This window comes from Nocardioides sp. SLBN-35, assembly GCF_006715725.1.
Classification (GTDB): domain Bacteria; phylum Actinomycetota; class Actinomycetes; order Propionibacteriales; family Nocardioidaceae; genus Nocardioides.
Genome location: NZ_VFNU01000001.1, coordinates 1,965,680 through 2,079,017 on the forward strand (window position 1 = coordinate 1,965,680; position 113,338 = coordinate 2,079,017).

A 113,338-nucleotide genomic window follows, 5' to 3' on the forward strand; every position below is an offset into this window, starting at 1 on the left:
GGCCGATTCCGCCTTCCTGGCCCGGCATGGGGCGACCGAGTGGAGCGTCTCGGGACGGCACACGTCCCGCACCGACCTGCCGCTGCTCCCCGAGGGCGAGGAGGTCGCGCGCGGGCTCGCCGGCCGCCTCGCCCGCACCACCTTCGCGGAGGTGCTGACCAGTCCGTTGCAGCGCGCCCGTCGTACGGCGGAGCTGGCCGGGTTCCCCGACGCCGAGGTGTGCGAGGACCTCCTCGAGTGGGGGTACGGCGACTACGAGGGCCGCACCACCGCGGAGATCCGCGAGCAGGTGCCCGGCTGGACCATCTGGACCCACCCGAGCCCCGGCGGCGAGACCGCGTCCGCCGTCGCGGTCCGCTGCGACCGTGTCGTGGCCCGGATCCGGGCCGCCGGCGGCCCGGTCCTGGTGTTCGCCCACGGTCACGTGCTGCGCGCCCTCGCCGCACGCTGGCTCGGCCTCCCGGTCGCCGACGGGCGCCTGTTCCGCCTCGACACCGCGACGCTCTCCGAGCTCGGCCACGAGCGCGAGACCCCGGTCCTGCAGCGCTGGAACAGCTGATCTCGGGACAGGTCGACCCGGGTGCTTGACGAACGGCGCATCGCGCAGCACGGTGTCGAACATGCCGACCGATGAGCCCGGTCCGCCGGTGGGCGGACCTGACGGGGTGCGCGTGGAGTGCCCACGCTGCCCGACGCCCGTGGCCGAGGTGGGCGACGGTCGCTGGTCGTGCCCGGACCACGGGTTCGTCGTACCGCTCTGGCGGCCGTCGACCTCCTCCTACGAGGAGTTCGCCGCCCACCTCCAACGGGTCGGCCCGTCGTTCCCGACCTTCCTGCCCTGGCCGCTCGGCCCCGGCTGGTCGGTCAGCGACTTCGCTGCCGTCGTCTCGGACGGCGCCGCGACCCGCGCCACGATGGCGTGCGTCGCGGGCACCAGCCAGCTCGACGGGCCGGTCGACGTGATGGTGATCAGCGAGGAGCCCGGCACCGGCTTCGGCGCCCGGGTCGCCGGGCTGACCACCCCCGACGACGCCGAGCTGCTCGACCCCGGCCACGAGGTCGGCGACGGCCCACCGCCGGTCCGGGTCCGCGTCGACCAGTACCCCGTCGGCCTGTGGCCGGTCTCGGTCAGCACCTCGCCGGGGGAGTGGGACCGCTCCGTGCTCGCGGGCGAGGCCGGTGGTCGCTGGCTGTGGCTGGTGCTGCGGCCGGCCTCCGCGATCCTGCTGCTGCGCGACGACTGGATCCTGCGCGACATCTCCGCCACCGGCCCGCAGCTGGTCGCGCTGCCGTTCGGAGGGCCCGCACCCTCCTGGTGACGGTCCTGAGTTTCGCCATTCCCGCTCGCGCGGGAGCCCGGATGCGGGAGCATCCCCTGCGGACCACGAGGAGGCCCGCATGGCGCGGAACGCGCAGGCGCTGCAGCGTCGTACGGCAGAGGCGATCGCACAGCGATCCGACCTGCCCGTCCGCACCCGGACCGCATCCACGGGCCTGCGGGCCCGGCTGCGCTACGGGTTCGACAACACCATGTCCCGAGGTACGCCGGCCCTGGTGGCCTGGCTGTTCGCCGTCACCGTGCTGCTCGTGGTGGTCTTCGCGGTCATCGACGTGGTGTCCGGGATGCGCCGCGACCAGCTCGGGTTCTGGGAGGCGGCCTTCCAGGCGCTGCTGCACGCGCTCGACCCCGGCACCGTGGCCGGTGACACCGGCGCCCGCTGGAGCTTCATCCTCACGATGCTCGTGCTCACGGTGGCCGGCCTGTTCATCGTCAGCGCCCTGATCGGTGTGATCGCGGCCGGCATCGACGCCCGGATCGCCGAGCTGCGCCGCGGCCGGTCCGTCGTACTGGAGAGCGGCCACTCGGTCATCCTCGGCTGGTCGGACTCGATCTTCACCGTGATCAGCGAGCTCTCCATCGCCAACGAGAGCCGGCGCCGACCGGTCGTGGCGGTGCTCGCCGACCGCGACAAGGTCGAGATGGAGGAGGAGATCCGCGCCAAGGTTCCGGACCTGCGCGGCACCCGCGTGGTGTGCCGGTCCGGCGCGCCCTCCGACATCGACGACCTCGCGATCCTCAGCCCCACCTCCGCGCGCTCGGTCGTGGTCCTGTCCGGCGACGGCGCGGAGCCCGACCGCGACGTCATCAAGGCGCTGCTCGCGCTGCGCTCCCTGCTGGCGGTCGACGAGGGACCGCGGGTCGTCGCCCAGCTGCGCGACCCGGCCAACCTCGAGGTCGCGCGGCTGATCGGCCGCGACCGTCCGGGCGGCATCTCGCTGCTCGACATCCGCGAGACGGTGGCCAAGCTCGTCGTCCAGACCTCCCGCCAGTCCGGCGCCGCCGCGGTCTACCGCGAGCTCTTCGACTACGAGGGCGACGAGATCTACTTCCTCGAGGAGCACCCGCTGGCCGGGGCGACGTACGCCGACGCGCAGCTGCACTACGACCAGCTGACGGTCATCGGGGTCGCCCAGGGCAGCAGCGTCCAGCTCAACCCGCCCCCGGACACCGTCGTCGGGGACCGCTCCCTCGTCGTGATCGCCGAGGACGACTCGGTCCTCGCCGCCGCGCCCCGCTCGGTCGCCGCCGTCGCCGAGGACGCCTTCGCGGACCATGCCGGCGAGCCGGCCCGCCCCACCCACGCCGTGGTGCTGGGCTGGAACGAGCGGGCACCGATCATCCTGCGCGAGCTGGACCGGTACGCCGCCCCCGGCTCGACGCTCACCGTCGTGACCGAGCACGGCGCGCCCGGCGTACCCACGACCGCGAACCTCGCCGTCACCGTGGTCGAGGCCGGCACCACGCGCCGTGCGGTCCTCGACGAGCACGTCCCGCCGGGTTGCGACCAGGTGATCGTGCTGTGCTACTCCGACGACCTCGACGCCGAGGCCGCCGACGCCACGACCCTGATCACCCTGCTCCACGTGCGCGACATCCTGGCCCGCTCCGAGAGCAGCACGCCGGTGATCAGCGAGATGATGGACGACCGCAACCGGGTGCTCGCCCAGGTCGCCGACATCGACGACGTCGTCGTCAGCGGCGAGATCGTCAGCCTGATGGTGGCCCAGCTGTCCGAGGACGCCCGGATCGAGCCGGTCTTCCACGACCTGTTGGAGGAGGAGGGCAGCGAGATCTACCTGCGCCCCGCCGAGTGGTACGTCGCCCCCGGGCGCGAGGTGAGCTGGGCGACCGTGGTCGAGGCCGCCGCCCGCCGGGGCGAGACCGCGATCGGGTTCTCCTCGGCCCGGCTGGCCGAGCCCGGGTCCCGGGTCGGCGTCGCGGTCAACCTGGCCAAGGGGGAGACGGTGGTGGCCGAGCCCGGTGACCGGGTGGTCGTGCTCGCCGAGCTGTGAGGCCACCCCCACCCCGGAGGTGGTGCGGGCACCACCCCCGATCCGGGACGGTGGGCCACTGACGCGGCCGCCCCGCGCGACCAGGCTGGACGACATGCCAGCCACTGAGTCCGCCGTACGCCGCCGGCCGTTCACGGTCGCGGGTCTCCTGCTCCTCGTCATCGTCGGCGTCGCCACCGGCGCGGTCACCGGCGACGTCCTCGACCACGGCTGGGGCCGTGCCCTGGCCTACGGGCCGGACGCGCTCGCGTCCGGCCACTGGTGGACGCTGCTCACCGGCCCGCTGCTGGCGATCGCGCCCTGGTGCTACCTGCCGGTGCTGCTCAGCTTCGGGCTGTGCGTCGGGTTCGCCGAGCCGCGGCTCGGGACGGTTCGCACGGGGCTCCTCTGGTTGGTGACCCAGGTCGGCAGCGTGGTGGCGGCCTGCCTGCTCGTGCTGGCGCTCGGCCCGGACTCGCTGCAGCACGCACGCGACGTCGGGCCGTCGGGCGGCGCGCTCGGGGTCGGCGCGGTGATGACCGCCTTCCTCGGTACGGCGGCGCGCCGGGTCACCCGGACCGGCCTGGTGGCCTACGTCCTGGTCTCCCTCGTCCTGGTCGGGCACCTGGCGGACGTCGTCCACCTGGTCGCCGTCGCCGCCGGCCTGATGATCGGCTCGGTGATCGGCCCGCGGCGCCGTCCCGTCGTCAACCGCGACCGGGCCGTCGAGCACCTGCGCCGCGAGGGCGGCGGCACGCTGTCGTGGATGACCACCTGGCCCGGCGTGCGCTACCTCTACGACCCGCGCGGCCAGGGCTACCTCGCCTACCGCCGCCACCTCGGCGTCGCGCTGGCCCTCGGCGACCCGATCGGTACACCGGACTGGCGGGCCCGCGCGGCCGGTGAGTTCGCGGCCTTCTGCGCCGACGAGCACCTCGTCCCCAGTCACTTCGCGGTCACCGGACCGGTGGCCCGAGCGGTCGGGGGTCACAGCCTGCAGATCGGCGAGGACACGCTCCTCGACCTGCCCGACCTCGAGTTCCGCGGCAAGCGGTGGCAGGACGTGCGCACCGCCCGCAACCGCGCGGCCCGCGACGGGATCCGCTTCGAGCTGGTCGTCCTCGCCGACGCCGACCCGCGCATCGTCGCGCAGGTGCGCGAGATCAGCGACGCCTGGCTGCGGCGCCAGCGCACTCCGGAGCTCGGCTTCACCCTCGGCGGTGTCGACCACGCCATGGACCCCCGGGTCAGGGTCGCGCTGGCTCTCGACGCCGACGACCGGGTGCACGGCTTCCTCTCGTGGCTGCCGGTCCACGCCGGGCAGGGGCACATCGATGGGTGGACGCTCGACCTGATGCGCCGCCCGGACGACGGCTTTCGCCCGGTGATCGAGTTCCTGATCGCCGAGTCCTGCCTGGCCTTCCGGGCCGAGGGTGCCCGCGTCGTGTCCCTGTCGGCGGCGCCGCTGGCGCGGAGCACGGGGGAGCCCGACGGCTGGCTGCAGCGCGTACTGGAGCGCTCGGCGCGCGTGCTCGAGCCGCTCTACGGCTTCGCCTCGCTGCACGCCTTCAAGGCCAAGTTCTCCCCGCGCTGCGAGACGCTGCACCTGACCTACCGCTCGCTGGCCGAGCTGCCGCGGATCGGCGCAGCGGTGCTGGTCGCCTACCTGGTCACCCCGAAGACGCGGGAGGCCAGCACGCCCCTCGTCCTGCCGGAGCGGACCGCCACCGAGCGGGTCGAGGCCGCGGAGCGGGAGCGCGTGGCCGCCTGACGCACATCAGACCGGAGCACTAGCCTCGTACGGTGACGATCGACCTCCACACCCACTCCAGTGTCAGCGACGGCACGTCCTCGCCCGCCGACCTGGTGCGCGAGGCCGCGGCCGCCGGGCTCGAGGTGGTGGCGCTCACCGACCACGACACCACCGCCGGGTGGGACGAGGCGGCCGCCGCGGCGGAGCAGGCCGGGATCGGCCTTGTCCGCGGCATCGAGGTCAGCACCCGGTTCCGCGGCTCCGCGGTGCACCTGCTGGCCTACCTACCCGACCCCGAGGACGCCGGCCTCCAGGCCGAGCTGGGCCGGATCGTCGAGGGACGTGAGGCGCGGGTGCCGTCCATGCTCGCCCGGCTGCGCGAGCTCGGCATCCCGGCGACCGAGGAGGCGTTGGCCGAGGTGAGCCCCGACAACCGGGTCACCGGTCGCCCCCACGTCGCCGACCTGCTGGTGCGCCTCGGTGCGGTGAGGACCCGCGACGAGGCGTTCGCGCGCTTCCTCTCCGACGGCGGGCCAGCCTTCGTCGACCGGTACGCCGCCGACCTCGTCGAGATGATCGGGCTGGTCACCGCCGCCCGCGGGGTCAGCGTGGTCGCCCACCCGTGGGGCCGTGGCTCCGCGTCGGTCCTCGACGAGCCCGCGTTCGCCGTACTCGCCGAGGCGGGGCTGGGCGGCATCGAGGTCGACCACCTCGACCACGACAGGCTCGAACGCGGTCGGCTGCGGGGGATCGCCTCGCGGCTGCGGCTGCTCGTCACCGGCTCCAGCGACCACCACGGCACGGGCAAGACCGGCCACGAGCTCGGCTGCGAGACCACCTCGCCGGGCGAGCTGACCCGGCTCCTCGAGCGGGCCGCCGCGCTCGGCTCGCCCACCGCACTCGCGGGCGGGGTCCGCCGATGATCGACGGCGTGCTGCTCGTCGAGGTGTTCGTGACCCTCTTCGTGATCATGGACCCGGTCGGCACGGTGCCGATCTTCCTGTCCCTGACCGCCGGCCGCAGCCCGGCCACGGCACGGCGTGCCGCCTGGCAGGCAGTCGCGGTGTCCTTCCTGGTGATCACGCTGTTCGCATTGTTCGGCCAGCAGATCCTCAACTACCTGCACATCTCGCTGCCCGCGCTGCAGTGCGCCGGCGGCCTGCTGCTCCTGCTGGTCGCCCTCGAGCTGCTGACCGGAAAGCAGGACGAGCTGACCGCGTCCGCCGATGCCAACATCGCTCTCGTCCCGCTCGGTACGCCGCTGCTCGCCGGCCCCGGCGCGATCGTCGCCACGATGCTCTTCGTCCAGGACATCGACACCTGGGGCGACGGCGTCTCCGTCGCGCTCGGCGTGGCCGGCGTGCACGTCGCCCTGTGGGCCGCGATGCGCTACTCGCTCCCGATCCTGCGCCTGATCCGCGACGGCGGGGTCCTGCTCGTCACCCGTATCGCCGGTCTCCTGCTCTCCGCCATCGCCGTCCAGCTCGTCGCCGACGCCGTCCGCGCGTTCATCGCAGGGGAAGGCTGAATGGTTGAGTTGCCGCATCCTCACCGTTGACTTGCCGGTTTCTCGCCATTGAGTGCCGAGGGACCGGCAACTCAACGGCGAGAAAGTGGCAACTCAACCCGTAGGACGGGGCAACTCAACGTCACTTCCGGCCGAGCGACTGCAGCCGCTGCAGGACCGAGCCCGGGACCACGCGGGTGCCGGCCACGATCGCCTTGTAGCGCTTCGACGGGATCGACATCGCGCGGCCGCGGTCGAAGTCGGCCAGTGCGTCGCGGACCAGGCGGTCGGGCTCCAGCCACAGCAACCGGGGCGCCGAGGCGTCGCGGTCGATGCCGAGGCGCTGGTGGAACTCGGTCTTCACGAAGCCGGGGCACAGCGCCATCACGGTGACGCCCCGTCCGGCGTACTCCTGGTGTGCCCACGCACTGAACGAGTTCACCCACGCCTTCGCGGCGCTGTAGGTGCCGCGGGGGAGGAAGGCGGCGACGCTCGACACGTTGATCACGCCGCCGCGGCCGCGCTCGACCATGCCCCCGAGCGCCGCATGGGTCAGCCGCAGCACCGCGCGCACCAGCACGTCCTGCTGGGCCTGCTCGACGTCGACCGGGTTGTCGAGGAAGCGCTCCTTGAGGCCGAAGCCGGCGTTGTTGACCAGCAGGTCGACCGGCGCGCCGCGGTCCGCCAGCCGCGCCTCGACCCGGCCGAGCGCCTCGAGCGAGGTGAGGTCGGCGGGCAGCACCTCCACGCCGACGCCGTACGACGACCGGAGCTCGCCCGCGACGGACGCGAGCCGGACCTCGTCGCGGGCCACCAGGACCAGGTCGTCGCCGCGAGCGGCGAGCTGGCGGGCGAACTCGAGGCCGATGCCGGCGGTGGCGCCGGTCACGAGAGCTGTGGGCATGCCGCAACCCTAGGGCCCGATCGGGCATGATGGTCCCGATGAACAGCGTGCAGGCGGCTCCCACGATCCTCGCTGTCGCCAACCAGAAGGGCGGCGTCGCGAAGACGACCAGCGTCGCGTCGATCGGAGCGGCCCTCGCCGAGCGCGGGCAGAGCGTGCTGCTCGTCGACCTCGACCCCCAGGCCTGCCTGACGTTCTCACTGGGCATCGACCCCGAGGACCTCGAGCTGTCGGTGCACCACGTGCTCACCAAGGGCACCGCGGTCGAGGAGGTGATCCTCGAGACCGAGGACGGCGTCGACCTGCTGCCGGCCACCATCGAGCTGGCCCGCGCCGAGGCCGACCTGCTCACCCGCACCGGCCGCGAGCACGTGCTGCGCGGCGTGATGGAGGACCTCCAGGCCAGCGGTCGCAGCTACGACTGGGTGCTGCTCGACTGCCCGCCCTCCCTCGGCGTGCTGACCGTCGCCGCGCTGACCGCCGCGACCGGCGTCCTCATCCCGCTGCAGTGCGAGACCCTGTCCCACCGCGGCGTCGGCCAGCTGCTCGACACCGTGCACGACGTACGCCGGTTCACCAACCGCGACCTCGCCGTGTGGGGCGTCCTGCCGACGCTGTACGACGGTCGCACCAACCACGCACGGGCCGTGCTCGACACGATCTCGGAGACCTACGAGCTCGAGGTCGTCGAGCCGCCGATCCCCAAGACCATCAAGTTCGCCGAGGCGCCGGCCGCGGGTCGCTCGATCCTCGCGACCAGCCGCACCAGCAAGGGCGCCGAGGCCTACCGCGAGGTGGCGGGCTCCCTGCTCGCCCGATCGGCACGTTGAGCCAGGTGTCGAAGCACGCTGCCCGCCGTGACCCGGGGCGACACCGTGCCCGGCAGCAGGCCGGCCGGCGTCGCGCCGCGCCGGCGCGACCGCGCTACGGCCGGATCACCGCCGTGGCCGCCGCCCTCACCGTGACCGCCGTCGCGGTCGCGGGTGGCCTCGGGCTGCTCCCCGGCGAGCCCGAGGAGCCGGCCGCCGCCGGCCAGGACGCCCCGACCACACCGGCCGCGGCCACGCCGACCACGCCGACCACGCCGAAGCAGGCCGCGACCGACACCCCGAAGGCCGACGACCGCACCGCCCTCGAGGCACCGCTCACGGGCGACCTGGCCGACGCGAGCACTCGGATCGCGGCGGTCTCGGACTCCACCGATCTGCCCGCGCGCTCGGGGAGCGGGCGCCGGATCGTGTTCAGCGAGGGCCGCCAGCGGGTCTGGCTGGTCGACAGCGACGGCGACGTGGCCCGGACCTACCGTGTCTCGGGCAGCGTCGAGGACAACCTCGATCCCGGCACCTATGCCGTCTACTCCCGCAGCCGCCACGCCATCGGCGTCGACGACTCCGGGACGATGGAGTACTTCGTCCGGTTCACCCAGGGCAACGAGGGCGCCGCGATCGGCTTCCACACGATCCCGGTCGACGACGGCAAGCCGGTGCAGACCCGGGCCCAGCTCGGCACCCCGCTCTCGCACGGCTGCATCCGCCAGGACCGTCCCAACGCGATCGCGCTGTGGGACTTCGCCCCGGTCGGCACCACGGTCGTCGTCACCGCCTGACCCGGCAGCACCAGGAGCCCCGCCAGCCCCACGGCGGCGGCCGAGCCGATTTGCCCTGCTCGGGGGGCTTCTGCCTAGGGTGCCCGGATGCTCGCCCCGTACGGAAAGCACCTTGCCAAGATCGTCGCCGCGCTGATGGTCCTCGCGCTCGGCGCCACGCTGGCGCACACCCAGAGCGCCACCGCGGCCGCCGTGGAGCCGGTTCCGGCTCCCACCGCGTCGCAGAAGGGCGGCGGGTTCGAGGTCCGCGCGATGACCTTCAACATCCTCACCGCCTCGATGGCCCCCGGCGGCCTGGGCCGCGCGAACGCCGCCGCCACCCAGGTCCAGCAGCGTAAGCGCAACGTGGTCGCCTTCCAGGAGGTGCACCAGTCCCAGCTGAAGGTGCTGCGCAAGCGCCTCTCGCGCTTCAAGTTCTGGCCGCGCCGCACCCTCGACAACTTCAGCGGCGCGATCCAGGTCGCCTGGAAGACCGACGAGTTCGAGGCCCTCGACAAGGGCCAGATCTACCGCCCGTCGATGGGCAAGATGCGCGCCATCCCGTGGGTCAAGCTCAAGAACCGCGCCACCAAGCGCGTCCTGTACGTCATCGCGATCCACAACGCCCCCGGCGGCCTGGAGCACGAGCGCGACGTCTCGACCGAGCGTGAGATCAAGCTCATCAAGCGCCTCGGCGCCAAGGGCCAGCCCGTCCTGGTCATGGGCGACATGAACGAGCGCGTCGAGTTCTGCCAGCGCGTCGCCAAGGCGACCGACCTGGTCTCCCTCGGCGGCACGAAGAAGAAGCCCTGCCCGGTGCCCCCGAAGGCCGGCCCGGACTGGATGCTCGCCACCTGGACCGGCAGCAAGTTCAGCGACTACGCCAAGGTCTACAACGGCATCAGCGACCACCCGGTGGTCGTCGGCAACGTCTGGGTCGAGCCGCTCGCCAGCTGAGTCGATCGGCGCTCCGGAGCCTCCCTCGGGGACCGTGAGCCCTGGAACACAGAAGGAGCCCGGACCATAGTGGTCCGGGCTCCTTCCGTTTGCTGTCAGGTCAGGCGCTCGGCGTCTCCGCCGGAGCGCTCGCGCCGTTGCCGCCACCGCTGCGGCGACGACGCCGGCGGTTGCGGTTGGCAGGACGCTCGCCGCCCTCGGCCGGCGTACCCTCGCCGTCCTTGGCCTCGGCCGACGCCTCGGCGCCGCCCTCGACCGGCTTGCCGCCGCGGGTGCGGGTCCGGGTGCGGGTCCGGTTGCGCTCGCTCGAGCGACGCTCGGAACGCTCGCCCGAGCGCTCCGACCGCTCGCCCTTGGGCGCCGGCGGCGCCGGGGGAGCGATCCGGCCCTTGGTGCCGGGGGCGATGCCCTGGTCGTGGAAGAGGTGCTCGGAGGTGGAGTAGGTCTCGAGCGGCTCGTCGAAGGGCAGGTCGAGCGCCTTGTTGATCATCTTCCAGCGGTGCACGTCGGTCGCGTCGACCAGGGTGATCGCGATGCCGGAGGCCCCGGCGCGGCCGGTGCGGCCGATCCGGTGGACGTAGGTCTTGTCGTCCTCGGGGCAGGTGTAGTTGACCACGTGGCTCACGCCCGACACGTCGATGCCGCGGGCCGCGACATCGGTGGCGACGAGTACCTTGATCTTGTCCTCGCGGAACCTCGTCAGCGCCTTCTCGCGCGCGACCTGCGCCATGTCGCCGTGCAGCGGGCTGGCCTTGAAGCCGCGCTCGACGAGGTCGTCGGCCACGCGCTGGGCCTGCCGCTTGGTGCGGGTGAACACGATCATCTTGTCGGCGTCCTCGGCCTGCAGCAGGCGACCGAGGATCTCCGGCTTGTCGAGGTCGTGGGCCAGGTAGATGAACTGGGCGGTGGCGGGCACCGTCGCGTTCTCGTACGACGACTCCGCGCGGATGTTCATCGGGTGCCGCATGTGCATGCGGGCCAGGGAGACGATCGCGCTGGGCATGGTCGCCGAGAACAGCATGGTCTGCCGGGTCTCCGGCGTCATCCGCAGCAGCTTCTCGACGTCGGGCAGGAAGCCCAGGTCCAGCATCTCGTCGGCCTCGTCGAGCACCAGCGCGTGCACGTGGGAGAGGTCGAGGACCCTCCGGTTGGCGAGGTCGATCAGGCGGCCCGGCGTACCGATGACGATGTCGACGCCGCTCTCGAGGGCCTCGATCTGCGGCTCGTAGCCGACGCCGCCGTAGATGGTGAGGACGCGCAGGCCGCGGTCGCGGCTGGCGATCTCGAGGTCACTGGAGACCTGCAGAGCGAGCTCGCGGGTCGGCGCGACGATCAGGGCCTGCGGCTTGCCCTGCGGGATCTCGGCGTAGTCGGGGTCGCTCGGCGCGACGCTGCGCTGGATGACCGGGATGCCGAAGGCGAGGGTCTTGCCGGTGCCGGTGCGCGCCTGGCCGATCAGGTCGGTGCCCATCAGCGCGACGGAGAGGGTCATCTCCTGGATGGCGAAGGGGTGGGTGATCCCGGCCCGCTCGAGCGCGTCGCAGATCTTCGGCATCACGCCGAGGTCGCGGAAGGTCGGAGCCTCCGCCGCGGTCTCGGTGGTGGGCGCGGCGGTGGTGTCGTTGGAAGTCAGTGTTCTGTTCGCTTTCGTGAGTGTCGTCAGCCGGTCGGCATGGCGCCAGATCAATGCGGCTGTTCACACTCAGCCGCGCACATACGTGGGCGGGTGCCCGGGCGGGCCGGCGCGCTCCGGTGAGGGTGCGGGCAGGCTCTCGCTACCCCCGAGTCTACTTGTACGCTCGGCGCATGGCTGAATCCGCCGACGCGACCGCTCCCACCGCCGCCGACGATCCGGCCTACCGCGAGGCCGTGGTCGACCTGTTGGCGGCGATCGCGTACGGCGAGATCTCGGCGTTCGAGCGCCTCGCCGAGGACGCCAAGCTGGCGCCCAGCCTGGCCGACAAGGTCGACCTCGCGACCATGGCCAGCGGTGAGCTGACCAAGGTGCACGCCCTCCACGACCGGCTCCGCGCCCTCGGCGCGGACCCGTTCGAGGCGATGCTCCCGTTCCGTGAGCCGCTCGACGCGTTCCACCAGCACACCGCGCCGGCCGACTGGTACGAGGGCCTGGTCAAGGCGTACGTCGGCGACGGGCTCGCCAACGACTTCTACCGCGAGATCGCGGCCTACCTCGACCCCGAGACCCGCGACCTGGTCGTGTCCACGATGGAGGAGGGCACCCACGCGGCCTTCGTCGTCGACCGGGTGCGTTCCGCGATCGCGCAGGACGCCCGCCTCGGCGGCCGGCTCGCGCTGTGGGGGCGCCGGCTGATGGGGGAGGCGCTCACCCAGGCCCAGCGGGTCGCCGCCGACCGCGACGCCCTGACCGCGCTGCTCGCCGGCGGCGTCGACCGTCCCGGCCTCGACCTGGCCGCGATGGGCCGGATGTTCACCCGGCTCACCGAGCGGCACATGGCCCGGATGGCCGAGCTCGGGCTCGAGGCCTGACGCACACCGGCCCGCCCCGCGAGCGGGACGGGCCGGCGTACCGTTCAATCAGCAGGCCTTCGCCGCCGCTGTCTGGGCCGCGCTCGAGGCGCTCGCCGCCAGCTTGCTGGCCGCCTTCGCCTTCGTGAGCCTCTTCTTCAGCTTCGCGACCTTCGCCTTGTGGTGGGCCTTGGCGGCCGACTTCCGCTTCTTCTTCAGCTTCGTCACCTTGGCCGCGGCCTGGGTCGCGGCGTTCGCCGCCTGGACGGCCTGGGCCTGGGCGGTGGTGCAGGCGGCCGACGGCCCGCCGGCCGGCGGGGCGGGGAAGTACGCCGACGCCGCGCCGAGCCGGAACAGCTGGGTCTCGCCGGTGGCGTCCTTGAGCCCGTCGTTGTCGGTGACGGCGATCGCCTCGCCGCCGGCGGTGATGGTGAACCCCTCGAGCTTCTCCTGGGTCCAGCCGCCCAGGGCGGTCATCCGCGGTAGCAGGTCGACGGCCAGGCGCTTGGTCAGGGGCGTCACGGCGCCGGTGGTCGTGGCCGGGAGGTCGACGGCGTAGACGCGCTTGATCGCGGCCGTGGTGCCGTTCTGCTTGTCGCGCTCGACGACCGCCAGGGTGTCGGCGTCGACGGCGGTGATCTCCGAGAGGCCGACCCAGTCGCCGGGGACGGTGGTGGTCTCGAGCGGGTACCCGAACCACGTCCACCGGCCGGTGGCCGGCTCGTAGCGCCCGATCCGCGGGGCGGTCTCTCCGGTCAGCGCCCGCTGCAGGGCGACGTACACGGTCTCGCTCGCGCCCGAGCCGGTCACCGTGACGCCTTCGAGGCCCCACTTGCCCAGACCTGCGGCGACATCGGCCGGCAGGCTGACCGCCTGCTGGATCGCGCCGGACGCGTCGGTGCGCAGCAGCCGGTTGGCCGGGCCGGTGGCGCCCTCCTCGGCCAGCCAGAAGCCACCGTCGGCGCGGGCTGCGATGCCCTCGACGTCGATCGCGACCGGGGCGCCGTCCTGGGTGACGGTGAGCACGTCGTCGATCACGGCTGGGTGCCGGCCGAGGTCGACCGAGTAGATCCGGCCGGTCTTGTAAGCCGCGTCGCTGGCGGCCCAGACCCGCTGCGGGTCGCCGGGCACGGGGCTCAGCGCGCCGAGCGCGCCCCAGCCGATCGCGGTGCCCTCCTCGTCCGCGGAGACGATCGACGGGAAGGCCGGCTTCGTGGTGCCGAGCTCGTACAGCGCGACCGAGGAGCGCACCAGGACGCTCGCATCGTCGGTCTCGGAGGAGACCGCGAGCAGGTCGCGGCCCGGGATCGGCAGCAGGCCCTCGGGACCGTTGGTCGTGGGCAGCGCCTGGACGAACGACGGGTGGACCGGGTCACTCATGTCGTAGACGGCCACGAAGTTGCTGCGCTCGGAGCCGACGAAGGCGTACGGCGTACCACCGATCTCGTCGAACGCGAGGCCCTCGGGCTCGGAGCCCTTCTTGGCGGCGCGGTCGTTGTTGAACAGGCCGTGGCGGGTGGCGATCTGCTCGAAGCTGTTGCCGGCGTCCCATCTCACCGTGCCGTCCGCGGCGTCGAAGACGGTCCAGCCGCGGGTGCCGCCCTTCCAGTCGCCCTCGTTGGCGGTGGCGACCAGGCCGTCGCCGACCCATTGGATCGAGTCGGGCTCACGGGGCAGGTCGATGCCGGCGGTCGGGTTGAAGATGCCGTCCTTGGTCGTGTCGATGCCCGACACCTGAGCCTTGCCGGCGCTCCACACGTGCTCGACGCTCGCCGTGGCGAGGTCGATGACGACGACGCCGTTGTTCTCCTGCAGGGTCAGCGCGAGCTGGTTGTCGGCGTTGATGTCGACGTACTCCGGCTCGGCGTCCTGCGGGGTGTCGAGCCCGGCCAGGTCGGTCTCGGAGAGCGTCACCGGGGTGGCTGTCCAGTGGGCCGGGTCGGGGTCGGTGAGGTCGATGACCTGCACGAAGCCGGCGGGCGGCTGGGGCAGGTCGCCCTCGTCGCCGCCGGCGGGGGCGACCGCCTCGTTGCGCTGGTTCTCGATGGCGATCGCGGCGTACGTGCCGTCGGGGCTGATCGCGATCGAGTCGGGCTGGCCGAGGAGGTCGATGGTGGCGACCAGGTCGTGCGGTGCGTCGAGGCCGACGATGTCGAGGCGTCCACCGCGGACGCCGGGTGCCGGCCCCTCGCCCGCCCACGGGGTGTCCTCGAGGCCGGGGTAGGTGCTCTCGTCCACCACGACGAGTGCGTTCTCGCCGACGATCGAGACCGAGGTCGGGCTGTCGTCGGTGGTGCCGCGCACGTCGTGGCTGCCGAGGCCGACGGGGTGCTTCGCGTCGGTGATGTCGAGGAACCCGATCCGTCCACCGAGCGCGTCGGTGTAGGCGAGCGTGGTGCCGTCCGCCGAGACCGCCGAGATCTCGGCCACCGTCGGCGCGCTCGGGTCGACGCCCGCGGGGACGTTCTGGAACACGGGGTACGTCGCCAGCCGCTCGAACCACGGACCGGTCTGGGCGGTGGTGGTGGCCGTGGCCGTGGTGGTGGCGGTGGTGCTGGCAATGGCCGCCGGCAGCGGCGCGGCGGTGCCGGACACGCAGGACAGCGCGGTCGCGGCGAGGGGCGCGACGGCGAGCAGCGCGCCGGACAGCGGGCGCAGTCGTCGGGGCGAGGTGCTTCGTGGCATGGGGGTCGAGTGGCCTTCCGGGTCCGGTCCCGAGATTGACGAGGGTTCGTCGGGACCCTCATCCCTCCGGGCGACGGGTTCGTGACCCGACAGGGTCGCCCAGGTGAACGCTCGGGGGCGTCCAGCCCGGCGGGCCGAACAGGTAGCCCAGCCGCTCCCGCCAGCCCTGTGCGGCGCGGACGTTGCGCGCGATGGCCGCGTAGTCGCCGTACTCGAGCGTGAGCAGGTCGTAGGTGTCGACCGGCTTCGTCAGCCCGTACGTCGGACGCTGGAGCTCGGGCTGGAAGGTGCCGAACATCCGGTCCCAGACGATCAGGATGCCGGCGTAGTTCTTGTCGAGGTACTCCGGGTCGGAGCCGTGGTGCACGCGGTGGTGCGAGGGGGTGTTGAGGACCAGCTCGATCGGGCGGGGGAGTTGGTCGATGGTCTCGGTGTGCACGAAGAACTGGTAGACGAGGTTGACCGAGAAGGCGACGTAGAGCGTCCACGGCGCGAAGCCGAGGAAGGGCAGCGGCAGCCAGAAGAAGAACTCGAACCAGGGGTTCCACTTCTGTCGCAGCGCGGTCGCGAAGTTCATGTACTCGCTCGAGTGATGGGCCTGGTGGGCCGCCCAGCCGATGTTGACGCGGTGCACGAACCGGTGGTTGCCGTAGTAGGCGAGGTCGAGGCCGACGATGAGCAGCACCCAGTACCACCAGGTGTCGGTGGGCAGGTGGAACGGCGCCAGGTGGGTCGAGATGGCGGAGTAGACGACGAAGGTGCCGACCTTGAACACGGTCAGGAAGAAGATCGAGCCGATCCCCATCGAGATGGAGGTGCGGGCGTCCTTGAGGGAGTAGCCGGTGACGTTGTCGTCGTGGTCGAGCCACTTCAGCGCCGCCAGCTCGACGATGATGCTGAGCACGAAGAACGGCACGGCGTAGGTGACCGGGTTCTTCATGGGGTCGAGCAGGTCGTGCATGGCGGCTCCTTCGAATTGACTCTCGGGTAAGTTACTACGAGGTCAATTCGATTGCTAGGGTGATCCGCATGACTCGCAGCGGCACCAAGGGCGTCGCCCGCGCCGACCGCGAGCAGCAGATCCTCGAGGTCGCCGGCCGGGTCTTCGGCGAGCACGGGTTCGCCGCCACCTCGATGGCCGACGTCGCGCGTGTGGCGGGCATCTCCAAGCCGCTGATCTACAACTACTTCGGCTCCAAGGAGGGCCTCTTCGAACGCTGCCTCGGCGAGGCCTCCGGCCTGCTGATAGCGGAGATCGAGCGGTCCGCCGCGCTCGGTCTGGTCGGCCTGGCCCGCGCCGTCGCGACGCTCGACGGCGTCTTCCGCGTCCTCGACGGCCGCACCTGGGTGTGGCGGGTCGCCAACGACCCGACTGCGCCGCCGGCCGGCGCGCCCGGCGAGCTGATGGGCGCCTACCGCCACCGGATCGAGGAGCTGGCGCGCGAGGGCGTCGGCGAGCTGCTCGCGCTGTCCGGCGACGACGACGCCCTGGACCTCGACGCGATGACCGCGGTGTGGAGCAGCGTCTTCGGCTCCCTCGTGACCTGGTGGTGCGACCACCCGGGGTTGGCGCCCGACGACATGCGGGCCCGCTGCGAGCGGCTGTTCGGGGCCGTGTTCGGTCAGTGATGGACGAGCGCGCTCGCCAACGCACCGGCCATCAGCAGGCCGACCGCGCCGAGCACGACCATGCCGCCGGTGAACCCCGGCGGCGGGCCGCCGGTCCGCATCGCGATCTCGGTGCGGGTCCAGCGGTGCCAGCCGACGCCGAGGGCCACGCCGGCGACGAGCACCAGGCCGAGCGAGAGCAGCAGGCGGGCGGTCAGCGAGAACTCCAGGGCCGGTGAGCTGACGGCGACCGCCCCCGCCACGAGCGCCAGCGACGTACGCACCCAGGCCAGGAACGTGCGCTCGTTGGCCAGGGAGTCGCGGGGCTCGGGGTCCTGCCCGACGCCGTACACGCGGTGGGGGCGGCGACGGGTCCGAGGGATCGCCTCGGGGTGATCGGGTGCGGCCACGGTCACAGCATCTCCTACCCGCCGTCCCACGCCCGGTGGGTGCTGCCGGGAACCGCACCCGGCGCGGTCTAGGCTGACGTGGGCTGACTGAGACGACAGCCCGTCCCCGACTCCAGGAGCAGTACACGTGGCAGCGATCGAAGCCGTCGGAGCCCGCGAGATCCTCGACTCCCGCGGCAACCCCACCGTCGAGGTCGAGGTCCTCCTCGACGACGGTTCCTTCGCCCGGGCAGCCGTGCCCAGCGGCGCGTCCACCGGTGCCTTCGAGGCGGTCGAGCTGCGTGACGGCGGCGACCGCTACGTCGGCAAGGGCGTCCAGAAGGCCGTCGACGCCGTGATCCAGGCGTTGGGCCCGGCCATCGAGGGTCTCGACGCTGCCGACCAGCGGCTGATCGACCAGACCCTGCTCGAGGCCGACGGCACCCCCAACAAGGCCCAGGTCGGTGCCAACGCGATCCTCGGCGTCTCGCTGGCCGTCGCCCGCGCCGCGGCCGACTCGGCCGACCTGCCGCTCTACCGCTACGTCGGTGGCCCCAACGCCCACCTGCTGCCGGTCCCGATGATGAACATCCTCAACGGCGGTGCCCACGCGGACACCAACGTCGACATCCAGGAGTTCATGATCGCGCCGATCGGCGCGCCCACCTTCCGCGAGGCGCTGCGCGTCGGCGCGGAGGTCTACCACGCGCTCAAGTCGGTGCTCAAGGACAAGGGCCTCGCCACCGGCGTCGGCGACGAGGGCGGCTTCGCGCCCGACCTCGAGTCCAACCGCGCCGCGCTCGACCTGATCGCCGAGGCGGTCACCAAGGCCGGCTACGAGCTCGGCAAGGACGTCGTGCTGGCGCTCGACGTCGCGGCGAGCGAGTTCTACGAGGATGGTGGCTACACCTTCGAGGGTGCCAAGAAGTCCGCCGCCGAGATGATCGCCTACTACGCCGACCTGGTCGCGAACTACCCGATCGTCAGCATCGAGGACCCGCTCAACGAGGACGACTGGGACGGCTGGAAGGCGATCACCGACGAGCTCGGCGCCAAGACCCAGCTGGTCGGCGACGACCTCTTCGTCACCAACGTCGAGCGCCTGCAGCGCGGCATCGCGGGCGGCCAGGCCAACGCGATGCTGGTCAAGGTCAACCAGATCGGCTCGCTCACCGAGACCCTCGACGCCGTCGAGCTGGCCCACCGCAGCGGCTACCGCAACATGATGAGCCACCGCTCGGGTGAGACCGAGGACACCACGATCGCCGACCTCGCGGTCGCGACCAACTGCGGCCAGATCAAGACCGGCGCCCCGGCCCGGTCCGAGCGGGTCGCGAAGTACAACCAGCTCCTGCGCATCGAGGACGAGCTCGGCGACGCCGCACGGTACGCCGGCGCCGCGGCCTTCCCGCGCTACCAGGGCTGAGTCCCAGGAGACCGCCGTGGCCGACGACCGCCGTACGTCCCGCAAGCCCGGCCGCCCCGTCTCGGGGCGGTCCGGGCCGCGGTACGCCGAGCGGCTCAAGGCCGAGCGCAAGAAGGCCGCCCGCGAGCGCGAGGCGGCCCTGGTCCGGGCCCGCAAGGAGCACCAGCAGAAGGCGCGGCTGACCAGCCGCGCCGCGATCCTGGTCCTGGTCCTCGCGGTCCTGGCCGTCTCCTACGCGTCCTCGCTGCGGGCCTACCTGCAGCAGCGCGGCAACATCAACGCCCTCGAGGCGCAGATCTCCCAGCGCGAGGCGAAGATCGACGACCTGCGCGACGAGAAGAAGCGCTGGGAGGACCCGGCGTACGTCGCCCAGCAGGCGCGTGCCCGGTTCGGCTACGTCGCCAAGGGCGAGACCCCGTTCGTCGTGGTCGACGCCAATGGCGACCCGCTCGACGCCTCGGCCGCGCTCGGCGACCCCAGCAAGGTCGCCGACCCCGACAAGAGGGTCTGGTACGACGACGTGTGGGACTCGATGAAGATCGCCGGCAACCCGCCCACCAAGGTGCGTGACCCCAAGGACGAGATCAAGGCTCCCAAGGAGGACCTCGAGCAGTGAGCGACGCCATGACCAGCGCGGACGAGGCGGTCATCGCGGCCCAGCTCGGGAGGCCCCCGCGCGGCGTCCACGCGATCGGGCACCGCTGCCCGTGCGGCAACCCCGACGTGGTCGCCACCGAGCCGCGGCTCCCCAACGGGACGCCGTTCCCCACGACGTACTACCTCACCTGCCCGCGGGTGAACTCGAGGATCGGCACGCTCGAGGCGTCCGGCCTGATGCGGGAGATGCAGGACCGGCTCGGCACCGACCCCGAGCTCGCCGCCGCCTACCGCGCCGCCCACGAGGCCTACCTCGCCGACCGCGCCGCCATCGGTACGGCGGGCGGCTTCGACGTCCCCGAGATCGAGGGCATCTCCGCCGGCGGGATGCCCGACCGGGTCAAGTGCCTGCACGTCCTCGCCGGCCACGCGCTCGCGGCCGGCCCGGGCGTCAACCCGCTCGGCGACGAGGTGCTGGAGATCCTCGGCGAGTGGTGGGCCAAGGGGCCGTGCGTGGCTCCGGGAGCCGACGACCCGGATGAGTGAGCCGGTCGCCGCGATCGACTGCGGCACCAACACCATCAAGCTGCTCGTCGGCGACCTGCTCGCGGACCCGGAGGGCGTGCGCCGCGAGAGCCGGATGATCAGGCTCGGCCAGGGCGTCGACGCGACCGGCCGGCTCGCGCCGGAGGCGCTGGAGCGGGCCTGGGTGGCCATCGACGAGATCGCCGGGATCATCCGTGGGGCCGGTGTCGCGCCCGGGCGGATCCGGTTCTGCGCCACCTCCGCGACCCGCGACGCGTCGAACGCCGCTGAGTTCACCGCCGGGGTGCACGCCCGGCTGGGGATCGACCCCGAGGTGCTGTCGGGCGAGGAGGAGGCCCGGCTGGCCTTCGACGGGGCGGTCCGCGGCCTCGCGGCGTCCTCGGTCGAGGTCGGCAGCCCGGCACTGGTCGTCGACATCGGCGGCGGCTCGACCGAGCTGATCCTCGGGGACCCGGCGACCGGTCCGAGCGCCGCCCACTCCATGGACATCGGCTCGGTTCGGCTCCACGAGCGACACGTGCGCCACGACCCGATCACGCCCGAGGAGGTCGCGGCGGTCGTCGCCGACATCGACGCCGCCCTCGACGCGTGCCCGGTCGACCCCGCCGCCGCCCGCACCGTGATCGCCGTCGCCGGCACCAACACCACGATCGCCGCCGGCACGCTGGGCCTCGCCGCCTACGACCGCGACCTGATCCACGCCCGGGTGCTCGCCGTCCCCGAGGTGCTGGCGCAGGTCGACCGGCTGCTCGCGATGACCGTCGCCGAGCGGCGCGACCTGGGCTGGATGCACCCCGGGCGTGCCGACGTGATCGACGCGGGCGCGCTCATCGTGGCCCGCGTGCTGGCCCGCCTCGCGGTCGGCGGCGTGGTCGTCGCCGAGACCGACATCCTCGACGGGATCGCCTGGTCGCTGGTCGCCCAGGCCTGATCCGGCACGCCCGGACCCGGGCGGCTTTATCAGATCTGGCGTCGTTGTTCGGCGTTGTTCTCCGCCCCGACGTGCCCCACCTGCACCAGGAGCATCACTGGCACCAGGGCCGATGTGATCTTCCTGCGGGCGCAGGTCCCCCGGGCGCGATTTCCACGCGGTTCTCGGGTGACAAGCCGGGTGAATTCTCGAATTTTACTTTCGCTCTCGGGGGCATTTTCCGCGCCTGGACAGGCCCCCTTCAGGGCTCCTGGAGGCCGCTGTGGACGGGTCGCCGGGCTGCGCCGCGGGCGTCGTCGTACGTCGCCGCGGGCCGTGCGCGGCCTCCGCCGGCCGGCCCGGTCGGACGTGCTCGCCGGGACCCGTCGCCTCGGGTCACGTCCGGTGGCGTGACATCGGACGGACCTCGGCGTTTGACAGTGGTCGTAGGAACGTTTGCCTAGGATTCCTCTTGATGAGTCACATCGACGCGCGTTGGGCGCACCTGCTGGGGACGGTCGATCCGGCCGTGCTCGGCTCGCGCGTGCGCGCAGCTCGGGTGGCCCAGGGGCTCAGCCAGGCGGACCTGGCCGGGGAGGCCTACTCGGTCGGCTACGTGTCCCGCATCGAGTCCGGCAACCGCCGCCCGACCCTCGCCGCGCTGAGCGTGGTCAGCGAGCGGCTCGGCATGGAGGTCAGCGAACTGCTGGCCGGCGCCTCCGAGGAGGAGGTCGACGAGATCCGGCTCGGCCTGAGCTACGCCGAGCTGGCCCTCGAGAACGGTGAGGCGGTCGACGCCGAGCACCAGGCCCGCGCTGCGCTCGCCCGCGCCGAGGGGGTCTCGCTCGACGAGCTGAAGTCCCGCGGCCGTTTCGTCGTGGCTCGCTCGCTGGAGGCGATGGGCCAGCTCGACGACGCGATCCGCGAGTACGAGGCGCTGCTCGCCGACGTCGACGGGATCGAGGCGATCAAGTGCGGCATCGCGCTGAGCCGCTGCTACCGCGAAGCGGGTGACCTGGCGCTGGCCATCGAGGTCGGCGACCGGATCCGGCCCGACATCGTGGCCAGCGGCCTCGAGCGCACCGACGAGGCAGTGCAGCTCGCGATGACGGTGGCGATGTCCTACATGGGGCGTGGCGACCTGAACCGGGCCACCCGGATCTGCGCCGAGGCGATCGAGCTGGCCGAGGAGATGGCGTCGCCCGCCGCGCGCAGCGCCGCGTACTGGAACGCGAGCATCGCCTACTCCGAGCGCGGCCAGACCCAGCCCGCCCTCACCCTCGCGACCCGCGCGCTCGCGCTGCTGGGTGAGGGCCAGGACACGCGCAACCTCGCCCGGTTGCGGGTCGAGCTCGGCCGGTTGCGGCTCGAGCTCGACGTGCCGGACCCTTCGGGCGCGCTCGTCCAGCTCGAGCGGGCCCACGAGGAGCTGCGCAGCACCAGCGCATCGATGGCAGAGATCGCGTGGGCCGAGGTGGTGCTGGCCCACGCGCTGGTCCTCGACGGCCAGCCCGAGAAAGCGCTCGACGTGGCCATCACCGCCCGCGCGGCCAATCCCGGACAGGTCTCCCTGGGTGCCGCCGAGGCCGCCCTGGCCCACGCGGAGGCGCTCGTCGAGCTCGGCCGCGAGGACGAGGCGCTCACCGTCTGTGGCGAGGCTCGCGACCTGCTCGCCGCCCAGACCGAGGTGGACAGGTGGGTCGCCCAGGCCTGGTGCGAGCTCGCCGAGCTCTACGACGCACTCGGCGACGATGCCGGCGCCCACCGCGCCTTCAAGGCGGCGGCGAGTGCCAGTGGTCTACGTGTGCGCGAACGCGACAGTCGGGCACGGCGTCCTCGCCAGGACGCCGAGCACGGCGTCGCCACGACCTACTGATTCGTCGTCAGCAGCAGCCGCCGGGGCGCGTCGCCATCACGACCGAGCCGTTCGAGGCGGGCGCGCCCAGCGAGACGGCGAGGGTCGCGGCGAGGGCGGCGGCGGTGGCGGCGAGGATCTTGCGAGTCTTCATTTCGGGGTTCTCCTTGTGAGGGGCGTGGCCGGCGTTCTCGGGGCGCCGGCTCACTGTTGCCATTGAGGTTGTCACATCTTGGCAATTTGCGGAACGTCTTCGGGTCAAGCCCGCGTGAGGGGCGGGGCAAGGCGTCGTGGCCGGGAGGACCGCGGGCGTGGGAGCCGGATCCGCCCGGTCGCACGCACCGCGCCGCCGTCCCCGGGCCCGTCCGTGACGAGGCCCGACGGGGCGGCCAGACCTCGTCGACGCGGGCGTCCGGAGCCGTCTCCGGGAGGTCGCCGGCAGGTCGGGATGTGGTCACGCAGCACTGGTGCGCGCAGGCACCCGATCTGATCCGACCGGGTTGTGGAGGGACTTAGGCCCCCCTTGTCGAGGCCGCGCGGAGCCACCTATCGTCCCAAGACGACCCGAGGACCAGCGCCGTGGGTCCGACCGGCTCTCTCGGGCGGATCGCTGTTGTACGAGCGTGGGCACTCCCATATTCCGGAACGTGTGGGGCGTTCCAACCAACTCTCTTGGGGACCCGAAATGACGTCATTGAGCGAGCAACCAGCTCGCGCCACCGAGCTACGGCCCACCGGCCGTGGTGCCAGCACGCAGCCTCGCCACAGCGAGGTCGTCACCGACTCCGACCTTCTCGTCCGCTGCCGCCGCCGTGACTCGGAGGCCTGGAACGAGCTGGTCAGCCGCTACGAGCGACTGGTCTACACCGTCGCCCTGCGCAACGGCCTCGGCGCCGAGGACGCCGCCGACGTCACCCAGGCCACCTTCGTGGCCCTCATCGATGCGCTCGACCGGCTCCGCGACGACGAGAAGCTCGCCTCCTGGCTGATGACCGTCGCCCGCCGGCAGGCCTGGCGCACCCGCAACCTGAGCCGGCGTACGACGCCGGTCGAGGTCACCCCGGACGACGTGAGCGACCCGTTCGCGGACTGGGCCACGACGACGGCGCTCCACGACGCGCTGTCCACCCTCGGCGGCACCTGCCGCGAGCTGCTCCTCGCCCTCTACTTCGAGCCGGAGGCGCCGAGCTACGCCGAGATCGCCGAGCGCTTCGGCCGCTCGATCGGTGGCATCGGCCCCCTGCGCGGCCGGTGCCTCGACAAGCTGCGCGTGATCATGGGGGAGGAGTCATGATGACCGCGCGGCCCACCTTCACCGAGCTGATCGACTGGCTCGACGGCCGGCTCGCCAGCGACGCGGCCGAGGAGCTCGCGTCGTACGTCGCCGTCGGTGACCCCTCGACCCTCGAGAGCGTCGAGTGGATCCTCGAGTTCGTCGACGGGGCGGCCTCGATGCCCCTCGCCCAGCGCCCGCCCGAGCTCGGGTCGCGGCTGCGGGCCGTCTTCGACCAGCTGCACCGGCCCGGGCACGGCCGGGACTGGACCGAGGCGGCGCTGCTCCACGACACCCGCTCCCAGCTCGGTGCCGTCGGCGTGCGCTCCCTCGGCGACGGCGGCGTTCACCTCGCCTTCGACTGCGAGCTCGGCAGGTTCGTGCTGGACGCCACGGCCTCGGCCGTCGGCGAGGTCGACGTGCAGGGGCTGATCATGCTCCCGCCCGGCAGCGGCGGCCTCGACCTCGCGTTCCTCGAGCGCGGCGACCTGCGGCGCGCGGTCCGGTCCACGCCCGACGGCCGGTTCGAGGCCCGCGGCGTGCCCGTCGGGGTCGACGAGCTCTGGCTGACATCGGGACCCGCCCAGGTCCGCGCCACGCTCGACCTCCGTCCCTGACGGCGGGTCGTGAGTCTCGGGAACTGCCTGCCGGCCAGCGCCGGGGGCGACATCGACGACCTCCTGGGTGAGGCGCAGCACTGGCTCCACCGCGACGCGCAGCGCTGCACCGACCTGCTCGACCTGGCCGAGTCCGGCCTGCAGGGCCAGCGTGACGTTGCCCGGACGGCGTCGCTCCACCAGCTGCGCGGCGACCTCGCCGTCGCCGGCGGGGAGCTCGGCGTCGCCGCCAGCGCCTACCGCGCCGCACGCCGCAGCTGGCTCGCCGCGGGCGAGCCGGTCGAGGCCGCCCGGGCCGCGGCCGGCGGGTTCGAGGTGCAGCTGCTGGTCGGCGAGTACGACGCGGCCGAGGCCGGCCTGCTGAGGCTGCAGACCGAGCTCCACCAGGTCACCCGGCGCGACAACCGGGTGTCCCACATCGGTGCGCTCGTCCAGCGCCAGCTCGCCGACGCGAGGGCCGGGCGCGGCGAGTCCGCCGACGCGCTGCGCCAGTACGACGCGGCCGAGAACCTCTTCGCCGCCCTGGCCGACGCCGACAGCATCGCGCGCGTCCAGCACCGCCGCGGGCTCACCGCGCTCGACGCCGGCCTCACCCACAACGCCCTCCTGGAGCTCAACCGCTCCCGGCGGGCCTACGCCGCCTCCGGCCACCACGACCGCGCCGCGTCCGTCGCGATCCGGGTCGCGGAGGCGTACTCCGCGACCGGGCAGGTCGCCCGGGCGCTCGAGGTGCTCGACTGCGTCGTGCCCGACGGGGCCGCGGCCCAGTGGCACGTCGCCTTCCACGCCCTGGTCCGCTCCGGAGCCCTGCTGCGCGCCGGCTTCGCCGCCGAGGCGCACGCCGAGGCCTGCGCGGCCGAGGAGGCCTTCGTGCGGATCGGTGCAGTGGAGTACTCCGCCCGGGCCGCGTTCGCGAGCGCCCAGGCCTCGCTCGGGTGGGGCAGGTGGCGCGCCGCCGCGGCCGAGCTCGAGGTCGCCGAGCGGCTCTTCGGCGAGTGCGGCAGCAGGCACATGGGGCTGCGGACCTGGCTGCTCCGGGCCGAGGTGGCCTGGGCCCTCGGCGACCCCGGCGCCTGTCGCGCCGCCTGCGAGCGGGTCCTCGCGGCCGAGGAGGCCGACACCCCGCCGTCCGTCGGTGTGCAGGCCCGCCTCGCCGCGGCCCGCGCAGCCGACCTGGACACCGCCGTCGCGCTGCTCGACGAGGCGGACCGACGCGCCGCCCAGGTCGGGATCCCCGAGCTGGAGGTCGACGTGCTCGTCGCCCGGGCCCGCCACGAGCGCCGTACCGGCCGGGTCCCTCAGGCCGTCGCGCTGCTGCGCCGCGCGCTGGACGTCGGCCGGGGGTGGGAGCAGCGGCTGGGCCAGCGCGGGAGCGTGGTGTGTCCGTCGCTCACCGCCGCCGGCGAGGAGCTCATCCTGCTGCTGCTCGAGCAGGGCGACCACGCGGGCCGGGTCGAGGCGCTGCGCCGGGCGCGCGCCGCCAAGCGGATCAGGGTGGCGCTGCCGGGGCGCCGTACGGTGGGGGCCGCGGGTGCTCCCGGCGCCGCCGAGCACCAGCGACGGCGACTGGAGGCGGTGCTCTCCGACACGCTCGTCCCCGTCGAGCCCCCGCGGCCGGAGGAGCACGCCGGCGAGGTGCTGCCGCACGTGCCGAGCGGCCTGCTCGTCGAGTTCCACGTCACGGGCGACGACATCGTCGTGTTCGTCGTGCGGGACGGGCACGTGGACGCCCGGGTGCTGACCAGCGCCACGGAGGGCACCCGCCGCCTGGTCAACGCATGGCAGCAGGAGTGCACGCTGATGGCACCGGGCTATCGCGGACCGACCGGGTTCGCGACGTCGGCCGCACTCGACGGCCTCTTCGACCTGCTCCTCGCTCCGGTCGTGGACCTGCTCGACGACCTCGACGACCGGATCCACGTCGTGGGCCACCGACACCTGCACGCCGTCCCCTTCGACGCGCTGCTCGACGAGGTCGGTCCCTGGTACGCGCACCTGGCGCGGCCGGCCGCCCCGCCCGAGCCCGTCGGTACGGCGTCCGTGGCGTCCTCGCTGTCGGCGCTCGTGGTCGCCGTACCCGACGAGAACGCGCCCTCGATCGCCGACGAGGCCGAGATGATCCTGCGCGCACTCCCGGCCGCCGACGCCCTGGTCGGTGCCGGCGCCACCAAGGAGGCACTCGCCGACCGCACGGCCGCGGCCGACGTCGTGCACTTCGCGTGCCACGGCGTCTTCCGCCCCGACGACCCGCTCTCGTCGGGGCTCCGGCTCGCCGACGGCTGGCTGCAGGCCCGTGACGTCGTCGCCGGTGCGGTCCCGCTCGAGGGAGCGGTCGTGGTGCTGAGCGCGTGCTCCTCGGGACGCTCGCCCGACTACACCGCCGAGGAGGTCGGACTGGTGCCGGCCTGCCTCGCGGCGGGTGCGAAGGGCGTGGTCGCGGCGCTGTGGGCGGTCGACGACGAGGTGACCCTGGAGCTGATGACGCACTTCTACCGGGCTCTCGCCCAGGGGACCGCTCCGTCCGTCGCGCTGCGCGTCGCCCGGCGCGCGGTGGCCCGGCGGTTCCCGCACCCGTACTACTGGGGTGGCTTCCGCTACGTGGGGCGGGACTGAGGGTTTTGTGCCGCGTCGTGGATCAAACGCCCGGGTGCGCGCACTAGTGACACGTGTCCAGTCGATCCGAAGACGAGGGCGGGCTGCGGGCCGGGCCCGACCAGCACGCCGCGACCCTGCGTGCCACCCGTGAGGCCCACCGCGACGCCCAGGCGATCCTCGCGCTGGCCGGCCAGGTGCGCGACGAGGCCAGCCAGGCAGCCGAGTCCATCGTGCTCGAGGCGCGCGACGCCGCCGAGCGCACCCGCGTGGAGGTCGCCGAGTGGGCGGCCGAACGGCGGCTCAAGGTCGACGCCCTCGTCGCCGACCTCGCGGAGGCGGCCGCGCTCGACGCCGACGTGATCCGCGCGGAGGCACTGCGCACCTCGATGACCGAGGCCGAGGAGACCGCCCGGCACTACGTCGCCGACGCGACCACGCGGGCCGAGCACACCGCGAGCGAGATCAGGTCCGAGGCGCGCCTGGTCCTCGAACGCGCCACCGAGCTGTGCGACGAGGTGACCGAGGCGATCGCCGACCTCACCTGGGCCGCGGCGGCCGTCTCGTCCCGGCTCGAGGGTGCCCGTGCGCGGATGGCCGACGTACTCGCCGAGCACCCGGTGCCCGATCCGGAGGCCGGCGACGGGGAGGAGCCCGACGGGCTGGGATGATGGGCAGGTGAGCACAGACCTGCACGCCGTCACCGTTCTCGGGCCCGACCGGCCCGGCATCATCGCTGCCACGACGGCCGGCCTCGCAGAGCTCGGGCTCAACATCGAGGACTCCACGATGACCCTGCTGCGGGGGCACTTCGCGATGATGCTGCTGTGCCGCGGCGGCTCGGACGCGGCCGCCATCGAACGGGCCCTCGCCCCGCTCGCCGCCGGCGACCTCGACGTCGCCGTACGTCCCGTCACCGACCGGCCCATGCCCGCCGCCGGTGGCACCGCGTGGGTGCTCACCGTCCACGGTGGCGACCGATCGGGCATCGTGTCGGCCGTCGTCGCCGAGGTCGCCGCGGCCGGCGGCAACATCACCGACCTCACCACCCGCCTCGCCGGCGACCTCTACCTGCTCGTCGCCGAGCTCGACCTGCCGGCCGACGCCGACGTCGCCGCCGTCGAGGTCGCCATCCGCGCCTGCGCCGAGCGGGTCGGCGTCACCGCCACCCTGCGCCCCGCCGAGGCCGACGAGCTGTGAACCTCGACGCCGGCAGCGCGCGGGTCGCGGGCTGGTCCGAGACCGAGCTCGGGGTCGAGGGCCGGGTGCGGGCCGTCGTACGCGCTCCGGAGGGGGTGCTCTCGGCCCGCGGCGCCGACGTCGACCCGACCGCCGCCGACATCGTCCAGCTCGCCGCGGACCTCGTCGCCACCATGCGGGTCAGCCCGGGCTGCGTCGGCCTCGCGGCCAACCAGGTCGGCGTGGGCGTGCGGATGTTCTGCGTCGACGTCACCGAGCACCCCAAGACCCGCACGCAACACGGCACCTTCGTGCTGTGCAACGCCGAGGTCGTCGAGTCCAGTCGCAACGAGAAGGCCCGCGAGGGCTGTATGAGCGTCCCCGACCTCACCGGCGACGTGAAGCGCGCCTCGCGCCTGACCGTCCGCGGCCTGCTGCCGGGCAGCGGCGAGCCGGTGTCGTTCGCGACCGATGCGTTCGAGGCACGGGCGCTGCAGCACGAGATCGACCACACCGACGGGTTCCTGTTCCTCGACCGGGTGGCCGGTGCGCACGCGATCTATCCTCGCCAGACCTACCTGTAGGTCCGCCCCGCAGGTATCGCCCCCGTATCCCAATGGCAGAGGAAGCCCCCTTAAAAGGGGCGCAGTCTGGGTTCGAGTCCCAGCGGGGGCACCCTTCTGCTCAGAGCAGAACTCTCCACGGACACCCCGGGCGGGCCGCTCGGCCGACCTACGATGAGGCATGGCCGAGGAGCAGAACGCGGCGGAGCCGCTGTGGCGGGACCTGGTGGGACGACGGCTGCGCGACCTGCGCCGCGAGCGCGGCGAGACGCTGACCGAGACCGCGGGCCGGGCCGGCATCTCGCCGCAGTACCTCTCGGAGATCGAGCGCGGCATCAAGGAGCCGAGCAGCGAGATGATCGCCGCCGTCCTCGGCGCCCTCGGTACGACGCTGCTCGACCTCACCACCTCCGTCGCCGGCGACCTGCAGCCGCTCGTCGCGCCGGCCGCGGTCGGCGGCGCCTACGCCCTGGCGCTCGCCGCCTGACCCGTCGCCCCGGTGATCATCGCGGGTCCGCGCTCCTCGATCAGGTGGTCGATCAGCCCGTACTCCCGCGCACCGGCCGCCGTGAACACCCGGTCGTGGTCGGTGTCGGCGCGCAGCGTCGCGGTGTCCTGGCCGGTGTGCCGCGACAGGATCTGCTCGATGTCGGCGCGCACCCGCACCACCTCGTCGGCCTGCAGGATCAGGTCGGGGATGGCGCCGCGGCCCTGGGCGGCCGGCTGGTGCAGGACGACCCGGGCGTGGGGGAGCGCGGACCGCTTGCCGGCCGCGCCCGATGCCAGCAGCACCGCGCCGACCGCGATCGCCTGACCGATGCAGGTGGTGGCGACCTGCGGCCGGATGAACTGCATGGTGTCGTGCACGGCCAGCATCGCGCTCGGGTCGCCGCCCTCGCAGTTGATGTAGAGCTGGATGTCGCGGTCCGGGTTGTCGGCCTCGAGGTGGAGCAGCTGCGCGACCAGTGAGTTCGCGACCCCGGCGTCGATCGCAGTGCCGAGGTAGACCACCCGCTCGGTCAGCAGGTGTGAGTAGACGTCCATGATCCGCTCGCCGCGCGGGTGCTGGGCGATCACATTGGGCACGAGGTAGCTGTTCACCGGGGAACCCCCAGACCCAGGGGCGCACGCCGGGGCGGCACCAGGACGTCGTACGACGTCACGATCTCGTCGACGAAGCCGTAGTCCAGCGCCTGCTGGGCGGAGTACCACCGGTCGTGCAGCGAGTCCTCGAAGACCCGCGCCAGCGGCTGCCCGGTGTCCTCGGCGATCAGGGCCAGCACCGTGTCGCGGGTCTGGCGCAGGTCCTGTGCCTGGAGCTCGATGTCGACCGCGGTGCCCCCGATACCGGCGGACCCTTGGTGCATGAGGACCCGCGCGTGGGGCAGGGCCCGGCGCTTGCCGCGGGTGCCCGAGGAGAGCAGGAACTGCCCGGCGCTGCACGCGATGCCGAGCGCGAGTGTCGCGACGTCGCACGGCACCAGCCGCATCACGTCGCGGATCGCGAGCATCGCTGGCACCGAGCCGCCGGGGGAGTGGATCCACAGCGCGATGTCGGCGCCGGGGTCGTCGGCGGCGAGCGCCACCAGCTGGCTGGCCAGCAGCACTCCGTTGTCGTCGTCGAGGGGACCGTCGAGCACCAGCACGCGCTGCTGGAGCAGCTCGCGTCGTACTCGGTCGTCGAAGGTGCGAGGTCGGTTGTCGTCGCTCATGACCCCCACTGTCGGCGGCCGTCGCCAGCCGGAGAAGGCGGATCCGCCCACGGCAGCAGGGCGCTGCTCACAGCAGCGCTTGACTTCATGTCCACCTGAAGCGGGACAGTGTTCGCATGCACCGTCACGAGCACCACCACGACCAGACCCTCGCCGAGCTGCGGGACGCGCTGACCGCCGGCTTCTGGGATGAGAGGTACGGCGGCACCGACCGCGTCTGGAGCGGGAGGCCCAACCAGCGGCTGGTCGAGCAGACGGCCGACCTGACGCCGGGCACCGCACTCGACGTGGCCTGCGGCGAGGGCGGCGACGCCGTGTGGCTCGCGAAGCAGGGTTGGCACGTGACCGCCGTCGACGTCTCCGAGGTCGCGCTGGCCAAGGTCGCGGCGCACGCGGAGGACGAGGGCGTCGGCGACCGGACCAAGGTCGGCTTCTACGACGCGCTCGCCGACCCGCGGCCCGCGGGCCACCACAGGTTCGACCTGGTGACGGTCAGCTTCCTGCACGTCCCTCAGCCGGACTTCGCCACGATCTACCGGGGGATCGCCGAGGCGGTCGCGCCCGGCGGCCGGCTGCTGGTGACCGCCCACCACCCCGACGACGTCACCACGGGCGCCCGCCACGACCACGGCCCGGGCCTGATGTTCGAGCCGGACCGGGTGCTCGGGGCGCTCGGCGCCGACCAGCCGGACAGCGTGTGGGAGGTCGAGGTCGCCGACACGCCCGTGCGGGAGCAGGCGACCCCCGACGGTCCGCTGCTCGTGCGCGACACCGTGGTGCGGCTGCGTCGTCGTACCTGATCTGCAGGTTGGGGAACCTTCCTCGGTTGTCGTACGTTGCACCGACATCGAGACACCTAGAATGTAGGTGGAGGGCAGCCACCCTGGCCGCCCGGCAGACTCGCAAGCCTGCGGAGGAGACCATGCAGAGCAACAACCCGGTGTTCCGGCGCTCGGAGGAGTTCAACCGCTCCGGAGCCGCCGCCTACCAGGGCTTCGGCGAGCCGCAGCAGTACGGCGGCTACGCCCAGCCCGGCTACCCGGCGCCCGAGGCCCCCGCCCGCCAGGGCCGGATGACCATCGACTCGGTCGTCCAGTCCACCGGCATCACCCTCGGCATCACGATCCTCGCCGCGGCCGCGACGTGGTTCCTCACGCCAGACCTCGACAACGCCGACGCGGTCGGCACGCTGTCCGGCATCATGATCGTCGGCGCCGGCGCGGCCTTCATCCTCTCGCTGGTCAACTCCTTCAAGCGGGTGATCAGCCCCGGCCTGGTCATGGCGTTCGCGCTGGCCGAGGGTGTCGCCCTCGGTGGCCTGAGCAAGCTGTACGACGCGGTCTACGGTGCGGACTCGTCCGGCATGGGCGGCATCGTCGTCCAGGCCGTCATCGGGACCTTCGCCGCCTTCGGTGGCACGCTCGCGGCGTACAAGTTCTTCGACATCAAGGTCGGCCAGAAGTTCCGCACCTTCGTGATCGCGGCCATGTTCGGCATGGTGGCGCTCAGCCTCATGGAGCTCGTGCTCGGCCTGTTCGGCGGCGGCGTCGGGCTCTTCGAGAACGGCACCCTCGGCCTGGTCTTCGCCATCGGCGGCCTGGTCCTCGGTGTGTTCATGCTGATCCTCGACTTCGACTTCGTCGAGCAGGGCATCCGCAACGGTCTTCCGGAGCGCGAGTCGTGGCGGGCCTCCTTCGGGCTGCTCGTCAGCCTGGTCTGGATCTACACCAACCTGCTCCGGATCCTCGCGATCCTCCAGCAGGACTGATCGGTCCGGCGCGCCCGCGTCGTACGACGGCCCCGGCTCCACCTCGGTGGGGACCGGGGCCGTCGTGTTTTTCGGTTCAACTACCGAATTCGTCGTGTTCGAGCGTCCTGCGCAGCAAATTCGGTAGTTGAACCGACCCGACCCGACCCGACCGCCGGGGATCAGGCGACCTGACGCCGGAGCCAGATCCTCCGGTCCTCGTCATCGAGGGCCCGACGGGCGGCGACGGTCGAGGTGTCGGTCCACCACCAGGGCTGGTCGAGCGTCCACGCTCGATGCGGGTGCTCACGACATCGCCGAGCGGCGCGTTCGTACGCCGCCGCCAGCCTCCGGTCGAAGGAGCGCAGGTCGCGCAGGTCCCTCGACAGCATCGTCACCACTTCGAGTCCGAGGTCGCGGCACAGTTCCTCGACGTCGAGGTCGCGACGTCGTACCTGTGTGCGCTCGTGGATCACCCCGTCGTACTGACCGACCACTCCGGCCTCCGCGTCGAGGAGATCGGGCGTGAACAAGTGGTTGCCGAGGCCGTCGAAGATCGGTGGGTTGCAGCGTGGCGAACGCCCAGGACGTTGCTGCCGCCATCGGGTCAGCAGGGTGACCTCCTGGGGAGACCAGATGTTCTCGTCGGACAGGTCGATCGCCTCGTTGAGACGACGGGTGTGCGGACGCCCTTTGATGCGGGCCGCGTAGGACCGGATCTCCGAGAGGCTGGCGAGGTCGTCGGCCATCGCCATGCAGATGATGCGAAGGGTGTCCTCGAGGGATGTCGCGCGGAGGGCCGCCGTACAGATGGATCGCTCGGCGCGCGTGATCGGCAGACCATCGACGTGGACGATGTCGCCGTCGAACAGCCAGTCGCGATGGAGCTGGACTCCGGCACGAGGAGCAAGGTGGACGGTGTCGCCGATCGCCAGCGGCACGGGGAGTGGATCGCCGCGAGCGGTGCGTCCGGTGAACCATCGAGCGCGCTGCCAGTGCAGGGCTGCCCATCCAGTGGCGCCCGAGCCCTCGGGCGCTCCGGCCACTGCCTCGACGATGCGCTGGAACTCGTCGTCGGCGGGCACGTCGGAGGGAACGAACAGCCCGGCGCCCGGCGTACGACGCCAGCGCGGTCCACGCGCCCGTCCTGGTGTCGGGCCGTCGATCCCCAGCGGATCGACCGGTACCGGGACCACGACACCTCGACGCTCGATGTGCAACTCCATCGAGCCAGCATCTGTGCTCCGGCCGACAAGCGGGCAGCCTCTCCACAGGGCAGCTCGGGGATGGGCGGTTCAACTACCGAATTCGTTCCGAAACCGCGTCCGGCCCTGCAAATTCGGTAGTTGAACCGAACCCACCCGAGCCGTCCACCCCAACCGGGTCATACAGATGTGAGGCGTCAGGCCGGGTCGGGCGCGCTCTCGTGCGCCTCGGGCGCCTCACCGGGCACGTGGCGGCGCGAGCGGCGGTGGCGCAGCTCGACCCACAGGCCGCGTACGCCGGCCCGGCGGCCGCCGACCTCGGTGCCGCCCAGCTCGGTGCCGGGCTCGTTGACCGCCTGGAGCGCGGCGCGGGTGACGGGCAGGACGCCCTCGCCGCGGAAGGCCTCGAGTCCCGGCTCCTCGGGAGCCGGCTCGAGCGCCGCCAGCACCGACGGCACCAGGACGCCCGCGAGCGCCCGGTAGCCCTCGGCGGAGGGGTGGAACTGGTCGGGGCCGAACAGCAGGGCGGGGGCGGCGGCGAACTCCGGACCGAGGATGTCGCCGAGCGACACGGTCCGGCCGCCCTCCTCGACGACCGCGATGGTCTGCGCGGCGGCGAGCCGGCGCGACCAGGCCCGCGCGACCTGACGCAGCGGGGGAGCGATCGGCTGGATGGTGCCGAGGTCGGGGCAGGTGCCGACGACCACGGTGGCGCCCGAGCCGATCAGCCGCCGTACGCCGTCGGCGAGCGCCCGTACGGACTGCGAGGGCCGCACCGTGTGGGTGACGTCGTTGCCGCCGATCAGGATGACCGCGACCTCGGGCTCGATGGGCAGCGCCCGGTCGACCTGGGCGGCGAGGTCGGAGGACTTGGCGCCGACCACGCAGAACTCGCGCACGTAGACACGCCGGTCGGCGTGCTCGGCCACGGCAGTTCCGATCAGCGCGCCCGGCGTGTCCTCGACCCTTTCGACGCCGTACCCCGCCGCGCTGGAGTCGCCGAGCACGGCGATCCGGATGGCGGGTCCGGGGCGGCCGCGGCCGTACCAACCGGTCGCGTCCGGCGGCGGCTCGTCGCGCGCGGGGCCGATGGTCCGGCGCGCCAGCTTGGCCTCGGCGCTCAGCACGCCGTAGAGCCCGGCGCCCAGGGCGGACAGCCCGCCCCCGCCGTACAGCGCGGCGGCGGCGAGCTTGCGGGCTGCGGACGCCTTGCTCACGGCCCCCACCCTACGGAGACACCGATACGGTGTTCGCATGGAGTACGTCGAGTCCCTGCTGGAGCTGATCGGCAACACCCCGCTGGTCCGGCTCAACCGTTCCCTCGACCTGCCCGCCGACGGACCGTTGGTGCTGGCCAAGGTGGAGTACCTCAACCCCGGCGGTTCGGTGAAGGACCGCATCGCCACCCGGATGATCGAGGCCGCCGAGGAATCCGGCGCCCTGCAGCCCGGCGGCACGATCGTCGAGCCGACGTCCGGCAACACCGGTGTCGGCCTGGCGATGGTGGCCCAGCAGAAGGGCTACAAGTGCATCTTCGTGTGCCCCGACAAGGTCAGTGAGGACAAGCGCAACGTCCTCAAGGCGTACGGCGCCGAGGTGGTCGTGTGCCCCACGGCCGTCGCGCCCGAGCACCCCGACTCCTACTACAACGTGTCCGACCGGCTGGCCAGCCAGCCGGGGGCGTGGAAGCCCGACCAGTACTCCAACCCCCACAACCCCCGCTCCCACTACGAGGAGACCGGCCCCGAGGTGTGGCGCCAGACCGAGGGGCGGATCACCCACTTCGTCGCCGGCGTCGGCACCGGCGGCACCATCTCCGGCATCGGCCGCTACCTCAAGGAGCAGAACGGGGACGTCCAGGTCGTCGGCGCCGACCCGGCCGGCTCGGTCTACAGCGGCGGCACCGGCCGCCCCTACCTCGTCGAGGGCGTCGGCGAGGACTTCTGGCCCGAGACCTACGACCGCGACGTGGCCGACCGGATCATCGAGGTCTCCGACGCCGACTCGTTCGCCTTCACCCGCCGCCTGGCCCGCGAGGAGCAGATGCTCGTCGGCGGCTCGTCCGGCATGGCCGCGTTCGCCGCGCGTCAGCTCGCGCAGGAGCTCGCCGCCGAGGGGAGGAACGACGCCGTGATCGTCGTGCTGCTGCCCGACTCGGGCCGCGGCTACCTCAGCAAGGTGTTCAACGACGACTGGCTGGCCCAGTACGGCTTCAGCACCGGCCAGCCGCGCCCGGCCCAGACGGTCGGCGAGGTGCTGCGCGGCAAGTCCCAGGGCATGCCGGCCCTCGTGCACACCCACCCCAACGAGACCATCGCCGAGGCCGTCCAGATCCTCCAGGAGTACGGCGTCTCGCAGATGCCGGTCGTACGCGCCGAGCCGCCGATCGTGGCTGCCGAGGTCGCCGGCTCGGTCTCCGAGCGGGCGCTGCTCGACGCGCTGTTCACCGGGAAGGCCAAGCTGACCGACTCGGTCGAGCAGCACATGTCGGCCGCGCTGCCGACCATCGGCTCCACCGAGGACGCGACGGCCGCCGTACCCCTGCTCGAGTCGGCGGACGCGGTGCTGGTCCACGAGGACGGCAAGCCGGTCGGGGTGCTCACCCGCCACGACCTGCTCAACTTCCTCGCGCGTGGCTGACGCAGCCGACCTGACCGGGCTGGTCCGTGCGGCGACGCCGGAGGACGTCCCCGACGTCCTCCGGCTGATCCGTGCGCTCGCCGAGTACGAGCGCGAGCCGGACGCGGTCGAGACCACCGAGGAGGACCTGCGGCGCTGGCTGTTCGGGCCCGACCCGGTGGCGAGCGTGCTGGTGGCCGAGGACGGCACTCCGGCTCGCGCAGTCGTCGGGATGGCCCTGTGGTTCCGCACCTACTCGACCTGGACGGGCACCCCGGGGATCTACCTCGAGGACCTCTTCGTCCAGCCCGACCAGCGGGGCAGCGGCCTGGGCAAGGCGCTGCTGACCGCGCTGGCCCGGGTCGCCGTCGCGCGCGGCTACCGCCGCGTCGAGTGGGCGGTGCTGGACTGGAACACCCCGTCGATCGAGTTCTACGAGTCGCTCGGCGCGCACCCGATGGACGAGTGGACGACCTACCGGCTGACCGGTGAGGCGCTCGAGGAGCTGGGTCAGTGACGCTCCTCCAGGCCCACGGCCTCGCGTAGCCGTCGGACCGACTCGTCCAGCTCCGCGGAGCCACCGGACTGGTGGACCATGAGGTCCGAGAGGGCCTCGGCGATCACGTTCAGCTTCTCCTGCGAGGCCTCCTCGCCCCGGCGGCCGGCGTTCTCGAGGAGCACCAGGAGCATCAGCGAGAGGATCGAGGAGCCGGTGTGCAGGCCGAGCTCCCACTTCGTGGTGCTGCCCCAGAAGGGCTTGCTGAGCGCCCACAGCAGGAGCGCCACGACGATCACGCCGAAGAAGGGCGCCCTGCTGATCCGGTGGTTGATCGCGTCGACGAACTTCTCGAACCCGCGCGGTCCGTTGGTGCTGTGCCGGGACTTCGCTGCCGGGTTCTCCTCCATGAGGGGAGGCTACGTCAGTGACGCTGCCAGGCGGTCGAGGTGCGCGGCGTCCAGTAGCGGCAGGTGTGGTGGACGGTGAAGCCCAGCGCCTCCCAGAACGCCCGTCCGCCGGGGTTGTCGGTCTCGACGTGCAGCCACGCGGTCATCGCGCCCTGTTCGGCAGCCCACCCGAGCAGCTCGCCGACCACGGCGGTGGCGAGCCCGCGCCGGCGGTGGGCCGGGTCGACCGTGACGGCGTGCAGGCCGACCCAGTCGCCGTCGACGGCGGCCTGCGCCTCGGCCACCGGGTCGCAGCCCGCGTCCACCGACCCGACCGCGCGGACGCCGTCGGCGGAGAGCGCGACCTCGTGCGTCGAGCGGGGCAGCGAGCGCCGCAGCCGGGCCACCGACGCGAGCAGGAAGTCCGACTCGCCGTAGGACAGCCGCTGCCAGCCCGCACCCGCCAACGCATCCTCGACCGCGGAGTCCGCCTCCACCTGCACGAGCGGGTCGCGGCCCCGGTCGGCGTAGAACGCCTCGACGGTGGCCAGTGCGTCGGGGACGGGGCGAGCGGGGTCGCCGATCGCCAGGCACGAGTTGGCGCGCTTGAGCAGGCGGCCCACGGGTGCGCGGTCCGAGCGCAGCTCCCAGTCGCCGAGCGGCTCGCGGTCGACGGTCGTCCACAGGCCGCCGGTGCGCGACTCGGCCTCGCGTACGCCGACCCGCAGCCGGGCTGCGGGGCGTGGCGGTACCGGCTTGCCGGACACGATGTCGGCGATCGCGATGGTCACCGCGGCGCCCGTCTCCGGCTGGACGACGCACACGCTGTCGGCCCAGGACAGGCAGGTGCCGAGCACGTCGGTGAACGCGGGCCCACCGCTCGGCCCGGTCTCGCCCCGCAGCAGCCGTCGTACGACGACCCGCTGGCCCACGACGTGCGGGCCGAGCAGGTGCCGGCCCGGTTCGTGTCCATTTTCCTGGGGTCCTGACGCGTCGGGCACGACGGGGATACTAGGCTGAGCCTCGACACGAAACACTTTCGTGTCGAGCATCCGCGCTCGTTGGTCTCAGGAGGAATCGATGACCTACGTCATCTCGCAGCCGTGCGTCGACGTCAAGGACCGTGCGTGCGTCGACGAGTGTCCCGTCGACTGCATCTACGAGGGCAAGCGGATGCTCTACATCCACCCGGACGAGTGCGTCGACTGTGGTGCCTGCGAGCCGGTCTGCCCGGTCGAGGCGATCTTCTACGAGGACGACGTCCCGGAGGAGTGGAAGGACTACTACGACGCCAACGTGAAGTTCTTCGACGACCTCGGCTCGCCCGGCGGTGCCGCCAAGATGGGTGAGATCGACAAGGACGCCGAGTTCATCGCCGCGCTCGAGCCGCAGAACCAGGATCACTGAGCCCGCCTTGGTGACGCTGGGTGCCGTCTCGGGCCGGCTGCCCGACTTCCCCTGGGACAAGCTGCCCCAGTACGCCGCGCAGGCGCGGGAGCACGACGACGGGATCGTCGACCTGTCGATCGGTACGCCGGTCGACCCGACGCCCGAGGTGGCCCGCGCCGCGCTGGCGCAAGCAGCCGACTCCCCGGGGTACCCCCTCACCATCGGCACGCCCGAGGTCCGCCGGTCGGTCGTCGACTGGCTCGCCGGCACCCACGGCGTCACCGGGCTGGGCCTCGACCAGGTCCTGCCGCTGATCGGCTCGAAGGAGTTCATCGCCTCGCTGCCGACGTACCTCGGGCTCGGGCCTGGCGACCTGATCGGCTACCCGGCGCTGGCCTACCCGACCTACGAGGTCGGCGCCGCGCTGGTCGGCGCGAAGGCCCTCGCCACCGACGCGCTCACCACCTTCGGCCCCGAGACGCCGAAGCTGCTGTGGGTCAACTCGCCCTCGAACCCGTCGGGCCGGGTGCTCCCGAAGGAGCACCTCAAGAAGGTCGTCGACTGGTGCCGCGAGCGCGGGGTGCTGCTCGTCTCCGACGAGTGCTACCTCGACTGCGTCTGGGAGGGCGAGGCCCTCTCGGTGCTGCACCCCGACATCTCGGGCGGATCGGCCGAGGGCATCCTCGTGGTCCACTCCCTGTCGAAGCGCTCCAACCTCGCCGGCTATCGCTGCGCCTTCGTCGCCGGCGACCGCGACGTGATCGCCGAGCTGCTGGCCGTCCGCAAGAACCTGGGCCTGATGATGCCCGCGCCGCAGCAGCACGCCATGGCCGCCGTCCTCGGCGACGAGGCACACGTCAAGGAGCAGCACGAGCGCTACCGCGCCCGTCGTACGACGCTGCGGGCGGCGCTCGAGGCCGCGGGCTACACGATCGACCACTCCGAGGCGTCGCTGTACCTGTGGACCACGAAGGGCCCCGACGGCCCCGACTGCTGGCAGATGGTCGCCGACCTCGCCGCCCAGGGCATCCTGGTCGCGCCGGGCGCGTTCTACGGTGCCGCCGGCTCCCACCACGTCCGGGTCGCGCTGACCGCGACGGACGAGCGGATCGCCGCCGCGGCCGCGCGCCTGACCCCCGCCTGAGGTCCCGGGTACACCTAGGCCGGGATCGTCGCCAGCACGCCGAGCATGTGGTTCATCACCGCGAGGTGCTCGGCGGCAGGGCTGAACATCACCAGCTCGGCGTCCTCCTCGACCCGGACCGTGTGCCCTGCCGGCCAGTGCACGACCTCGCCGGCGGTGCAGGTCTCGGTCGAGCCGTCGCCGTACGTCACGACGACGCGACCTCGCAGCAGGTAGCCCCAGTGAGCGGCGAAGCACAGGCCGTCGTCGAGCCCGGCGAGCAGCGGGGCGACGTCGACGCCGGCGGCGAGGTGGAGGTGCTCGGCGGCGAGCGGTCCGTGGGCGGTGCCGAAGTCGCCGAGGTGGCGGGCGGTGGCACCGAGGGCGTTCATCTTGACCGGCAGGTCGCGGGTGTTCACGTGCATGACGGGTTCCTTCCTCGGGAAGCGGTTCCACCCCTGAGGCGTGACAACCGGTGTCACAATGCGACATGGCCCCCGACGAGCTCGAGCGGCAGGCGCTCGAGCGGTACGCCGCGGGCGACCTCGAGGGTGCGCTCGCGGCCTGGGAGCAGCTGTACGACGACCACCTGGCTGCCGGCGATACCCTCCCCGCCGCCCGGGCCGGTGCTCTCGTGGCCCTCAACCTGCTCTGCGAGACCGGCCTGCTCGCGCCTGTGCGGGGCTGGGTCGCGCGCGTGCGCCGGCTGCTCGGCGACGCCGGACCGGGGCCGGTGCACGCACTGCTGGCGATCATCGGCGCCTACGAGCGGCTCCTGTCCGGCGACCCGGACGGTGCCCTGGCGCCGGCCCGTGAGGCGGTCGGCCTGGGGGAGGAGTTCGGCGTCGACCCGGCCCGCGGGCTCGGCCGGGTCGCGCTGGCCCGGCTCGCGATCCACCGTGGCGACATCGAGGAGGGGATCGACCAGCTCGACGAGCTGGCGGTCGACCTCGCCGCCGGCTCCTTCGACCCGCTCACCACCGGCAACGTCTACTGCGAGCTGATCTGTGCCGCGCTCTGGCTCGGCCGCCACGACCGGGCCCGGGAGTGGACCGACGTGATGGAGCGCTGGCGCCACGGCCCGGCGTTCGGCGCCACCCACGGCCGCTGCCGGGTGCACCGGGCGGAGCTGCTCCGGCTCTCCGGGCCGGCGGCCGCGGCCGAGGAGGAGGCGCTGGCCGCGTGCGTGGAGCTGCGCCCGTGGCTGCGCCGCGAGTACGGCTGGCCGCTCGTCGAGCTCGGCAACGTCCGGCTGCGGCGCGGGGACCTCGACGGCGCCGAGGCCGCCTTCCGCGAGGCCCACGATCACGCCTGGTCGCCGCAGCCCGGACTGGCTCTGCTGCGCCTGGCCCGCGGCGACGTCGCCGGTGCGGCGGCGATGGTCCGCGACGAGATCGCGCACCCGATGGACGTCCCGTGGAAGGAGCGGCCACCGTTCGGCGACCTGCGCCTGGTGCCGCTGCTCGCCGCGCAGGCCGAGATCGCGGTGGCGGCAGCCGATCCCGCTGCCGCCGAGCACGCCGCTGCCGAGCTGGAGCGGATCGTCGCCCGCTACCCGAGCGCCGGGCTGCGGGCCGAGGCCGCCCTGGCTCGGGCTCGGGCCTCCCTCATCGGCGCCGATCCCGCCGGCGCGGTCGGGCCGGCTCGCACCGCTGTCGTGGCGTGGGCGGACCTCGATGCGCCCTACGACGCCGCGTGCGCACGCCTGCTCCTCGCCCGGGCGCACCGAGCTGGTGGGGACGACGACCTGGCCCGCCTCGAGGAGGACGCGGCGGCGTCGGCCTTCGCCGCGTTCGGCGCCACGGTCCGCCCGGTCGAGGAGGCCGGGGCACTCACGCCCCGCACGGCCTCGCTGGTGCGCGAGGGCGACCGCTGGCGCCTCGGGTACGACGGCGCCGTGGCCTGGCTGCCCGACCTCAAGGGCGTGCGGCTGCTGGCCGTCCTGCTGGCCGGCCCCGGCCGGGAGTTCCCCGCACTCGACCTGGCCGGTGCGGGGGTGGTCGAGCCGGGGCTGCCGGTGCTGGACGAGGAGGCGCGGGCGTCGTACCGACGACGGCTGGGGGAGGTCGAGGAGGACCTGGCCGAGGCCGCGCGCGACCACGACGAGGCCCGCCGGCAGCTGGCCGAGCGGGACCGGGACTACCTGCTCGCCGAGCTCGCCGGCGCGGTCGGGCTCGGTGGCCGGGCGCGGGTCACCGGCGCGACGGCCGAGCGCGCGCGGACCAGCGTCACCCGGTCGCTGCGCTATGCCCTGGCGCGGGTCGCGCAGGTGCATCCCGAGCTCGGCGGCCACCTGCGCCGGGCCGTGCGGACCGGCACCTGCTGCAGCTACGTGCCGGACCCGGTGGTGCCACTGACCTGGGAGGTCGTCACCTGAACACGTCGATGTGCACGTGGTCGCGGTGCTCGAGCACCTTCCGGTCCCCGGAGGACGACGGCGGGTCGTAGTCGCGCCAGCCCTGCCGGCCCGCGGTCCAGATGCGGTCGTCGAAGATCACCGTGCGGATCCGGAGCCGGGCGGCGTTGGCGACCGACCAGTGCGCGATCGCCCAGCCCTTCACCTTGTTCGCCCTGCTGATGGGGCGCACGAACACGTCGACCGCGCGCCCGTCGTAGTGGGCCGAGCCCTCCATGTGGCCCGAGGACACCCCGTCCGGCTCGAACCCGCCGAGCTGCAGCCGCCCGAACTGGGTGAGCAGCTCCATGCGCACCGCCTCCGCGCGCGGTGTCAGGCCGCTCGCGACCAGCTCGGCGTCCGCCGTCGGCGCCCCGCCGGCGAGGTCGCAGCTGAACGTGGCGGGGGAGTGACCGGACAGCGCGGAGGCCAGCGCGCGCCCGTCGGCCTCGTGGTCGGCGTACGCGTCGGGGAACGCGGAGCGCTGCACCTCCTGGGCCGCGACCGTGATCTCCATCGTCTGGTAGCCCTCGACCTTCACCAGCGCGTCGTAGAACGCGTTGGTGGCGTAGACCGGGTCGAGGATCTGCTTGCGGGTACCCCAGCCCTGCGACGGGCGCTGCTGGAACAGGCCGAGCGAGTCCCGGTCGCCGTAGTCGATGTTCTGCAGCTTCGACTCCTGGTAGGCCGTCGCCAGCGCGATCGAGGTGGCCCGTGCCGGCAGTCCACGGCGGACGGCGACCGAGGCGATCAGCGCCGCGTTCTCGGCCTGCTCCCCGCTGATGTCGACGGTGTGGCCGGCGACGGTGACCGTGCAGTCACCGCTCGGGCCGCCGACCAGCTCGTCGGTGGCGCGGAGCACGGCGATGCCGATCGCCACCGCGGTCGCGAGGACCGTGATGGCGACGACGACGCCCCAGGCCCTGCGCTTCACGGGACCAGTGTGCGTGGGGTGTGGTGACGCGGCGGTACGACGAGCAGCAGGCTCAGTTGGCGTGCAGCGCGGCGTTCAGGGCGATGCCCTCGCCCTGCCACGGGACGGCCTCGATGGCGCCCGAGACCGAGTTGCGGCGGAACAGCACGTTGCTGGCGCCGGACAGGTCGGCGGCCTTCACGACGCGGGCGTCCCTGCCGGGCTCGAGCACGGTGACCTTGGTGCCGGCCGTCACGTAGCAGCCCGCCTCGACGACGCAGTCGTCGCCGAGTGAGATGCCGATGCCGGCGTTGGCGCCGAGCAGGCAGCGCTGCCCGACCGAGATGACCTGCTTGCCGCCGCCCGACAGCGTGCCCATGATCGAGGCGCCGCCGCCGATGTCGGAGCCGTCGCCCACGACGACGCCCGCCGAGATCCGGCCCTCGACCATCGACGTGCCGAGCGTGCCGGCGTTGAAGTTCACGAAGCCCTCGTGCATGACGGTCGTGCCCGCTGCGAGGTGCGCACCGAGGCGGACCCGGTCGGCGTCGGCGATCCGGACGCCGGCGGGGATGACGTAGTCGACCAGGCGCGGGAACTTGTCGACGCCGTACACGGTGACGTGCTGTCCCGCGGCCTGCAGCCGGGCGCGGGTGAGCTCGAAGCCCTCGACCGCGCACGGGCCGGCGGAGGTCCACACGACATTGGTCAGCAGCCCGAAGATGCCCTCGAGGCTCTGGCCGTGGGGCTCCACGAGGCAGTGGGAGAGCAGGTGCAGGCGCAGCCACACCTCGGCGGTGTCGGCCGGCGCGGCCGCCAGGTCGGCGATCTCGACCAGGTTGACCTTGCGAGTGACACCGCGCGCCTCGTCGGCACCCTCGAGCGCGACCAGCTCGGCGGGAGCCTGCGCGTCGGTGGGCCTCTCGCCCAGCGCGGGGGCGGGGAACCAGGTGTCGAGAACGGTCTGGTCGGCGGCGTAGGTCGTCAGGCCGAAGCCCCAAGCGGCAGTCACGTGAGGAGATTCTAGGCGTTGTGGGGAACCGTGGGCGCCCCGGCGTCGTCCCACGGACATGCCTCTCGGACCCCGCCTCCTGCTCGCGCCCCTGCTCCTCGCCGTCCTCCCGCTCGCCGCGTGCGGGCAGGACGATCCCGTCCGCCTCGAGGTGACCGTCCAGGACTGGACCGGGTGGTCGCGCGAGCAGCCGGACCCGGTCGTCGCGACCCACGAGCTCGCCGAGGGCGACACCTTCACCGTGGACGTGATCGGCGAGGACGAGCTGGTCGTCACCGTCGTCCAGGTCGACGACGGCGAGGTGGCGCTGGAGACCAGCGCGCCGATGGCGGCCGAGGACGAGGACGGCGGCTCCGACATCACCGATCCCCGTACCGAGTTCTCGCTCGACCGAGGTGGGTCCGTCGAGTTCGGCACGCCCACCCTGGACGGGGGTACGACGGTCACCGTCGCCGAGCGGTGACCTGAGGTTCAGCCCTCCGCCAGGATCGCCAGCTGCCTCCCCTGGGCGATCAACTGCCCCTGCTCGTCCCACAGCTCGACGTCCTCGTCGTGGTAGCCCGCGATGACGTGGCGGGTGACGACGTGCCCGAGCGCCCACACCGTCTCGGGGCGGCGGCGGTAGTGGACGGTCAGCTGGATCGTGGCCGAGGCGAGGTGCCCGATCTCGGCGGTCACCGGCGGGAACGCGTCGATCATCGCTCCGGCCAGCAGCGCGTCGACCGGCCGCTCGTCGACCGCGCGGATCCAGCACAGCGACTCGGTGACACCGGACGGCTCGCCGCGCAGCCAGCCGGCGACGACCGGGGCGCGGTAGCTGTAGCGGTCGAGGATCGGCACCATCCCGGCCGGGATCAGCTCGCCGGCGTCGGCGCAGTCCTCGGGCCGGGGTACGGCGGGCGCGGCGTGCGGGGTGTGCTCGACCGAGCCGGTCGCGTCCCAGTCGTGGGTGCTCACGACGGCGTGCGCGACCTCCTTGTCGCCCTGCACCAGTACGGCGTCGTACGTCGACACGCGGCGACCCTTGCGGACCTCGCGGACCCGGATGTCCGCCGGCCCGGACAGCGCGGGGCGGAAGTAGGTGATCGAGATGCTCAGCGCGTCCGGGTGGGCGGACTCCTGGAGCACGGCGTGCTGCAGCAGTGCCAGCACGTAGCCGCCGTTGGGTGTCTGGTTGGCGGTGTTCCAGTCGGCCGTGACGTGGACCCGGTGCACGCCGTCGCCGAGCGGCGTCGACGCCACGGCGTCGTCGAGGAGATGGCTCACCCGGCCATCCTCGCTCACGGGCCGGTGACGCCGTCGAGGCACTCCCGCAGCAGGTCGGCGTGCCCGCAGTGACGGGCGTACTCCTCCACCATGTGCACGAGGATGTCGCGCACCGGCGTGGTCGCGCCGTCGCTGTTGTAGACCACGACCCGCGCCATCACGTCGTCGTCCTGGGCGTCGAGCCACGCGTCGGCGCGCACCACCTGGCGGCGCCACTCGGCGAAGGCCTCGTCGACGCACTCCCGGGTGCCGACGGCGCCGTTGAAGTCGAGGTCGTGGTCCGAGGGGTCGGTGAACGGGCGCGGCTCGTCGAGGCCGGCCTGCAGGGCGCGCTGGAACCAGGCCTGCTCGACGTACGCCAGGTGCCGCACCAGTCCGAGCAGGCTCAACGTGCTCGGCGGCACCGAGCGGGTCGCGAGCTGCTCGGGAGTCAGCCCGGCGCAGGTGCGCTCGAGTGTGGCGCGGTACCGCGCCAGGTGGAGGCGGTACGACGCCAGCTCGCCGCTCACCGCGGCCTCACTCCCCGGTGACGCCGTCGATGCACTCGCGCAGCAGGTCGGCGTGCCCGCAGTGGCGGGCGTACTCCTCGACCATGTGCAGCAGGATGTCGCGGATGCTGGAGGTCTCGGTGCCCTGCCGGAAGGTCACGACCCGGCCCAGGCCCTCGTCGGTCAGCCGGTCCAGCCACTCGTCGGCGAGCGTCACCTGCTCGCGCCACGCCGCCCAGGCCTCGCTCACGGCCGCCTCGGTCGGCTCGACCACGGCGAACCCGGCGTCCCCGTCGTCGTACATCCGCTCGCCCTCGACCTCGACCAGCGCCCGCTGGAACCAGAAGTGCTCGACCCGGGCGAGGTGACGGACCATGCCGAGCAGGCTCATCGTGCTCGGCGGGACCGAGCGGGTCGCCAGCTGCTCGGGAGTCAGCCCGGCGCACTTGCGCTCGAGGGTCTCGCGGTAGTGGGTCAGGTAGTCGCGCAGGTTCGCCAGCTCGCCGGTCATGGACTCACCGTAGGCCCGGGCGCAATCCGGTTTCCCGTACGGCGCCCGGTCGCCGTACGCTTGGGGCACAGCGTTCGAGCCGTCATCAGCGGCGAGCTCCGGGAAGAAAGCCTGCACCAGCCGGTGGGGGTGAGTAGAACCCGGCGGGCAGGCCCGTCACAGCCGTGAACGAGCGGTCGTCCCGAGCAGTCGGCGGGCGGCAAGCGAGGTGGTACCGCGGCAGACGTCGTCCTCGTGTCAGACAGTGCTCGACCAAGAGCCAGACGACGCAGGAGACCGAAGCCCGATGACCTATCCGAAGGTCACCACCGACCCGACCGCCGGCCCGACGACCGAGCACCGTGCCGTCCCGAGCTCGCCGCGCTTCCCGCGGATCGAGGAGGGCGTGCTCGCCTACTGGGCCGAGGACGACACCTTCCGCGCGAGCGTCGAGCAGCGCGATCCCGGCGCCAACGGCGAGAACGAGTTCGTCTTCTACGACGGCCCGCCGTTCGCCAACGGCCTGCCGCACTACGGCCACCTGCTGACCGGCTACGTCAAGGACATCGTGCCGCGCTACCAGACGATGCGCGGCAAGCGTGTCGAGCGCCGCTTCGGCTGGGACACCCACGGCCTGCCCGCCGAGCTCGAGGCGATGCGCCAGGGCGGCATCAAGACCACCGACGAGATCGTCGAGATGGGCATCGACAAGTTCAACGACGCCTGCCGCGCGTCGGTGCTGAAGTACACCGGCGAGTGGCGCGACTACGTCACCCGCCAGGCGCGCTGGGTCGACTTCGACAACGACTACAAGACCATGAACCCCGAGTTCATGGAGTCGGTGCTGTGGGCCTTCAAGAGCCTGTTCGACAAGGGCCTGGTCTACGAGGGCTTCCGGGTGCTGCCCTACTGCTGGAACGACGAGACCCCACTGTCCAACCACGAGCTGCGGATGGACGACGACGTCTACCAGATGCGGCAGGACCCGGCGGTCACCGTCGGCTTCGAGGTCACCACGCCCGGCGACTTCCAGGGCGCCAAGCTGCTGATCTGGACCACGACCCCCTGGACCCTGCCCAGCAACCTCGCGGTGATGGTCGGCTCCGAGATCGACTACGTCGTCGTCGAGCACGACGGCGAGCGGTTCGTGCTGGCCGAGGCCCGGCTGTCGGCGTACGCCCGCGAGCTGGGCGACGAGCCCACCGTGACCTGGCGTGGCACCGGTGCCGACCTCCTCGGGCTCACCTACGCCCCGCCGTTCTCCTACTTCGCCGGTCACGAGAATGCGTTCCGCGTCGTGGCCGCTGACGAGGCCGTCACCACGACCGACGGCTCCGGGCTCGTCCACAGTGCCGGCGCGTTCGGTGAGGTCGACAAGGAGGTGACCGACCGCGAGGGCATCGAGGCGGTCATGCCGGTCGGCAAGGACGGCCGGTTCACCGCTCCCGTCACGGAGTACGCCGGGATGCTGGTCTTCGACGCCAACCCCCACATCATCGACGACCTCAAGGCGCGCACCGGCGCGGTCACGCCCGGCACCGTGCTGCTGCGCCGCGAGACCTACGACCACTCGTACCCGCACTGCTGGCGCTGCCGCGAGCCCCTGATCTACAAGGGTGTGAGCAGCTGGTTCGTCGAGGTCACCGCGTTCAAGAAGCGGATGGCCGAGCTCAACCAGGAGATCCGTTGGGTCCCCGAGCACATCAAGGACGGCCAGTTCGGCAAGTGGGTCGACAACGCCCGCGACTGGTCGATCACCCGCAACCGGTTCTGGGGCTCGCCCGTCCCGGTGTGGAAGTCGGACGACCCGGCGTACCCCCGCATCGACGTCTACGGCTCGTTCGAGGAGATCGAGCGCGACTTCGGGCGCCTCCCGCTCAACGCGCAGGGCCAGCCCGACCTGCACCGGCCGTGGATCGACGACCTGACCCGGCCCAACCCGGACGACCCGACCGGGCGGTCGACGATGCGCCGCGTCGCCGACGTGCTCGACGTGTGGTTCGACTCGGGCTCGATGTCGTTCGGGCAGGTGCACTACCCCTTCGAGAACAAGGAGTGGTTCGAGAACCACTTCCCGGCCGACTTCATCGTCGAGTACATCGGCCAGACCCGCGGCTGGTTCTACACGTTGCACATCCTGGCGACCGCGCTCTTCGACAAGCCGGCGTTCTCGTCGTGCATCAGCCACGGGATCGTGCTCGGCTCCGACGGCAACAAGATGTCCAAGTCGCTGCGCAACTACCCCGACGTCTCCGAGGTCTTCGACCGCGACGGCGCCGACGCGATGCGCTGGTTCCTGATGGCCTCGCCGATCCTGCGCGGCGGCAACCTGGTCGTCACCGAGCAGGGCATCCGTGACGCCGTGCGCCAGGTGATGATCCCGCTGTGGAACACCTGGTACTTCTTCGCGCTCTACGCCAACGCGGAGCAGTACGACGCCACGGGCTCGACAGGCAGCGAGGACCCGCTCGACCGCTACCTGCTCGCCAAGACCCGCCAGTTCGTCGAGAAGATCACCGTCGAGCTCGACGACTACGCGATCGCCGACGCCTGCGAGACCACCCGCTCGTTCCTCGACGTACTGACCAACTGGTACGTCCGCCGCTCCCGTGAGCGGTTCTGGGAGGGCAAGGCAGAGGCGTTCGAGACCCTCGCCGCCGTCCTCGACGTGGTCTGCCGGGCCGTGGCGCCGCTGCTGCCGCTGACCACCGAGGAGATCTGGCGCGGCCTGACCGGAGGCCGCTCGGTGCACCTGACCGACTGGCCCGACGTGTCGGCCCTGCCGGCCGACGACAGCCTCGTCGCGGCGATGGACGAGGTCCGCGAGGTCTGCTCGACGGCGTCCGCGCTGCGCAAGGCCGCCAAGCTGCGCAACCGGCTGCCGCTGTCCGGCCTGACCGTCGTCGTGGCCGACCCCGCCGCGCTGGAGCCGTTCACCGCGATCATCGCCGACGAGCTGAACCTGAGGTCGGTGCGCCTGGTCGCGGTCGACTCCGACGAGGCCGCCGGCTACGGCGTCGAGCAGAAGCTCAGCGTCAACGCCCGCGCGGCCGGCCCGCGCCTCGGCAAGGACGTCCAGCTCGCCATCAAGGGCTCGAAGTCCGGCGACTGGTCGCTCGATGCGTCCGGCGCCGTGGTCGCCGGCGGACTGGCCCTGGTCGAGGGCGAGTACACCCTCGAGACCGTCGCGGGCGACGCCGCCGAGGGCACGGCCACCGGCATGCTGCCCGGCGGTGGCTTCGTCGTCCTCGACACGGTCGTCACCCCCGAGCTCGCCGAGGAGGGCCTGGCCCGCGACCTCGTCCGAGCCGTCCAGCAGGCGCGTCGCGACGCCGACTTCCAGGTCACCGACCGGATCGAGCTCGTGGTCTCCGGCCCCGCGCCGGTGCTCGCCGCGGCCCGCGCCCACGAGGCGCTGATCGCTGGGGAGACCCTCGCGACGTCGTACACCGTGGCCGAGGAGGCGCCCGCCGGCGCCACCGAGGTCGTCGTCGGCGACGGCGAGAAGGCAGCGATCGCGGTCGCTCTCGACTGACTCCGACCCGGCGCGAAGTGTCCCTGGTTTACCGCCGACCCGGCCCGAAATGGTCCACGGGAGCCGCCGACCCGGCTCGAAGTGTCCCTGGTTTCCCGCCGACCCGGCGCGAAATGACCGGCAGTCGCGTCACTCGCGCCGGGTCAGCGAGCTCTGGGAGCCACTTCGCGCCGGGTCAGCGAGTTCTGGGCGCCACTTCGGGCCGGGTCGGCACGGGTGCAGCGTCCGTTGGCCTCGCGCCGCGGGGTCGCCGTGGCCCGGCTGCCGCGGATGGCGAAAGGGTCGCCGGTCCGGGTGGTCCTGCCGGCTGCGCGCGGCATGGCGCGCTCCGTGGTGCGTCCCTGAGCAGCCGTGACCCCAGGGCTGGTTGACTGTCACCCGTGCCCGCCCGACAGCTCGACCTGACCACCGATGTCGTCGCCCTGACCCGCCAGCTGGTCGACATCGAGTCGGTCAGCCGCGACGAGCAGGACATCGCCGACGCCGTCGAGGCCGCCCTGCGGGCGCTTCCGCACCTCACCGTGACCCGCCGCGGCCACACCGTGGTGGCGCGCACCGACCTCGGCCGTCCCAGCCGCGTGGTGATCGCCGGGCACCTCGACACGGTGCCCGTCAACGACAACCTCCCGAGCCGGTACGACGAGGCGGCGGGCGTCCTGCACGGCCTCGGCACCTGCGACATGAAGGGCGGCGACGCCGTCATCCTGAAGCTCGCCGCCACCGTGGCCGAGCCGGTCCACGACGTCACCTACGTGCTCTACGAGGCCGAGGAGATCGAGTCGGTGTACAACGGGCTGCGACTGCTGGGGGAGTCCGACCCCGACCTGCTCGAAGCCGACTTCGCGATCCTCATGGAGCCGTCCGACGCGGGCGTCGAGGCCGGCTGCCAGGGCACGTTGCGCGTCGAGGTCCGCACCCGCGGCGAGCGCGCGCACTCCGCACGCAGCTGGCGCGGTGTCAACGCGATCCACGGCGCGGCCGAGATCCTCACCCGGCTCACCGCCTACGAGGCCCGCAAGCCGGTCATCGACGGGCTGGAGTACCACGAGGGCCTCAACGCGGTGGGCATCGCCGGGGGCGTCGCGGGCAACGTGATCCCCGACGAGTGCGTGGTGACGGTCAACTTCCGCTTCGCCCCGGACCGTTCCGAGGCCGAGGCGCTTGCGTACGTCGAGGACTTCTTCGCCGGCTTCGAGATCACTCTCACCGACACCGCCCCCGGCGCCCTCCCTGGCCTGGAGCGGCCCGCCGCGAAGGCGTTCATCGAGGCCGTCGGCGGACAGGTCGCCCCGAAGTTCGGCTGGACCGACGTCGCCCGGTTCACCGTGCTCGGCGTGCCGGCGGTCAACTACGGCCCTGGCGACCCGATGCTGGCCCACAAGCAGGACGAGCACGTCGAGGTTGCCCAGATCGTGCGCTGCGAGCAGCAGCTGCGGCAGTGGCTCACCAAGCCCCAGGAGGAGCAGGCATGACCAGGCGCAGCGGACCCGGACCTCGCCCCAGCGCGGGCCGACCCGAGGGCTCGACCACCGACCAGCGGCTGCTCGACAGCACCGGCGACGCCGACTGGGTGCACACCGACCCCTGGCGGGTGCTGAAGATCCAGGCCGAGTTCGTCGAGGGCTTCAACGACCTCGCCGAGGTAGGTCCGGCGATCTCCGTGTTCGGCTCGGCCCGGATCCCGGCCACGCACCCGGCGTACGACATCGGGGTGCGGGTCGGCAGCGCGCTGGCGAAGGCCGGTTTCGCGGTCATCACCGGCGGTGGTCCGGGCGCGATGGAGGCCGCCAACAAGGGGGCCTCCGAGGCCGGCGGCGAGAGCATCGGTCTCGGCATCGAGCTGCCCTGGGAGGCCAAGCTCAACGACTACGTCGCGTTCGGGCTGAACTTCCGCTACTTCTTCGTGCGCAAGATGATGTTCGTGAAGTACAGCCAGGGCTACGTCGTGCTCCCCGGCGGACTCGGCACCCTCGACGAGCTGTTCGAGGCCATGACGCTCGCCCAGACCCTCAAGATCACCCAGTTCCCGATCGTCCTGATGGGCGTCGAGCACTGGCAGGGCCTGATGGACTGGATGCAGGGCTCGATGCTCGAGGACGCCCGCATCAAGCAGACCGACCTCGACATGCTCACCCTCACCGACGACGTCGACGAGGCCGTGGCGCTGATGGTCGCGGCCCGCGAGCAGCACGGCTGAGGCGCTGATGTCCCACCCGATGATGTGGGTGTTCGCCGTCCTCATCGTGCTCGCGATGGGCGGCGTCGCCCTGCTCGCCTCCGGCCGGGGCGAGCCGATGACGCCCGCGTACGACGACCGGCCCGACGCGCTCGTGCCCGCGGCCCGTCCCGTCCGGGCCGACGACCTGCGCCGAGTGCGCTTCTCGCTCGCGCTGCGCGGCTACCGGATGTCCGAGGTCGACGCTCTGCTCACCCGCCTGGCGCGCGAGATGGAGGGGGAGCGTCCGGCCGTCGTACCGGACAGCGCGCCGGCTCCGGCGACCCTGGTCCGCGTCGTCGCGGAGAAGTGGGCCGCCGATCACCCGGCCGGCAGCGACATCCTCGACTTCTCCGCCGAGAGCGTCGACCAGGTCGAGTCCTCGCTCGACCAGTGGGCGCGCCGCCCCGGGCACGGCGCGGCGGCCGACCAGGCCGACGTCTGGGCGGCCGGCGCCTACCTGGGCGAGGTCCTGGTCCGGTCCGTGGCCGGTGCCGCCTGGTCGACCCGCAGCGGGTCCGACGGCGTGCCGGTGGTGGCACTTCCGTCCGGTCGTGTCGAGGACCCGATCGGCCGCGCGATGGCGCGCTTCGACGGCGACGAGCGCGACAGCGTCATCGACTTCGTGGACGCCGTGCTGGCCGCTGACGCCTGACGACTCGCGTGCCTCGACTGCGCGGCTGGTGGGGCATGGGGAATAATGATCCTGCGCACAGTCGGTGGCACAGGGCTCCGGCGGCTCGCAGAGGTAGTGGAAGAGGGGTGCCGCATGGCGGCGATGAAGCCTCGGACCGGCGACGGTCCGCTCGAGGTCACCAAGGAGGGTCGGGGCATCGTGATGCGCGTCCCGCTCGAAGGTGGTGGCCGGCTCGTGGTCGAGCTCAACGCCGAGGAGGCTGCCGCGCTCGGCGACGCGCTCCAGAATGTCATCGGCTGACGCACGCCCGGTCCTGCCGGGTCAGGTCTCACCTCCCGAGTTCGCTGCGAGCGAGCTGCTCCCCGGCGCCATCAAGGGTGTCGACGTCGTCGCGCTCCCGGTGCTGCCGGGTGACGACGGGGGCGTGCTGCTCGGCCCGGGGGCCGCGGAGCTCGCCGACGAGCTCGGCCTGGACCTGGTCGGCATCGCCGAGGTCCACGGCCTGACCGGCGCGAGTGCCGAGGTCGCGGTCGTGCCCGTGCCGGACGGTACGCCGACCAACCCGGCCCTGCGCGTGGTCCTCCTCGTCGGCGTGGGTGCCGCGCGCCCGATCGACCTGCGCCGCGCCGGTGCCGCGATGGCCAAGGCCGCCCGCGATCGCGCCGCCGTCGTCACCTCGATCCCGGCCGTCGCCGAGGACACCTCGCCCGACGACCCGATCGCGCTCGAGGCGTTCGTGGCCGGCACCATGCTCGGCTCCTTCGTCTTCCACTGGCGCTCGACCGGCCCCGAGCACCACCCCGTACGACGGGTGGTGCTGTCCGCCGCCGGCACCGACCGCTCTGCTCTGGAGCGCGCGGTCGCCCTCGGTGGCGCCGGCTGGCGCTCCCGGCTGCTGGCGACCGTGCCGTCCAACCTGAAGAACCCGGCCTGGCTGGCCACCCAGGCCGAGGAGATCGCCGCGGCGAGCCGGCTCGACGTACGCATCTGGGACGAGGACGACCTCGCCCGCGACGGCTTCGGCGGCATCCTCGCCGTCGGCGCGGCCTCCGCGACGCCCCCGCGCCTGATCCGCCTCGACTACACCCCGGCCGGTGTCTCTGCCCGCGCCGCGAAGAAGCTTCCCGTCGTCGTCCTCGTCGGCAAGGGCATCACCTTCGACACCGGCGGCCTGTCCATCAAGCCCGCCGCCTCGATGGGCTCGATGAAGCGCGACATGACCGGCGGTGCCGTGGTCCTGGCGACGATGGCCGCGCTCGCCGACGTCGACTGCCCGGTCCGCGTCATCGGCCTGGTCGCAGCCGCCGAGAACGCCATCTCCGGCAGCGCGCTGCGCCCCGGCGACGTGATCACCCACCGCGGCGGGCGCACCACCGAGGTCGGCAACACCGACGCCGAGGGCCGACTGGTCCTCGGGGACGCCCTCGCGTACGCCGTCTCCGAGCTCGATCCCGCCGTCGTCGTCGACGTCGCCACGCTCACCGGTGCGGTCAAGGTCGCGCTCGGCCAGCAGGTCGGTGGCCTGTTCGCCAACGACGACGCCCTCGCCGCCGCGCTCGACGCGGCCGGCGCCCGGGCGGGGGAGCCGCTGTGGCGCTTCCCGCTCTACCGCGGCTACGAGGACAAGCTGGCCTCCAAGGTCGCCGACGCCGCGAACGACCCCGGCGGTCCCGGCGCCATCACGGCCGCGCTGTTCCTCCAGCCCTTCGTCGGCGACGTCCCGTGGGCGCACCTCGACATCGCCTCGGTCGGCGACGTGGAGAAGGAGTGGCACGAGTGGACCGTCGGTCCCTCGGGCTTCGGCTCCCGGCTGCTGCTGTCGTGGCTCGGTTCGGCGGACCCGGTGGCGGGGATCGTCAGGACACGATGACCTGCGGCTCCCCGGAGCCGGCAGCATGCCGGGCGCGCTGCTCGGCACGCCGGTCGACGAAGGCGGTCGCCTGCTGGTCGAGCGCCGCGAGGAAGGCGCCCAGCTCCTCGCGAGCCTGCTCACCGACGGGGCCGAGGCCGGTGCGGGAGAAGACGTCCCAGTGGCGCAGGACCGGCATGATCACCTCGTCGTGGTGCAGGCGCAGGTCGTAGATGCCCGCCTTGGCGATGATCATCGAGCTGCGGCGGAACCCGGCCATGGTCGCGCCGGGCATCTCGAAGCCGATCACCTCGTCGGCGATCGCGCGCATCGTCTCGTCCGGGGCGATCTCGAGCGCCGCCGCGACGATGTTGCGGTAGAAGATCATGTGCAGGTTCTCGTCCTTGGCGATCCGCGCGAGCAGGCCGTCCGCGATCGGGTCCCCCGTTGCCCTGCCCGTGTTGCGGTGCGAGACCCGGGTGGCGAGCTCCTGGAACGAGACGTAGACGACCGCCTCGAGCGCGGTCTTGTCGCCCGAGTCGTAGCCGGTGGTCATGTAGTCCATCCGCGCCCGCTCGAGCTCGACCGGGTCCACGCCGCGGGTCACGACGAGGTAGTCGCGCAGGGCGATGCCGTGCCGGTTCTCCTCTGCGGTCCACCGCCCGACCCAGGTGCCCCAGGCGCCGTCCCGGCCGAAGCGGGTGGCGATCTCGCGGTGGTACGACGGCAGGTTGTCCTCGGTCAGCAGGTTGGTGAACATCGCCGCCTTGGCGACCTCGGAGAGCTCGGACTGCTCGGGGGAGTAGTCCTCGCCGCCGAGCATCGCGAAGTCACGACCGCGGCTCCACGGGATGTAGTCGTGCGGGTGCCACTCCTGCGCGATCGCGAGGTGCCGGTCGAGGTTGGCCGCCACGACGGGCTCGAGCTGCTCGAGGAGGTGGTGGGGCGCGGTGGTCTCGGTGCTGGTCATGTCGCACTCGTTTCTCCCGGCCGGCTCGGGGGCCGAGGCTCACCCCCTTCCTACCACCCTCAGTCCGCCTCGGGGACCCACTCCTTCTTGGCGACCAGCAGCCCGTCGCCGACGGGCAGCAGCGCGGGGACCAGGCCGTCGGTCGCGGCGACCTGCTGCACGAGCTCGCGGATCGCGACCGTCTCGTCGTCGCGCTGGGCCGGGTCGGCGACCCGGTCGTGCCACAGCGCGTTGTCGAACGCGACCACGCCGCCGGGGCGGAGCAGGCGCAGCGCCTCGGACAGGTAGGCGCCGTACTCCCGCTTGTCGCCGTCGGCGAACACGATGTCGTAGTGGCCGTCGGTCAACCGGGGCAGTACGTCGAGCGCGGAGCCGGCGATGGTGCGGACCCGCTGCGGCGCGACGCCGGCCTCCTTGAAGGACTCCTTGGCCAGCCGCTGGTGCTCGGCCTCGACATCGACGGTCGTGAGCACGCCGTCGGGACGCATGCCGCGCAGCAGCCAGACGCCGGAGACGCCGGTGCCGGTGCCGATCTCGACCACGGCACGCGCCTCGAGGGCCGCGGCGAGGAAGCGCAGGGTCGCGCCGGTGCCGGAGCCGATCGGGGTCACTCCGACCTCCTCGGCACGCGTGCGCGCCGCGGTGAGGACGTCGTCCTCCCCGACGTAGGCGTCGGCGAAGGTCCAGCTGGCAGCGTTGATCGGTGTCGGGGCCACGGGCTCACCCTAATGTGGGGAGGGGCCGGGACCGTGGACCGTCGCCGGGAACACCCGCTCGACGCCGATCGTTGTGGCCAAATGACGGGGAGTTCACAGGGAACGCTCAGTTCCGACCCCTACGGTGAGAGGAGCCAGGCCACCCCTATGCAGTTGGCACTGATCCAGCGGAAGAAGGCCACGATGAAGGAGCCCGTCGATCCCCACCCCCAGCCCACCGGGCAGGGGCAGTCCGACCTGGACTGGGGGACGATCGTCGAGGAGCACTCCGACCGTGTCTACCGGCTCGCCCTGCGGCTGACCGGCAACCGTCACGACGCCGAGGACCTCACCCAGGAGGTCTTCGTGCGCGTCTTCCGCTCGCTGCACACCTACACCCCCGGCACGTTCGAGGGCTGGCTGCACCGGATCACCACCAACCTGTTCCTCGACCAGGCCCGCCGCAAGCAGCGGATCCGCTTCGACGCGCTGTCCGACGAGCGCGCGGCCCGGCTCGCGAGCGCCTCGCCGGCCCCGGACCTGGCGTACGCCGACCAGACCTTCGACGAGGACGTCGCCGCCGCGCTGGCCTCCCTGCCCCCGGACTTCCGCGCCGCTGTCGTGCTGTGCGACATCGAGGGACTCAGCTACGAGGAGATCGCCGAGATCCTCGGTGCCAAGCTCGGCACCGTGCGCTCGCGGATCCACCGCGGCCGCGCGCTGCTGCGCTCCGCGCTTGCGCACCGTGCCCCCGCGGCCGGCCGGACCCGGTACGCCGGACCCGCGCCGCTCGCCGTCGGCGGGGGAGTCGCGACGTGATCGGCCACCTCGGCAACCGGGTGAGCGCGCTCCTCGACGGGCAGCTCTCCGCTCGGGACACCGAGGAGGCGTGGGCCCACGTCTACGCCTGTCACGCGTGCCGCGACCTCGTCGAGCGGGAGGGCTGGGTCAAGACCCGGCTCGCCGGGCTGTGCGGCGGCGCCGAGCGCGGTGCCCCCTCCGACCTCAAGGGCTCCCTGCTCAGCATGCCGCCCGGTGACGCCCTCCTGGACGCCGAGCAGCACGCCCCGCACCGTCGTACGACGGGCGCGGTGATGATCGGCGGCAGCGCCGTCGGCGCCGCGATGCTCGGGGTGCTGGCGTTGGGCTTCGCACCCGGGTCCACCCCGCCCGCCGACCGCCGGCCCCCGGCCACGCAGATCGACACGGCCGTCCCCTCGACCGGAAGCGGGTCCGGGACGGGAACCGCCCGGACTCCGGTACGCAGTCCGTTCGTCCCCGTGCCGCTGCGCCGGATGCTGCCCTGACCGGTCTGCGTCCCTGCATGTCCCTGCATCGGTCCGGTGTGGGTCGATCGGACATGATGGTCCCGTGACCGACGCGCACGACCCCGACCACGAGCCCACCGAGCCGCTTGCGCCGCTCGACGTGCCGTCGTCCGAGACCACCCCGGAGCCCGCCGCCGAGCCGGCTCCCGAGCCCACGCACGCCCAGTGGGCACCGCCGTCGCCCAGCGTCGCCCCGCTGCCCGACGCGGCCCCCGAGCCGACCACCCCGCTGCCCGGCCTGGCCCCCTCCCTGCTGCCGCCCCCGCCGGCCCCGGACCTGACCGTGCGGATGCCCGTGCCGGGCGCCGAGCGCAGCGGCGGAAGGGTCGCCGGTTGGGTGATCCCGGTCGTGGCCGCGATCGCTCTCGTCGTCGGCCTCGGCGGGGGCCTGCTCGGTGCGCTCGCCTACGACAAGCTCTCCGACGACTCCCCGAGCGGTCCCGCCTTCTCCGGCGACGGCCTCGCGGGGGTCGACCTCGAGAAGGACCCGCCGCTGGCCGCGCCCGGCTCGGTCGCCGACGTCGCCCAGGCCGTGCTCCCCAGCACCGTCCAGATCATCGCCGAGTACGGCGGCGAGGCCGCCGGCGCGACCGGCTCCGGCTGGGTGATGGACGGCGACGGCCACATCGTCACCAACAACCACGTCGTCGCCGAGGCGGCCAAGGACAACGGCCCGATCGTCGTGGTCGACCACGACCGCAACCGCTACGACGCCGAGGTGGTCGGCCGCAGCCCGATCTACGACCTCGCCGTGCTGTACGTCAAGAAGCACGACAACCTCACGCCCGCCAAGCTCGGCTTCGCCGCCAAGCTGCAGGTCGGTGAGCCGGTCGTGGCGATCGGCTCGCCGCTGAGCCTTCCCGACACGGTCACCTCCGGCATCGTCAGCTATCTCCACCGGCCGGTCACCACCGGCTCCACCGCCGAGGACTCCTCCTGGATCGACGCGATCCAGACCGACGCCGCGATCAACCCGGGCAACTCCGGCGGCCCGCTGGTCAACCAGAAGGGCGAGGTGATCGGCGTCAACTCCGCCATCGCCACCGCCGGCGGCGGCTCCGTCGACTCCGAGGCCGGCAACATCGGCGTCGGCTTCGCGATCCCCGTCGAGCAGGTCCGGGTCACGGCCGACCAGATCCTCAAGACCGGCAAGGCGCAGTACCCCGTGATCGGCGCCAAGGTGAAGACCGGCGGCCCGCCGACCGGCGACGGCGCCGAGCTCGACGAGATCATCGCCGACAGCCCGGCCGAGAAGGCCGGCCTGCGCCGCGGCGACGTGATCACCCATGTCAACGGCAGCCGGGTCGCCGACGGCACCGCGCTGATCGTCGCGATCCGGACCTACCAGCCCGGTCAGACCGTCGAGTTCACCATCACCCGCGGCTCGAACGAGAAGAAGGTCGAGGTCACCCTCGACGGCGAGGTGGGATAGCGGAGGCTCAGTCGACCTCGGACTCCACGAAGGGGTGCTCGGCGACGTACTGCTCGGTGTGGCGGTACTGCTGGGCGATGTAGTCCTCGAGCCGGCTCGCCTCCACCCGCCACTGGCCGCGCCCGCCGATCTTGATCGCGGGCAGCTCGCCACGGCGCACCAGCGCGTACACCTGCGCGCTCGAGGTGTTGAGCACCTCGGCGACGTCGGCGAGCGTCAGGAAGCGCGGGCTGCCGGGCTGGCCGGGACGGTCGGGCATGGCCCCATCGTCGCATCCGGTCCCGACCTCCGCAGCCCGGGACACGGCGTACCTGTGGACGGCCAGGTGACGCCGGCCGGTTCGGCCTGCATGATGACCGGGTGACTCGGGATCTCGGGAGTTCCGTGGGCACGCCTGTCCCTCCGGCCGCGCAACGCGTGGCGCGGCCGGCCTGGCGTGATCCCCGGCTGTGGCTCGGCGTGCTGCTCGTGACCGGCTCGGTCGTCCTCGGAGCGCGGCTCCTGGCGGCAGCCGACGACTCCGTGACGGTGTGGGCGCTGTCGGGGGAGCGGGGTGCCGGCGCCCCGGTCGCCGCCGCCGACCTCGTCGTCCAACGGGTGCGCTTCGCCGACGACGCGACGCTGGAGCGCTACTTCACGGCCGACGAGCCGGTCCCCGACGACCTGGTCCTGGTCCGCGCGGTCGGCGAGGGCGAGCTGCTGGCCCGCTCGGCCGTCGGTGCGGCCGACGAGGAGGCCGTGCTGCGGGTGCCGCTCGAGGTCGACCCCAACCGCGTGCCGCCGGACGTCGCGGCCGGCTCCGTGGTCGACGTGTGGCTCACCGACGGCTCCGGCCCGGTGGCCGCACCCACGGCCGCGAAGGGCGCCGACGACAAGGCCGACGGGCCGGCGCTCAGCGGGGTCACGGTCGTCGCCGCGCCGTCGTACGACGACACCTTCGCCGTCACCGGCGCCCGTCAGCTCGTGGTCGCCGTCGACGACGACCGGGCGGCGGAGTTCGAGCTGCTCCTCAGCACCCTGCAGGACCCGGTGATCCGGATCCTGCAGCGTTCGTGAGGCCCGCATGGCCGGCGTGAGCGTCGTCCTGCTGGTCTCGACGGGCGCCGCCTGGGAGTCGCGGGCGCTGACCACGCTCAACGAGCACCCCGCCACCGTGCTGCTCAAGCGCTGCGTCGACGTGCCCGACCTGATGGCCGCCGCCCGCACCGGCCAGGCCGACGTCGCGGTGGTGGCCGCGGACCTGCCCGGGCTCGACCACGGCGTGGTCGACGACCTGCGCCAGCACGGCGTCCGGGTGGTCGGCGTGGCCTCCGACCTCGACCTCGCCCGACCCCGCGCCGCCCGGATCGGCGTGGTCACGGTGCTGGCCGCCGACCGGGTCGGCGAGCTGGCCGGTCTGGTCGTCGGTCTGCCGGCCGACCCGACCCACCCCGTGCCGGCGTACGACACAGCACCCGACACCGCACCCGACACCGCGTCCGACACCGCGTCCCGGCCCTCCGGCGGGCCTGCCGGCCGGGTGCTCGCCGTGTGGGGCGCCGGGGGAGCGCCGGGTCGCACCACCTTGGCGAGCGGTCTGGCCGGCGAGCTCGCCCGCCGTGGGCTGACCACGCTGCTGGTGGATGCCGACCCCCACGGCGGTGCCGTCGCCCAGCATCTGGGCGTCCTCGACGAGGTGTCCGGGCTCCTCTCGGCTGCGCGCCTGGTCGGCGCCGGCACCCTCGACGAGCGCTTCGTCACCGTGCAGCGCCGGCTCTCCGACCACCTGCGGGTGCTGACCGGGCTGCCGCGCCCCGACCGTTGGGCCGAGCTGCGGCCCGGCACGCTGACCGCGATCGTCGAGCGCGCCCGCCAGGACGGCCAGGTCGTCCTCGACACCGGCTTCAGCCTCGAGCCCGACGCCGGCGAGCCCACCGCCCGTCCCGAGCGCAACGGGCTGACCCGCGAGGCCGTCGAGGTCGCCGACGAGGTGGTCCTCGTCGGCTCCGCCGACCCGGTCGGCCTGGCCCGGCTGGCCCGCGCCCTCACCGAGCTCCACGAGCACGTCCCCGACCCGCGGGTGCGTGTCGTCGTCAACAGGATGCGTCCCACCCTGGGCTGGCGTGAGGCCGACGTGGTGACCATGCTCGCCGGCTTCGGCCCGCACCTCGACGTGCACTTCCTGCCCGACGACCAGGCCGCCGTCGACCGGGCGCTGGTCGCCGGCCGACTGCTCGTCGAGTCCGGAGAGTGCGCGCTGACCCGGGGCATCGCGCGGCTGCTCGACGCCATGGCGGGGCCGCCCGCGCGACTGGCATAGTGGCCCGATGGCGCGCATCCCGGTCCCCGACGTCCTGTTCCGGGTCCTCGGCCGGCAGCTGGGCGGCCCGTCCGGCCCGCTCGGCGGCCTGGTCGCGCGGATGCTCAACAAGGGCAACGCGGCGCCGGTGGCCGCGGCCGTCGAGGCGCTCGGGCTGAGCGGCACCGAGGCCGTGGCCGACATCGGCTTCGGTGGCGGGGTCGGGCTCGACCTGCTGCTGGCAGCGACCGACCGCGGCGGCCGGGTGCACGGCGTCGAGCCGTCGGTGGACATGCTGGCCCGCGCCCGGAAGGCGCATCCCGAGGCGGTGGCCGCTGGGCGGCTCGAGCTGCACGAGGCGACCATGGCGTCGCTGCCCTTCGCGGACGGCGCGTTGGACGGCTGGATCACCACCAACACCGTCTACTTCGTCGACGACCTCGACGTCGCGCTGCGCGAGGCCGCGCGGGTGCTCGCGCCGGGAGCACGCGGGGTGGTGGGGATCGCCGAGCCGGAGTGGATGGCGCGCCAGCCGTTCGCCCGCCACGGGTTCACGGTGCGGCCGGTGGCCGAGGTCGTGCAGGCACTGGAGGCGACCGGGCTGGAGGTCGAGCACCGCACGCTCGGGCACCGCGAGCCGGCGTTCCACCTGCTCGTCGGCACCCGGCCCGGCGTCAGGAGCTGAACAGCAGGAACAGCCCGCCCGCGGTGAACCCGACCATCACGAAGAGCAGCGGCAGCTGCCCGGTGATCTGGTCGCGCTTGGGCAACAGGCTCAGTGCCCGGTCGTGCGCGGCGACGGCGGCGACGACGTGCCCGATCACGACGGCCAGCACCTTGACCGTGGCCAGCACCTCGGGGTGGTAGGAGAACCAGTACGACGGCTCGACGGCCGCCGTACCGAGGATGTCCCAACCCTTGCCCAGCGGGTCGCTGGCCCGGGCGAGCGTCTGGGTGCCGACGTCGATGAACAGGGTCAGGTAGTGCGCGACGATGTAGCCGAGCACGATCGGGACGATCGAGTGGGCGTAGTGCCGCGCCAGCTGACGACGCGGCACGTCGGCCCGCGAGGGTGTCAGCGCGCTGCCGATGCTGAACAGCAGCCCGGCGGTGAGGCAGAAGACGACCAGTGCGACGTTGTCGAGCAGGAACTTGCTGACCGAGGCGTTCTGGTAGGTCTTGACCCAGAAGGCCGACTCCGCGAAGGAGTCGAAGGCGGTGCTGCCGAACAGTACGGCGACCACACCGACCAGGCCCGGTGTGGGCGGGATGGTCGAGAGGTTGGCCAGCGGGCTGCGAAGCACCAGGCGGCCGTCGACCCGCGCCCACGGCGAGAGCTTCGCGATCAGCGAGGAGTAGACCTCGAACGGGTCGGCGTTCTCGTAGAAGCGGTTGCCGAACACGGCACCGCCGATGAGCATCGCGCCGACGTAGATCGCGCACCACAGCCGGACGCTGCCGAGCTCGGTGGGATGGGTGGAGGCCAGCTCCAGCCACACGAAGGCGAACAGGCCGAGCGCCGCCGGCCACAGTCCCAGCCGCTCGGGGTAGCGGACCAGGCCCTCGTCGGGGTCGCTGCCGGCCAGCCGGGCGATGCCGGCGTTGATGGTGCGGACCGGGCTGATCGCCCGCCACACCGGGCCGAACAGCGCGGAGGCGAAGACGAGCCCGACCCACCACCACACGTAGAAGATGCCGAAGAACGGGTTGGTCAGGGTGTTCTGGCCGAGCACCGCGGTGAACACGGTGTAGAGCGCGACGAGCATGCCGACCACGCGGAGCACGACGGGGAAGGCGGCCGAGCCGCTGACCCGGTCCAGCCAGGCGGGGGCCGGGCGACCGGGGTGCGCTCCGCCGTCGTAGCGCGGACGTCGCCAGGCCACGACGAGGACCGTGAAGGACACGACCAGCGCGGCGACCGCGCCGGACACGGCCAGCTCGAGCGAGATCGGCAGGTCGGCCTGACCGCCGATGCCGTGGGCTTCGACGGTCCCGGAGAGCGGGGTCATCGGACTTCGAGCTGGACGATGATCTGCGGCGGGTCGTGCGACTCCACCTCGATCACGCCGGGGCGGTCGATCGTGATCGGGAAGGTCTTGGTCCCGACGTCGTAGGCGAACTCCTGCTCGGGGTCGGAGTGCATGTGCAGCGAGCCGGCGGTGTCGGCCGTCACGACCAGGTCGACCGGCTGGCCGGCGGCCACCTTGACCCGGTCGCCCTTCGGCGTGATCTCGCCGTTCTTGACCGTGATGTCGACCACGACCTTCTCGTCGGTGCCCGCCTTCTCGTCGGAGCCGCACGCGGTGGCGGTCCCGAGGATCATGATCCCGGCGAGCGCCGCGCCGATGACGCGCAGCCGCTGCATGGTTCCTCCTGTCGCAGAACATCCGCGGACGAATCCACGGATGATCGATGTTGTCTGCCAGAATCTCATGTGATCCCAAGGCGACCGGATGGGGCCGGTCGCCGATGCTTCGGGGATCCGACCAGAGAGGCTGGGGAACCACGTGGTGGATCGGGTGCGCCCGCGGGACCTGACATTCCTCGAGCAGGAGTCGGCCGAGACCCCGCAGCACAACGCGACCATCGAGATCTTCGATCCCGGTGAGGGTCCCGAGGCGTTCGACCACGCCCGTCTCGTGGGGCTGATCCGCGACCGGATCGCGTTCGTGCCGCGCTATCGCCAGCGGCTGCAGGCGGTTCCCGGGCACCTCGCCAACCCGGTGTGGGTCGACGACGAGAAGTTCGACATCGGCTTCCACGTGCGACGCTCCGCGCTGCCGCGCCCCGGCACGTCCGCCCAGCTCCTCGAGCTGGTGTCGCGGATCGTGTCGCGTCCGCTCGACCGCAGCCGTCCGCTGTGGGAGATCTACTTCGTCGAGGGACTCGAGGGCGGCCGTGTCGCGCTGCTGTCGAAGACCCACCAGGCGCTGGTCGACGGCGTCCACACCGTCGACCTCGGCCAGCTGCTGCTCGACCTGCAGCCCGAGGCGCGTGCGCTCGAGCCCGACGACTGGCAGCCGCGACGCTCGCCCAACCCCGCGAACCTGCTGGCCACCGCCGTCCGCGAGAACCTCACCGACCCCGGCGAGCTGCTCGACACGGTCCGCACCGGCTCCCGTGCCCTGGCCCGCACCGCCGACCGGCGCAGCGAGCGGGCCCGCTCGTTCCTCGCCGCCGCGACCGGCCGGCGTCCCAAGACCCGCGGCGTCATCAACGGCCCGCTCTCCCAGCAGCGTCGCGTCGTCACCGTCGAGACCCGCCTGGCCGACTACCGCCGCATCCGCGAGGCCCACGGCGGCACCGTCAACGACGTCATCCTCGCCACCGTCACCGGTGCCCTCCGCGCCTGGCTGATGACCCGCTCCGAGTCGATGGGCGGGCTGCGCCAGGTGCGCGCCGTGGTCCCGGTCTCGGTCATCGACGAGGAGCTCGAGGCGACCTCGCTCGGCAGCCAGATCGCCGCCCACTTCGTCGACCTGCCGATCGGCGAGACCAGTCCCGTGGTCCGCCTGCACCAGGTGTCGTACTCGTTCCAGGCCCACAAGGACACCGGCCGCAGTGTCGCCGCCAACCGGCTCGCGGGCATCGCCGGCTTCGCGCCGACCACCTTCCACGCCATCGGCTCCCGGGTCGCCTCCGTCGAGCTGCGCCGCGGCTACCAGCTCTCGGTCACCAACGTCCCCGGCCCGCAGGCGCCGCTGTACGCCGCCGGCGCCCGCATGGTCGCCAGCTATCCCGTCCCGCCGCTGACGCCCGGGCACCCCCTGGCGATCGGCGTGACGTCGTACGACGGCGGCGTCTACTACGGCATCACCGCCGACCGCGACTGGATCCCCGACGCAGAGGTGCTGGGCGCGTGCGTGCGCGAGGCGCTCGACGAGCTGATCGACCTGTCCTCGGCGACCCGGCAGCGCGCCCCGCGCGGGCGGCGTACGACGAAGTCCACCTCGAAGGGGTCGGCGAAGGGCAAGCAGGACTGAGTGGGATCATGGGTCCCGTGATCCCGCTGCATCTCGGTGCCCTGCACCCCGTCGAGCAGATCGCCACGATCGTGCTCGCGTTCGGGCCGTTCCTGGTGCTGGGGATCGTGATCGCCGTCCGCCGCCGCGCCGAGTCCGACGAGGACATCGAAGACCTCGAGGATCTCGGCGCGACGGAGGAGCACGACCAGAACGGCTAGCCGGCGAGCCACTCCTTGCCGGTGCGCTCCTCGGCACGCAGCGCGCTGCCGAGGAGCTTGGCCAGCAGCTCCTCGATCTTGCCGGCGACGAGCGGGATCTTGACCTTGATCTCGAGCTCGACGGTCTCCTTGGTCACGCCACCGGTCTCGACGAGCGTCGCGGTGCCGTTGATCTCGCCCGGCTTGCCGGGGATGCCGACGGTGACGGTCGCCTTCAGGGGGCTCGCCCAGGTCTCGGTCTGCACGATCGTGGTGGTCTCGCCGATGAACTTCTTCGCGAACGACGGCACCTTGTCGGTGGGCTGCTCCATCTCGATCCGCACGGCCTTCGCGTCGACATTGCCCTCGATCTCGACGCTGTAGGACGTCGCGCGCTGGTTGCGGCACACGGTCTCGCGGAACACCGGGTCGGAGAGCATGGCCGCGACCTCGATCGCGGGGGCGTCGTACGTCATCTCGTGCACCAGCTTGGTCGCCATCTCAGCGCTCTCCCTTCAGCCAGGCCACGCCCACCGCGTGCTCGGTGGTGAGGCCTGCGTCGATGTTGTCGGCCATCAGCTTCTCCAGCTTCCCGGCGATCAGCGGCACCTTGACGACGACGTCGAGGTCCTGGACGTACGACGTGCCGCCACCCGCCGCGGACAGCCGGATCGTCCCCGTCGCCCTGGTGGGCTTGCCGGGTGCGGTGATCTCGATCGTGCCAGAGGTGGCGTCGTTCCACGACTCCCTGACCACCGCCTGGGTGGTGTCCCCGGCGATCTTCTTGGCGATCGCGGGCAGCCCGGCGGTGTTCTGCACCTGGTCGCTGACCAGCGTGAACCCGGCACCGGCCGGGGTGAGGGTGACGTCGATGGAGACGACGTCCTGGGCGGCGCCGACCTTCTCGCGGAAGGCGGGGTCCGCGAGCATCGCGAACACCTCCTCCGGCGGGGCGTCGTAGGCGAGCTCTCGGCTGTATCGCATACGAGACATCATGTCGCATGGGTCAGTTGTGAGGCGTCATGACGAGGTCCTAGTGTCGAGGTGTGTCAACGACGACGCTGCCCTCGGCACCGGGGGCTGACCGGGACCGCATCTTCGAGCAGGCCGCCGCGGCGGCCGGACCCGCGAAGGGATCAGGGGCGCCGCCCCGTGAGGCGCTGCCAGCACTGCTGCCGGCCTACTACCGGCACGTGGCCACCGAGGAGCTCGCGGCCCGCAGCGACCTCGACCTGTACGGCGCCTTCGCCTCCCACCACCACCTCGCCCTCGAGCGCCGTCCCGGCCAGGCAAAGGTCCGGGTGTACACCCCGACGGTCGCCGAGAACGGCTGGTCGGCCGGCGGCCACTCCGTGGTCGAGGTCGTCGTCGACGACATGCCGTTCCTCGTCGACTCGCTGACGATGGAGCTGGCCCGCGGCCTCCACGACGTGCGCACCGTCGTCCACCCGACCTTCGACGTACGGCGCGACGATGCCGGGCGCCTGCTGTCGGCCGAGCCCGTCTCCTCCGGCTCGACCGCGCCCGCCGACGGCGCGATCCGCGAGTCGTGGATGCACATCGAGATCGGCCGCCTCAGTGGCGAGGACGGCGACACCCCCGAGCAGGTCGTGGCCGACTGCCGCCGCGTGCTCGGCGACGTCCTCGCCTCGGTCGAGGACTGGCCGGGGATGCAGGCCCAGGTCGCCGACGTCGTGGCAGGCCTCAAGTCCGACCCGCCGCCGCTGCCGGCAGACGAGGTCCGGCAGGCCGCGGAGCTGCTCGACTGGCTCGCCGACGAGCACTTCACCTTCCTCGGCTACCGCGAGTACGTCCTGGACCGGGTGTCCGTCGACGGCGGGCCCGAGGACGATGTCCTGCGGCCGGTCCCCGGCAGCGGCCTCGGCATCCTGCGCGAGCACCCCGCGGAGGGTGACACCTCCATCGCGTTCAGCAAGCTGCCCGACGCGGTCAAGGCGAAGGCCCGCGAGAAGCGGCTCCTGGTCCTGGCGAAGGCCAACTCGCGATCCACGATCCACCGCCCGGCGTACCTCGACTACGTCGGTGTGAAGACCTTCGGCCCCGACGGCGAGGTCGTGGGGGAGCGCCGCTTCCTCGGGCTGCTGTCCAGCGCCGCCTACACCGAGTCGCTGCTGCGGATCCCGCTGCTGCGCGAGAAGGTCGACGAGGTCCTCGAGCGCAGCGGGTACGACGCCCGCAGCCACGACGGCGCAGCGCTCCTCGACACGCTCGAGACCTACCCGCGCGACGAGCTGTTCCACACGCCGGTCGACGAGCTGGCCCCGATCGTCGAGGCCGCCATGCAGGCTCGCGAGCGCCGGGCCGTGCGGCTGTTCATCCGCCGAGACACCTACGCCCGCTACCTCTCGGTGCTCGTCTACCTGCCGCGCGACCGCTACAACACCGGCGTGCGCCACCGCTTCGTCGAGATCCTCACCGAGCAGATCGGCAAGGGCCGGATCGGCCCCGACTCGGTCGAGTTCAACGTGAGCATCAACGAGTCGACCACGGCCCGCGTCCACTTCGTCGTCCACCTGCCCAAGGGCGAGCTGATCCCCGATGACATCGACGTCGCGGACCTCGAGCGCCGCCTGATCGAGGCGTCCCGCTCGTGGCAGGAGGACTTCCTGCAGGCCGTCATCGCGGAGTACGGCGAGGAGGTCGGCGCGCTGCTCGGCCGCCGCTACCTCGACGCCTTCCCCGAGGCCTACAAGGAGGACTTCACAGCCCGCACGGCCGCGGTCGACCTGGGCCGGATCGAGGGGATCCGCGGCGAGGAGGGCCGCGACCAGTCGCTGTACGCCGAGGTCGACGCCGCCGACGGCGAGGCCCGGCTGAAGATGTTCCGGGTCGGTGAGCCGCTCTCGCTGAGCGCGGTGCTGCCGATGCTGGCCTCGATGGGCGTCGAGGTCGTCGACGAGCGTCCCTACGGCCTGACCGGCCTGGAGCGGGTCACCCACATCTACGACTTCGGCCTGCGCTACGGCGAGCCGCTGCCCGATCACGCCCGCGAGCTGTTCGCGGCGTCGATGCGCGCGATGTGGGACGGCCACACCGAGGTCGACGGCTTCAACCGCCTGGTGCTGCGCGCCCAGCTGACCTGGCGACAGGCGATGCTGCTGCGCGCCTACGCGAAGTACATGAAGCAGGGCAACAGCCCCTTCGCCGTCGACTCGATCGAGCAGGCCCTGGTCGACAACGTCGACCTGGCCCAGCTGCTGGTCGCGTTGTTCGAGGTGCGCTTCGACCCCGCCGCCGAGCAGGACCGGGCGGCTCGCGAGGAGGCGCTGGTCGAGCAGGTGCGGACCGCGCTCGACGACGTGGTCAGCCTCGACCACGACCGGATCCTGCGCTCCTACCTCACCCACATCCGTAGCACCCTGCGCACCAACTACTTCCAGACCGACGACGGCGCGCCCAAGCCCTATCTCTCGCTCAAGCTGGAGCCCTCGGCGATCCCGGACCTGCCGGAGCCGCGGCCAAGGTTCGAGATCTTCGTGTACTCCCCGCGGGTCGAGGGCGTGCACCTGCGCTTCGGCGCGGTCGCGCGCGGCGGCCTGCGTTGGTCGGACCGGCGCGACGACTTCCGCACCGAGATCCTCGGCCTGGTCAAGGCGCAGATGGTCAAGAACACCGTGATCGTGCCGGTCGGCGCGAAGGGCGGGTTCTACGCCAAGCAGCTGCCTCCCATGGATCCAACACAGCCGAGCGACCGCGAGGCGTGGCTCGCCGAGGGCGTGGCCTGCTACACGACCTTCATCCGCGGCCTGCTCGACGTGACCGACAACCTGGTCGCGGGCGAGACCGTGCCGCCGCCGGACGTCGTACGCCACGACGCCGACGACTCCTATCTCGTCGTCGCCGCCGACAAGGGCACCGCCACCTTCTCCGACATCGCCAACGGCGTCTCGGCCGACTACCACTTCTGGCTGGGGGACGCCTTCGCCAGCGGTGGCTCGGTGGGCTACGACCACAAGGCGATGGGCATCACCGCCAAGGGCGCGTGGGTGTCCGTACGCCGTCACTTCCGCGAGATGGGCGTGGACTGCCAGAACGAGGACATCACCGTCGTCGGCATCGGCGACATGTCCGGCGACGTCTTCGGCAACGGCATGCTGTGCTCCGAGCACATCCGACTGGTGGCCGCGTTCGACCACCGCGACATCTTCCTCGACCCGTCCCCGGACGCCGCTGCGTCCTTCGCCGAACGCCAGCGGCTCTTCGACCTGCCCCGGTCGAGCTGGCAGGACTACGACCGGTCCCTGATCTCTGCCGGCGGCGGTGTCTACCCGCGCAGCGCGAAGTCGATCCCGGTCAGCGCCGAGGTCCGCGAGGCGCTCGGGCTCGCCGACGACATCGCGCACCTCACGCCGGCCGAGCTGATGCGGGCGATCCTGCTCGCGCCCGTCGACCTGCTCTGGAACGGCGGCATCGGCACCTACGTCAAGGCCGCCACCGAGATCAACGCCGACGCCGGCGACAAGTCCAACGACGCGATCCGGGTCGACGGCGGCGAGCTCCGGGTCCGTTGCGTGGGCGAGGGCGGCAACCTCGGCTTCACCCAGCAGGGCCGGATCGAGTACGCCCTGGAGGGCGGCCGGATCAACACCGACTTCATCGACAACTCCGCCGGCGTGGACACCTCCGACCACGAGGTCAATCTCAAGATCCTGCTCGACCGCATCGTCGCCGACGGCGACCTGACCGGCAAGCAGCGCAACGAGCTGCTGGCCTCGATGACCGACGAGGTCGCCGACCTGGTGCTGCGCGACAACTACGACCAGAACATCGCGCTCGCCAACGCCGCCAGGAACGCCGTCTCGCTCCTGCACGTCCACGAGCAGTGGATGCGCGACCTCGAGGCGCAGGGCCTGCTCGACCGCGAGCTCGAGGCGCTGCCCTCGAGCCGGGAGGTCGCCCGCCGGATCGAGGCAGGGGCGACCCTGACCCAGCCGGAGCTCGCGGTGCTGATGGCCTACACCAAGATCGTGCTGGCCGAGGAGCTGCTGGCCTCGGACCTGCCCGAGGACCCGTACCTCGACAACGACATCCAGGCCTACTTCCCGAAGCCGGTCCAGGAGCGGTTCGCCGAGCAGGTGGCAGCCCACCCGCTGCGTCGCGAGATCATCGTGACCCAGGTCGTCAACGACCTGGTCAACGGCGCCGGCATGACCTACTGGCCGCGGCTGGCCGGCGAGACCGGCGCCAGTCCCGCCGAGCTCACCCGTGCCAACTTCGTGGCCCGGGAGATCTTCGGCTCGCTCGCCCTGCGCCGGGAGCTGGAGCAGTACGACAACGTCCTGGACGCGACCGTGCAGACCCGGATGCGGGTCGAGATGCGCACCCTCGTCGAGCGGGCCTCGCGCTGGCTGGTCACCAACCGGCGGCCACCGCTCGACAGCCAGGGCAACGTCGAGTTCTTCGCGGCGCCGGTGCAGGCGACCATGCTGGAGCTGCCCCAGCTGCTGACCGGCGCCGAGCTGGCGTCGTACGAGGCCCGTCGGGAGCTGCTCGTCGGCCACGACGTCCCCGAGGACCTCGCCAGCCGGGTCGCGTCGTTCGACGTGGCCTACACGTTGCTCAACGTGGTCGAGATCGCCGACGCCCACGGCCTCACCCCGGCCGAGGTGGCCCGCGTCCACTTCGCCCTGGGGGAGCGGCTCGGGCTGTCCGTGCTGCAGCGCCGGATCGTCGACCTGCCGCGTGCCGACCAGTGGCAGACCATGGCCCGCGCCGCGCTGCGCGACGACCTCTACTCGATCCACGCCCAGCTCACCGCCCAGGTCCTCGAGGCCACCGGCGAGCTCGACGCGGTCGACGACCCCGCCGAGGCCGCTACCCGGCGCGTCGCGACCTGGGAGGCCGAGGCCGGAGGCGTGGTCGACAAGGCGATCGGCGCGCTGAGCGCGGTCTGCTCCGACGAGCCGACCGACATCGCGAAGGTCTCCGTCGGCCTGCGGGTGGTACGCGGCCTGCTGTCCTGACGAACTCGCCCCCTCGGCTTCGACGAGGGTTCACCACCAACGGCTAGGGTCGGTCGCGATGACTGCCATCCACGTGACCGGACTGACCAAGCGGTACGGCGACCTGGTCGCCGTCGACGGGGTGAGCCTCGATGTCGCCGAGGGGGAGTTCGTCGGGGTGCTCGGACCCAACGGTGCCGGCAAGACCACGCTCCTGGAGATGGTCGAGGGCCTGCGCCAGCCGGACGCCGGCGGGATCGAGGTGCTCGGCGAGCCCGTGTGGCCGCGCAACCCGCGGCTGCAGCCCCGCATCGGCGTCCAGCTCCAGGCCTCGTCGTTCTTCGAGCGGCTCACGGCCCGCGAGCAGATCCGCACCTTCGCCAGCCTGTACGGCGTCGGGCACGCCACCGCCGACGGCTGGCTCGAGCGGGTGGGACTGACCGACAAGGCCGAGAGCCGCGTCGAGGACCTGTCCGGCGGCCAGGCCCAGCGGCTGTCCATCGCCTGCGCGCTGGTGCACGACCCGGAGCTGGTCTTCCTCGACGAGCCGACGGCGGCGCTCGACCCGCAGGCCCGGCGCAACCTGTGGGACCTGCTGTCCTCGATCAACGACAGCGGTCGCACCGTCGTACTCACGACGCACTACATGGACGAGGCCGAGGTGCTCTGCGACCGGGTCGCGGTCATGGACCACGGCCGGCTCCTGCAGTTCGACACGCCCGCCGCGCTGGTCCGCGGCCTCGACGCCCCGGCCCGGATCCGGGTCGCGCCCGGTGCGCTCAGCGTCGCGCAGGCCGCGGCGATCCCCGGCGTCACCGAGACGCGCGAGGACGTCGACGGCGTCGTCCTGGTGACCCGGGACCCGGGCGGCGTGATCGGCGCCCTGGCCGCAGGGGACCACCTCGACGGCGTCTCCGTGCAGACCGGCACCCTGGAGGACGTGTTCCTCTCCCTGACCGGACGGGAGTACCGCGCATGAGCCGGCTGCTGCAGTCGCCGTTCTGGGCGCTGTCCGTCGCGATCCTGCGCGGCTTCCTGCGCGACAAGGCCGCGGTCTTCTTCGCGGTGATCTTCCCGCTGATGTTCCTGGTGCTCTTCGGTGGCCTGCTCGGCAGCCAGGACCAGTCGAAGGTGGACCTGATCCAGGTCGGCGCGGTCCCGCTCGTCGACGACCTGCCCGACGACGCGCACGCCGCCTTCCGCCAGACCTTCGAGGTCGATCGGACCGAGGACCTCGACGCCGCCCTGGAGGAGGTCCGCAAGGGCGACGCCGACGTGGCGATCGAGCAGCGCGGCGACGACCTGATCGCCCACTACACGCAGACCGACCAGGTCAAGGCGGCCATCACCCAGGGCACGCTGCGTGCGTTCGTCGACGGCGCCAACGTCGCCGCGACCGGCCAGCCGCCGGCGTACTCCTTCACCGCCGAGCGCGTCGAGGACGAGTCGCTCTCGGTCATCCAGTTCGTCACGCCGGGCCTGCTCGGCTGGGCGGTCGCGATGAGCGCGGCCTTCGGCTCCGCGGCAACGCTCCAGGGCTGGCGGCAGTCCAAGCTGCTGCGCCGCCTCCAGCTCGCACCCGTCGGCACAGGCACCATCGTCGGCGCCCGGGTGGCGGTGACGCTGCTGATCGCCTTCGGGCAGCTCGCCATCTTCCTCGGGCTCGGCGCGGCGGCGTTCGGGCTGACCCTCACCGGGTCGTGGTGGATGTCGATCCCGCTGGTCGCCGTCGGCACGCTGTGCTTCATGGCCATCGGCCTGCTCGCCGGTGCGCTCGCCAAGACCACCGAGGGCGCGGTCAACCTCGCCAACTTCCTGGTCCTGCCGATGGCCTTCCTCAGCGGCTCGTTCTTCCCGCTCGACGGCGCCCCCACCTGGCTGCAACGCCTCTCGGACCTGCTGCCGCTCAAGCACTTCAACTCCGGGATGCTCGACGTCATGGTCCGCGGCGAGGGACCGGCCGCCGCGCTCGCGCCGCTCGGGATCCTCGCCGGGTTCGCGGTCGTGGTCACCCTGCTCGCCGCGCGGCTGTTCCGGTGGGAGACCACCTGAGACCCCACGGGGGACCGGTGAGAAGCAATAGGCTGCGACGGTGCTCGACTTCGCGGTCCTTCTGGCCCTCCTCGCGCTGATCATCGTCGTCGCGCGCCTCGCGGGCGCCGCGGTCGCGAGGATCGGCATCCCGCCGGTCGTGGGCGAGATCGGAGCCGGCGTCCTGCTGGGTCCCAGTCTCCTCGGGATGCAGCTCAGCCAGGACCTGTTCCCGGTCGACCAGCGCGGGTTCCTCGACGTCCTGGCCCGCGTCGGGCTGGTGCTGTTCATGTTCGTCGTCGGGCTCGAGCTCGACCTCTCCCTGGTCCGGGGCCGCGAGAAGGTCGCCGTGTCCGTGTCGGTCACCTCGATCGCGCTGCCCTTCGCCCTCGGCATCGGGCTCGCCCACCTGTTCGTCAGCAGCGGGGCCACCGAGGCGCTGAAGCCGGCCGACGCGGAGTTCTGGCCGTTCGCGCTGTTCATGGGTGCGGCGATGTCGATCACCGCGTTCCCGGTGCTCGCCCGGATCCTCACCGACCGGCGGATGCACCGCACCGAGACCGGCGGCCTGGCGCTGGCCTGCGCGGCGACCGACGACATCATCGCCTGGACCCTGCTGGCCGTGGTGCTCGCGATCGCGGGCGTCGAGGGGGAGCACAGCCACCTGCCCCACTGGGCGATCTACCTCGCGGTGCCGTTCGTGGCCCTCGCCGTGTTCGTGGTCCGCCCGGCGCTGGGCTGGCTGACCACGGCGTACCGGAAGGCCGGCGAGCTCACGCCGACCATCCTCTCGGTGGTGCTCGTCGGCATGCTGCTCTTCTCGGCCACCACCGACCTGCTCGGCATCCACTACATCTTCGGCGCGTTCCTCTTCGGCGCGATCATCCCGCACGAGAACGCCGCCGCCCTGCGCCACGAGATCCTGGTCCGTCTCGAGCAGATCTCCGTGCTCCTGCTGCTGCCGGTCTTCTTCCTGCTCTCCGGCCTCAAGGTCGACATCCGCGGGCTCGGCGCCGAGCACATCGTCCCGATGCTCGGCATCCTCGCGGTGGCCATCATCGGCAAGTACGTCGGCGCGTACGTCGGCGCGCGGCTCCAGAGCGTCCCGCACTGGCAGGCCAGCTCGCTGGGCCTGCTGATGAACACCCGCGGCCTGACCGAGCTGATCATCCTCAACGTGGGTCTCGAGAAGGGCCTGCTCAGCCAGGAGCTGTTCACCATGATGGTGGTGATGGCCCTGGTCACGACCGTGATGACCGGCCCGCTGCTGGGCCTCGTCTACCCGCAGCGCCGCGTGGCCCGCGACATAGCCGAGGCCGAGCGGGCCGCGCTCGGCGAGGAGGCCGTCGACCGGATCCTGGTCCTGGCCCGTGACGGGCAGGACAACCGGCTGCCCGTCGAGCTCGCCGTCGCCGCGCTCGCCGGCGCCCGGCCGGCCGAGATCGTGCTCGCCGACCTCACTGCGCAGGGTCGTCCGCTCGAGGTCGGCAGCGGCCTGTCGCTCGACCTCGCCGAGATGGCGGCGGCGATGGAGCGCCAGCAGGTGCTGGTGCACCACGGTGAGGAGCTGGGCGTCCCGGTCCGGGTGATCGCCCACCCCAGTGCCGACGTCGAGCAGGACCTGGTCGAGCTGGTCGGCGCCCTCGCCCCGCAGGGCCTGGTCGCCTGGTCCGACGACCCCGCGCTCACCGCGGTGGTGGCCGCCAACGAGTCGCCGGTCGTGGTCGCCGCCGCCGGTACGACGACCCCCGACCCCGACGCCCCCGTCGTCGTCGACTGGGCCACCGGCAGCAACGGCGAGGCCGCGATCGTCCTCGGCGCCCGGCTCGCGCTCGCCCGCGGCACCACGCTCGCCCTGCACGGCGACGGTGGCCGGCGCCAGGCGGCAGCCCGGGCGGCTCTGGAGTCGCGCGGGGTGCGGTTCGCGGACCCGGCCGCCGACGCGGGGCCGCTGGCCGCCGTACCGATCGCGGTGGGTGCCCTGGACGCCGCTACGGCGACCGTGCGGGTGCGCGCCGAGCTGGACGCCGCCCCCGTCGACTTCGCAGCCGTGCCGCTCGCCGCGGGGGCGACGGTCTGACGATCAGCCGGTGGCGTTGCCCGCGTGCGTGTTGAACGCCAGGGTGCGGTGCCCGATCCGGACCCGGGTGCCCTGCACCAGGACCTGCTCGCTGCCGGGCGGCATCCGCACCCAGTCAGGGGTCTTCGGCAGGTGCACGTAGGTGCCGTTGGTCGAGTTGTTGTCGACCAGGACGACGTCCCAGCCGCGCAGCTCGAGCCGCGCGTGCACCCGGGAGACCTGGTTGGACTGGTCGATGATCGGCAGCGGCCGGAACTCGCCGGCGACGATCCGCTCGTCCGGTGCGGGGTCGCGCCCCAACAGGTACGGGTTGTCCAGCTGGAACACCGCTCCGTCGTCGAGCACGATCACGCCCAGCGGAGGCCGCGGGCCGTTCACCAGCACGGGCGTCTGCTGGACCATGTTGATCCCGCAGATTCCGCAGAACAGCACCCGCGGGTCGTTGAAGTGCTGGTTCTTGCAGTAGACGCCGCGCACCTGCTCATGGGCGTGGTCGTCGTGGACCTGCGCCGCGTCCTCGACGATCGGCAGCGGCTCGAAGTCGTCGATGTCGTCGTCGACCTCGCTCATCAGCACCGACTGGAAGCTCACGTGCTCGTCGGGCTGCGCCGGCGGCAGCGGCCGGCCGGCGACCGGCGCCATGACGGGCGGCTCGGGCTCCACGGCCGGCGGAGCTTGGACGACGGGCGCCGGCTCGGGCGCCCGGACCTGGGTCGCCGGGCGCAGGACCGGCTCGGCCGGCGTACCACCGACGGCGGGCACCAGGAAGCCACCGGCGGGCACGACCCCACCATCGAGCCGGTACCACGACCCGGCGGCCGGCGCCGCGGCTCCGGGCAGCACGGCCGAGACCGACTCGACCGGCCACGGGATCAGCCGCTCCACCCACGCCAGCGACTGCGCGCCGCTGATCTCCTCGCCGTCGACGTTCACGACGACGTCGCCGTCGACGAAGACCGCGAGTCCGGTGGTGTGCGGTGCGATCGCGGCGAAGCCGGGGGACTGGTCGACCGAGGTGGACAGCATCAGCGCGAACCCGCGGATCAGCTGGCGGCCCTGGCCGCCGTTGGCGGCCACCATCTCCGCGTGCTCGAGGTAGGGCCGCACGACTTCCGGGTCGTCGGACCCGACGAGGAGCACGACCGGCCCGAACCGGGCCAGAGTGCCGCCGCCGGGACCGGGGACCACCGACGCCGCGGTCCAGTCGTCTGCCGAGGTGTGCGTCATCGTCAAATGATCCTTCCGCCGAAGAAGCGCCACCGGATGAACGGGACCCGCATCGGGCCGTTGGTCCAGACCCAGATCACCAGCCAGATCACCGAGAAGTCGATGAAGAACGCCCAGAACGGCACCCCGTCGTACGGGTAGTCGATGCCGGGCACCAGCTCCAGGTCGAGCAGCAGCCACACCAGTGCGCCCTCGTTGAGCGCGGTGATCAGGCCGAACATGGTGGGCCAGTCCTTCTCCCACCGCAGCTGCTGGATGGCGTGGTAGATCAGCTCCCACACGATGCCGAGCACCAGCACGGCCGCGAGGATGAGATACGTCGTGCGGTAGTCCGGGTCGCCGGGCAGGATCGGTGTCAGCACCAGCGTGATCAGCCCGCCGAAGACGACGAGCATGAAGATCCGGGTCTGGAGCCGGCCGTTGAGGGTGGGCAGCATCAGTCACACGCTCCTGGGGTCGCGACGGGCCGGCTCACGGGGCGCTCCCGGCGAGCCACTTCCACCACTGCAGGGTCGAGCGCACCGGCCCGATCCGCTTGCAGAAGCCGCGCTTGTTGAGGTCCCCGTAGATCTCCTGGGCCGCGACCTGAAGGCCCAGGAAGGTGTCGACGCCGGGGAAGTAGCCGCCGAGCGTGGTCGCGCCCGACGCGTACATCACGCCGCCGCCCGACTGGGTGCCGATCAGCTCGAAGGAGCGGTCGACGTTGAGCCGGCCGACCGGGTTGCGGCTGGCGCCGCCGTGGTCGAGCAGGTCCTTGAGCAGGCGGTGCTCGGCGATGTCGGCCTCGAGGCCGGTGCAGTCGATGACGAAGTCGACCTCCACCGGTACGACGCCCTGGGCGGTGCGGACCTGGTTGAGGATCCGCTCGCCGCTGGGCCGCATCTCGTCGACGGTGCCGACCACGCAGCTGTACCAGCCCTCGCGGCGGCCCTGCTTCATCTGCCGCTGCCAGCTCTTGCGGTAGGGCGTGTTGGTGCCGCCCATCCGCTTGTAGAGCTCGGCGCGCTGCTCGCCCTCCAGGTTGCGCACCTGCGCCTTGAGCTGGCCGCCCCACACCGACTTCGGGTAGTTGAACCCCTGGTAGGCCCACCCGTCGCCACCGCGGCGGCGCATGGTCACCCGGGTGCGGCCACCGCCCGGGCGCTGGTCCTCCTCGTTGCCGTAGCCGTCGTTGGTGCCGTGGATGTAGGTGCGGAACAGGTGCACGATCCTGGTCTGCGCGCCGTGCTTCTCGCGGTCGTCCATCAGCCGCTGCAGGATGCGCGAGGCCACGATCCCGCCGCCGCGCACCAGCACCGTGGACGGCGTCTGCACGAGCCGCTCGTAGACGTGCTCGTGGGCCTCGTAGGCGTTGACGATGTGGCGGTAGTCGTTGTTCTCGGTGCGGTAGCGCTGCAGCTCGGGCAGGAACTTCAGTCCCGGGTAGCCGACCGCCAGGTGCACGTACTGCGAGCGGAAGGCGACCCGCTTGGTGGCCGACGCGCCTTCGGGCGGGGTCAGGATCGTGAAGTACCCGCCTCCGTAGCGCCGCCGGACGATGCGGACCAGGCCCTTGACCAGCATCTCGTCGTACGCGATCCGCTTGGCCTCGCGCTCGAGCTGCTGGAAGACGTTGCCGGCCTTGGGGGTGTAGTAGTCCTCGAAGATCGGCTCGCTGAACAGCTGCCAGAGCACCTTGAGGTTGAAGTGCCGCACGCCCTCCGCGAAGCCGTACGACGGGAAGCCCCAGATGTTGTCCGGCCGCGACGCCGAGTCGGAGCGGATCCGCTCGGGCCGCGGGACCTGGGAGACCCGGGTGAGGTACTCGTAGGTCTGCCACGGGAAGTCGAGGGTGCTGAGCACCCGCATCTGGGAGGTCGGCACGCCCGCTATGCGCAGGTAGTCGACGGTCACGAAGCTCCCGATGCCGCCGCCGATCGTGACGAACGGGACGTCCACGATCGGGATGCCGGCGGCCGCCACCATGTCGTCGGTCCAGAAGTCGGTCTGCAGCAGCTGGTCGTTCAGGTCACCCGAGATCGGCTGGGCTGGCAGGTAGGTCGAGGGGTCCGTGGTCGGGACCACGGATGCCGCGGTGGGGTCGATCAACGGATGCCTCCTGGGTCGCTGACGGCGTCCGGAACGCTACACCGGTTGCCCCGCCGGCGCCGGGGGAATCGCTGCTGCCAGCCGGGATCGCGTGACATGCTGGACCCCGGCCGAGGCACCCGGCTGGACGACGAGGCGCTGGAGGATCCGCGTGCAGGGAATCGCTGACTACGAGTTCGTGCGCCCGCTGGGCGAGTCGAACTACGGCACCAACTACCTCGCCACGGCCCCGGCCCGGCTGGGCATCCCGGCCGGCGAGGTGGTGGTCAAGGTGATCGCCGGACCCACGTCCGACGACGCCTTCCGCCGCGCGACCCGCGAGCTCAAGCACTTCAGTGTCGCCGACTCCGACCGGCTCGTCGCCGTCTACGACGCGGGCCGGCAGGGTGGCGCGTTCTACTACGCCATGGAGTTCCTGCCACTCGGCTCCCTCGAACGGCCCCAGGTCGAGATCGGCGTCGGCCAGCGGGTGGCCGCGGTCCGCGACGCCGCCCGGGCGGCCCACGCACTCCACGAGCGCGGGATCGCGCACCGCGACATCAAGCCCGCCAACGTGCTGATCGCCGAGGACGGCGGCCGCCTCGCCGACCTCGGGCTCTCCCAGCTGCTGTCACCGGGCATGGTGACGACGGGGCTCGGACAGATCGGCCTGGAGTTCACCGACCCGGCGATCATGCTCGGCGCCCAGGCATCGCGGGCCAGCGACATCTGGTCGCTGGGTGCCACCGTGCACTTCGCGATCACCGGAGCCGGTGTGTACGGCGAGCTCCGCGACACCGAGCCGCTGCTGCTGGTGCGCTCGATCCTCGCCTCGCAGCCCAGCCTGGCCCCTGACCTGCCGCCGGCCGCCCGCGACCTGGTCGAGGCCTGCCTCGCCACCGACGTGGCGGCCCGCCCGCGCACCGCCGCGGAGGTCGCCGACCGCATCGCGGGGCTCGCCGCCGAGCTGGGGTCGGCGGTCTGAGGATGGAGCTCCACGACGTCCTGCGCGAGCTGGTGACCGAGCACGGCTCGGCGATCCTCGACGACGCCGCCGGCTTCCGCGGCGTCCTCGACGACGTCCTGGCCGAGGACCAGGCCACCACCGGCGACATCAACCTGCTCGTCGACGCGGTGCGCTTCGGGGTGCTCAGCCCGTTGCGCGAGATGATCGACGGCGGCGCCGACCCGGGCCGCGCCGTCGAGGAGGCCGGGCTGCGCCTGGCCCGTGACCGCGGCGGCGACGACCACGCCGCGTCGAGCTGGGCCGCCGCCGTGCTCGGGTACGCCGTCGGCACCGTCCCGGCCGCCGTCGTGCTCCGCTACCGCACCAGCCGGCCCGCGAGCGGCCAGCTGCCGCCGCCGACCGCGGCGCCCGCTCCCGGGCCCGCCGCGTCGCCGTACCAGTCACCGCCTCCCACCGCCTGGCCGCCGGCCCCGCCGGTCCACCAGTCGGCACCCCAGCCGACGGTGAGCCCGACGCCCGCACCCCCGCCGTATGCCGCCCCCGCGGCGTACCCCTCCGGTCCGGGCGGCTACGCCCCTCCCGGCGGCTTCGGCGCCCCGCCGCCGAAGAAGCGCGGTGCCGCCGTGTGGATCGCGGCCGCCGTCGCCGGCGTCGTGGTGGTCGGCGGCGGGGTCGCGGCCGCGGTCGCGCTCTCCGGCGGCGGCAAGGACCCGGATCCGAAGAAGGTGGAGTCCAGCGGCCCGAAGGAGCCCGACGTCGACGTCACGCCCGCGGCCCTCGACGAGCGCTACGGCACCCTCGCCAGCAAGATCTCGGCCGGCACCACCGACTGCAAGGCCGACCAGCCGGGCTCCGGCGAGACCGAGGTCGTGCAGTGCTCGGTCAGCACCGGCACCCTGCGCCTGGTCACCTACGCCGACGACGCGGCGTTCACCGCCGCCCGCACCGCCCGCTTCGACTACCGCGCCGGCACGATGAGCGCCGACAACGGCGCCACGGCCCTCTACGAGTACGACCCCGAGCGGGGCGGCACCACCGACCCGGCCGTCGTCTACTGGGACAGCAAGGGCGCCAAGCAGTCTGCGCTCCTCGAGGGCGAGGGCACCGCCACCATCGACGCGGTCGTCGCCAGCTTCACCAGCACCTCCCCCCGCGTCACCGAGCCGACCGCGCCGGCCCACCCCAAGCTGATCGAGTTCATCAAGATCAACATGGACCCCGCCAAGTGCACCCGCGAGCGCACCTTCTTCACCGGCGAGACCGAGGAGAGCAGCTGCGAGACCGACGACAGCGGGATCATCGTCAGCGTCGGCCGCTACTCCACCCGCAAGGAGATGAAGGCTGACCGCAAGTACTACAAGAAGCAGTACGACGAGGCCGGCACCCAGGGCGGGGGCGGCACGTGGCGCTTCGGCGAGGGCGAGGCCGAGGGCGGCTACTACGCCTACCTCGACAGCTCCGGGGAGACCGCGACGGTCTACTGGGACTGGAACGCCGACGACTGCTACTGCTACGGCGTCGCGCGGAACTTCGAGGGCGACCTCGAGGGCCTCGAGAAGTGGTGGCCCTCCGACGACTGACGGGGGTGCTCAGCCCTCGGGCACCGGCACGGTGTCGGCGAGGTCGGGCCGGTCGATCCCGGCGACGTCGTTGCGCACCAGCAGCGCCATCGTGGTGTCGTCGCCCCCGATGAGGGCGGGCTCGGCCAGCCACTCGGGCAGCTGCTCGCGCACCCAGCCCAGGCCCCGGGCCCGGGCGAACTCCAGCAGCTGCTCGCCGGTCTGGCGCCACCACCCGTGGGAGTCGACCCGCGAGCGGCCGAAGCCGTCGGTGCACAGGAAGACCAGCGCCGCGCGGTCGGCGGCGGCGTCGACGACGCCGACCCGCAGCGCGTCGAGCGGGCGCGGCTGGCACAGCGAGCTGGTGTGCAGCCCGTCGAGGTAGGGATCCTCGGGCAGGGGGCGCGAGGCGGTGCCGTCGCTGTCCACCAGGACCGAGTCGCCGTCGCCGATCTGCAGGAACACCATCACGTCCCCGGCCGCGGCCGCGCCGAGGATGGTCGAGCCGTAGGCACGCAGCGGGTCTGCGGAGGCGCCGAGCTCGTCCTCGGCGGGGGAGTAGGGGTTCGCCTCGAGGTGGTGGCGGACCTTCGCGGTCCAGGTCTCCACGATCGCCGCCCCGGCCCGCGCCACCCGGTCGCGGGCGGTCTCGTCGGGCGCGGTCAGGTCGGGCAGGATCCGGCGCAGCTCCTCGACCGCGCTGACCACCGCCAGCGCCGCGCCGGTGTCGCTGCGGAAGTGGTACTTGTGCCCGTGGCCGTCGGCGACGGCGATGACCGCATGCCCCAGCGCCTGGTCGCTCCAGGTGAGCACGGCGTCCTGGATCGGCAGCTCGTCTCGGACGTGGACCGAGCCGATCGTCGTACCCGACAGGGTCGTCCACACCGGATCGGCGTCCGGGCGGTCGGTCATCCCAGGGTGCTCCAGATCGGGTCGCCGATCGGGCTCGGCGGCGCCGCGGTCACCCCGGATCCCGGACCGACGACCGGTCGCGAGGCGACCTTGCTGGCCGCCTTGGAGGCCCAGACGATGTACTCGACGAGCTGCTCCGGGTTGTCCGCGCGCAGCAGCGGCACCTCCTCGTCGCCGATGAACCGGCGCAGGGAGTGCATGTCGGCGTCGCGGCCCACGCCGAGCGCGAGCCGGACCGCGGTGGCGCCCCAGCGGTTGTTGAGCAGAGCCTGCAGGCCCTCGGCGAACGTGACACCACTGCTCTGCGTGGGGCGGCCGTCGGAGACGAGGATGATCGCGGGCGGGAACGCGCTGTTGGACTCGTCGAGGTGGTCGAGTGCGCCGGCCAGGGTCTGCAGCGCGCTGCCGAGCTCGGTGAACCCGCGCGGCACCGCCTCCAGCCGGGTCCAGTGGATCCGGTCGACCGGGGTCGGCTCCTCGATGATCCACTGCGGCTCGTTGGCGAACGCCAGCACCCGGACCAGCATCTCGGCGTGCGGGTTGGCCCGCGCCTCGTCCTTCAGGTGCGGCAGGACCTCGGTGATGGCGTTGTTGAGCGCCTGGATGCGGCCGCCGCGCAGCATCGAGCCCGACACGTCGAGCACGAAGATGAAGTGCAGGGGCTTGCGCGCCAGGGCACCGCCGAGCCGATCGCTCATCGAGGGCCTCCTTCCACCTGGGCGTCGGGTTTCAACTGTTCCCGTTCTGTCGAGGTTATAGCCTGTCACGGGTCCAGGAACGCGATAACGGAGGTCGGTCACACCCATGGTGCTGGCAGAGGGCGTCGAGGTCGACCTCGGGCCGTTGGGGCGCGCCCGGGTGACGTCACTGCTCGGCCAGGGCGGCCAGGGCTACGTGTTCGAGGTGCGCCGCGACTCCGGCGAGCCCCTGGCGCTGAAGTGGTACAAGCCCGAGAGCGCCACCGCCCAGCAGTACGACGAGATGCAGCAGCTCGTCGAGATCGGCTCGCCCCACCAGCGGTTCCTGTGGCCGCTCAGCATGGCGCGGGTCGGGACCGAGCCGAGCTTCGGCTACGTCATGCACCTGCGCCACCCCCGCTACCTCGAGCTCAGCTACCTGCTCCTCAACGCCGACCGCGACGGCAAGCCGCTCGACGTCTCCTTCGCCTCGATCATCGAGCTGTGCCGCCAGCTCAGCTACAGCTTCCTGCGCCTGCACGCCCGCGGCCTGTGCTACCGCGACATCTCCTTCGGCAACGTCTTCTTCGACCCGGGCAACGGCGACGTGCTGATCTGCGACAACGACAACGTCGGCATCGACAACGGCACCGGCCGGGTGCTCGGGACGCCGTACTTCATGGCGCCCGAGGTGGTCCGCGACACGACGTACCGCACCCTGCCCAACACCGACACCGACCGGCACTCGCTGGCCGTGCTGCTCTTCTACTCGCTGTTCCTCGGCCACCCGCTCGAGGGTGCGCGCACCGACGCCGGCATGCGTGACGCCCACTGGCTGATGACCCACTTCGGCACCGAGCCGCTGTTCTGCATGCACCCCACCCGCGCCGAGAACCGGCCGGCCCAGATCGTGCAGCAGTACTGGAACATCTACCCGCAGTTCCTGCGCGACCTGTTCGTCCAGGCGTTCGTCGACGGCATGGACAACCCCGGCGCGCGGGTCACCGAGGGCCAGTGGATCAAGGCGCTCGACCGGCTGCGCGACGGGATGCTCGCGTGCCCGACCTGCGGCACGACCAACTTCTGGAGCCCCGCCGAGGACAGCGTGACCTGCTGGCAGGACGGCACCCAGGTGCGCCCGCCATACCTGCTCCACGTCGGGCGCCGCACCGTCGCCGTGGGGCCGCAGACCACGCTGCGCTCGGACCACCTGACCTCCGGCGTCGACCATCCGCAGGTGCTCGGCCAGGTCCGCCAGCACCCCGACGCCCCCGAGCGCTGGGGACTGCACAACGCCTCCGACTTCTCCTGGCCGGTCGCCTACCCGGGCGGCCAGAATTTCCTGCTCGAGCCGGACCGCACCATCGAGCTGGTGTCCGGGGCCCGGATCCAGATCCGCAACGCCACGGTGCAGGTACGCCGGCCGGCAACTGACGGGCAGGGGTGAGCGTCGTGTCCGCACTCGTCGTCGAGGTCGACGGCCGGGTCCTGCGTCTCGAGGGGAAGCCGGTCTACCGGATCGGCCGCGCCATCGAGGCCGACGTCGTGCTCACCGCCGGCTCGGTCTCCCGCCAGCACGCTGAGCTCCAGGCCACCGACTACGGCTGGGTGCTCGTCGACAGCGGCAGCCAGTTCGGCACCTACGTCGACGACGAGCGGATCACCGACTACCCGGTCGAGCGGCGGATCACCGTGCGCTGCGGCCCGCCGGCTCCCGGTTCCTCCCTCGCGATCATCCCGGCCGAGGAGTACGACGTCGTCGCTGCCACCCCGGTCGCGCCCGCGCCGCCGCCGGACGAGCCCAGCGGGCCCGCCGCGCCGTCGTACGTCGTCGACGAGGCGACCCGGCCGCCGTTCCCGGTGACACCGCCCCCCTCGATGCCACCCTCGATGCCACCGTCGACGCCACCGTCGATGCCGCCCCCGGCCACGCCGCCGATGGGCACGCCGTCGCCCTGGGCGCCGCCCGCGGGTGCGCCCGTACCGTCGATCCCCGCCCCCGGCGCCCGTCCGGCCGCCGCGCCCGGCCTGCCGGCGGCGATCTCCGGCAACGACGCCACGCAGATCCTCGCCATGCCGCGCCCGTCGGGCCCGCCCGGTGCCGGCGCCGCGCCGCGCACCGGCCCGGACCTGCTGCTCGTCGCCGAGGGGCGCGAGCACCGCTTCCGCCATCCCACGCCGATCACCGTCGGGCGGCGCAGCGACTGCACCGTGGTCATCGGCGACCCGGCCTGCTCGCGCCTGCACGGCCGGATCGACCCGGTCCCGGGCGGCTGGACCTACACGAACCTCTCCAACGAGGGCACCTTCCACGACGGTCGCCGGGTCACCACGACCCGCTTCGACGAGCGGCTGGCGCTGCGCCTGGGCCACCCGGTCGCCGGTCCCGAGCTCACCTTGGTGCCCATCCTGTCCGCAGCCGAGGAGGAGCGGCGGATCGCCCGTCGCCGGCTCGGCAAGCGGCTCGCGATCATCGGCGGCATCGCCGCGGCGCTGCTGCTGGTCGCCGGGATCGTGGGTCTGGCGTTCGTCCTGGGCCGCGACGAGCCGGTCAAGCGTGCCGGCGGCGACACGGATGTGCTGGAGGCGGCGAAGGCGGCCACCGTCAAGATCACCGCCGAGAGCCACCTGCTCGACGACCCGTCGAAGACCGGCACCTACCACGGCTCGGGCTCGATCATCCGCTCCGACGGCCTGATCCTCACCAACGCCCACGTCGCCGCCCCCGAGTCACCCGGCCTCGCGGAGAAGTACGGCGACGAGGTGCTCATCGCCAATCCCAACTACCTGCTGATCTCGCTGACCGACGGCATGACCGACACCAACGCCCCGGCCGCCTACCGGGCGCGCGTGGTGGAGGCCGACGGCAACCTCGACGTCGCCGTCGTGCAGATCTACGCCGACGAGGACGGCAAGCCGCTCGAGGACGACCTCGACCTCCCGACCGTCCCGATCGGCAGCTCCGACGACCTGCGGGCCGGCGACAGCGTCACCGTGCTGGGCTTCCCGGCCGTGGCCGGCGACGGCGAGTCGATCACGGTCACCACCGGCGTCATCTCCACCGTCCTGAACGACCCCGACCTCGGGCCGCGCTCCGAGCTCGACACGGACGCCCGGATCGCCCCCGGCAACTCCGGCGGCATGGCGATCAACGAGGACGGCGAGCTGATCGGCATCCCGACCTCGCTGTTCGCCGACGAGGGGAGCACGGTCACCAGCGGCCGGATCCGGTCGATCGACGTCGTGAAGGACCTGATCAAGAAGGCCGAGGACGAGACGGACTGACTCGGGACATGCCTGCGCCCCCGCGGACGTGAGGTCCTGCGGGGTGCGGGGCGGGGTGGCTACTGGTCGGGCGGGCCGGTGTCGCCGGTGGTGTGGAGGGGGTGGGTGCCGCGGTGGTCGACGCGGAACCGGAACCCGTTGGGGCTGGTCCACACATAGGTCGCCGGCATCGGGGTCTCGTAGCGCCACAGTGAGTGGGTCTTGGCGCGGTGATGGCGCCGACACAGCGGGGCCTCGTTGCAGGGGCAGGTCGGTCCACCCTGGCCGTAGGGCTTGGCGTGGTCGAGGTCGCACCTGGACGCAGGTCGGGTGCAGTGGGGGAAGCGGCAGGTGTGGACCCGCAGCATGACGCGGGCCTTGTGGCGGTCGGGGATCTCGTACGCCGTCACAGGCACGTGGTCGGCCAGGTCGATCACCGGCCGCACGATGATCGTGGTGCCCTTCGACCGCAGCCACTCCCGGATCTGCGCGGCGGTGATCGGACAACGTCCCTCGTCCCACCGGCCGACAGGGTTGTGCCCGGTCAGGGTGGTGTCGGTGACGTGCACGTTGAGCACGACCTTGCGGCCCGGGACGGTCGCGACGACCTCGCCGGTGTCCGGGTCGGGGAGCAACAGGTCCAGGGCCAGGTCGTCGCGGGCGAGCTCGGCAGCGGCCTTGGACCGGCGCACGTCGAGCGTCGAGTCGTCACCGAGCCGACCCAGGACCTCGGCCCGACGGGCGACCGCTTGGTCGAGGTCGTGGCCATCCGCGGCGTCCAGCAGCCCGTCGAGGTGGACCATCCCGTGCTCGTCGACCTCGCTCAGGTCGAAATGCCGATGGTCGGCGGCGGCCTTCTGACGCTCGGCCTCGGCACGGTCGGGGTCGAACCGAAGCACCGCCTCTGCCACGAGCCTCACCAGTTGCGCCCAGCCGACCCCGGAGGCGTTGAACAGCTGCCGGTCCACGAACCCAGCCGCCTCAGCACACAGGCCGTGGGTGAGGTCGGCGATCCGCTCCGCCCGCCACGGCGCCAACCGACCGGAGGTGACAGTGGCATAGACGTTGGGGAGGCGCCAGGCACACTCGATCACCCGCCCGACATACGCCTTCCCGCCGTCGGGGGACCTGCCGAGGACCGCGACCAGCTCCATCAACGCGAACTCGCTGACCAGGGGTGCACCCGCACCTGCGATCGGGACACCGGTGTCGAGGTAGCCCTCGGTGATCGTGGCCGCCCGCTCAGGGCCGGTGACGATGTGGCCGCTGGCCCAGGCGGTGATGTCCTCCCACTCCTCGATGATGAGGGCGTTGCGGGAACGGATCCGGTCACCGACCCGTGACAGCAGGGCTGCTGTCGTGCGGGGCTGGGTTCCGAGATCCATGACTGGATTCTCCCATCCACCTCCGACACAATCACGCGTCGGAAACCCGCCTGTGGACAGGGGAAACTCGATCCGTGGGGTGTGGAGAATCGACGTCTCCAGCTGCCACTGAAGTGGCGTCGCGGACCGCAGCCCGACCGCCGAACCCCAGCCACCTCGACGCCTTCCTCGTCGCTGCCCTTTCGGAACGAGACCGGCTACGGAGCCGAAGCCCGCGGACAGTTCCGGCAGCACGGCCAGGGGTCTCGAGACGGTCGCTGCGCGACCTCCTCGACCACCGGGGGATGCGGACCGTAGCCCGACCGCCGAACCCGGGCCACCTCGACGCCTTGCTCGCCAGCGCCTCTCAGAACGCAACGACCTACGGAGCCGAAGCCCGCGCAGAGTTCCGGCAGCACGGCCAGAGGTCTCGTGACGGTCGCTGCGCGACCTCCTCGACCACCGGGGTCGCTGCGCGACCTCCTCGACCACCGGGGTCGCTGCGCGACCTCCTCGACCGCCGCGCTCAGCTGGCCTTCTTCTTCGCGGCGGTCTTCTTGGACGCGGTCTTCTTGGCAGCGGACTTCTTCGCGGGAGTCTTCTTGGCCGCCGCCTTCTTGGCGGTCTTCTTCGTCGCCGGCTTCTCCTCGCCCTCGCCCCGCGAGGTCTTGGCCGCCTCGACCGAGCGCTGCAGCGCGGCGAGCAGGTCGACCACCTCGCCGCCGGACTTGGCCGAGGTCTCGGTGCGCTGCACCTCGCCGCCCTCGATCTTGGCCTTCACCACTGCCTGGACCGCGTCGGCGTAGTCGTCCTCGAACTCGGCCGGGTCGAAGTCGCCGGACAGGGTCTCGACGAGCATGTGCGCCATCTTCACCTCGGCGTCCTTGACCTCGCCGGTCTCGACGCTGAAGTCCGGCTTGCGGATCTCGTCGGGCCACATCATGGTCTGCAGCACGATCACGTCCTCACGCACCCGCAGCACCGCCGTGGTCACCCGTTGGCGCAGTGCCACGGTGACGACTGCCATCCGGTCGGCGTCGAGCAGCGCCTGGCGGAGCAGGGCGTACGGCTTGGCGCCGGTGCCCTCGGGCTCGAGGTAGTAGGACTTCTCGAACAGCAGCGGGTCGATCTGGTCGCTCGGCACGAACTTCTCGACCGCGATCTCGCGCGAGGAGGTCGTCGGCAGGTTGGCCAGGTCGTCCTCGGTGAGGATCACCATCTCGCCGTCCTCGGTCTCGTACCCCTTCGCGATGTCGGAGTACGGCACCTCCTCGCCGTCGATCGCACAGATCCGCTGGTACTTGATCCGGCCGCCGTCCTTGGCGTGGACCTGGCGGAACGAGACGTCGTGGCTCTCGGTCGCGCTGTAGAGCTTGACCGGCACGCTGACGAGGCCGAAGGAAACGGCCCCCTTCCAGATCGCACGCATGGGTCGAGACTATCCGGTCCTGACAGGATGGGCCCGTGCCCGAACTGCGCCCGATGCTCGCCACCCCGAGCACCCACGTGCCGCGGGGCGAGGAGTGGTGCCACGAGGTCAAGTGGGACGGCGTGCGCGCGCTCGGTTCCCTCGACGGGGGCGCGGTCACGCTGACCAGTCGCAACGGCAACCGGATCACCCCCGCGTGGCCGGAGCTGGTGACCCCGCCCACCGGCGTCCGCGACCTGGTCGTCGACGGCGAGATCATCGCGCTCAACGAGCGTGGCGTGCCTGACTTCCGGGTGCTCGCCGAGCGGATGCACGTGCGCAACGTGGCCACCGTGGCCCGCCTCGCTGCCCGGATCACCGCGACCTACATGGTCTTCGACCTGCTCCGCCTCGACGGCGAGGACCTCTGTGCCCTGCCGCTGCACGAGCGTCGCCGCCGGCTGGCCGAACTCGACCTGGGCCGCTCCGGGTGGCAGGTCCCGGCGGAGTACGACGACGGCGCGATGCTCTTCGAGGCGACCCGCGCCCAGGGGCTCGAGGGCATCGTCAGCAAGCGCCGCGACTCGACGTACCGACCCGGCGAGCGCAGCCACCACTGGCTGAAGCTCCCGCACCGTCACCGCGGCTCGTTCGTGGTCGGCGGGTGGCGCCCGCAGGTCGGCACGAGCGACCGGCTGGCCTCGCTCCTGGTGGGGGAGCCGACCGCCGACGGGCTGGCCTACCGCGGCCGGGTCGGCAGCGGCATCGGCGCGAAGCAGTCCCGCGCCCTCGCCGAGCTGCTGGCGCCCCTGGCTCGTGCCTCGAGCCCGTTCGCCGACGAGGTGCCGCGGGCCGACGCCGACGGGACCTGGTGGGTGGACCCGGTGGTGGTCGTCGACGTCGACACCCACGGGCTCGGCTACGAGCGGCTCCGGCAGCCGTCGTACCAGGGCGTGCGGACCGACCTGACCCCCGAGGACCTGTGATGGCGAAGAAGGCCGACCATCCCCAGACCGAGGTCCACGTCGACGTCGAGGGCCGCACCCTGCGGCTCACCAACCTGGAGAAGGTGCTCTACCCGAGCACCGGCACCACCAAGGGCGAGGTGCTCGACTACTACGTGCGGGTCGCCCCCGCGCTGCTGCCGCACCTCGCCGGCCGCCCGGTCACCCGGATCCGGTGGCCGCACGGTGTCGGCGACATGAGCTTCTTCGAGAAGAACGCACCCCGCGGCACCCCGAGCTGGGTGCGCACCGCGGAGGTGCCGACCACCGGCAGCCGCGGCCCCAGCCGACACGGCGACACGCTCGTGTTCCCGATCATCGAGGACCTCCCGACCCTGGTGTGGGCGGTCAACCTCGCCGCCCTCGAGCTGCACGTCCACCAGTGGACCGTCGACGAGGACGACGAACCCGTCGGCGCCGACCGGATCGTCATCGACCTCGACCCCGGCGAGCCGGCCGGGCTCCACGAGTGCTGCCAGGTCGCGCTGCTCGTGCAGGAGGCCCTCGCCGAGCGCGACCTCGACGCGGTCGCGGTCACCAGCGGCAGCAAGGGCCTGCACCTGTACGCACCGCTCGCCGAGCCGCTCCCGTCGGCCGAGACCAGCGAGCTGGCCAAGGAGATCGCCGAGGAGCTGCAGGCCGCCCGCCCCGAGCTGGTCACCGCCACCATGACCAAGGCGCGCCGGCGCGGGAAGGTGTTCCTGGACTGGTCCCAGAACGCCGGCTCCAAGACCACCGTGGCGCCGTACTCGCTGCGCGGCACGCCGCGCCCCCAGGTGGCGACCCCGATCGGCTGGGACGAGGTCGCCGAGGGCGCCGAGGACCCGCTCGGGCTCGACCAGTTCACGCCGACGCAGGTGCTGCAGCGCGTCGAGGAGTACGGCGACCTGTTCGCCTGACCCGGCCTCAGGCCAGCCGGCGCCGCATCGGGTAGACGTCGAACTCGGTGACCGCACCCGCCGGGTCGCCGCCCGAGCCGACGGCATGCGCCACCTCGTCGGGGGAGACCGCGTGGTCGGCCTCGTCGAGGGTGGCGTCGATCAGCATCTGGAACTCCGCCGACGGGTGGTCCACCCGCTGTGCTGTCGTGTCGATCCGCCAGCCGGCCCGGCCGAGCTCGTTGAACAGGCCCATCAGGGTGGTGTTCTTCTCGGCGGCGATGCCCTCGAAGCCGTCGGCGGCCTCGATCAGGTAGACCGGGCGGAGGACGGCGAGCGCGGCGGCGTCGTACAGCGGCACCCACAGGCGCGCGTACTCGTAGGACCGCTTCGCGCTCACGGTCCCAGTGTAGGGCCAGGGACGGACGTCAGGCAGAGCGCAACGGGCGGACGGCGGCCGGGTCGACCACGTTGGCGAGGTCGACGGCCGCGCCGAGCACCTGGCCGTTGGCCGCGATCGCGGGCGCGTCGACCACGTCGGCGACGATCGCCGTCACGTTGTCGCGGCTGCCGCCGTCGAGCGCGGCCAGCACCAGCCGGTCCACGGCCATCGTGCGACTGTCGAGGCCCAGGCCCAGCGCGATGGCGGCGGGGGACAGGACGTCGGTCAGGCCGTCGCTGCACAGCAACAGCCGGTCTCCCGGCCGCAGGTCGAGCAGCAGCAGGTCCGGATCGGGCACGTGCTCGCCGTCGACGGCGTGCAGCACGACGTTGCGGTACGGCGACACGGCGGCCTGCGCCGGCGTGAGCTGTCCGTCGTCGACCATCGACTGCACCAGGGTCTGGTCGTGGGAGAGCTGGCTCAGCTCGCCCTCGCGCAGCAGGTAGGCGCGGGAGTCGCCGACGTGGGCCAGCGCCGTGTGGATGCCGTCGGTCAGCAGCGCGGTCAGCGTGGTCGCCATGCCGGTGCGGCGCGGGTCGGCCGCGATCCCCGCCGCGAGCTGGGCGTGCGCCTCGCGCGTCGCCGCACCGAGCAGCCGCGCCGGCTCGTGGCCGGGATGGGCCAGGGAGCGGGCGCTGACGACGTACGACGTCGTGGCCGAGGCGACCTCACCGGCCTCGGCGCCGCCGACGCCGTCGGCCACGCAGAGCAGGTAGGGACCGGCGAAGCCGGCATCCTCGTTGTTGGTGCGCACGCGACCGGTCTCGCTGCGCGCGGCGAAGCGGAACTGGAGCACGGCGCTCACCTCCCGGGGTCGTCCTGTTCAACGCCCGGGAGGGGCGCCTGAGTTCCCCGGAGGTCGAGGAGGTCGCGCAGCGACCGTCACGAGACCCGGCAGTCCGACCTACGAGCGGAAGCCCACCTGGCCCGACGTGCTGCGGCCGATCTCGACGTAGGCGAGCTTGGCGGCGGGGACGACGGTGACCTTGCCCTTGGTGTCGGTCAGCGTGATCACGCCGTCGGCGGCGGCGATGGCGTCGGCGACCAGCTTCGCGACGGCCTCGTTGGACTCGTCGGTCTCGATGACCAGCTCACGGGCGGTGTTCTGCACACCGATCTTGACCTCGACGGTCATGGTCACACTCCTCGTTCGTGGGGACGCCAGCCTAGCCAGGGACTGGTCGGTCAGCTCCGGTCGGTCAGCTCTCGTCGGTCTTCGGGTAGCCGCGGATGCCGCGCCACGCCAGGCCCGCCACCAGGGCGGTCGCCTCGTCGCGACCCAGGCCGGCCATGGCCCCGTCGTTCTCGGTCAGCCAGAACCGGGCGCTGACCTGGGCCATTCCCACGAGGGAGACGGCGAGCAGCTGGGAGGCCGCGGGCGGCAGAGCCGTGTCCTCGGCGATGACCGTCGCGATCAGGTCGGCGCACTCGGTGGTGACCCGGTCGATGTGCCCGCGCACGGCGGGCTCGTTGGTGAGGTCGGACTCGAACACCAGCCGGAAGGCGCCGGTGTCGTGGCCGACGTACGCGTAGAAGGCGTCGATGGTCGCCGCTACCCGCTGCTTGTTGTCGTGGGTCGAGTCGAGCGCCTTGCGGCAGTTGGCGATGATCGAGTCGCAGGCGGCGTCGAGGATCGCGAGGTAGAGCTCGAGCTTGCCGGGGAAGTGCTGGTAGAGCACCGGCTTGGACACCCCGGCCCGCTCGGCGATGTCGTCCATCGCCGCGGCGTGGTAGCCCTGGGCCACGAAGACCTCGAGGGCAGCGGACAGCAGCTGAGCGCGTCGCTCGCGTCGCGGGAGTCGTACGCCGCGCGGCCGCGGCTCGTCCAGGTCGAACTGCTCGGTCACCACGGACACGAGACTACTCGCTGGTAGCCGGGGTCCGGATGCCGGGACGTGGTGCCCGGGCCTTGGACCCGACAGGGACCATGGACGCATCGAGGGAACAGCCCGGGCCGTCGCAGCGTTGCGCCCAGGCCCCCCATTCCATCCAGCAGTACCCGAGGAGCAACACCGTGAGCTTTCCCGCGCTGGTCGAGCCGGCAGCCGAGCTGACCATCGACGAGGTCCGCCGCTACAGCCGCCACCTGATCATCCCCGACGTCGCGATGGACGGTCAGAAGCGCCTCAAGAACGCCAAGGTGCTCGTGATCGGCGCAGGCGGTCTCGGCAGCCCGGCGCTGCTCTACCTGGCCGCGGCGGGCGTCGGCACGCTCGGCATCGCCGAGTTCGACGAGGTCGACGAGTCCAACCTGCAGCGCCAGGTCATCCACGGCATGTCCGACCTCGGCAAGTCCAAGGGCCTGTCCGCCAAGGAGTCGATCCACGAGATCAACCCGCTGATCGAGGTGGTCCTCCACGAGGAGCGCCTCGACAACGACAACGTGATGGACGTCTTCCGGGGCTACGACCTGATCGTCGACGGCACCGACAACTTCGCCACGCGCTACATGGTCAACGACGCGGCGTACTTCCTCGGGATCCCCTACGTGTGGGGCTCGATCTACCGCTTCGACGGCCAGGCGTCGGTCTTCGCGCCGACCATGGCCGACGACGCCCCCTGCTACCGCTGCCTCTACCCGGAGCCGCCGCCGCCGGGCATGGTCCCCTCCTGCGCCGAGGGCGGCGTGCTGGGCGTGCTTTGCGCGAGCATCGGCTCGATCCAGGTGAACGAGGCCATCAAGCTGCTGATCGGCGCCGGCGACCCGGCCATCGGCAAGCTCGTCATCTACGACGCCCTCGAGCTGGAGTGGCGCAAGCTGAAGGTCCGCAAGGACCCCAACTGCGCGCTGTGCGGCGAGAACCCCACCGTCACCGGCCTGATCGACTACGACGCCTTCTGCGGCGCGATCTCCGAGGAGGCCGCCGACGCCGCGGCGGACGCCACCATCTCGGTGACCCAGCTCGCCTCGATGATCAAGGAGAAGGAGGAGGGCAGCCGCGACTTCGTCCTCGTCGACGTCCGCGAGCCCGCCGAGGCCGAGATCAACCACATCCCCGGCGCCGTCCTGATCCCCAAGGGCGAGTTCCTCAACGGCAACGCCCTCGGCCTGCTCCCGCCGGTCGACTCGGGCAAGCAGGTCGTCCTGCACTGCAAGAGCGGCGTCCGCTCGGCCGAGTGCCTGGCGATCGTCAAGGGCGCCGGCTACGACGACGCGGTCCACGTCGGTGGCGGCGTCGTGGCCTGGGTCAACCAGATCGACCCGAGCCAGCCCAGCTACTGAGCGGTCGAAAGGGCCCCGCGATCCGGCTGGATCGCGGGGCCCTTCCTTGTCCCCGGTGGTCCGGTCGCCCTTACGGGTTGCTGACCTGGACGTCGATGGAGCGGTCGGCGTTCTCGGCAGTGACCCTCGCGGTCACGCCGGCCCCGGCGACCTTCACCGAGTTCCACGGGTTGGCGGCCGTCCAGTACCGGTTCGGGTCCGTGTCGTCGAAGGTCGGGATCCCCGCGACCGACGGCGCGCACGCCTCCTGGGAGGTGAAGCCGGTCTTCGTCGGCACCTGCGTGTGCAGGCACACCGGGTCGGTCGCGTGCAGCCCGAACGTGGCGTCGAAGGGCTCGCGCCGGTTGGTCGGGCTGGTGCCGTCGGGGTAGGTCAGCGAGTCCGGCCGTACGTCGACCGGCAGCGCGTAGCCCTCACCCTCGTGCGTGATGGTGTTGTTGTCGGCGTAGGCCTGGTCGACCAGCCAGACCAGCATGCCGGTCTGGTAGGGGAAGTGCTCCACCCAGTCGGGCCGCGTGACCCCCTCGGAGAACTGGTACGGGCCGTTCTGCAAGGTGGCGTCGTAGCCGACGTACTGCCTGTTCTCGAGCAGGTAGTAGCGACCCGTCGTCTTGGTCTCGGTCCCGGTCGACACCTTGAACCCGTCGACGGTCCAGCCGTTGTCGCCGTTCTCGGCTCCGTCGGCGAAGGTCGCCTTGTCGTTGGTCACCGTGATGTCGTCGAGGAAGGCCCCCGCCTCGTTGACGCCGCCGTCGGTGGCGTAGCGGAACCGGAACAGCGAGGTCGACCCGCTGGCCCGGTAGGCCCACTTGTGGCCGGACCACCCGGAGCTCCCGGTGATCGCGTCGAGCGTCTTCCAGGTGGCGCCGTTGTCGAGCGAGTACTCGGCGTACAGGTAGTCGTAGTCGGTCTCGATCTGGTTCCAGACCTTCGCGCCCACCGTCACCCGCGACGCCGCCGGCACCGACCGGGTCAGCGTGTTGACCAGGTTGTCGCCGCGCCCGGAGTACCACGCGTGCGCCCCGGTCGCCGGCGCGGTGTACGTCGTCGTGGTGGTCTTGTCCGGGAGGTCGACCTTGACCGCCTGGTCCTGGCCGACCGCCGTCACCTGCGACGGGCTGAGCCGGTAGGCCCCGCTCTGCCCGGAGCCCACCTCGGAGTAGTCGAGCCAGCCGAGGAAGAGCTTCTCCTCGGGGCCCATCAGGCCGGGCGTGGTGCCGATGTCGGTGAGGCCGTGGCCCAGCCAGGAGCCGGACGACATGAGCGTCCAGAAGCCCGTGCCGTTCTCGCCGTCCGCGGTGTCGTAGTAGTCGGGCAGCTCGAGGTCGTGGCCGTACTCGTGGGCGAACACGCCCAGGCCGCCGTTCTCCGGCTCCACGGTGTAGTCGCCGATGAAGAACTTCGACTGTCCGACCTGGGTGCCGCCGTACAGGTTCTGCTGCGGTCCGCCGTCACCCTCGACGGTCGGCCCGGTCTGGCCGTAGCGGTCGCCGTAGGCGTACCAGCGGTGCGACCAGATGGCGTCCTCTCCGCCACCGCCCTCCTCGCCGCCGCCGGCGTGCACCGCCTGGAAGTGGTCGAGGTAACCGTCGGGCTCGTTGAAGTCGCCGTCGCCGTCGTAGTCGTAGCGGTCCCACACGTCGAACTGCGACAGGTAGGCGTCGATCTCGGCGGGCGTCTTGCCCGCGGCCACCTGGGCGGCGTACCAGGCGTTCGCGGTGTCGGCGATGAACGCCCACGACCCGCCGTTGTCCTCGATCGCGTTGTCGCCGTAGCTCGACGCGTTGCCGGGCACGGTCACCCAGTCCTCGGTCGTGACGCTGACGTCGTAGCGGCCACCCGACAGCTGGCGGTAGTAGTCGTGGAACGACTCGCCGTCACCCATGAACATGTCGTCGTAGTGCGCCTTGTCGAAGTCCGGCACCCAGTACGTCGAGTTGTCGACCGAGCGGTCGGGCTCGGGGATCTGGTTGTGCAGCGGCCCGGGGGTGCGGCCGTAGCGTCCTGAGCTCGCCGTGCCGAACTGGCCGAGGAAGGTCAGCACCTTGTCGGTCCGGTTCACCGGGAACTCGACGTACTCGCCGTCGGCCAGCTGGACGGTCGCGCCGCCGCCGGCCTGCTGCTTCAGCTGCGCGCTGCCGTTGGCGAGCATCGCCCGCGCCTTGCGCAGATCCTTGCGATGCTCCTTGGTCTTCGGTCCGGGCCGGTCGTGCGACTTGCCGTGCGCGTTGCCCTGCGGCGAGGGACCGTCGGTGGACGGGATCGCCTGGGCGGGTTGGGAGAGGGTGCCTCCGAGGGCGAGGACCGCGGCGCCGGCGACGACGCCGGATGCTAGTTTCACGATTGCCTCCGAGCTGGGTGGGTGGAGCGTCCGGACGGCGCGCAAGGAGGCCCGAGGGTTGCACCGGCCCCCCTGGAACAATCCGGCGCAGTGACGTAGCCCACACGAAGATCGTGGTGGCGCGCAAGGGGTAGGGCGAAAGTTTGCCGTCGGCGTGACCGCGACGCCGTGTCGTCGTTGTTCAGGGCACGCGGCCTCGCAGTCGCGTCGCACCAATCGGAGGGCGTCCGGGCACCACGACCCGGGCTGCACCGAGGGAGCACCGGGAGCCCCGTTCGGCCGGACGGGGCTCTCTGCCCGTCCGGGGCCGTCCGCGCGGCAGGGCATGATCGGGGGCGTGGACGAGGGGTACGTCGAGCGGGTGCTCGACCTGGTCGAGCAGGTCCCGCCGGGACGGGTGACGACGTACGGCGCCGTGGCGGCCGTCGCCGGAGGAGGCCCGCGTCAGGTGGGCTCGGTCATGGCGAGGTACGGCGGCCCGGTGCCGTGGTGGCGGGTCGTGCGTGCCGACGGCACGCTCCCACCGAGCCACGACGACCGGGCCCGCGAGCTGTACCTCGCCGAGGGAACGCCGCTGCGCAGCAGCAGCGGCGCCCTCGACATGCGCCGGGCCTTCTGGGACCCGGCGACCGGGGACTAGTCCCGGGCGGGGTGGATCAGCCGAGCGCCGCGACGGCGGCGTCGTAGTCGGGCTCGGTCGCGATCTCGGGGACGAGCTGCGAGTGGAGCACGGTGCCGTCGGCGTCGAGGACGACGATCGAGCGGGCGAAGAGGCCCTCGAGCTTGCCGTCGGTCATCTTCACGCCGTAGTCCTCGCCGAAGGAGGAGCGGAAGGCGGAGCCGACCTGGACGTTCTCGATGCCCTCGGCGCCGCAGAAGCGGTTGAGCGCGGGCGGCAGGTCCTGGGACACGTTGATGACGGCGGTGTTGTCGAGGCCCGCAGCGAGCTCGTTGAACTTCCGCACACTCGCGGCGCACACGCCGGTGTCGATGCTCGGGAAGATGTTGAGGACCGTGCGCTGGCCCTCCGGGAGGGTCACGGAGCCGAAGTCCGCGCCGACCAGGGAGACCGACGGGGCGGCGGAGCCGACGGCGGGCAGCTCGCCGACGGTGTTGACGGGGTTTCCCCCGAGTGCAGTGGTAGCCATGCGTCTTGTCTAGCAGGTCGCCACGAGCGCTCCGCCACCCCGTCCATCACCGGAGCCGGCCGAGGAAGCCGACCGCCTGGCGTACGTCGAGCAGGCGGCGCTCCCAGGTGATGCCGACGACCGTCAGCAGCGCGCCCGCGAGGCCGATCCACACCCACTTCGGGAACTCCCCGGCATAGGGCCCCAGCTCGCGCAGCACCACCGCGGCACCGATGCTCGCGCCGACCACCAGCGGCGCGCTCCAGCGCAGCGCCGCACCAGCGATGGTCAGCGCCAGGCAGCCGGCACCGAGCGCCAGCGCCCGCAGCGACACCGGGTCGCCGAACACCCACAGCAGGGACGGGACCGTCGCCAGCAGCAACCCGGGCAGCAGCGCCTCGAGGGTGCCGACCGCGGCCGAGCGCTGCAGCCGCCACAGGCCCAGGCCGGCCAGGCCGACGGCGAGCGGCAGGGTGTAGGGCTCCGGTGCCGTCACGTCGAGGTCGGCCAGCCGGACCCAGCTCGCCAGCAGGAGCAGCGCGGTGCCGGCGATCGCACACGCGCGACGGGCCTCGTGCAGCAGTGCGGTCGCGCCGAACAGGCAGCCGGCCACGGTCAGCCACAGAGCCGCGTAGCCGCCGGGGTCGGCGGCGGTCGCGAGCGACACCGGGAACGCGAGGCCCGCCACCACGACCGCGGGGACCTCGACCTCGAGGCGCGGCAGAGCCAGCGCGAGCACGCCGACCGCGAGGAGCACGGGCACCGACACCCACGCGGCGTCGTCGGCGACCACCACCGCCGCGGCGGCCGCCGCCAGGCCCAGTGCCGCCGGGGCACCGATCCCGGCCACGACCCGGGTGGCCGGCTGCCGCCCGAGGACCGCCAGCACGACGAGCGCGGCGGCGAGGGGCGCGAGGTTCGCGAGGACCAGCGCCTCGCTCGGCATCGCGCCCATCCCGACACCGGCCGCCGTGACCGCGCCGACCACGGCCCACGTCGTCGCCTCGACGCCGGTCGTGAGGAGGGCGAGGCCGAGCGCGCCGAGCGCGACGATCGTCAGGACCGCGAGCGGGGCGGCCAGCGGGACGTCGTACGTCGCCACGGTGGTGGCGACGCCGACGCCGGTCACCAGGCCGGCCACCCGGCCCCAGGCCGGAAGCGCCCGCCGAGCCCGGCCGCGGTCGACCAGGGCGACGCAGCCGAGCACGGTGAGCAGCGAGGGCACCAGCAGCAGCGGCTCGGTGGCCGCCTCCGGCGAGGTCAGCCGGACGCCGAACGGACGGTCGAACACCTCGCTGACGTTGCTCCAGCGGTCCAGTGCGGTGCCCGTGGTCTCGAGCGCCAGCGAGAGGAGCACCAGGCACCCGGCGCCCGCCGGCGCGAAGGCGACGACACGGGCGGGGCGGGGGAGCACGCCGAGCGCCAGGACCCAGGCGGCCGTCGTACCGAGGGCGACGAGGCCGACCGTGCGCGCGTCGGTGTCGACACAGGGGAGAGTGAGCACGACGGTGACGAGCATCGCGGCGCCGCTCGCCCCGGCGAGCAGGACGTCACGGTGGCGGGCGACGGCGCCCGGGACGAGCAGGGCGGCGGCGCTGACCAGCAGCGACCAGCCGGAGCCCTCGACCCACAGCTCGTGGAGATCCGGGGTGAGCACCGACTCGACGAACCCGGCCCCGGCCGTGCCGAGCCAGCCCAGACCGGTCGCCGCGGCGCCACTCCAGAGCAGGACCGGAGCGTCGGCCCGGCGGGCCAGCAGGACCACGGCGATGCCCACCGCGACGACGAGGTGACCGGCGAGAAGCCAGTGGTCGGTCGCGCCGACTGCGCCGACGTACCCGACGAGGAGGGCGATGCCGGCGACCACCTGGGGAGCGACGAGCCGCGGCTGTGCGGCGACCCGGACCAGGCCCAGGGGGACGGCGGCCAGTGCGACCACGCCACCCGCGGCGCACGCGATCGTCGCGGCTCCCAGGTCGCCGAACCAGTCGGCCGCGCCCGCGCCGACGACGTCGAGCGCGAGCATGCCGAGGGCCACCACGACCAGCGACTCCCCGGCGATCCGCAGCCCGATCCGGTGCAGCAGCAGGGCGGCGACGCCGGCCGTCAGCGTCAGGCCGGCGAGCACCGCGGTGCGGCCGCCGACACCGAGCGACGACCAGGACACCGCCAGGAAGATCACGGCGGCCACGAGCAGGCAGAACGCCCCGAGCCCGAGGAGGATCTTCGGGACCGAGGCGAACGAGACGCCGCCGGGACCGGGCGAGGTCGGCGAGGTCGGCGAGGTCGGCGGTGTCCTCGGTGTCGTCGGTGTCGTCGGCGGCGGCGGCGGGTACGACGGCAGCCCGGTGGACGGAGCCCGCCCGGCCGGCATCGGCGCGGTGAGCGCGGGGGCGGCAGGTGCCGCGGCGTCGCTCGCGGTGCGGAGCCGAGCGAGGATCCCGTCGGCCCGCTGGAGGGTGCCGAACAGGTCGACGGCCAGTGGGTGGCGCACCAGCAGGGAGCAGGTCGGGCACACGGGAGCCCCGGTCGGCAGGGCGGTGCGGCAGTCGGGGCACAGGAGCGGATCGGCGTAGCGCATGGGTCCATTGCGCCATCTCGCGTACTCGTTCGGCAGCAGGCGGCCACTCAATCCGCGCTGAGTGTGGGTACTCAGTCGCTCCGCTCTCCACAGGACGTCCCGCCACCTGGGGACGACGGGCCGCTGCGCTGTGGACAAGATCGGGTCGACTTGTGGACGACACGCCGTACGTCGGTGGATGACGAGAAACCCTCGAAAAACTTGGCGGAAACCCCTTGCGGCTCGTCGATGGACGGGCGTAGAACTTCTCCCACGCACTCCTCCGGGAGAGCGGGATCAGCCGGAAGGCGACGATCCAGCCGGCCAGGCCGAGACCTTCGGGTCGGAGCGAGGCGGCCCCTCACGGGGACGCCGGCCGCGCGAACCGGGTGACGAGGTTCGTGGGATCGCAGCAGCCGGGTGGTCGACCGGGAGCGTCACCAGTACCGGTCACCCGAAGGGCCCTTGTGACTCATACTCACGAGGGCCCTTCACCTTTTTCCCGGTGCGGCGGTCCCGGCGCCTTTGTGTCGGGCGGGGGTGGTTGAGTGGCGCACGTGGAATCCTCGACCGCTCCGACCAGCTACCGCTTCGCCCCGGCCCCACCGGTCGCGGCGGCGCCGCAGCTCGACGAGCACCAGCGGCGGGTCGTCGACCACCCGGGCGGCCCGTTGCTCGTCCTCGCCGGGCCGGGCACGGGCAAGACGACCACCCTCGTCGAGGCGATCGTCGACCGGATCGAGCGGCGCGGCGCGCGGCCCGACCAGGTCCTCGCGCTGACCTTCTCCCGCAAGGCGGCCGACCAGCTGCGCGACCGCGTGACCGCCCGCCTGGGGCGCACGACCGGCACCCAGCTCAGCTCGACGTTCCACTCCTTCGCCTACGCCCTGGTCCGGCGCTACGCGCCCGCCGGCCTCTACGAGGCGCCGTTGCGGCTGCTCTCCGCGCCCGAGCAGGACGTCGTCCTGCGCGAGCTCCTTGCCGACCACCCCGAGTCGGTGCGCTGGCCCGACCGGTTCCGGCAGGCGATGGCGACCCGCGGCTTCGCGCGGGAGGTGCACGCTGTGCTCGGCCGGGCCCGCGAGAAGGGCCTCGACGGCAACGACCTGCTCCGCCTCGGCCAGGAGGAGGGGATCGACGAGTTCGTGGCGGCAGGCCTGTTCCTCGAGCAGTACCTGACGTCCCTCGACTCGTTGGGTGCGACCGACTACGCCGACCTGATCCGGCGCGCGCGCATCGAGGCGGAGGCCAACCGGACCGAGCTGCGCGACCAGTTCCGGCACGTCTTCGTCGACGAGTACCAGGACACCGACCCCGGGCAGGTCGCGCTCCTGCGCGCGATCGCCGGTGACGGCCGCGACCTCGTGGTCGTCGGGGATCCGCACCAGTCGATCTACGCGTTCCGCGGCGCCGAGGTGCGCGGCATCCTCGACTTCCCGGCCGAGTTCCCGAAGGCCGACGGCACGCCGGCCGACGTGGTCGCGCTCCGGGCGACGCGTCGGTTCGGGCCCCGGATCCAGCTGGCCGCGCAGCGGGTCGCCGGCCGGATCGGGCTCCCGGGCGCCATCCCCGACGCGGCCCGGGCGGCGTTCCTCTCACCCGAGTGCGTTCCAGGTCCCCATGGCGAGGGCCGGGTCGAGGTGTTCACCTTCGACACCGAGCGTGCGGAGGCCGACCGGCTCGCTGACCTGCTCCGCCGGGCCCATCTCGAGGACGGTGTCGGCTGGGACGAGATGGCGGTGCTCGTCCGGTCCGGCCGCGCCAACATCGCGCCCCTCCGCCGCGCGCTCGGCGCCGCGGGCGTGCCGGTCGAGGTGGCCAGCGACGAGATCCCGCTCGCCCGCGACCCCGCCGTACTGCCCCTGCTCGACGCCCTGCGCGCGGTGGTGAACCTCGACAACGACGATCCCGACGACGTCGGCTACGTCGACGCCGGGAGGGCCGAGGCGTTGCTCACCGGCCCGCTCGGCGGGCTCGACGCCGGCGACGTCCGTCGACTCGCGCGGCAGCTCCGGGTCCGCGAGAAGGCCGCGTGCCAGGAGGACGGGGGGACACCGCGCAGCTCGCGTGAGCTGGTGCGACTCGCTGTCGTCGACCCGACGATGCTCGACGGGCTCGAGGGGCCCGAGGCCGAGCGTGCCCGAGTCGTCACCCAGCTCCTCCTGCGCGCACGGGCGGCGGCTGCTGCCGGCGCGAGTGCCGAGGAGCTGCTGTGGACGCTGTGGACCGGCACCGGTTGGCCCCAGCGGCTGCGCCGCGCGGTCGAGGCGGGTGGCGGCGCCGCGCGGCGTGCCCACCGCGACCTCGACTCGGTGTGCGCGCTCTTCGACCTCGCCGCCCGGATGGAGGAGCGCCGCGAGCACCTCGCGGCGGCCTCCTTCCTCGCCGGCCTGGTCCAGCAGGAGATCCCCGCCGACACCCTCGCCGACCGGGGGGCCCGGGGCGCCGCCGTACGACTCCTCACCGCCCACCGCAGCAAGGGACTCGAGTGGCGGCTGGTCGTCGTCGCGCACGTCCAGGACGGCGGCTGGCCGGACCTGAGGCAGCGCACCAGCCTCCTGCGCGCCGACCGGATCGGGCCGGGCGTCCTGCTGCCCGAGGTGACGGCACGCGCGCTGCTGGCCGAGGAGCGCCGGCTGTTCTACGTCGCCTGCACCCGAGCTCGGGAACGCCTGGTCGTCACCGCGGTCGCCTCTCCGGACGACGACGGCGAGCAGCCCTCCCGCTTCCTCGAGGAGGTGGTCCCCGACCGCGACCACATCGTGGCCGTCAGTGGTCGGCCGCCCCGGCCACTGTCCCTGCCGGGGCTCGTCGCGGAGCTGCGTCGCACCCTGGCCGATCCCGAGGCGCCCGAGCCCCTGCGTGCCGCGGCCGCCCGCCGGCTGGCGCGGCTGGCCGGCGAGTCGTCCGGGCGCCGGGCGCTGGTCCCCTCCGCCGATCCGGCCAACTGGTGGGGCACCCGCGCGGCTTCTCGGTCGGCCGAGCCGATCCGGGCCACCGACCAGCCCGTGCCGATCTCAGCGAGCGTCCTGGAGTCGATCGCGGCCTGCCCGACCCGGTGGTTCCTGGAGAACGAGGCCGGCGGGGTCGCCCGGTCCCACCAGTCCGCCAATCTCGGCCAGCTCGTCCACGCCCTTGCCGAACGGGTCGCCGACGGCACCATCGCCGGTGACCTCGACGTGCTGATGGCGGAGGTCGACAAGGTGTGGGACCGCCTCGACTTCCGCACCCCGTGGTCCAAGGAGCGCGAGCACAAGCGGGTGCGCAACGCGCTGGCCCGCTTCCTGGTCTGGCACGAGCAGAACCCCCGCCGCGTGCTCGCGACCGAGGCGCGCTTCGCGACGGTGGTGACCATGGATGACGGGACTCCGGTTCGCATCCACGGCTACGCAGACCGGGTGGAGATCGACGGCACCGGTGCCGTGATCGTGGTCGACCTGAAGACCGGGCGTGGCAAGCCCACCGGGCCGGCGGTGCGCGACCACGTCCAGCTCGCCCTCTACCAGTACGCCGTCGACGCCGGGGCCCTGGACCGTCCCGACGACGAGCTGACCGGACTGACCAGCGGGGGAGCAGAGCTCATCCAGCTCGGCCTCGAGGACGGCTCGACCGAGGTGACCCGCCAGGCCCAGGACGCCCATGCGCCTGACGGCCCCGAACGCGAGGCGCTCCGCACCCGGATCGCGAACGTCGCCCAGCTGCTGCGCACCGAGACCTTCCCGGCGGTGCCCGGCGACCACTGCCGCGACTGCGGCTTCTTGCCCCTGTGCCCCGTCAAGAGCCCCGGATCGGTGGTGGAGCGATGACCGAGCGCACGCAGATCCGCACTCCGGAGGACCTCCAGCGCGTGATGAAGGCGGACTTCCCGCCCAGCGCCGAGCAGTGGCGCGCGATCACCGCCCCGCTCTCGCCGGTCGTGGTGATCGCCGGCGCCGGCTCCGGCAAGACCACCCTGATGGCGGCCCGGGTCGTCTACCTGGTGGTGACCGGCCAGGTCCGGCCCGAGGAGATCCTAGGCCTGACCTTCACGACCAAGGCGGCGGCCGAGCTGCGCCAGCGGGTACGGTCCGCGCTCCTCGCGGCCGGGGTGCTCGACCTGCAGCGCTCGCGCGAGGGGGGCGACGAGGACGCCGAGGTGCTCGAGCCGACGGTCGCGACCTACAACGCCTATGCCGCGGCGCTGCTGACCGACCACGGACTGCGGATCGGGCACGAGCCCGACACCCGGGTCATCACCGACGCCGCGCGCTACCAGCTCGGGGCGCGTGCCGTGGACCGCCACGACGGCGCCGTCGCCAAGCTCTCCGACCATCCGCCGACGGTGATCCAGAACCTGCTCGCGCTCGACGGCGCGATGAGCGAGCACCTCGTCGGACCGCAGGACGTCCTCGACTTCGACGCGGGCGAGCGGGCCTCCTTCGAACGCGAGCTCGTCGCCGAGCGCGACGGGAAGGGGCGCAAGACCTACCTGGGCGAGATGCAGAAGGCGATCGACGTCATCGACCGGCGGGCCGAGCTGATGGGCCTGGTGGCGTCGTACCGTCGGCTCAAGGCCGACCTGGGGCTGATGGACTTCAGCGACCAGATCGCGCTGGCCGCGGTCCTGGCGCAGGACCAGCCCGAGGTCGGGCAGATCGAGCGACAGCGGTTCAAGGTGGTGCTGCTCGACGAGTACCAGGACACCTCGGTCGCGCAGGCGACCCTGCTCGCCCGCCTCTTCGGCGGGGGCCACCCCGTGATGGCGGTCGGCGACCCCAACCAGGCCATCTACGGCTGGCGCGGTGCCTCGGTGTCCAACATCGTGAACTTCCCCGAGGTCTTCCCCTCCGCTGACGGTCGGCCCGTCCCGGTGCTGCCGCTGACCGTCAACCGCCGCTCCGACACCCGGATCCTCGACGTCGCCAACACGCTGGCGGCGCCGTTGATGGCCAAGTACGGCGACAAGGTCGCCACCCTCGAGCACGGCTCCACGGCCCCGGGGTCGGTGCGGGTCAGGGTCTTCGAGACCCATCTCGACGAGCTCGCCTGGTTGGTGGAGGAGGTGCGCGCCACCCACGACGCGGGCGCCCCGTGGGGCCGGATCGCGGTCCTCAGCCGGGACAACCAGCACGGCGAGGCGGTCTTCGACGCCCTGACCGGCGCCGACGTACCGGTCGAGATCGTCGGACTCGCCGGCCTGGTGCGGCTGCCGGAGATCGCGACGGTGGTGGCGACGCTCAAGCTGGTCCAGGACGTCACCGACAATGCGTCGCTGCTGAGCCTGCTGGCCGGCCCACGCTGGGCCATCGGCCCGCGTGACCTGCGCCTGCTCGGGCAGCGGGCCCTGGAGCTGGTCGGGCGCGGTGGGCGGCAGGAGGCGGACTCCATCCACGAGCAGCTCGTCGCCATCGCCGACGGCATCGACCCGGCCGAGATCCCGTGCCTGGACGACGCGCTGGCCGATCCCGGCGATGCGGCGTACTCGCCCGAGGCGCGCGAGCGCTTCGCCCTGGTGCGAGACGAGCTGCGCCAGCTGCGGGCGGCGATCGGCGAGCCGTTGCTCGACCTGGTCCGCCGCATCGTCGATGTGACCGGCGTCGACGTCGAGCTGGCGTCGTCGGTCAGCCGGGCGGCCGCGGCGCGCCGGGAGAACCTCGATCTCTTCGTGAAGGCGGTCGCGGACTTCCAGGCCGTCGACGGCGACGTCACGCTGCCGGCCCTCATCGCCTGGCTCACGGCCGAGGACGAGGCCGGCAACGGCCTCGAGGTCGCCACGCCGTCCGAGGCCGACTCGGTCAAGCTGCTGACAGTGCACCGCTCGAAGGGCCTCGAGTGGGCCACGGTCTTCTGCGTCGGCGTGGGCGAGGGACGCTTCCCGAGCACCCAGGGCCGGTCGCTGTGGACCTCGTCGCCGAGCGTGCTCCCCGCGCCACTGCGGGGCGACGCCGCCGACCTTCCGCAGCTCGTCGGCCACGACAAGGCCGCTCTCGATGCCTACCGCGTCGCGACCCGTGAGCACGAGGCGGAGGAGGAGCTGCGTCTGGGGTACGTCGCCTTCACCCGGCCCGAGCACCAGCTGTGGGTGACCTCGTTCCTGTGGGGAACGCGCAAGAACCCCTACGGGCCGTCGAGCTTCCAGGCCACGATCCGGGACCTGTGCGACGGCTGGGGGGAGCCGGTCGAGTGGCGCGACAAGCCGGAGAAGGGGGCGACCAACCCGTTCGACGCGGTCGACCCGTCGCGCCCCTGGCCCGTCGAGGGCGTGGGGGCCGAGACCGCCCGCCGCCTGGATGCCGCGGCCCGGGTCGCCGCCGCGGACCCGGCCCTGGACGAGGACCTCGACCTCGACCTCCTCGACGCGGCCCGGGTGGCCGACTGGGACGCCGAGATCGACCGGCTGCTGGTGGAGGCCCGGGCCGACCGGTCGTCGCGGATCACCGTCGAGCTCCCCTCGTCGCTGTCGGCCACCGCGCTCGGCCGGCTGCGCGACGACCCGGAGGGCTTCGCCCGTGACCTGGCCAGGCCGATGCCGCGACCGCCCGCGCCGGCGGCCCGGTTCGGCACCCGCTTCCACGCGTGGGTCGAGGCCCGGTTCGGGCAGCAGGGGCTGTTCGACCCCGACGAGCTGGCCGGGCGGGCCGACGCGGGGATCGACGACGAGGCGGACCTCAAGGAGCTCGTCGGCCGGTTCGAGGAAGGGCCGTTCGGCAGCCGCGAGCCGCATGCGGTGGAGGCTCCGTTCGCGCTGGTCTTAGGAGCGGGGGAGGGCAGGCGGCAGGTCGTGCGGGGACGGATCGACGCGGTCTACGCCGAGGCGGACGGCACCTTCCTCGTGGTCGACTGGAAGACCGGCACCCGGCAGGACGCCGACCCGCTCCAGCTCGCGCTCTACCGGCTGGCGTGGGCCGAGCTCGAGGGGATCGCGCCGGAGCGGGTGCGGGCCGGCTTCTTCTACGTGCGGACCGGTGAGCTCGTGGTGCACGACGAGCTGCCGGGCAGGGAGGAGGTGGAGGCCCTCCTGCGATGAGGCCGCGGCGGCGACAGCGAGTGCGAGGACCGGGTCAGGCGCGCACGACCCGGATCTCGGGCGGCTGGGCGAGGCTGCGGCCCACGACGCAGTAGCGCTCGGTCGCAGTCGCGAGGCGGCCCAGCGTGGCGTCGTCCGCGTCGGTGTCGACGGCGAGGGTGAGCACGACGTCCTGGATCCCGACGGGTGCCTCGCGGTCGATGCCGAGGGTGCCGCGGGCGTCCCACCAACCGTCGGCGCGCAGCCGGGCGGAGCGGATCTCGACGTCCATGGCGGTGGCGACGGCGCGCAGGGTGACCCCTGCGCACGCGAGCACCGCCTGGAGCAGGAGGTCGGCCGAGCAGGCGTCGCTGCCGTCGCCACCGGTGGCCGGGTGCAGCCCGGCTCGGACCGGTCCGGCGAAGCCGTCGACGGTGGCGGTGACGTCCGGGTCGCGGTAGTCGCCGGCCGCGGCGGTGGCCGTGTGAGCCGTGGCCGGCTCGGAGCGGTAGCGGTCCTTGAGCGGTGCCTGCGCGGCTCGGAGGGTGCTGGCGTCCATGGCTCAGGTTAGCGGCCCGAGGGCCGTGGCTAGGCTCGTTCCGTGACGTTCCCGCACGAGTCCCTGGCCGCCGATCCGCACGACCGACTTGGCCTGCTCCGCACGGACGACGCGTGGCTCGACGAGCGCTGGTCCGACCCGGCGGGTCGGGTGCTGGTGATCGCCGGGACCCGGGTCAGGCCCGGGCGCGAGGGGCTGGAGTGGGTGTCGACGGCGGACGCGCCGGACGGGGTACGTGTGCTGCTCGGGGAGCGGGACGGCGTGACCTGGTGGGCGGTGATCGTTCCGGGCGAGGTGGCGAAGGCCGAGCCGGAGCGCTGGCTGCCGCTGCGCGGACTGCTGCCGTTCCTCGACGGCGACCGGGTCCGCCAGGCGCCGCTGGTGTTCCACGCCGTCGGCCTGGCGGAGTGGCACTGGGCGCACCGGTTCTGCCCGCGTTGCGGCGGGAGCCTGCTGCCGCGCGCCGCGGGGCACGAGCTGGTGTGCGCCGACTGCGGCAAGCCGCAGTTCCCGCGCTCCGACCCGGCGGTGATCATGCTGATCTCGGCCGGCGAGCCGGGCTCGCCCGACGAGCGCGCCCTGCTCGGGCGCAACCACAACTGGCCCGCGGGACGCTTCTCGACCCTGGCCGGGTTCTGCGAGCCGGGGGAGTCGCTGGAGGACGCCGTCCGCCGCGAGGTGCTCGAGGAGACCGGCGTCGTGGTGGGAGAGGTCAGCTACTTCGGCAACCAGCCGTGGCCGCTGCCGTCGAGCCTGATGGTGGGCTTCCACGGCCGGGCCGTGTCGGAGCAGATCCGGCTCGATGATGCCGACGTCGAGGACGCGCGCTGGTTCACCCGCGCCGAGATGCTGCAGCAGACCGAGGCGGGCACCCTGGTGCTGCCGGGCAGCGGCGTCTCGATCAGCCGCTCGCTGGTCGAGGACTGGTACGGCGGGGCGCTGCCCGGCAGCTGGTGACGCCGGTCAGGCGCTGAGCGCCTCGAGCTTGGCCTTGACCTGCGCGACGCTGGGGTTGGTCTGCGCGGAGCCGTCGGTGTAGACGAGCGTGGGAACCGTCTGGTTGCCGTTGTTGGCGGACTCGACGATCGCGGCGGCCTCCGGCTGCTGCTCGATGTCGACGATCTCGTAGGAGATGCCCTCGCGGTCCAGCTGGCTCTTGAGGCGGTGGCAGTAGCCGCACCAGGGGGTCGTGTACATCGTGAAGGTCATCGGGGGGCGCTCTCTCTCCGGTCGTGGTTCGCCTCCACCCAACCACGGCGGGGGCGGGCTTGTTCCGGGGGTGTCGGGACCCGAGGCGGGACTCCTGTCTCTGCCTGCCGGGACACCCGGCCCGCGAAGGTCGGCGACACCAGACCCCCGCACCTCCAGGAGGACCGATGTCCCGCACCCGTACCGTCGCCTTGCTCTCGGTGAGCGCACTGGCGACGGCCTCGCTGCTCTCCGCCGCCGACCCGGCGCTGGCGGCGACCACGGCGAGCCCGACCGACACCACCATCACCACCGGCGAGGCCAGGACCGCCACCCCGGTGGCGGCCACCGCTGCCGACGGCTCGATCGTCTACATCCACGGCTTCAACGTCTGGCTGAGCCGGCCCGACGGCACCGGCCAGCGGGCGGTGACCGTCGACGGGACCGAGGCCTCGCCGTACGAGCACCCGACGATGTCCGACGCCGGCGTCATCGCGGTGATGAAGGGCGACGAGATCGTCCGGATGGGCCAGGACGGCGTGGTCCACAACCGGATCAACCCCGAGGACCTGTTCGTGCCGGACTACGGCACCGTGGTGATCAGCCCGATCCACGACCCGGAGATCTCGCCCGACGGCACGAAGATCACCTACAGCCAGCTCCGTCTGGAGCGGTACGGCGGCACCGGCGGCTACCTCGAGACCGAGGCCCTGGTCGGCGTCACCGATGCCGCCCAGTGGGTGGGGCCCGACAAGTACGGCATCGTGCGGGGCAGCCAGCCGTCGTGGGTGACCAACAGCCGGCTGACCCTCAACCGGTCGGGCGACATCCACCTGGACGACCTCGGTCACGAGTCGGTGGTGTGGTTCTACTCCAACGACATCTTCGGGCAGTTCATCGAGCTGCAGGAGGCCGAGGTCTCGCGTGACGGCAAGCGGGTGATCTTCGGGAGCGCCGGCGGCCTCGCGATGAAGACGACGGTCGGCGACCCGCGGACCGGTGCGCCGGCGCCGCCGACCGCCAACCCCGAGTGCTACCTCACCTCGGACCCCGGACAGCCCGTGGCCAAGGACCCGAGCCTCGGGCCCGACAGCGACTCCGCCGCCTACAGCGAGGGCGGCGACCTGTGGGTCATCCGGGGACTCGCCGCGTGCTCAGGGGAGACGACGCTCGCGAAGATCGCGACCGGCGGCACCGAGCCGGACTGGTCGCCCGCACCGCTGTCCGCGCCGCCGGCCGGTGGTCCCGGCGGTGGTGGTCCCGGCGGTGGCGGAACCGGCGCCGGCACGAGCGGTCACGCGTTCGACCTCGCCAAGGCGCCGATCGTCTCCGGCAAGGCGAAGGTGGGCAAGAAGCTGCACGCGAGCTCCGGCACCTGGTCGCCGTCGCCCACCTCGGTCACCTACACCTGGCTGCGCAACGGCAAGGTCGTCGCGGGCCGCACCGGTGCGGCGTACAAGATCGGCAAGGCCGACCGCGGCAAGCGGATCCAGGTCCGGGTCACCGTCCACAGGAGCGGGTACGCCGACCGGTCGGCCACCTCGCGGGTGGTGAAGGTCCGCCGCTGACCCTGCGCCGACCCGGGGACGTCCCGGGCCGACCCGGTCGGTGAGCTCGTGTCGGGGGCTGCGTCTAGGTTGGTTTCTCCACCACGAACCGACCCGACGCAGCCCCCGAAGGAGCACTCCCGCCCATGTCCGAGTCCATCGAACGGCTCCTCTCCGCGCTCGACCCGGAGCAGCGGCAGGTCGCGGAGACGCTGCGGGGGCCGGTCCGGGTGCTGGCCGGTGCCGGGACGGGCAAGACGCGGGCGATCACCCACCGCATCGCGCACGGCGTGATGGCAGGGGTCTACGCGCCGACGGAGGTCCTCGCGGTCACCTTCACCACCCGCGCCGCCGGCGAGCTGCGCCAGCGGCTGCGCCAGCTGGGGGCGCCGGGCGTGCAGGCGCGGACCTTCCACAGCGCGGCGCTGCGCCAGCTGCGCTACTTCTGGCCCCACGTCCACGGCACCGAGCTGCCGACGCTGACCGAGTCGAAGATCCCGATGCTCGCCGCCGCCTGCCGCCACCTCGGGATGCGGGCCGAGCAGGCCCTGCTGCGCGACCTCGCCTCCGAGATCGAGTGGGCCAAGGTCAGCAACGTCGGGGCCGACGACTACCCGCGGATCGCGCCGGCCAAGGGCCGCTCGGTCTCCGACCAGACGCCCGAGGCGATCGGCCGCGTGATCGACGCCTACGAGCTGGTCAAGCGCGACCAGGGGCGGATGGACATGGAGGACGTGCTGCTGCTGACCGCGGGCGTGCTGGCCTCCGACGAGCGGGTCGCGGCGCAGGTGCGGCGGCAGTACAAGTGGTTCGTCGTCGACGAGTTCCAGGACGTCTCGCCGCTCCAGTCGGCGCTGCTCGACCTGTGGCTCGGCGGGCGCGACGAGCTGTGCGTGGTCGGCGACCCGGCGCAGACGATCTACAGCTTCGCCGGGGCCGACGCCGACTACCTGCGCGACTTCCCGAAGCGCTACCCGGGCACCACCTCGATCGAGCTGGTGCGCAACTACCGCTCGACGCCGCAGGTGGTCGAGACCGCCAACACCCTGCTCGCGGGCACGCCCAGTGCCGGCGTCGACCTGCGCTCGCAGCAGAAGCCGGGCTCGGCGGTGCGCTTCCAGGGGGAGCCCGACGAAGTGGCCGAGGCGCGCAGCGTCGCCGACCGGATCCTGCGGCTGCAGCGCGCCGGGACGCCGTACGGCGAGATGGCGGTCCTGTTCCGCATCAACGCCCAGTCCGAGACCTTCGAGGACGCGCTGGCCGACCGCGGGATCCCCTACATCGTGCGCGGCGCGGCGCGGTTCTTCGAGCGGCGCGAGGTGCTCGAGGCGGTGACCCGGCTGCGGGGAGCCGCTCGCTCGGGCGAGAGCGACGACAGCCCGTGGCTCGACGTGGTCAAGGACGTCCTGGGTGCGATGGGCTGGACGGCCGAGCCGCCGACCTCGCGCGGCCAGGTCCGTGACCGCTGGGAGTCCTTCCAGGCGCTGGCCGACCAGGCCGAGGAGTTCGCCACGGAGCGTGGCATCGAGGCGTCGATCGCCGGCTTCGTCGAGGAGCTCGACCGGCGCGCGAGCGAGCAGCACGCGCCGAGTGCCGACGGCGTGACCCTGGCGACCTTCCACGCCGCCAAGGGCCTGGAGTGGGATGCCGTGTTCTGCTGTGGCGTCCAGGACGGCACCGTGCCGATCGTGTACGCCGAGCAGGGTGGCGCGCGCCCCGACGCGGTCGAGGAGGAGCGGCGCCTGCTCTACGTCGGCGTGACCCGCGCCCGCCGCGACCTGATGGTGTCGTGGGCGGCCGCCCGCAACCCGGGGCAGGCGCCGCGCCGCCAGCCGTCGCGGTTCATCGTGCCGATGCTGCCGGCGAGCCAGCAGCCGCAGCAGTCCCGTGGCCGCACCAAGGTCGCCCGCTGCCGCGACTGCCTCCAGCCGCTGACCACGGCGGCGGAGAAGAAGCGCGGGCGCTGCGCGCACCACCCGGTCCGCTACGACGAGGCGCTGTTCGACAGGCTCAAGGCGTGGCGCCTGGAGACCGCGCGGGAGGCCGGCGAGGACGGCAAGCCGCTGCCGGCGTACGTCGTGTTCACCGACGCCACCCTCGAGCTGATCGCCGAGCACAAGCCGGCCTCGATGGCCGCGCTGGCGAAGGTCAACGGGGTGGGGCCGAGCAAGATCGAGCGCTACGGCGATGCGGTGCTCGCGCTGGTCGCCGACGGGGGCTGAGCACCCCTCGGGAGCAGTGTTTGAAAAAACCTCGAAAAAACATCGATAAATGATTTGCGCGGCCCGTTGACCGGCCATTACGGTCGTCAGGCAAGTTCCACTGCGCACCACAGCCCTGACAAGGCTGGCGCCCACACGCACCGAAGGAGGTGGCCCTGATGAAGAACATGACGAACCCGGTCTTCCCGGTGATGACGTCCGCCTGGCAGCCCACGCTGTCCGCGACCCTCGGCTGCGCCACCTCTGCCCTCGCGACCCTCGAGGTCCAGGGCATCGCCGCGCGCCCGGCCACGGCTCTCTTTGCCGTCGCGCCGTTCGCGGTCGTGGCCACCGATGCCGTCAAGCGGGAGCGCATCGCCGGCACGGACCACCGTGGCACCAACGCCGCCTACGTCCCGGGTCCCCTCGCCTGGAGCCCACCGAACTGAGACGAAATCAGCTCGGCAGCCTCCAGGCCGCGGAACCCGAATCAGACCGGGATCCGCGGCCTTCGTAGTTCTCAGACCGAGATACGCGAAGTCCGGATCCCCACCCGAAATGACAACGCGATCAGGTCATGAGTTGAGGAGGTGAAAAGCAGATGACGACCAGTGTTCTCGAGCCGACGCTGGACGAGCTGCTGCCGTGCCGGC

At 72.6% G+C, this 113,338-nt stretch carries 105 protein-coding genes and 1 tRNA gene (2 of these 106 cut by a window edge); 65 read left to right on the forward strand and 41 right to left on the reverse strand.

What is annotated here, in order from left to right; genetic code table 11:
* The 6 genes from FBY23_RS09555 to FBY23_RS09580 form a co-directional block, all read left to right on the forward strand.
* Window positions 1-559, forward strand: partial view of a histidine phosphatase family protein gene (locus tag FBY23_RS09555; protein WP_141797930.1) — the 3' portion only. Its footprint begins 2 nt before the window's first position; only the last 559 of its 561 coding nucleotides appear in the window; its start codon straddles the left edge of the window (only 1 of its three bases is visible, at window position 1); it ends in the stop codon at window positions 557-559.
* Window positions 560-620: 61 nt separating this feature from the next.
* A complete protein-coding gene (locus tag FBY23_RS09560; protein ID WP_260805860.1) occupies window positions 621-1,319 on the forward strand; it encodes a DUF6758 family protein in 699 nt (232 codons plus the stop codon).
* Window positions 1,320-1,398: 79 nt separating this feature from the next.
* Window positions 1,399-3,354: a CASTOR/POLLUX-related putative ion channel gene (locus tag FBY23_RS09565; protein WP_141797931.1), complete on the forward strand. Its 1,956-nt coding sequence runs from the start codon at window positions 1,399-1,401 to the stop codon at window positions 3,352-3,354.
* 94 nt (window positions 3,355-3,448) lie between these two features.
* Entirely contained in the window at window positions 3,449-5,104 is a 1,656-nt protein-coding gene (locus tag FBY23_RS09570) for a bifunctional lysylphosphatidylglycerol flippase/synthetase MprF (RefSeq protein ID WP_141797932.1), read from the forward strand.
* Between the two features lie 32 nt (window positions 5,105-5,136).
* Window positions 5,137-6,009: a PHP domain-containing protein gene (locus tag FBY23_RS09575; RefSeq protein WP_141797933.1), complete on the forward strand. Its 873-nt coding sequence runs from the start codon at window positions 5,137-5,139 to the stop codon at window positions 6,007-6,009.
* On the forward strand, window positions 6,006-6,614 hold the full coding sequence (locus FBY23_RS09580) for a MarC family protein (protein WP_141797934.1): 609 nt from the start codon (window positions 6,006-6,008) through the stop codon (window positions 6,612-6,614). The genes FBY23_RS09575 and FBY23_RS09580 overlap by 4 nt, the downstream gene beginning before the upstream one ends.
* Before the next feature lie 121 nt (window positions 6,615-6,735).
* On the opposite strand, the gene FBY23_RS09585 is transcribed toward FBY23_RS09580, so the two are convergent.
* Window positions 6,736-7,497: an SDR family oxidoreductase gene (locus tag FBY23_RS09585; RefSeq protein WP_141797935.1), complete on the reverse strand. Its 762-nt coding sequence runs from the start codon at window positions 7,495-7,497 to the stop codon at window positions 6,736-6,738.
* A gap of 38 nt (window positions 7,498-7,535) precedes the next feature.
* On the opposite strand from FBY23_RS09585, the gene FBY23_RS09590 reads away from it, so the two are divergent.
* The 3 genes from FBY23_RS09590 (at window position 7,536) to FBY23_RS09600 (ending at window position 10,039) form a co-directional block, all read left to right on the forward strand.
* Window positions 7,536-8,327: a ParA family protein gene (locus tag FBY23_RS09590; RefSeq protein WP_141797936.1), complete on the forward strand. Its 792-nt coding sequence runs from the start codon at window positions 7,536-7,538 to the stop codon at window positions 8,325-8,327.
* A gap of 5 nt (window positions 8,328-8,332) precedes the next feature.
* Window positions 8,333-9,103, forward strand: a complete 771-nt coding sequence (locus FBY23_RS09595) for a L,D-transpeptidase (protein ID WP_160158203.1) — start codon at window positions 8,333-8,335, stop codon at window positions 9,101-9,103.
* An 87-nt stretch (window positions 9,104-9,190) separates the two neighbouring features.
* Window positions 9,191-10,039 (forward strand): hypothetical protein, encoded by an 849-nt coding sequence (locus FBY23_RS09600; RefSeq protein WP_141797938.1) that lies wholly within the window; start codon window positions 9,191-9,193, stop codon window positions 10,037-10,039.
* Window positions 10,040-10,139: 100 nt separating this feature from the next.
* Here FBY23_RS09600 and FBY23_RS09605 read toward each other — a convergent pair whose 3' ends face one another.
* The gene (locus tag FBY23_RS09605) at window positions 10,140-11,594 is read right to left on the reverse strand and encodes a DEAD/DEAH box helicase (protein ID WP_141800961.1); all 1,455 of its coding nucleotides are present in this window, start codon (window positions 11,592-11,594) and stop codon (window positions 10,140-10,142) included.
* A 251-nt stretch (window positions 11,595-11,845) separates the two neighbouring features.
* On the opposite strand from FBY23_RS09605, the gene FBY23_RS09610 reads away from it, so the two are divergent.
* Window positions 11,846-12,547: a ferritin-like fold-containing protein gene (locus tag FBY23_RS09610; protein ID WP_141797939.1), complete on the forward strand. Its 702-nt coding sequence runs from the start codon at window positions 11,846-11,848 to the stop codon at window positions 12,545-12,547.
* A gap of 48 nt (window positions 12,548-12,595) precedes the next feature.
* Here the strand turns inward: FBY23_RS09610 and FBY23_RS09615 are convergent, their stop codons facing one another.
* The gene (locus FBY23_RS09615) at window positions 12,596-15,211 is read right to left on the reverse strand and encodes an esterase-like activity of phytase family protein (protein WP_222117777.1); all 2,616 of its coding nucleotides are present in this window, start codon (window positions 15,209-15,211) and stop codon (window positions 12,596-12,598) included.
* A gap of 58 nt (window positions 15,212-15,269) precedes the next feature.
* Window positions 15,270-16,172, reverse strand: a complete 903-nt coding sequence (locus tag FBY23_RS09620; RefSeq protein WP_141797940.1) for a sterol desaturase family protein — start codon at window positions 16,170-16,172, stop codon at window positions 15,270-15,272.
* 68 nt (window positions 16,173-16,240) lie between these two features.
* Between FBY23_RS09620 and FBY23_RS09625 the strand changes: the two genes are divergently transcribed.
* Window positions 16,241-16,840: a TetR/AcrR family transcriptional regulator gene (locus FBY23_RS09625; protein WP_141797941.1), complete on the forward strand. Its 600-nt coding sequence runs from the start codon at window positions 16,241-16,243 to the stop codon at window positions 16,838-16,840.
* Here the strand turns inward: FBY23_RS09625 and FBY23_RS09630 are convergent.
* Window positions 16,834-17,229, reverse strand: a complete 396-nt coding sequence (locus FBY23_RS09630; protein WP_260805863.1) for a YidH family protein — start codon at window positions 17,227-17,229, stop codon at window positions 16,834-16,836. The two genes, FBY23_RS09625 and FBY23_RS09630, sit on opposite strands and share 7 nt — an antisense overlap.
* Window positions 17,230-17,356: 127 nt before the next feature.
* On the opposite strand from FBY23_RS09630, the gene eno reads away from it, so the two are divergent.
* The 5 genes from eno (at window position 17,357) to FBY23_RS09655 (ending at window position 22,563) form a co-directional block, all read left to right on the forward strand.
* A complete protein-coding gene (gene eno / locus FBY23_RS09635; RefSeq protein ID WP_141797942.1) occupies window positions 17,357-18,634 on the forward strand; it encodes a phosphopyruvate hydratase in 1,278 nt (425 codons plus the stop codon).
* A gap of 16 nt (window positions 18,635-18,650) precedes the next feature.
* Window positions 18,651-19,250: a septum formation initiator family protein gene (locus FBY23_RS09640; protein ID WP_141797943.1), complete on the forward strand. Its 600-nt coding sequence runs from the start codon at window positions 18,651-18,653 to the stop codon at window positions 19,248-19,250.
* Window positions 19,247-19,777 carry a DUF501 domain-containing protein gene (locus FBY23_RS09645; protein ID WP_396954468.1) on the forward strand — a complete coding sequence of 177 codons (531 nt, stop codon included), beginning with the start codon at window positions 19,247-19,249 and terminating at the stop codon, window positions 19,775-19,777. Before FBY23_RS09640 ends, FBY23_RS09645 begins: the two co-directional genes overlap by 4 nt.
* Window positions 19,770-20,708 (forward strand): exopolyphosphatase, encoded by a 939-nt coding sequence (locus FBY23_RS09650; RefSeq protein ID WP_141797944.1) that lies wholly within the window; start codon window positions 19,770-19,772, stop codon window positions 20,706-20,708. The genes FBY23_RS09645 and FBY23_RS09650 overlap by 8 nt, the downstream gene beginning before the upstream one ends.
* A 454-nt stretch (window positions 20,709-21,162) precedes the next feature.
* Window positions 21,163-22,563 carry a helix-turn-helix domain-containing protein gene (locus FBY23_RS09655; protein WP_141797945.1) on the forward strand — a complete coding sequence of 467 codons (1,401 nt, stop codon included), beginning with the start codon at window positions 21,163-21,165 and terminating at the stop codon, window positions 22,561-22,563.
* Between the two features lie 7 nt (window positions 22,564-22,570).
* On the opposite strand, the gene FBY23_RS26640 is transcribed toward FBY23_RS09655, so the two are convergent.
* Window positions 22,571-22,696, reverse strand: a complete 126-nt coding sequence (locus tag FBY23_RS26640; protein WP_260805864.1) for a hypothetical protein — start codon at window positions 22,694-22,696, stop codon at window positions 22,571-22,573.
* A 531-nt stretch (window positions 22,697-23,227) separates the two neighbouring features.
* Between FBY23_RS26640 and FBY23_RS09660 the strand changes: the two genes are divergently transcribed.
* The 8 genes from FBY23_RS09660 (at window position 23,228) to FBY23_RS09695 (ending at window position 29,253) form a co-directional block, all read left to right on the forward strand.
* On the forward strand, window positions 23,228-23,836 hold the full coding sequence (locus FBY23_RS09660; protein WP_141797946.1) for an RNA polymerase sigma factor: 609 nt from the start codon (window positions 23,228-23,230) through the stop codon (window positions 23,834-23,836).
* Window positions 23,836-24,432 carry a hypothetical protein gene (locus tag FBY23_RS09665; protein ID WP_141797947.1) on the forward strand — a complete coding sequence of 199 codons (597 nt, stop codon included), beginning with the start codon at window positions 23,836-23,838 and terminating at the stop codon, window positions 24,430-24,432. The genes FBY23_RS09660 and FBY23_RS09665 overlap by 1 nt, the downstream gene beginning before the upstream one ends.
* A gap of 9 nt (window positions 24,433-24,441) precedes the next feature.
* Entirely contained in the window at window positions 24,442-27,045 is a 2,604-nt protein-coding gene (locus FBY23_RS09670; protein ID WP_141797948.1) for a CHAT domain-containing protein, read from the forward strand.
* A 53-nt stretch (window positions 27,046-27,098) separates the two neighbouring features.
* Window positions 27,099-27,695 carry a hypothetical protein gene (locus tag FBY23_RS09675; protein WP_141797949.1) on the forward strand — a complete coding sequence of 199 codons (597 nt, stop codon included), beginning with the start codon at window positions 27,099-27,101 and terminating at the stop codon, window positions 27,693-27,695.
* A 7-nt stretch (window positions 27,696-27,702) separates the two neighbouring features.
* The gene (locus FBY23_RS09680) at window positions 27,703-28,224 is read left to right on the forward strand and encodes a glycine cleavage system protein R (protein ID WP_222117778.1); all 522 of its coding nucleotides are present in this window, start codon (window positions 27,703-27,705) and stop codon (window positions 28,222-28,224) included.
* Window positions 28,221-28,787 carry a peptide deformylase gene (locus FBY23_RS09685; protein WP_141797950.1) on the forward strand — a complete coding sequence of 189 codons (567 nt, stop codon included), beginning with the start codon at window positions 28,221-28,223 and terminating at the stop codon, window positions 28,785-28,787. Before FBY23_RS09680 ends, FBY23_RS09685 begins: the two co-directional genes overlap by 4 nt.
* An 18-nt stretch (window positions 28,788-28,805) precedes the next feature.
* Window positions 28,806-28,878, forward strand: a tRNA-Leu gene (locus FBY23_RS09690).
* Between the two features lie 69 nt (window positions 28,879-28,947).
* Window positions 28,948-29,253 (forward strand): helix-turn-helix domain-containing protein, encoded by a 306-nt coding sequence (locus FBY23_RS09695; protein WP_141797951.1) that lies wholly within the window; start codon window positions 28,948-28,950, stop codon window positions 29,251-29,253.
* On the opposite strand, the gene FBY23_RS09700 is transcribed toward FBY23_RS09695, so the two are convergent.
* Together FBY23_RS09700 and FBY23_RS09705 are read right to left on the reverse strand one after the other, a co-directional pair.
* On the reverse strand, window positions 29,229-29,867 hold the full coding sequence (locus FBY23_RS09700; RefSeq protein WP_141797952.1) for a ClpP family protease: 639 nt from the start codon (window positions 29,865-29,867) through the stop codon (window positions 29,229-29,231). The two genes, FBY23_RS09695 and FBY23_RS09700, sit on opposite strands and share 25 nt — an antisense overlap.
* Complete coding sequence (locus FBY23_RS09705) at window positions 29,864-30,478, reverse strand: ClpP family protease (RefSeq protein ID WP_141797953.1); 615 nt, start codon at window positions 30,476-30,478, stop codon at window positions 29,864-29,866. The genes FBY23_RS09700 and FBY23_RS09705 overlap by 4 nt, the downstream gene beginning before the upstream one ends.
* A 116-nt stretch (window positions 30,479-30,594) precedes the next feature.
* Between FBY23_RS09705 and FBY23_RS09710 the strand changes: the two genes are divergently transcribed.
* Both FBY23_RS09710 and FBY23_RS09715 read left to right on the forward strand, forming a co-directional pair.
* Window positions 30,595-31,278 carry a bifunctional 2-polyprenyl-6-hydroxyphenol methylase/3-demethylubiquinol 3-O-methyltransferase UbiG gene (locus FBY23_RS09710; protein ID WP_141797954.1) on the forward strand — a complete coding sequence of 228 codons (684 nt, stop codon included), beginning with the start codon at window positions 30,595-30,597 and terminating at the stop codon, window positions 31,276-31,278.
* Between the two features lie 122 nt (window positions 31,279-31,400).
* A complete protein-coding gene (locus FBY23_RS09715; protein WP_141797955.1) occupies window positions 31,401-32,246 on the forward strand; it encodes a Bax inhibitor-1/YccA family protein in 846 nt (281 codons plus the stop codon).
* Window positions 32,247-32,407: 161 nt separating this feature from the next.
* On the opposite strand, the gene FBY23_RS09720 is transcribed toward FBY23_RS09715, so the two are convergent.
* Both FBY23_RS09720 and FBY23_RS09725 read right to left on the reverse strand, forming a co-directional pair.
* Complete coding sequence (locus tag FBY23_RS09720; protein WP_141797956.1) at window positions 32,408-33,451, reverse strand: hypothetical protein; 1,044 nt, start codon at window positions 33,449-33,451, stop codon at window positions 32,408-32,410.
* Between the two features lie 176 nt (window positions 33,452-33,627).
* Window positions 33,628-34,647 (reverse strand): SGNH/GDSL hydrolase family protein, encoded by a 1,020-nt coding sequence (locus FBY23_RS09725; RefSeq protein ID WP_141797957.1) that lies wholly within the window; start codon window positions 34,645-34,647, stop codon window positions 33,628-33,630.
* A gap of 37 nt (window positions 34,648-34,684) precedes the next feature.
* On the opposite strand from FBY23_RS09725, the gene FBY23_RS09730 reads away from it, so the two are divergent.
* Window positions 34,685-36,070, forward strand: coding sequence for a cystathionine beta-synthase (locus FBY23_RS09730; RefSeq protein WP_141797958.1), 1,386 nt, complete (start codon window positions 34,685-34,687; stop codon window positions 36,068-36,070).
* Entirely contained in the window at window positions 36,063-36,566 is a 504-nt protein-coding gene (locus FBY23_RS09735; RefSeq protein ID WP_260805871.1) for a GNAT family N-acetyltransferase, read from the forward strand. The genes FBY23_RS09730 and FBY23_RS09735 overlap by 8 nt, the downstream gene beginning before the upstream one ends.
* On the opposite strand, the gene FBY23_RS09740 is transcribed toward FBY23_RS09735, so the two are convergent.
* Window positions 36,560-36,955: a low affinity iron permease family protein gene (locus FBY23_RS09740; RefSeq protein ID WP_141797959.1), complete on the reverse strand. Its 396-nt coding sequence runs from the start codon at window positions 36,953-36,955 to the stop codon at window positions 36,560-36,562. The two genes, FBY23_RS09735 and FBY23_RS09740, sit on opposite strands and share 7 nt — an antisense overlap.
* A 14-nt stretch (window positions 36,956-36,969) precedes the next feature.
* Window positions 36,970-37,935, reverse strand: coding sequence for a GNAT family N-acetyltransferase (locus FBY23_RS09745; protein WP_160158204.1), 966 nt, complete (start codon window positions 37,933-37,935; stop codon window positions 36,970-36,972).
* Between the two features lie 79 nt (window positions 37,936-38,014).
* On the opposite strand from FBY23_RS09745, the gene fdxA reads away from it, so the two are divergent.
* Together fdxA and dapC are read left to right on the forward strand one after the other, a co-directional pair.
* Window positions 38,015-38,341 carry a ferredoxin gene (gene fdxA / locus FBY23_RS09750; protein WP_141797961.1) on the forward strand — a complete coding sequence of 109 codons (327 nt, stop codon included), beginning with the start codon at window positions 38,015-38,017 and terminating at the stop codon, window positions 38,339-38,341.
* Between the two features lie 10 nt (window positions 38,342-38,351).
* Window positions 38,352-39,467, forward strand: a complete 1,116-nt coding sequence (gene dapC, locus FBY23_RS09755; RefSeq protein WP_396954470.1) for a succinyldiaminopimelate transaminase — start codon at window positions 38,352-38,354, stop codon at window positions 39,465-39,467.
* 14 nt (window positions 39,468-39,481) lie between these two features.
* Here the strand turns inward: dapC and FBY23_RS09760 are convergent, their stop codons facing one another.
* Window positions 39,482-39,871, reverse strand: a complete 390-nt coding sequence (locus FBY23_RS09760; RefSeq protein ID WP_141797962.1) for a cupin domain-containing protein — start codon at window positions 39,869-39,871, stop codon at window positions 39,482-39,484.
* A gap of 65 nt (window positions 39,872-39,936) precedes the next feature.
* Here FBY23_RS09760 and FBY23_RS09765 point away from each other — a divergent pair, with 65 nt between their 5' ends.
* Window positions 39,937-41,823, forward strand: a complete 1,887-nt coding sequence (locus FBY23_RS09765) for a hypothetical protein (protein ID WP_141797963.1) — start codon at window positions 39,937-39,939, stop codon at window positions 41,821-41,823.
* Here FBY23_RS09765 and FBY23_RS09770 read toward each other — a convergent pair.
* Together FBY23_RS09770 and dapD are read right to left on the reverse strand one after the other, a co-directional pair.
* Complete coding sequence (locus FBY23_RS09770; protein ID WP_141797964.1) at window positions 41,816-42,775, reverse strand: hypothetical protein; 960 nt, start codon at window positions 42,773-42,775, stop codon at window positions 41,816-41,818. The two genes, FBY23_RS09765 and FBY23_RS09770, sit on opposite strands and share 8 nt — an antisense overlap.
* Window positions 42,776-42,827: 52 nt before the next feature.
* On the reverse strand, window positions 42,828-43,766 hold the full coding sequence (gene dapD, locus FBY23_RS09775) for a 2,3,4,5-tetrahydropyridine-2,6-dicarboxylate N-succinyltransferase (RefSeq protein ID WP_260805873.1): 939 nt from the start codon (window positions 43,764-43,766) through the stop codon (window positions 42,828-42,830).
* A gap of 58 nt (window positions 43,767-43,824) precedes the next feature.
* Here dapD and FBY23_RS09780 point away from each other — a divergent pair, with 58 nt between their 5' ends.
* The gene (locus FBY23_RS09780) at window positions 43,825-44,229 is read left to right on the forward strand and encodes a hypothetical protein (protein ID WP_141797966.1); all 405 of its coding nucleotides are present in this window, start codon (window positions 43,825-43,827) and stop codon (window positions 44,227-44,229) included.
* Between the two features lie 8 nt (window positions 44,230-44,237).
* Here FBY23_RS09780 and FBY23_RS09785 read toward each other — a convergent pair whose 3' ends face one another.
* Genes FBY23_RS09785 through FBY23_RS09795 form a run of 3 tightly spaced genes read right to left on the reverse strand, consistent with a single transcriptional unit; the run spans window position 44,238 to window position 46,031 of the window.
* Complete coding sequence (locus FBY23_RS09785; protein WP_160158205.1) at window positions 44,238-45,032, reverse strand: acyl-CoA thioesterase II; 795 nt, start codon at window positions 45,030-45,032, stop codon at window positions 44,238-44,240.
* 14 nt (window positions 45,033-45,046) lie between these two features.
* The gene (locus FBY23_RS09790) at window positions 45,047-45,541 is read right to left on the reverse strand and encodes a DinB family protein (protein WP_141797968.1); all 495 of its coding nucleotides are present in this window, start codon (window positions 45,539-45,541) and stop codon (window positions 45,047-45,049) included.
* Between the two features lie 7 nt (window positions 45,542-45,548).
* Window positions 45,549-46,031, reverse strand: coding sequence for a DinB family protein (locus FBY23_RS09795; protein ID WP_141797969.1), 483 nt, complete (start codon window positions 46,029-46,031; stop codon window positions 45,549-45,551).
* A gap of 286 nt (window positions 46,032-46,317) precedes the next feature.
* Between FBY23_RS09795 and ileS the strand changes: the two genes are divergently transcribed.
* The 6 genes from ileS (at window position 46,318) to FBY23_RS09825 (ending at window position 54,267) form a co-directional block, all read left to right on the forward strand.
* Window positions 46,318-49,545: an isoleucine--tRNA ligase gene (gene ileS, locus FBY23_RS09800; protein WP_141797970.1), complete on the forward strand. Its 3,228-nt coding sequence runs from the start codon at window positions 46,318-46,320 to the stop codon at window positions 49,543-49,545.
* Window positions 49,546-49,925: 380 nt separating this feature from the next.
* Window positions 49,926-51,017: a succinyl-diaminopimelate desuccinylase gene (dapE, locus tag FBY23_RS09805; protein WP_222117779.1), complete on the forward strand. Its 1,092-nt coding sequence runs from the start codon at window positions 49,926-49,928 to the stop codon at window positions 51,015-51,017.
* A complete protein-coding gene (locus FBY23_RS09810) occupies window positions 51,014-51,742 on the forward strand; it encodes a TIGR00730 family Rossman fold protein (RefSeq protein WP_141797972.1) in 729 nt (242 codons plus the stop codon). The genes dapE and FBY23_RS09810 overlap by 4 nt, the downstream gene beginning before the upstream one ends.
* A gap of 7 nt (window positions 51,743-51,749) precedes the next feature.
* On the forward strand, window positions 51,750-52,415 hold the full coding sequence (locus FBY23_RS26320; RefSeq protein WP_222117780.1) for a DivIVA domain-containing protein: 666 nt from the start codon (window positions 51,750-51,752) through the stop codon (window positions 52,413-52,415).
* 114 nt (window positions 52,416-52,529) lie between these two features.
* Entirely contained in the window at window positions 52,530-52,697 is a 168-nt protein-coding gene (locus FBY23_RS09820; RefSeq protein ID WP_141797973.1) for a DUF3117 domain-containing protein, read from the forward strand.
* A complete protein-coding gene (locus FBY23_RS09825; protein WP_141797974.1) occupies window positions 52,684-54,267 on the forward strand; it encodes a M17 family metallopeptidase in 1,584 nt (527 codons plus the stop codon). Before FBY23_RS09820 ends, FBY23_RS09825 begins: the two co-directional genes overlap by 14 nt.
* On the opposite strand, the gene FBY23_RS09830 is transcribed toward FBY23_RS09825, so the two are convergent.
* Complete coding sequence (locus tag FBY23_RS09830; RefSeq protein ID WP_141797975.1) at window positions 54,254-55,216, reverse strand: acyl-ACP desaturase; 963 nt, start codon at window positions 55,214-55,216, stop codon at window positions 54,254-54,256. The two genes, FBY23_RS09825 and FBY23_RS09830, sit on opposite strands and share 14 nt — an antisense overlap.
* Window positions 55,217-55,275: 59 nt before the next feature.
* Complete coding sequence (locus tag FBY23_RS09835; protein ID WP_260805874.1) at window positions 55,276-55,932, reverse strand: O-methyltransferase; 657 nt, start codon at window positions 55,930-55,932, stop codon at window positions 55,276-55,278.
* Window positions 55,933-56,115: 183 nt separating this feature from the next.
* Between FBY23_RS09835 and sigE the strand changes: the two genes are divergently transcribed.
* The 3 genes from sigE to FBY23_RS09850 all read left to right on the forward strand — a co-directional run bounded on the left by sigE (window position 56,116) and on the right by FBY23_RS09850 (window position 58,671).
* A complete protein-coding gene (gene sigE / locus FBY23_RS09840; protein ID WP_222117781.1) occupies window positions 56,116-56,730 on the forward strand; it encodes an RNA polymerase sigma factor SigE in 615 nt (204 codons plus the stop codon).
* Complete coding sequence (locus tag FBY23_RS09845) at window positions 56,727-57,218, forward strand: hypothetical protein (protein ID WP_141797977.1); 492 nt, start codon at window positions 56,727-56,729, stop codon at window positions 57,216-57,218. The genes sigE and FBY23_RS09845 overlap by 4 nt, the downstream gene beginning before the upstream one ends.
* Window positions 57,219-57,282: 64 nt before the next feature.
* Window positions 57,283-58,671: a S1C family serine protease gene (locus tag FBY23_RS09850; protein ID WP_141797978.1), complete on the forward strand. Its 1,389-nt coding sequence runs from the start codon at window positions 57,283-57,285 to the stop codon at window positions 58,669-58,671.
* Between the two features lie 7 nt (window positions 58,672-58,678).
* On the opposite strand, the gene FBY23_RS09855 is transcribed toward FBY23_RS09850, so the two are convergent.
* Window positions 58,679-58,930: a helix-turn-helix domain-containing protein gene (locus tag FBY23_RS09855; RefSeq protein WP_141797979.1), complete on the reverse strand. Its 252-nt coding sequence runs from the start codon at window positions 58,928-58,930 to the stop codon at window positions 58,679-58,681.
* 125 nt (window positions 58,931-59,055) lie between these two features.
* Here FBY23_RS09855 and FBY23_RS09860 point away from each other — a divergent pair, with 125 nt between their 5' ends.
* From FBY23_RS09860 to FBY23_RS09870, 3 genes are read left to right on the forward strand one after another with little or no spacing between them, the layout of a single operon-like run.
* The gene (locus FBY23_RS09860) at window positions 59,056-59,727 is read left to right on the forward strand and encodes a hypothetical protein (protein WP_141797980.1); all 672 of its coding nucleotides are present in this window, start codon (window positions 59,056-59,058) and stop codon (window positions 59,725-59,727) included.
* 16 nt (window positions 59,728-59,743) lie between these two features.
* Window positions 59,744-60,970 (forward strand): hypothetical protein, encoded by a 1,227-nt coding sequence (locus tag FBY23_RS09865; RefSeq protein ID WP_141797981.1) that lies wholly within the window; start codon window positions 59,744-59,746, stop codon window positions 60,968-60,970.
* 7 nt (window positions 60,971-60,977) lie between these two features.
* Window positions 60,978-61,634 carry a class I SAM-dependent methyltransferase gene (locus FBY23_RS09870; protein WP_141797982.1) on the forward strand — a complete coding sequence of 219 codons (657 nt, stop codon included), beginning with the start codon at window positions 60,978-60,980 and terminating at the stop codon, window positions 61,632-61,634.
* Here the strand turns inward: FBY23_RS09870 and FBY23_RS09875 are convergent.
* Together FBY23_RS09875 and FBY23_RS09880 are read right to left on the reverse strand one after the other, a co-directional pair.
* Window positions 61,624-62,958 carry a hypothetical protein gene (locus FBY23_RS09875; RefSeq protein WP_141797983.1) on the reverse strand — a complete coding sequence of 445 codons (1,335 nt, stop codon included), beginning with the start codon at window positions 62,956-62,958 and terminating at the stop codon, window positions 61,624-61,626. The two genes, FBY23_RS09870 and FBY23_RS09875, sit on opposite strands and share 11 nt — an antisense overlap.
* Entirely contained in the window at window positions 62,955-63,314 is a 360-nt protein-coding gene (locus FBY23_RS09880) for a hypothetical protein (protein WP_141797984.1), read from the reverse strand. Before FBY23_RS09880 ends, FBY23_RS09875 begins: the two co-directional genes overlap by 4 nt.
* 145 nt (window positions 63,315-63,459) lie before the next feature.
* On the opposite strand from FBY23_RS09880, the gene FBY23_RS09885 reads away from it, so the two are divergent.
* Both FBY23_RS09885 and FBY23_RS09890 read left to right on the forward strand, forming a co-directional pair.
* Complete coding sequence (locus FBY23_RS09885; protein ID WP_260805875.1) at window positions 63,460-64,932, forward strand: wax ester/triacylglycerol synthase family O-acyltransferase; 1,473 nt, start codon at window positions 63,460-63,462, stop codon at window positions 64,930-64,932.
* Window positions 64,933-64,949: 17 nt separating this feature from the next.
* The gene (locus FBY23_RS09890) at window positions 64,950-65,132 is read left to right on the forward strand and encodes a hypothetical protein (protein ID WP_141797986.1); all 183 of its coding nucleotides are present in this window, start codon (window positions 64,950-64,952) and stop codon (window positions 65,130-65,132) included.
* Here the strand turns inward: FBY23_RS09890 and FBY23_RS09895 are convergent.
* Both FBY23_RS09895 and FBY23_RS09900 read right to left on the reverse strand, forming a co-directional pair.
* Entirely contained in the window at window positions 65,129-65,611 is a 483-nt protein-coding gene (locus FBY23_RS09895; RefSeq protein WP_141797987.1) for a DUF2505 domain-containing protein, read from the reverse strand. The genes FBY23_RS09890 and FBY23_RS09895 overlap by 4 nt on opposite strands.
* A 1-nt stretch (window position 65,612) precedes the next feature.
* Window positions 65,613-66,095, reverse strand: a complete 483-nt coding sequence (locus FBY23_RS09900) for a DUF2505 domain-containing protein (RefSeq protein ID WP_160158206.1) — start codon at window positions 66,093-66,095, stop codon at window positions 65,613-65,615.
* 62 nt (window positions 66,096-66,157) lie between these two features.
* Between FBY23_RS09900 and FBY23_RS09905 the strand changes: the two genes are divergently transcribed.
* From FBY23_RS09905 to FBY23_RS09920, 4 genes are read left to right on the forward strand one after another with little or no spacing between them, the layout of a single operon-like run.
* Window positions 66,158-71,095, forward strand: coding sequence for an NAD-glutamate dehydrogenase (locus FBY23_RS09905; RefSeq protein WP_141797989.1), 4,938 nt, complete (start codon window positions 66,158-66,160; stop codon window positions 71,093-71,095).
* A 58-nt stretch (window positions 71,096-71,153) separates the two neighbouring features.
* A complete protein-coding gene (locus FBY23_RS09910; protein ID WP_141797990.1) occupies window positions 71,154-72,053 on the forward strand; it encodes an ABC transporter ATP-binding protein in 900 nt (299 codons plus the stop codon).
* The gene (locus FBY23_RS09915) at window positions 72,050-73,126 is read left to right on the forward strand and encodes an ABC transporter permease (protein ID WP_141797991.1); all 1,077 of its coding nucleotides are present in this window, start codon (window positions 72,050-72,052) and stop codon (window positions 73,124-73,126) included. The genes FBY23_RS09910 and FBY23_RS09915 overlap by 4 nt, the downstream gene beginning before the upstream one ends.
* Window positions 73,127-73,166: 40 nt before the next feature.
* Window positions 73,167-75,185 carry a cation:proton antiporter gene (locus FBY23_RS09920; protein ID WP_141797992.1) on the forward strand — a complete coding sequence of 673 codons (2,019 nt, stop codon included), beginning with the start codon at window positions 73,167-73,169 and terminating at the stop codon, window positions 75,183-75,185.
* Between the two features lie 3 nt (window positions 75,186-75,188).
* On the opposite strand, the gene FBY23_RS09925 is transcribed toward FBY23_RS09920, so the two are convergent.
* The 3 genes from FBY23_RS09925 to FBY23_RS09935 are packed head-to-tail and all read right to left on the reverse strand — an operon-like array spanning window position 75,189 to window position 78,500.
* The gene (locus FBY23_RS09925; protein ID WP_141797993.1) at window positions 75,189-76,412 is read right to left on the reverse strand and encodes an FHA domain-containing protein; all 1,224 of its coding nucleotides are present in this window, start codon (window positions 76,410-76,412) and stop codon (window positions 75,189-75,191) included.
* Between the two features lie 2 nt (window positions 76,413-76,414).
* Entirely contained in the window at window positions 76,415-76,849 is a 435-nt protein-coding gene (locus FBY23_RS09930) for a hypothetical protein (RefSeq protein WP_141797994.1), read from the reverse strand.
* 34 nt (window positions 76,850-76,883) lie between these two features.
* Window positions 76,884-78,500, reverse strand: coding sequence for a hypothetical protein (locus FBY23_RS09935; protein WP_222117782.1), 1,617 nt, complete (start codon window positions 78,498-78,500; stop codon window positions 76,884-76,886).
* A 151-nt stretch (window positions 78,501-78,651) separates the two neighbouring features.
* On the opposite strand from FBY23_RS09935, the gene FBY23_RS09940 reads away from it, so the two are divergent.
* Both FBY23_RS09940 and FBY23_RS09945 read left to right on the forward strand, forming a co-directional pair.
* The gene (locus FBY23_RS09940; protein ID WP_141797995.1) at window positions 78,652-79,464 is read left to right on the forward strand and encodes a serine/threonine-protein kinase; all 813 of its coding nucleotides are present in this window, start codon (window positions 78,652-78,654) and stop codon (window positions 79,462-79,464) included.
* Window positions 79,465-79,466: 2 nt separating this feature from the next.
* Window positions 79,467-81,026, forward strand: a complete 1,560-nt coding sequence (locus FBY23_RS09945) for a hypothetical protein (RefSeq protein ID WP_141797996.1) — start codon at window positions 79,467-79,469, stop codon at window positions 81,024-81,026.
* 9 nt (window positions 81,027-81,035) lie between these two features.
* On the opposite strand, the gene FBY23_RS09950 is transcribed toward FBY23_RS09945, so the two are convergent.
* A complete protein-coding gene (locus tag FBY23_RS09950) occupies window positions 81,036-81,917 on the reverse strand; it encodes a protein phosphatase 2C domain-containing protein (protein WP_141797997.1) in 882 nt (293 codons plus the stop codon).
* Complete coding sequence (locus tag FBY23_RS09955) at window positions 81,914-82,615, reverse strand: VWA domain-containing protein (RefSeq protein ID WP_160158207.1); 702 nt, start codon at window positions 82,613-82,615, stop codon at window positions 81,914-81,916. Before FBY23_RS09955 ends, FBY23_RS09950 begins: the two co-directional genes overlap by 4 nt.
* 106 nt (window positions 82,616-82,721) lie before the next feature.
* Between FBY23_RS09955 and FBY23_RS09960 the strand changes: the two genes are divergently transcribed.
* The gene (locus tag FBY23_RS09960) at window positions 82,722-84,041 is read left to right on the forward strand and encodes a protein kinase domain-containing protein (protein ID WP_141797999.1); all 1,320 of its coding nucleotides are present in this window, start codon (window positions 82,722-82,724) and stop codon (window positions 84,039-84,041) included.
* 5 nt (window positions 84,042-84,046) lie between these two features.
* Window positions 84,047-85,879 carry a trypsin-like peptidase domain-containing protein gene (locus tag FBY23_RS09965; RefSeq protein WP_160158208.1) on the forward strand — a complete coding sequence of 611 codons (1,833 nt, stop codon included), beginning with the start codon at window positions 84,047-84,049 and terminating at the stop codon, window positions 85,877-85,879.
* Window positions 85,880-85,938: 59 nt separating this feature from the next.
* Here FBY23_RS09965 and FBY23_RS09970 read toward each other — a convergent pair whose 3' ends face one another.
* The gene (locus FBY23_RS09970; protein WP_141798001.1) at window positions 85,939-87,243 is read right to left on the reverse strand and encodes an HNH endonuclease signature motif containing protein; all 1,305 of its coding nucleotides are present in this window, start codon (window positions 87,241-87,243) and stop codon (window positions 85,939-85,941) included.
* A 505-nt stretch (window positions 87,244-87,748) separates the two neighbouring features.
* Complete coding sequence (locus tag FBY23_RS09975; RefSeq protein WP_141798002.1) at window positions 87,749-88,651, reverse strand: Ku protein; 903 nt, start codon at window positions 88,649-88,651, stop codon at window positions 87,749-87,751.
* A gap of 35 nt (window positions 88,652-88,686) precedes the next feature.
* Between FBY23_RS09975 and ligD (FBY23_RS09980) the strand changes: the two genes are divergently transcribed.
* Window positions 88,687-89,616, forward strand: a complete 930-nt coding sequence (gene ligD / locus FBY23_RS09980) for a non-homologous end-joining DNA ligase (RefSeq protein WP_260805876.1) — start codon at window positions 88,687-88,689, stop codon at window positions 89,614-89,616.
* Window positions 89,616-90,533, forward strand: coding sequence for a non-homologous end-joining DNA ligase (ligD, locus tag FBY23_RS09985; RefSeq protein WP_141798003.1), 918 nt, complete (start codon window positions 89,616-89,618; stop codon window positions 90,531-90,533). The genes ligD (FBY23_RS09980) and ligD (FBY23_RS09985) overlap by 1 nt, the downstream gene beginning before the upstream one ends.
* A 7-nt stretch (window positions 90,534-90,540) precedes the next feature.
* Here ligD (FBY23_RS09985) and FBY23_RS09990 read toward each other — a convergent pair whose 3' ends face one another.
* From FBY23_RS09990 to FBY23_RS10005, 4 genes are all read right to left on the reverse strand, one after another.
* The gene (locus FBY23_RS09990) at window positions 90,541-90,912 is read right to left on the reverse strand and encodes a hypothetical protein (protein WP_141798004.1); all 372 of its coding nucleotides are present in this window, start codon (window positions 90,910-90,912) and stop codon (window positions 90,541-90,543) included.
* 28 nt (window positions 90,913-90,940) lie between these two features.
* A complete protein-coding gene (locus tag FBY23_RS09995; RefSeq protein WP_141798005.1) occupies window positions 90,941-91,759 on the reverse strand; it encodes a PP2C family serine/threonine-protein phosphatase in 819 nt (272 codons plus the stop codon).
* 99 nt (window positions 91,760-91,858) lie between these two features.
* Window positions 91,859-92,089 carry a DUF3107 domain-containing protein gene (locus tag FBY23_RS10000; RefSeq protein ID WP_141798006.1) on the reverse strand — a complete coding sequence of 77 codons (231 nt, stop codon included), beginning with the start codon at window positions 92,087-92,089 and terminating at the stop codon, window positions 91,859-91,861.
* A gap of 64 nt (window positions 92,090-92,153) precedes the next feature.
* The gene (locus FBY23_RS10005; RefSeq protein ID WP_260805878.1) at window positions 92,154-92,804 is read right to left on the reverse strand and encodes a TetR/AcrR family transcriptional regulator; all 651 of its coding nucleotides are present in this window, start codon (window positions 92,802-92,804) and stop codon (window positions 92,154-92,156) included.
* Window positions 92,805-92,968: 164 nt separating this feature from the next.
* Between FBY23_RS10005 and moeZ the strand changes: the two genes are divergently transcribed.
* Window positions 92,969-94,177, forward strand: coding sequence for an adenylyltransferase/sulfurtransferase MoeZ (moeZ, locus tag FBY23_RS10010; RefSeq protein ID WP_141798008.1), 1,209 nt, complete (start codon window positions 92,969-92,971; stop codon window positions 94,175-94,177).
* Between the two features lie 70 nt (window positions 94,178-94,247).
* Here the strand turns inward: moeZ and FBY23_RS10015 are convergent, their stop codons facing one another.
* On the reverse strand, window positions 94,248-96,518 hold the full coding sequence (locus FBY23_RS10015) for an immune inhibitor A domain-containing protein (protein WP_222117784.1): 2,271 nt from the start codon (window positions 96,516-96,518) through the stop codon (window positions 94,248-94,250).
* Window positions 96,519-96,855: 337 nt separating this feature from the next.
* Here FBY23_RS10015 and FBY23_RS10020 point away from each other — a divergent pair, with 337 nt between their 5' ends.
* A complete protein-coding gene (locus FBY23_RS10020; RefSeq protein ID WP_260805879.1) occupies window positions 96,856-97,158 on the forward strand; it encodes an MGMT family protein in 303 nt (100 codons plus the stop codon).
* A 16-nt stretch (window positions 97,159-97,174) separates the two neighbouring features.
* Here the strand turns inward: FBY23_RS10020 and tpx are convergent, their stop codons facing one another.
* Together tpx and FBY23_RS10030 are read right to left on the reverse strand one after the other, a co-directional pair.
* Window positions 97,175-97,666: a thiol peroxidase gene (gene tpx, locus FBY23_RS10025; RefSeq protein ID WP_141798010.1), complete on the reverse strand. Its 492-nt coding sequence runs from the start codon at window positions 97,664-97,666 to the stop codon at window positions 97,175-97,177.
* 46 nt (window positions 97,667-97,712) lie between these two features.
* Window positions 97,713-100,226: an SCO7613 C-terminal domain-containing membrane protein gene (locus FBY23_RS10030; protein ID WP_141798011.1), complete on the reverse strand. Its 2,514-nt coding sequence runs from the start codon at window positions 100,224-100,226 to the stop codon at window positions 97,713-97,715.
* Window positions 100,227-100,762: 536 nt separating this feature from the next.
* On the opposite strand from FBY23_RS10030, the gene FBY23_RS10035 reads away from it, so the two are divergent.
* Together FBY23_RS10035 and FBY23_RS10040 are read left to right on the forward strand one after the other, a co-directional pair.
* Entirely contained in the window at window positions 100,763-104,011 is a 3,249-nt protein-coding gene (locus FBY23_RS10035) for an ATP-dependent DNA helicase (protein WP_141798012.1), read from the forward strand.
* Window positions 104,008-107,211 carry an ATP-dependent DNA helicase gene (locus FBY23_RS10040; protein WP_141798013.1) on the forward strand — a complete coding sequence of 1,068 codons (3,204 nt, stop codon included), beginning with the start codon at window positions 104,008-104,010 and terminating at the stop codon, window positions 107,209-107,211. Before FBY23_RS10035 ends, FBY23_RS10040 begins: the two co-directional genes overlap by 4 nt.
* Before the next feature lie 34 nt (window positions 107,212-107,245).
* On the opposite strand, the gene FBY23_RS10045 is transcribed toward FBY23_RS10040, so the two are convergent.
* Entirely contained in the window at window positions 107,246-107,749 is a 504-nt protein-coding gene (locus FBY23_RS10045) for an OsmC family protein (RefSeq protein ID WP_141798014.1), read from the reverse strand.
* Window positions 107,750-107,791: 42 nt separating this feature from the next.
* On the opposite strand from FBY23_RS10045, the gene nudC reads away from it, so the two are divergent.
* The gene (gene nudC, locus FBY23_RS10050; RefSeq protein ID WP_141798015.1) at window positions 107,792-108,706 is read left to right on the forward strand and encodes an NAD(+) diphosphatase; all 915 of its coding nucleotides are present in this window, start codon (window positions 107,792-107,794) and stop codon (window positions 108,704-108,706) included.
* A 6-nt stretch (window positions 108,707-108,712) separates the two neighbouring features.
* On the opposite strand, the gene FBY23_RS10055 is transcribed toward nudC, so the two are convergent.
* Window positions 108,713-108,958, reverse strand: a complete 246-nt coding sequence (locus FBY23_RS10055) for a mycoredoxin (RefSeq protein ID WP_141798016.1) — start codon at window positions 108,956-108,958, stop codon at window positions 108,713-108,715.
* 167 nt (window positions 108,959-109,125) lie between these two features.
* Here FBY23_RS10055 and FBY23_RS10060 point away from each other — a divergent pair, with 167 nt between their 5' ends.
* From FBY23_RS10060 to FBY23_RS10075, 4 genes are all read left to right on the forward strand, one after another.
* Window positions 109,126-110,505 carry a hypothetical protein gene (locus tag FBY23_RS10060; protein ID WP_141798017.1) on the forward strand — a complete coding sequence of 460 codons (1,380 nt, stop codon included), beginning with the start codon at window positions 109,126-109,128 and terminating at the stop codon, window positions 110,503-110,505.
* A 125-nt stretch (window positions 110,506-110,630) separates the two neighbouring features.
* Window positions 110,631-112,706, forward strand: coding sequence for an ATP-dependent DNA helicase UvrD2 (locus tag FBY23_RS10065; RefSeq protein ID WP_141798018.1), 2,076 nt, complete (start codon window positions 110,631-110,633; stop codon window positions 112,704-112,706).
* 158 nt (window positions 112,707-112,864) lie between these two features.
* Entirely contained in the window at window positions 112,865-113,134 is a 270-nt protein-coding gene (locus FBY23_RS10070; RefSeq protein ID WP_141798019.1) for a hypothetical protein, read from the forward strand.
* Between the two features lie 152 nt (window positions 113,135-113,286).
* Window positions 113,287-113,338, forward strand: the 5' end (the start) of a protein-coding gene (locus tag FBY23_RS10075; RefSeq protein ID WP_141003398.1) for a WhiB family transcriptional regulator. 215 nt of this gene lie beyond the right edge of the window; only the first 52 of its 267 coding nucleotides appear in the window; it begins with the start codon at window positions 113,287-113,289; its stop codon lies beyond the right edge, outside the window.

Bases quoted from the DNA above. Each gene is read 5' to 3' on its own strand.
- FBY23_RS10045 (WP_141798014.1), bottom strand. From the start codon at position 107,749: ATGGACGCCAGCACCCTCCGAGCCGCGCAGGCACCGCTCAAGGACCGC.
- FBY23_RS09705 (WP_141797953.1), bottom strand. From the start codon at position 30,478: ATGAGCGACGACAACCGACCTCGCACCTTCGACGACCGAGTACGACGC.
- FBY23_RS09625 (WP_141797941.1), top strand. From the start codon at position 16,241: ATGACTCGCAGCGGCACCAAGGGCGTCGCCCGCGCCGACCGCGAGCAG.
- FBY23_RS09925 (WP_141797993.1), bottom strand. From the start codon at position 76,412: ATGACGCACACCTCGGCAGACGACTGGACCGCGGCGTCGGTGGTCCCC.
- FBY23_RS09600 (WP_141797938.1), top strand. From the start codon at position 9,191: ATGCTCGCCCCGTACGGAAAGCACCTTGCCAAGATCGTCGCCGCGCTG.
- FBY23_RS09830 (WP_141797975.1), bottom strand. From the start codon at position 55,216: ATGACCAGCACCGAGACCACCGCGCCCCACCACCTCCTCGAGCAGCTC.
- FBY23_RS09720 (WP_141797956.1), bottom strand. From the start codon at position 33,451: ATGGAGTTGCACATCGAGCGTCGAGGTGTCGTGGTCCCGGTACCGGTC.
- FBY23_RS10070 (WP_141798019.1), top strand. From the start codon at position 112,865: ATGAAGAACATGACGAACCCGGTCTTCCCGGTGATGACGTCCGCCTGG.
- FBY23_RS10055 (WP_141798016.1), bottom strand. From the start codon at position 108,958: ATGACCTTCACGATGTACACGACCCCCTGGTGCGGCTACTGCCACCGC.
- FBY23_RS09580 (WP_141797934.1), top strand. From the start codon at position 6,006: ATGATCGACGGCGTGCTGCTCGTCGAGGTGTTCGTGACCCTCTTCGTG.
- fdxA (WP_141797961.1), top strand. From the start codon at position 38,015: ATGACCTACGTCATCTCGCAGCCGTGCGTCGACGTCAAGGACCGTGCG.
- FBY23_RS09665 (WP_141797947.1), top strand. From the start codon at position 23,836: ATGACCGCGCGGCCCACCTTCACCGAGCTGATCGACTGGCTCGACGGC.
- FBY23_RS09880 (WP_141797984.1), bottom strand. From the start codon at position 63,314: ATGCAGCGGCTGCGCGTCATCGGCGCGGCGCTCGCCGGGATCATGATC.
- FBY23_RS09825 (WP_141797974.1), top strand. From the start codon at position 52,684: ATGTCATCGGCTGACGCACGCCCGGTCCTGCCGGGTCAGGTCTCACCT.
- sigE (WP_222117781.1), top strand. From the start codon at position 56,116: ATGAAGGAGCCCGTCGATCCCCACCCCCAGCCCACCGGGCAGGGGCAG.
- FBY23_RS09970 (WP_141798001.1), bottom strand. From the start codon at position 87,243: ATGGATCTCGGAACCCAGCCCCGCACGACAGCAGCCCTGCTGTCACGG.
- FBY23_RS09730 (WP_141797958.1), top strand. From the start codon at position 34,685: ATGGAGTACGTCGAGTCCCTGCTGGAGCTGATCGGCAACACCCCGCTG.
- FBY23_RS09650 (WP_141797944.1), top strand. From the start codon at position 19,770: ATGAGTGAGCCGGTCGCCGCGATCGACTGCGGCACCAACACCATCAAG.
- FBY23_RS09610 (WP_141797939.1), top strand. From the start codon at position 11,846: ATGGCTGAATCCGCCGACGCGACCGCTCCCACCGCCGCCGACGATCCG.
- FBY23_RS09590 (WP_141797936.1), top strand. From the start codon at position 7,536: ATGAACAGCGTGCAGGCGGCTCCCACGATCCTCGCTGTCGCCAACCAG.
- FBY23_RS09795 (WP_141797969.1), bottom strand. From the start codon at position 46,031: ATGACCGGCGAGCTGGCGAACCTGCGCGACTACCTGACCCACTACCGC.
- FBY23_RS09560 (WP_260805860.1), top strand. From the start codon at position 621: ATGCCGACCGATGAGCCCGGTCCGCCGGTGGGCGGACCTGACGGGGTG.
- FBY23_RS10065 (WP_141798018.1), top strand. From the start codon at position 110,631: ATGTCCGAGTCCATCGAACGGCTCCTCTCCGCGCTCGACCCGGAGCAG.
- FBY23_RS09945 (WP_141797996.1), top strand. From the start codon at position 79,467: ATGGAGCTCCACGACGTCCTGCGCGAGCTGGTGACCGAGCACGGCTCG.
- FBY23_RS10040 (WP_141798013.1), top strand. From the start codon at position 104,008: ATGACCGAGCGCACGCAGATCCGCACTCCGGAGGACCTCCAGCGCGTG.
- FBY23_RS10060 (WP_141798017.1), top strand. From the start codon at position 109,126: ATGTCCCGCACCCGTACCGTCGCCTTGCTCTCGGTGAGCGCACTGGCG.
- FBY23_RS09615 (WP_222117777.1), bottom strand. From the start codon at position 15,211: ATGCCACGAAGCACCTCGCCCCGACGACTGCGCCCGCTGTCCGGCGCG.
- FBY23_RS26320 (WP_222117780.1), top strand. From the start codon at position 51,750: ATGTCCCACCCGATGATGTGGGTGTTCGCCGTCCTCATCGTGCTCGCG.
- FBY23_RS09660 (WP_141797946.1), top strand. From the start codon at position 23,228: ATGACGTCATTGAGCGAGCAACCAGCTCGCGCCACCGAGCTACGGCCC.
- ligD (WP_141798003.1), top strand. From the start codon at position 89,616: ATGGCGAAGAAGGCCGACCATCCCCAGACCGAGGTCCACGTCGACGTC.
- ileS (WP_141797970.1), top strand. From the start codon at position 46,318: ATGACCTATCCGAAGGTCACCACCGACCCGACCGCCGGCCCGACGACC.
- FBY23_RS09810 (WP_141797972.1), top strand. From the start codon at position 51,014: ATGACCAGGCGCAGCGGACCCGGACCTCGCCCCAGCGCGGGCCGACCC.
- FBY23_RS09765 (WP_141797963.1), top strand. From the start codon at position 39,937: ATGGCCCCCGACGAGCTCGAGCGGCAGGCGCTCGAGCGGTACGCCGCG.
- FBY23_RS09740 (WP_141797959.1), bottom strand. From the start codon at position 36,955: ATGGAGGAGAACCCGGCAGCGAAGTCCCGGCACAGCACCAACGGACCG.
- FBY23_RS09715 (WP_141797955.1), top strand. From the start codon at position 31,401: ATGCAGAGCAACAACCCGGTGTTCCGGCGCTCGGAGGAGTTCAACCGC.
- FBY23_RS09915 (WP_141797991.1), top strand. From the start codon at position 72,050: ATGAGCCGGCTGCTGCAGTCGCCGTTCTGGGCGCTGTCCGTCGCGATC.
- FBY23_RS09655 (WP_141797945.1), top strand. From the start codon at position 21,163: ATGAGTCACATCGACGCGCGTTGGGCGCACCTGCTGGGGACGGTCGAT.
- FBY23_RS09955 (WP_160158207.1), bottom strand. From the start codon at position 82,615: ATGAGCGATCGGCTCGGCGGTGCCCTGGCGCGCAAGCCCCTGCACTTC.
- FBY23_RS10030 (WP_141798011.1), bottom strand. From the start codon at position 100,226: ATGCGCTACGCCGATCCGCTCCTGTGCCCCGACTGCCGCACCGCCCTG.
- FBY23_RS09875 (WP_141797983.1), bottom strand. From the start codon at position 62,958: ATGACCCCGCTCTCCGGGACCGTCGAAGCCCACGGCATCGGCGGTCAG.
- FBY23_RS09975 (WP_141798002.1), bottom strand. From the start codon at position 88,651: ATGCGTGCGATCTGGAAGGGGGCCGTTTCCTTCGGCCTCGTCAGCGTG.
- FBY23_RS09960 (WP_141797999.1), top strand. From the start codon at position 82,722: ATGGTGCTGGCAGAGGGCGTCGAGGTCGACCTCGGGCCGTTGGGGCGC.
- FBY23_RS09780 (WP_141797966.1), top strand. From the start codon at position 43,825: ATGCCTCTCGGACCCCGCCTCCTGCTCGCGCCCCTGCTCCTCGCCGTC.
- FBY23_RS09570 (WP_141797932.1), top strand. From the start codon at position 3,449: ATGCCAGCCACTGAGTCCGCCGTACGCCGCCGGCCGTTCACGGTCGCG.
- FBY23_RS09620 (WP_141797940.1), bottom strand. From the start codon at position 16,172: ATGCACGACCTGCTCGACCCCATGAAGAACCCGGTCACCTACGCCGTG.
- FBY23_RS09760 (WP_141797962.1), bottom strand. From the start codon at position 39,871: ATGCACGTGAACACCCGCGACCTGCCGGTCAAGATGAACGCCCTCGGT.
- FBY23_RS09930 (WP_141797994.1), bottom strand. From the start codon at position 76,849: ATGCTGCCCACCCTCAACGGCCGGCTCCAGACCCGGATCTTCATGCTC.
- FBY23_RS09585 (WP_141797935.1), bottom strand. From the start codon at position 7,497: ATGCCCACAGCTCTCGTGACCGGCGCCACCGCCGGCATCGGCCTCGAG.
- FBY23_RS26640 (WP_260805864.1), bottom strand. From the start codon at position 22,696: ATGAAGACTCGCAAGATCCTCGCCGCCACCGCCGCCGCCCTCGCCGCG.
- FBY23_RS09565 (WP_141797931.1), top strand. From the start codon at position 1,399: ATGGCGCGGAACGCGCAGGCGCTGCAGCGTCGTACGGCAGAGGCGATC.
- FBY23_RS09820 (WP_141797973.1), top strand. From the start codon at position 52,530: ATGGCGGCGATGAAGCCTCGGACCGGCGACGGTCCGCTCGAGGTCACC.
- FBY23_RS09870 (WP_141797982.1), top strand. From the start codon at position 60,978: ATGGCGCGCATCCCGGTCCCCGACGTCCTGTTCCGGGTCCTCGGCCGG.
- FBY23_RS09950 (WP_141797997.1), bottom strand. From the start codon at position 81,917: ATGACCGACCGCCCGGACGCCGATCCGGTGTGGACGACCCTGTCGGGT.
- FBY23_RS10000 (WP_141798006.1), bottom strand. From the start codon at position 92,089: ATGACCGTCGAGGTCAAGATCGGTGTGCAGAACACCGCCCGTGAGCTG.
- FBY23_RS09605 (WP_141800961.1), bottom strand. From the start codon at position 11,594: ATGCCGAAGATCTGCGACGCGCTCGAGCGGGCCGGGATCACCCACCCC.
- FBY23_RS09895 (WP_141797987.1), bottom strand. From the start codon at position 65,611: ATGGCGACCAAGCTGGTGCACGAGATGACGTACGACGCCCCCGCGATC.
- FBY23_RS09695 (WP_141797951.1), top strand. From the start codon at position 28,948: ATGGCCGAGGAGCAGAACGCGGCGGAGCCGCTGTGGCGGGACCTGGTG.
- FBY23_RS09900 (WP_160158206.1), bottom strand. From the start codon at position 66,095: ATGCGATACAGCCGAGAGCTCGCCTACGACGCCCCGCCGGAGGAGGTG.
- FBY23_RS09710 (WP_141797954.1), top strand. From the start codon at position 30,595: ATGCACCGTCACGAGCACCACCACGACCAGACCCTCGCCGAGCTGCGG.
- tpx (WP_141798010.1), bottom strand. From the start codon at position 97,666: ATGGCTACCACTGCACTCGGGGGAAACCCCGTCAACACCGTCGGCGAG.
- FBY23_RS09855 (WP_141797979.1), bottom strand. From the start codon at position 58,930: ATGCCCGACCGTCCCGGCCAGCCCGGCAGCCCGCGCTTCCTGACGCTC.
- FBY23_RS09910 (WP_141797990.1), top strand. From the start codon at position 71,154: ATGACTGCCATCCACGTGACCGGACTGACCAAGCGGTACGGCGACCTG.